Annotated in this window: 88 protein-coding genes, 2 tRNA genes, 3 rRNA genes and 1 pseudogene (2 of these 94 running past the window's edge); 45 read left to right on the top strand and 49 right to left on the bottom strand. The window is 59.3% G+C overall.

Features of this window, described 5'->3' with window-relative positions:
- Nucleotides 1-222, bottom strand: partial view of an FAD-binding oxidoreductase gene (locus AC3IUF_RS03710; protein ID WP_489280406.1) — the 5' end (the start) only. The gene continues 1,374 nt to the left of window position 1, outside the view; the window shows 222 of its 1,596 coding nt (coding positions 1-222); its start codon is at nt 220-222; its stop codon lies off the left edge, out of view.
- Between the two features lie 210 nt (nt 223-432).
- Here AC3IUF_RS03710 and gliR point away from each other — a divergent pair, with 210 nt between their 5' ends.
- Together gliR and AC3IUF_RS03700 are read left to right on the top strand one after the other, a co-directional pair.
- On the top strand, nt 433-1,449 hold the full coding sequence (gene gliR, locus AC3IUF_RS03705; protein ID WP_463542363.1) for an AraC family transcriptional regulator GliR: 1,017 nt from the start codon (nt 433-435) through the stop codon (nt 1,447-1,449).
- Between the two features lie 513 nt (nt 1,450-1,962).
- Entirely contained in the window at nt 1,963-2,328 is a 366-nt protein-coding gene (locus AC3IUF_RS03700; protein WP_123375808.1) for a DUF6124 family protein, read from the top strand.
- A gap of 395 nt (nt 2,329-2,723) precedes the next feature.
- Here AC3IUF_RS03700 and AC3IUF_RS03695 read toward each other — a convergent pair whose 3' ends face one another.
- From AC3IUF_RS03695 to AC3IUF_RS03680, 4 genes are all read right to left on the bottom strand, one after another.
- Nucleotides 2,724-3,092: a glyoxalase superfamily protein gene (locus AC3IUF_RS03695; RefSeq protein ID WP_007911550.1), complete on the bottom strand. Its 369-nt coding sequence runs from the start codon at nt 3,090-3,092 to the stop codon at nt 2,724-2,726.
- A gap of 118 nt (nt 3,093-3,210) precedes the next feature.
- The gene (locus AC3IUF_RS03690; RefSeq protein WP_007911552.1) at nt 3,211-4,668 is read right to left on the bottom strand and encodes an N-acyl-D-amino-acid deacylase family protein; all 1,458 of its coding nucleotides are present in this window, start codon (nt 4,666-4,668) and stop codon (nt 3,211-3,213) included.
- Between the two features lies 1 nt (nt 4,669).
- Nucleotides 4,670-5,530, bottom strand: coding sequence for a MurR/RpiR family transcriptional regulator (locus AC3IUF_RS03685; RefSeq protein ID WP_095191405.1), 861 nt, complete (start codon nt 5,528-5,530; stop codon nt 4,670-4,672).
- Nucleotides 5,531-5,546: 16 nt separating this feature from the next.
- Entirely contained in the window at nt 5,547-6,896 is a 1,350-nt protein-coding gene (locus tag AC3IUF_RS03680) for a GntP family permease (protein ID WP_489280403.1), read from the bottom strand.
- A gap of 415 nt (nt 6,897-7,311) precedes the next feature.
- Here AC3IUF_RS03680 and AC3IUF_RS03675 point away from each other — a divergent pair, with 415 nt between their 5' ends.
- The 4 genes from AC3IUF_RS03675 to AC3IUF_RS03660 are packed head-to-tail and all read left to right on the top strand — an operon-like array spanning nt 7,312 to nt 20,717.
- A complete protein-coding gene (locus AC3IUF_RS03675; RefSeq protein ID WP_489280401.1) occupies nt 7,312-9,783 on the top strand; it encodes a Tc toxin subunit A in 2,472 nt (823 codons plus the stop codon).
- A 10-nt stretch (nt 9,784-9,793) separates the two neighbouring features.
- Nucleotides 9,794-13,408: a Tc toxin subunit A-related protein gene (locus AC3IUF_RS03670; protein WP_123375812.1), complete on the top strand. Its 3,615-nt coding sequence runs from the start codon at nt 9,794-9,796 to the stop codon at nt 13,406-13,408.
- Nucleotides 13,405-17,853 carry a SpvB/TcaC N-terminal domain-containing protein gene (locus AC3IUF_RS03665; RefSeq protein WP_489280399.1) on the top strand — a complete coding sequence of 1,483 codons (4,449 nt, stop codon included), beginning with the start codon at nt 13,405-13,407 and terminating at the stop codon, nt 17,851-17,853. The genes AC3IUF_RS03670 and AC3IUF_RS03665 overlap by 4 nt, the downstream gene beginning before the upstream one ends.
- Nucleotides 17,850-20,717, top strand: a complete 2,868-nt coding sequence (locus AC3IUF_RS03660) for an RHS repeat-associated core domain-containing protein (protein ID WP_489280397.1) — start codon at nt 17,850-17,852, stop codon at nt 20,715-20,717. Before AC3IUF_RS03665 ends, AC3IUF_RS03660 begins: the two co-directional genes overlap by 4 nt.
- 118 nt (nt 20,718-20,835) lie before the next feature.
- Here AC3IUF_RS03660 and AC3IUF_RS03655 read toward each other — a convergent pair whose 3' ends face one another.
- The 3 genes from AC3IUF_RS03655 to mdaB form a co-directional block, all read right to left on the bottom strand.
- Nucleotides 20,836-21,729 (bottom strand): NAD-dependent epimerase/dehydratase family protein, encoded by an 894-nt coding sequence (locus tag AC3IUF_RS03655; protein WP_489280395.1) that lies wholly within the window; start codon nt 21,727-21,729, stop codon nt 20,836-20,838.
- Between the two features lie 103 nt (nt 21,730-21,832).
- Nucleotides 21,833-22,744 carry a LysR family transcriptional regulator gene (locus AC3IUF_RS03650; protein ID WP_095114184.1) on the bottom strand — a complete coding sequence of 304 codons (912 nt, stop codon included), beginning with the start codon at nt 22,742-22,744 and terminating at the stop codon, nt 21,833-21,835.
- Between the two features lie 108 nt (nt 22,745-22,852).
- Nucleotides 22,853-23,443 carry an NADPH:quinone oxidoreductase MdaB gene (mdaB, locus tag AC3IUF_RS03645; protein ID WP_489280393.1) on the bottom strand — a complete coding sequence of 197 codons (591 nt, stop codon included), beginning with the start codon at nt 23,441-23,443 and terminating at the stop codon, nt 22,853-22,855.
- A gap of 184 nt (nt 23,444-23,627) precedes the next feature.
- Here mdaB and AC3IUF_RS03640 point away from each other — a divergent pair, with 184 nt between their 5' ends.
- Entirely contained in the window at nt 23,628-23,942 is a 315-nt protein-coding gene (locus AC3IUF_RS03640) for a putative quinol monooxygenase (protein WP_489280391.1), read from the top strand.
- On the opposite strand, the gene AC3IUF_RS03635 is transcribed toward AC3IUF_RS03640, so the two are convergent.
- On the bottom strand, nt 23,932-24,696 hold the full coding sequence (locus tag AC3IUF_RS03635) for a sulfite exporter TauE/SafE family protein (RefSeq protein WP_489280389.1): 765 nt from the start codon (nt 24,694-24,696) through the stop codon (nt 23,932-23,934). The genes AC3IUF_RS03640 and AC3IUF_RS03635 overlap by 11 nt on opposite strands.
- A 233-nt stretch (nt 24,697-24,929) precedes the next feature.
- On the opposite strand from AC3IUF_RS03635, the gene AC3IUF_RS03630 reads away from it, so the two are divergent.
- The 3 genes from AC3IUF_RS03630 to AC3IUF_RS03620 all read left to right on the top strand — a co-directional run bounded on the left by AC3IUF_RS03630 (nt 24,930) and on the right by AC3IUF_RS03620 (nt 27,053).
- Entirely contained in the window at nt 24,930-25,811 is an 882-nt protein-coding gene (locus tag AC3IUF_RS03630) for a LysR substrate-binding domain-containing protein (RefSeq protein ID WP_007911587.1), read from the top strand.
- Nucleotides 25,812-25,866: 55 nt separating this feature from the next.
- Entirely contained in the window at nt 25,867-26,442 is a 576-nt protein-coding gene (locus tag AC3IUF_RS03625; protein ID WP_007911589.1) for an NAD(P)H-dependent oxidoreductase, read from the top strand.
- A 200-nt stretch (nt 26,443-26,642) separates the two neighbouring features.
- Nucleotides 26,643-27,053: a MerR family transcriptional regulator gene (locus tag AC3IUF_RS03620; protein ID WP_034154373.1), complete on the top strand. Its 411-nt coding sequence runs from the start codon at nt 26,643-26,645 to the stop codon at nt 27,051-27,053.
- Between the two features lie 69 nt (nt 27,054-27,122).
- Here the strand turns inward: AC3IUF_RS03620 and AC3IUF_RS03615 are convergent, their stop codons facing one another.
- Genes AC3IUF_RS03615 through AC3IUF_RS03565 form a run of 11 tightly spaced genes read right to left on the bottom strand, consistent with a single transcriptional unit; the run spans nt 27,123 to nt 41,811 of the window.
- Nucleotides 27,123-29,738: an efflux RND transporter permease subunit gene (locus AC3IUF_RS03615; RefSeq protein WP_489280388.1), complete on the bottom strand. Its 2,616-nt coding sequence runs from the start codon at nt 29,736-29,738 to the stop codon at nt 27,123-27,125.
- Between the two features lie 33 nt (nt 29,739-29,771).
- Nucleotides 29,772-30,608 (bottom strand): outer membrane lipoprotein-sorting protein, encoded by an 837-nt coding sequence (locus AC3IUF_RS03610; protein WP_123375816.1) that lies wholly within the window; start codon nt 30,606-30,608, stop codon nt 29,772-29,774.
- A 59-nt stretch (nt 30,609-30,667) separates the two neighbouring features.
- The gene (locus AC3IUF_RS03605) at nt 30,668-31,966 is read right to left on the bottom strand and encodes a DUF1302 family protein (RefSeq protein ID WP_463542352.1); all 1,299 of its coding nucleotides are present in this window, start codon (nt 31,964-31,966) and stop codon (nt 30,668-30,670) included.
- Nucleotides 31,967-31,968: 2 nt separating this feature from the next.
- Nucleotides 31,969-32,733 (bottom strand): SDR family NAD(P)-dependent oxidoreductase, encoded by a 765-nt coding sequence (locus AC3IUF_RS03600; RefSeq protein ID WP_077570926.1) that lies wholly within the window; start codon nt 32,731-32,733, stop codon nt 31,969-31,971.
- Entirely contained in the window at nt 32,730-33,467 is a 738-nt protein-coding gene (locus AC3IUF_RS03595; RefSeq protein ID WP_489280385.1) for a 3-oxoacyl-ACP reductase family protein, read from the bottom strand. Before AC3IUF_RS03595 ends, AC3IUF_RS03600 begins: the two co-directional genes overlap by 4 nt.
- A gap of 9 nt (nt 33,468-33,476) precedes the next feature.
- Nucleotides 33,477-36,347, bottom strand: coding sequence for an aminotransferase class III-fold pyridoxal phosphate-dependent enzyme (locus tag AC3IUF_RS03590; RefSeq protein ID WP_463542351.1), 2,871 nt, complete (start codon nt 36,345-36,347; stop codon nt 33,477-33,479).
- A 54-nt stretch (nt 36,348-36,401) separates the two neighbouring features.
- Nucleotides 36,402-37,610 carry a beta-ketoacyl synthase N-terminal-like domain-containing protein gene (locus tag AC3IUF_RS03585; RefSeq protein ID WP_489280382.1) on the bottom strand — a complete coding sequence of 403 codons (1,209 nt, stop codon included), beginning with the start codon at nt 37,608-37,610 and terminating at the stop codon, nt 36,402-36,404.
- Nucleotides 37,607-38,902 carry a beta-ketoacyl-[acyl-carrier-protein] synthase family protein gene (locus AC3IUF_RS03580; RefSeq protein ID WP_007911603.1) on the bottom strand — a complete coding sequence of 432 codons (1,296 nt, stop codon included), beginning with the start codon at nt 38,900-38,902 and terminating at the stop codon, nt 37,607-37,609. The genes AC3IUF_RS03585 and AC3IUF_RS03580 overlap by 4 nt, the downstream gene beginning before the upstream one ends.
- Nucleotides 38,899-39,957 (bottom strand): beta-ketoacyl synthase, encoded by a 1,059-nt coding sequence (locus AC3IUF_RS03575; protein WP_414915675.1) that lies wholly within the window; start codon nt 39,955-39,957, stop codon nt 38,899-38,901. The genes AC3IUF_RS03580 and AC3IUF_RS03575 overlap by 4 nt, the downstream gene beginning before the upstream one ends.
- Nucleotide 39,958: 1 nt before the next feature.
- On the bottom strand, nt 39,959-41,233 hold the full coding sequence (locus AC3IUF_RS03570; RefSeq protein WP_123375820.1) for a beta-ketoacyl-[acyl-carrier-protein] synthase family protein: 1,275 nt from the start codon (nt 41,231-41,233) through the stop codon (nt 39,959-39,961).
- A gap of 8 nt (nt 41,234-41,241) precedes the next feature.
- Nucleotides 41,242-41,811, bottom strand: coding sequence for an acyl carrier protein (locus AC3IUF_RS03565; RefSeq protein WP_007911613.1), 570 nt, complete (start codon nt 41,809-41,811; stop codon nt 41,242-41,244).
- A 513-nt stretch (nt 41,812-42,324) separates the two neighbouring features.
- Here AC3IUF_RS03565 and AC3IUF_RS03560 point away from each other — a divergent pair.
- Nucleotides 42,325-42,669 (top strand): cupin domain-containing protein, encoded by a 345-nt coding sequence (locus tag AC3IUF_RS03560; RefSeq protein ID WP_007911615.1) that lies wholly within the window; start codon nt 42,325-42,327, stop codon nt 42,667-42,669.
- 161 nt (nt 42,670-42,830) lie between these two features.
- On the opposite strand, the gene mmsB is transcribed toward AC3IUF_RS03560, so the two are convergent.
- Both mmsB and AC3IUF_RS03550 read right to left on the bottom strand, forming a co-directional pair.
- The gene (gene mmsB / locus AC3IUF_RS03555; protein ID WP_489280379.1) at nt 42,831-43,733 is read right to left on the bottom strand and encodes a 3-hydroxyisobutyrate dehydrogenase; all 903 of its coding nucleotides are present in this window, start codon (nt 43,731-43,733) and stop codon (nt 42,831-42,833) included.
- Nucleotides 43,734-43,742: 9 nt separating this feature from the next.
- The gene (locus AC3IUF_RS03550) at nt 43,743-45,269 is read right to left on the bottom strand and encodes a CoA-acylating methylmalonate-semialdehyde dehydrogenase (protein ID WP_095114177.1); all 1,527 of its coding nucleotides are present in this window, start codon (nt 45,267-45,269) and stop codon (nt 43,743-43,745) included.
- A 149-nt stretch (nt 45,270-45,418) separates the two neighbouring features.
- Here AC3IUF_RS03550 and AC3IUF_RS03545 point away from each other — a divergent pair, with 149 nt between their 5' ends.
- On the top strand, nt 45,419-46,366 hold the full coding sequence (locus AC3IUF_RS03545; protein ID WP_095114176.1) for a LysR family transcriptional regulator: 948 nt from the start codon (nt 45,419-45,421) through the stop codon (nt 46,364-46,366).
- On the opposite strand, the gene yfiB is transcribed toward AC3IUF_RS03545, so the two are convergent.
- From yfiB to aptA, 13 genes are all read right to left on the bottom strand, one after another.
- On the bottom strand, nt 46,363-46,857 hold the full coding sequence (gene yfiB / locus AC3IUF_RS03540) for an outer membrane lipoprotein YfiB (protein ID WP_123375822.1): 495 nt from the start codon (nt 46,855-46,857) through the stop codon (nt 46,363-46,365). The genes AC3IUF_RS03545 and yfiB overlap by 4 nt on opposite strands.
- A 5-nt stretch (nt 46,858-46,862) precedes the next feature.
- Complete coding sequence (dgcN, locus tag AC3IUF_RS03535) at nt 46,863-48,131, bottom strand: diguanylate cyclase DgcN/YfiN (RefSeq protein WP_123375823.1); 1,269 nt, start codon at nt 48,129-48,131, stop codon at nt 46,863-46,865.
- Entirely contained in the window at nt 48,128-48,703 is a 576-nt protein-coding gene (yfiR, locus tag AC3IUF_RS03530; protein ID WP_007911622.1) for a regulatory sequestration protein YfiR, read from the bottom strand. Before yfiR ends, dgcN begins: the two co-directional genes overlap by 4 nt.
- 119 nt (nt 48,704-48,822) lie before the next feature.
- A complete protein-coding gene (gene recD / locus AC3IUF_RS03525) occupies nt 48,823-50,931 on the bottom strand; it encodes an exodeoxyribonuclease V subunit alpha (protein ID WP_095114173.1) in 2,109 nt (702 codons plus the stop codon).
- On the bottom strand, nt 50,928-54,617 hold the full coding sequence (gene recB, locus AC3IUF_RS03520) for an exodeoxyribonuclease V subunit beta (RefSeq protein WP_489280376.1): 3,690 nt from the start codon (nt 54,615-54,617) through the stop codon (nt 50,928-50,930). Before recB ends, recD begins: the two co-directional genes overlap by 4 nt.
- Entirely contained in the window at nt 54,614-58,066 is a 3,453-nt protein-coding gene (gene recC / locus AC3IUF_RS03515) for an exodeoxyribonuclease V subunit gamma (RefSeq protein ID WP_489280375.1), read from the bottom strand. The genes recB and recC overlap by 4 nt, the downstream gene beginning before the upstream one ends.
- Before the next feature lie 154 nt (nt 58,067-58,220).
- Nucleotides 58,221-58,336, bottom strand: a 5S ribosomal RNA gene (gene rrf, locus AC3IUF_RS03510).
- Between the two features lie 151 nt (nt 58,337-58,487).
- Nucleotides 58,488-61,381 (bottom strand): 23S ribosomal RNA (locus AC3IUF_RS03505).
- A 247-nt stretch (nt 61,382-61,628) separates the two neighbouring features.
- Nucleotides 61,629-61,704 (bottom strand) — tRNA-Ala (locus AC3IUF_RS03500).
- 30 nt (nt 61,705-61,734) lie between these two features.
- Nucleotides 61,735-61,811: transfer RNA gene (locus tag AC3IUF_RS03495), tRNA-Ile, on the bottom strand.
- 81 nt (nt 61,812-61,892) lie between these two features.
- Nucleotides 61,893-63,429: ribosomal RNA gene (locus AC3IUF_RS03490) — 16S ribosomal RNA — on the bottom strand.
- The 16S, 23S and 5S rRNA genes sit together here with 2 tRNA genes alongside, the layout of an rRNA operon.
- 573 nt (nt 63,430-64,002) lie before the next feature.
- The gene (locus tag AC3IUF_RS03485; protein ID WP_038360740.1) at nt 64,003-65,496 is read right to left on the bottom strand and encodes a CoA-acylating methylmalonate-semialdehyde dehydrogenase; all 1,494 of its coding nucleotides are present in this window, start codon (nt 65,494-65,496) and stop codon (nt 64,003-64,005) included.
- 77 nt (nt 65,497-65,573) lie between these two features.
- Nucleotides 65,574-66,923, bottom strand: coding sequence for an omega-aminotransferase AptA (gene aptA / locus AC3IUF_RS03480; protein ID WP_007914732.1), 1,350 nt, complete (start codon nt 66,921-66,923; stop codon nt 65,574-65,576).
- 138 nt (nt 66,924-67,061) lie between these two features.
- On the opposite strand from aptA, the gene AC3IUF_RS03475 reads away from it, so the two are divergent.
- From AC3IUF_RS03475 to AC3IUF_RS03445, 7 genes are all read left to right on the top strand, one after another.
- Nucleotides 67,062-67,982 (top strand): LysR family transcriptional regulator, encoded by a 921-nt coding sequence (locus AC3IUF_RS03475; protein WP_007914725.1) that lies wholly within the window; start codon nt 67,062-67,064, stop codon nt 67,980-67,982.
- A gap of 121 nt (nt 67,983-68,103) precedes the next feature.
- On the top strand, nt 68,104-69,492 hold the full coding sequence (locus AC3IUF_RS03470) for a uracil-xanthine permease family protein (protein WP_489280374.1): 1,389 nt from the start codon (nt 68,104-68,106) through the stop codon (nt 69,490-69,492).
- Between the two features lie 88 nt (nt 69,493-69,580).
- Entirely contained in the window at nt 69,581-70,231 is a 651-nt protein-coding gene (locus AC3IUF_RS03465) for a TetR/AcrR family transcriptional regulator (RefSeq protein WP_038360732.1), read from the top strand.
- A 7-nt stretch (nt 70,232-70,238) separates the two neighbouring features.
- Nucleotides 70,239-70,820, top strand: a complete 582-nt coding sequence (locus tag AC3IUF_RS03460) for an IMPACT family protein (RefSeq protein WP_489280372.1) — start codon at nt 70,239-70,241, stop codon at nt 70,818-70,820.
- Between the two features lie 618 nt (nt 70,821-71,438).
- Nucleotides 71,439-72,986: an ABC transporter ATP-binding protein gene (locus AC3IUF_RS03455; RefSeq protein ID WP_489280370.1), complete on the top strand. Its 1,548-nt coding sequence runs from the start codon at nt 71,439-71,441 to the stop codon at nt 72,984-72,986.
- Nucleotides 72,987-72,999: 13 nt separating this feature from the next.
- Entirely contained in the window at nt 73,000-74,106 is a 1,107-nt protein-coding gene (locus tag AC3IUF_RS03450) for an ABC transporter permease (protein WP_489280368.1), read from the top strand.
- Nucleotides 74,106-75,032, top strand: coding sequence for an ABC transporter permease (locus AC3IUF_RS03445; protein ID WP_095114409.1), 927 nt, complete (start codon nt 74,106-74,108; stop codon nt 75,030-75,032). The genes AC3IUF_RS03450 and AC3IUF_RS03445 overlap by 1 nt, the downstream gene beginning before the upstream one ends.
- Nucleotides 75,033-75,090: 58 nt before the next feature.
- Here AC3IUF_RS03445 and AC3IUF_RS03440 read toward each other — a convergent pair whose 3' ends face one another.
- A complete protein-coding gene (locus tag AC3IUF_RS03440) occupies nt 75,091-75,525 on the bottom strand; it encodes a hypothetical protein (RefSeq protein WP_489281597.1) in 435 nt (144 codons plus the stop codon).
- Nucleotides 75,526-75,608: 83 nt separating this feature from the next.
- Here AC3IUF_RS03440 and AC3IUF_RS03435 point away from each other — a divergent pair, with 83 nt between their 5' ends.
- From AC3IUF_RS03435 to AC3IUF_RS03425, 3 genes are all read left to right on the top strand, one after another.
- Complete coding sequence (locus AC3IUF_RS03435) at nt 75,609-75,959, top strand: MerR family transcriptional regulator (RefSeq protein ID WP_095114408.1); 351 nt, start codon at nt 75,609-75,611, stop codon at nt 75,957-75,959.
- Nucleotides 75,960-75,981: 22 nt separating this feature from the next.
- A complete protein-coding gene (locus AC3IUF_RS03430) occupies nt 75,982-76,668 on the top strand; it encodes an SDR family oxidoreductase (RefSeq protein WP_086935984.1) in 687 nt (228 codons plus the stop codon).
- Between the two features lie 249 nt (nt 76,669-76,917).
- On the top strand, nt 76,918-78,276 hold the full coding sequence (locus tag AC3IUF_RS03425) for an 8-oxoguanine deaminase (protein WP_102901594.1): 1,359 nt from the start codon (nt 76,918-76,920) through the stop codon (nt 78,274-78,276).
- 128 nt (nt 78,277-78,404) lie between these two features.
- On the opposite strand, the gene AC3IUF_RS03420 is transcribed toward AC3IUF_RS03425, so the two are convergent.
- Nucleotides 78,405-79,496 (bottom strand): calcium:cation antiporter, encoded by a 1,092-nt coding sequence (locus AC3IUF_RS03420; RefSeq protein WP_007914697.1) that lies wholly within the window; start codon nt 79,494-79,496, stop codon nt 78,405-78,407.
- A 274-nt stretch (nt 79,497-79,770) separates the two neighbouring features.
- On the opposite strand from AC3IUF_RS03420, the gene AC3IUF_RS03415 reads away from it, so the two are divergent.
- The 3 genes from AC3IUF_RS03415 to AC3IUF_RS03405 all read left to right on the top strand — a co-directional run bounded on the left by AC3IUF_RS03415 (nt 79,771) and on the right by AC3IUF_RS03405 (nt 82,992).
- On the top strand, nt 79,771-80,844 hold the full coding sequence (locus tag AC3IUF_RS03415; protein WP_007914696.1) for a BMP family ABC transporter substrate-binding protein: 1,074 nt from the start codon (nt 79,771-79,773) through the stop codon (nt 80,842-80,844).
- A gap of 148 nt (nt 80,845-80,992) precedes the next feature.
- Entirely contained in the window at nt 80,993-81,958 is a 966-nt protein-coding gene (locus tag AC3IUF_RS03410) for a 2-oxoglutarate and iron-dependent oxygenase domain-containing protein (protein ID WP_489280366.1), read from the top strand.
- A gap of 80 nt (nt 81,959-82,038) precedes the next feature.
- Nucleotides 82,039-82,992 (top strand): adenosine deaminase, encoded by a 954-nt coding sequence (locus AC3IUF_RS03405; protein ID WP_007914694.1) that lies wholly within the window; start codon nt 82,039-82,041, stop codon nt 82,990-82,992.
- Nucleotides 82,993-83,110: 118 nt separating this feature from the next.
- Here AC3IUF_RS03405 and AC3IUF_RS03400 read toward each other — a convergent pair whose 3' ends face one another.
- From AC3IUF_RS03400 to AC3IUF_RS03390, 3 genes are all read right to left on the bottom strand, one after another.
- Nucleotides 83,111-84,493, bottom strand: coding sequence for an MFS transporter (locus AC3IUF_RS03400; RefSeq protein ID WP_007914693.1), 1,383 nt, complete (start codon nt 84,491-84,493; stop codon nt 83,111-83,113).
- 127 nt (nt 84,494-84,620) lie between these two features.
- The gene (locus AC3IUF_RS03395; RefSeq protein WP_007914692.1) at nt 84,621-85,355 is read right to left on the bottom strand and encodes an ArsR/SmtB family transcription factor; all 735 of its coding nucleotides are present in this window, start codon (nt 85,353-85,355) and stop codon (nt 84,621-84,623) included.
- A 317-nt stretch (nt 85,356-85,672) separates the two neighbouring features.
- On the bottom strand, nt 85,673-86,602 hold the full coding sequence (locus AC3IUF_RS03390; protein WP_007914691.1) for a LysR family transcriptional regulator: 930 nt from the start codon (nt 86,600-86,602) through the stop codon (nt 85,673-85,675).
- 119 nt (nt 86,603-86,721) lie between these two features.
- Between AC3IUF_RS03390 and AC3IUF_RS03385 the strand changes: the two genes are divergently transcribed.
- The 3 genes from AC3IUF_RS03385 to AC3IUF_RS03375 all read left to right on the top strand — a co-directional run bounded on the left by AC3IUF_RS03385 (nt 86,722) and on the right by AC3IUF_RS03375 (nt 88,393).
- Nucleotides 86,722-87,015 carry a putative quinol monooxygenase gene (locus tag AC3IUF_RS03385; RefSeq protein WP_007914690.1) on the top strand — a complete coding sequence of 98 codons (294 nt, stop codon included), beginning with the start codon at nt 86,722-86,724 and terminating at the stop codon, nt 87,013-87,015.
- A 30-nt stretch (nt 87,016-87,045) separates the two neighbouring features.
- Nucleotides 87,046-88,059, top strand: a complete 1,014-nt coding sequence (locus AC3IUF_RS03380; RefSeq protein WP_007914689.1) for a zinc-binding alcohol dehydrogenase family protein — start codon at nt 87,046-87,048, stop codon at nt 88,057-88,059.
- 160 nt (nt 88,060-88,219) lie between these two features.
- A complete protein-coding gene (locus AC3IUF_RS03375; protein ID WP_007914687.1) occupies nt 88,220-88,393 on the top strand; it encodes a hypothetical protein in 174 nt (57 codons plus the stop codon).
- Nucleotides 88,394-88,400: 7 nt separating this feature from the next.
- Here AC3IUF_RS03375 and AC3IUF_RS03370 read toward each other — a convergent pair whose 3' ends face one another.
- Nucleotides 88,401-89,603, bottom strand: a complete 1,203-nt coding sequence (locus AC3IUF_RS03370; protein ID WP_007914685.1) for a multidrug effflux MFS transporter — start codon at nt 89,601-89,603, stop codon at nt 88,401-88,403.
- An 87-nt stretch (nt 89,604-89,690) separates the two neighbouring features.
- A complete protein-coding gene (locus tag AC3IUF_RS03365) occupies nt 89,691-89,888 on the bottom strand; it encodes a cation transporter (protein ID WP_007914683.1) in 198 nt (65 codons plus the stop codon).
- Between the two features lie 147 nt (nt 89,889-90,035).
- Here AC3IUF_RS03365 and AC3IUF_RS03360 point away from each other — a divergent pair, with 147 nt between their 5' ends.
- From AC3IUF_RS03360 to cueR, 3 genes are all read left to right on the top strand, one after another.
- A complete protein-coding gene (locus AC3IUF_RS03360; RefSeq protein WP_007914681.1) occupies nt 90,036-90,419 on the top strand; it encodes a hypothetical protein in 384 nt (127 codons plus the stop codon).
- A gap of 163 nt (nt 90,420-90,582) precedes the next feature.
- The gene (locus tag AC3IUF_RS03355; protein ID WP_489280364.1) at nt 90,583-92,976 is read left to right on the top strand and encodes a heavy metal translocating P-type ATPase; all 2,394 of its coding nucleotides are present in this window, start codon (nt 90,583-90,585) and stop codon (nt 92,974-92,976) included.
- Entirely contained in the window at nt 92,973-93,386 is a 414-nt protein-coding gene (gene cueR, locus AC3IUF_RS03350) for a Cu(I)-responsive transcriptional regulator (protein ID WP_489280363.1), read from the top strand. Before AC3IUF_RS03355 ends, cueR begins: the two co-directional genes overlap by 4 nt.
- Here the strand turns inward: cueR and AC3IUF_RS03345 are convergent.
- Both AC3IUF_RS03345 and AC3IUF_RS03340 read right to left on the bottom strand, forming a co-directional pair.
- A complete protein-coding gene (locus tag AC3IUF_RS03345) occupies nt 93,340-94,548 on the bottom strand; it encodes an MFS transporter (RefSeq protein ID WP_489280361.1) in 1,209 nt (402 codons plus the stop codon). The genes cueR and AC3IUF_RS03345 overlap by 47 nt on opposite strands.
- Before the next feature lie 328 nt (nt 94,549-94,876).
- A complete protein-coding gene (locus AC3IUF_RS03340) occupies nt 94,877-95,773 on the bottom strand; it encodes a PA4780 family RIO1-like protein kinase (protein ID WP_007914672.1) in 897 nt (298 codons plus the stop codon).
- A 448-nt stretch (nt 95,774-96,221) separates the two neighbouring features.
- Between AC3IUF_RS03340 and AC3IUF_RS03335 the strand changes: the two are divergent.
- Nucleotides 96,222-97,310, top strand: a pseudogene (locus tag AC3IUF_RS03335) (cache domain-containing protein); the annotation flags it as partial.
- A 90-nt stretch (nt 97,311-97,400) separates the two neighbouring features.
- Entirely contained in the window at nt 97,401-98,168 is a 768-nt protein-coding gene (locus AC3IUF_RS03330; RefSeq protein ID WP_371748302.1) for a methyl-accepting chemotaxis protein, read from the top strand.
- Between the two features lie 210 nt (nt 98,169-98,378).
- Here the strand turns inward: AC3IUF_RS03330 and AC3IUF_RS03325 are convergent, their stop codons facing one another.
- Entirely contained in the window at nt 98,379-99,656 is a 1,278-nt protein-coding gene (locus AC3IUF_RS03325) for an acetyl-CoA C-acetyltransferase (protein WP_489280359.1), read from the bottom strand.
- Between the two features lie 257 nt (nt 99,657-99,913).
- On the opposite strand from AC3IUF_RS03325, the gene AC3IUF_RS03320 reads away from it, so the two are divergent.
- The 4 genes from AC3IUF_RS03320 to AC3IUF_RS03305 all read left to right on the top strand — a co-directional run bounded on the left by AC3IUF_RS03320 (nt 99,914) and on the right by AC3IUF_RS03305 (nt 105,832).
- Nucleotides 99,914-101,266 (top strand): 3-oxoacyl-ACP reductase, encoded by a 1,353-nt coding sequence (locus AC3IUF_RS03320; RefSeq protein WP_463544061.1) that lies wholly within the window; start codon nt 99,914-99,916, stop codon nt 101,264-101,266.
- Nucleotides 101,267-101,268: 2 nt separating this feature from the next.
- Nucleotides 101,269-102,123, top strand: coding sequence for a MaoC family dehydratase (locus tag AC3IUF_RS03315; protein ID WP_489280356.1), 855 nt, complete (start codon nt 101,269-101,271; stop codon nt 102,121-102,123).
- Between the two features lie 299 nt (nt 102,124-102,422).
- Nucleotides 102,423-104,027 (top strand): collagen-like triple helix repeat-containing protein, encoded by a 1,605-nt coding sequence (locus AC3IUF_RS03310; RefSeq protein ID WP_489280355.1) that lies wholly within the window; start codon nt 102,423-102,425, stop codon nt 104,025-104,027.
- A gap of 134 nt (nt 104,028-104,161) precedes the next feature.
- Entirely contained in the window at nt 104,162-105,832 is a 1,671-nt protein-coding gene (locus tag AC3IUF_RS03305) for a ShlB/FhaC/HecB family hemolysin secretion/activation protein (RefSeq protein ID WP_489280353.1), read from the top strand.
- A 554-nt stretch (nt 105,833-106,386) separates the two neighbouring features.
- Here the strand turns inward: AC3IUF_RS03305 and AC3IUF_RS03300 are convergent.
- The 3 genes from AC3IUF_RS03300 to AC3IUF_RS03290 all read right to left on the bottom strand — a co-directional run bounded on the left by AC3IUF_RS03300 (nt 106,387) and on the right by AC3IUF_RS03290 (nt 107,300).
- Nucleotides 106,387-106,797: a response regulator gene (locus tag AC3IUF_RS03300; RefSeq protein WP_007914653.1), complete on the bottom strand. Its 411-nt coding sequence runs from the start codon at nt 106,795-106,797 to the stop codon at nt 106,387-106,389.
- A gap of 71 nt (nt 106,798-106,868) precedes the next feature.
- Nucleotides 106,869-107,081, bottom strand: a complete 213-nt coding sequence (locus AC3IUF_RS03295) for a Flp family type IVb pilin (RefSeq protein ID WP_007914651.1) — start codon at nt 107,079-107,081, stop codon at nt 106,869-106,871.
- 18 nt (nt 107,082-107,099) lie between these two features.
- Nucleotides 107,100-107,300, bottom strand: coding sequence for a Flp family type IVb pilin (locus tag AC3IUF_RS03290; RefSeq protein ID WP_042705039.1), 201 nt, complete (start codon nt 107,298-107,300; stop codon nt 107,100-107,102).
- A 340-nt stretch (nt 107,301-107,640) separates the two neighbouring features.
- Here AC3IUF_RS03290 and cpaB point away from each other — a divergent pair, with 340 nt between their 5' ends.
- Genes cpaB through AC3IUF_RS03250 form a run of 8 tightly spaced genes read left to right on the top strand, consistent with a single transcriptional unit; the run spans nt 107,641 to nt 115,089 of the window.
- Nucleotides 107,641-108,582, top strand: coding sequence for a Flp pilus assembly protein CpaB (gene cpaB / locus AC3IUF_RS03285; RefSeq protein WP_007914647.1), 942 nt, complete (start codon nt 107,641-107,643; stop codon nt 108,580-108,582).
- Between the two features lie 20 nt (nt 108,583-108,602).
- Nucleotides 108,603-109,820: a type II and III secretion system protein family protein gene (locus tag AC3IUF_RS03280; protein WP_414893248.1), complete on the top strand. Its 1,218-nt coding sequence runs from the start codon at nt 108,603-108,605 to the stop codon at nt 109,818-109,820.
- Complete coding sequence (locus AC3IUF_RS03275; protein WP_007914643.1) at nt 109,817-111,007, top strand: CpaE/TadZ family protein; 1,191 nt, start codon at nt 109,817-109,819, stop codon at nt 111,005-111,007. The genes AC3IUF_RS03280 and AC3IUF_RS03275 overlap by 4 nt, the downstream gene beginning before the upstream one ends.
- The gene (locus AC3IUF_RS03270) at nt 111,004-112,272 is read left to right on the top strand and encodes a TadA family conjugal transfer-associated ATPase (RefSeq protein ID WP_095114393.1); all 1,269 of its coding nucleotides are present in this window, start codon (nt 111,004-111,006) and stop codon (nt 112,270-112,272) included. Before AC3IUF_RS03275 ends, AC3IUF_RS03270 begins: the two co-directional genes overlap by 4 nt.
- An 18-nt stretch (nt 112,273-112,290) precedes the next feature.
- Nucleotides 112,291-113,175: a type II secretion system F family protein gene (locus AC3IUF_RS03265; RefSeq protein WP_095114392.1), complete on the top strand. Its 885-nt coding sequence runs from the start codon at nt 112,291-112,293 to the stop codon at nt 113,173-113,175.
- A 1-nt stretch (nt 113,176) separates the two neighbouring features.
- Nucleotides 113,177-114,061 (top strand): type II secretion system F family protein, encoded by an 885-nt coding sequence (locus AC3IUF_RS03260; RefSeq protein WP_007914637.1) that lies wholly within the window; start codon nt 113,177-113,179, stop codon nt 114,059-114,061.
- A gap of 22 nt (nt 114,062-114,083) precedes the next feature.
- On the top strand, nt 114,084-114,806 hold the full coding sequence (locus AC3IUF_RS03255; protein WP_095114391.1) for a tetratricopeptide repeat protein: 723 nt from the start codon (nt 114,084-114,086) through the stop codon (nt 114,804-114,806).
- 10 nt (nt 114,807-114,816) lie between these two features.
- Nucleotides 114,817-115,089, top strand: coding sequence for a DUF3613 domain-containing protein (locus tag AC3IUF_RS03250; RefSeq protein ID WP_034154790.1), 273 nt, complete (start codon nt 114,817-114,819; stop codon nt 115,087-115,089).
- Nucleotides 115,090-115,207: 118 nt separating this feature from the next.
- On the opposite strand, the gene AC3IUF_RS03245 is transcribed toward AC3IUF_RS03250, so the two are convergent.
- A protein-coding gene (locus tag AC3IUF_RS03245) for a DUF6124 family protein (protein WP_489280350.1) crosses the window boundary here: on the bottom strand, nt 115,208-115,343 show its 3' end. 227 nt of this gene lie beyond the right edge of the window; the window shows 136 of its 363 coding nt (coding positions 228-363); its start codon lies off the right edge, out of view; its stop codon occupies nt 115,208-115,210.

Genomic DNA, 115,343 nt, shown 5'->3' with positions numbered 1-115,343 from the left:
CGGCAGGCTCTGGCCCCGCGCATGCAGCAAACGGTCATTGGCATCGACGCTGTACAAGGTATGTGCTTGCAATCGCGATGTAGGCACGCGCGCCAATGCGGCCTCAAGCGAAGCATCGGGCAGCGCGCGCCCTTCGCCCAGTCGCTCATGAAGAAACTCCGCGCCCTGGGCCGGCAGTTCGACCACCGTGGTTGCATCTCCCCAGCCGTTCCAGCGTCGCATGCGTGTGTCCTTCTAACCGTCGGATCAGTGATATTTCAGGCCCCCATACTAGCCAGCGGCCGCAAAGTGTCACGGTCGCATCCGGCCAGTTCGTGTAGCCAATTGAGTCAAACGTCGCGCAAGCGTCAGCCATTTACTTTAGTCGGGGTTTCAAATTACCTTTCAGGCTATTCGTCCGCCTCCGCCGCCATTGATCAAAGGAATGGGATCATGCAATCGCTTGGCTTCACCTCGGTTCCGCCGCTGCTCAAATACCTGCGCCACGCCGAACAGCTGGGCATGGCCATCGAGCCGGCGTTGGCGGCAGCGGGTTTGCAGGCGCAGCAGTTGAGCGACAACACCCTGCGTTTGCCCGGTGAGGCGCATGAACGGTTGCTGGATTATTTCTGCGAACACTCGGGCGATCCGCTGTTCGGCCTCAACGCGGCGAATTTCGTCCTGCCCAATTCGTGGAGCGTGCTCGGTTACATCACCATGAACTGCGCGACGCTGGGCGATGCGATGAGCCGGATCATGCCGTTCGAAAAACTGGTCGGCGACATGGGCGTCAGCCGCGCCGAGGTGCTGGATGGCCACGTGCATCTGATCTGGACCTGCCGGTATCAGCGTCCACGGATTCGTCGGCATCTGGTGGAAAACGTGTTGGGGTCATGGCTGCACTATGCGCGCTGGATCGCTGATACGCAGATGTCGCCGGCCGCAGTCTGGCTCGAACATCCATGCCCGGCCGAGGCCACGCCAGCGCAGTACGAAGGTTTTTTCGATTGCCCGGTGTTGTTCGATCAGCCGTATTCGGCGCTGGTCGTGCCGCTGGCGTATTTGCAGTTGCCGTTGCGCCAAGCGGATGCGCAGTTGCTGCGGACGCTGGAAGAACATGCGTTGGGGTTGATGGCGACGCTTGAGGATGCGTCGCTCGAACAGCAAGTGAAAAACATACTGCGGCAGTTGCTCAAGGAGGGTTTGCCGCGCAAGGAACAGGTCGCCGAACAGCTCGCTGTTTCCGTGCGGACGTTGCAGCGGCAATTGCATCAGGCGGGGACGTCGTATCAGCAGATTCTCGATGATTTGCGTCAGGAGCTGGCTGAGCATTATTTGCTCAACAGCACGCTGCCGATTCAGGACATTGCGCAGTATCTGGGGTTTACCGAACCGAGGTCGTTTCACCGCACGTTCAAGAGTCGGCGGGGGATGCCACCGGGGGAGTTTCGGCAGATGCATCGGGGATGAATATTCCGGCCCCATCGCTGGCAAGCCAGCTCCCACAGTGTCCGAGTCGTCCACAAAATCTATTACTTGCACATAAACCTGTGGGAGCTGGCTTGCCAGCGATGGCGTCAGTGGCAGCCAACAATTCCTACAGGCAAATCTTCGATACTTGAGCGCAATAAACATCCCGCACCACAGGTGTTTAAAGACACTCAGCGTTACGCGAAACAACCCACAAATCCTTGCGCCGTAACCTACGCCTAAGCCAGAATCCGCCGGCTTGTGCGCCCTGAGCATGCTGCGTAACTTGATTGCGTCACTGATTCCCAGTGATCGAGCTTAGCGGCTCGGCTACATTCGCTCCCCGCTGCACCAGTATCATCCCGTCAGGTATTTGCCTGCGCTTGATGGTGGCTGTGCGCATGGCACCTTCGGGTGCGCCGGGGTGGGATGCGACCGGTCCGCTAACTTGCGCACAGCTGCCTCCCTTTTGCTTAGCGGCGAAATGGATGCGGCTTTAAAAGGTACGCTCCCATGTTCAAAGTAACGCCAAACCCGCCGGTCACCGACCCGGCCTCCCCCTACGAATCCGCCGATTCGAAGAAATTCCACGAAGCCGCCGAGCGCGCGCTCGACCATTATCTCGCCCCACCCACCGCGCAGATCATGGCCACGCCTTACCAACCCAACCGCCTCTACATGGCCAACCCGGCATCCGCGACTGAACCCTTGCTGGTCGACGCCTGCGAAACACTGGGTTCTGCCTCGGTGATGCTCAACGACTTCGCCGCCGTGCTCGAAGGTTCGCACCGCAAGACCCTGCAAGGCATCGCGCAAGTGGTGATGGTGGCGGAAATGGCCGTCAATCAGGTGCTCGATAACTTCGTGCCGACCGAGTAACGAAAAAGCCCGCGACCCAAACTGTGATGGTTAGGTGGCGGGCTTCTTTTTTCGGTGGGCCATTTTCCCCTCACCCCAGCCCTCTCCCAAAGGGAGATGGGGCCGACCGAGGTGTCTGGCGCTATACATCGACCTGAATGACCGAGTCGATTATGGATTCGACCGAGCAGGTTCAGGTCGGTGTATCTCTCAAGCATCCCCGGATCGGTCCCCTCTCCCTCCGGGAGAGGGCTAGGGTGAGGGCCGACCGAGAGATGTTCGCTAAATACACCGACCTGAAAGTGCTGCCGTAAATCCATAATCGCTGCAGATCTTTCAGGTCGATGTACAGCGCCAGACACCTCGGTCAGTCCCCTTTCCCTCTGGGAGAGGGCTAGGGTGAGGGGCTGTTCAGTTCAGAGACAGATCGCGTTGGTAAACACCAGCCGATTACCAAACGGATCAACGATCGTCATGTCCTGACTCCCCCACGGCATCGCCTGAATGCCCGGGTGCGAAAACTTGTAATCCTTGGCCACCAACTGCTGCTGAAACGCCTCCAGCTCATCCGTCTCGATCCGCAGCGCCGAACCCGGGCACGCATCGCCATGATGCTCGGACAAATGCAACACACACTCCCCACGCGACACCTGCAGATACAACGGAAAATTCGCCTCGAAACGATGCTGCCAGTCGATCTTGAAACCCAGAAAATCGACGTAAAACTCGACAGCTTTGGCTTCATCGAAGATCCGCAGGATCGGGGTGGTTTTGCCGAAGCTCATGGGGTGCTCCCTGACTGATTGGCCCCACAGTGTAGACGGGGTGGATATCAGCAATTCGGCCTGTTGATGGCTTTCTTTAGTCGCAATGTGCCACCACTGTGACGCAGTCCGCGAAACCTCAGTGAAAGTTGTCGCGCAGATCACCGTGGCGAGCGAGAAACCGCCCTTCCCTGCGACCATTCGCCTGTCCGTTGCGATAACTCAAAACACCGTTGATCCAAACGCCGTCGATGCCCTGCGCGGCCCGTTGCGGCTCATTGAAATCCGCGACATCACGCACCGTCGCCGGATCGAACAACACCAGATCCGCCCAATACCCTTCACGAATCTCACCGCGTTCCTTCAAACCAAATCGCGCCGCCGACAGACCGGTCATCTTGTGTACGGCGGTGTGCAGCGGAAACAGCCCGATATCACGACTGAAATGTCCGAGAACCCGTGGGAAAGCACCCCACAGGCGCGGATGCGGGAACGGGTCTTCCGGCAGTCCGTCAGACCCGACCATCGACAACGGATGAGCGAGGATTCTTCGTACATCCGCCTCGTCCATCCCGTAATACACCGCACCCGCCGGTTGCAGGCGTTTCGCGGCATCAAGCAACGGCAGATTCCATTCGGCAGCGATGTCGATCAGGTCTCGGCCGCTGACTTCCGGGTGCGGCGTCGACCAGGTGATTGTGATGCGATGCGCATCGGTGACCTGCTTCAAATCCAGTGTCGATGAACTCGCCGCGTACGGATAACAATCGCAGCCGACCGGATGAGTTTTGGCGGCCTCTTCCAATGACGCGAGCAGTTGCGGACTGCGCCCCCAGTTACCAACGCCGGCACATTTGAGGTGGGAAATGATCACTGGCGATTTCGCATGTCGACCGATCCGAAACGCCTCGTCCATCGCCTCTAGAACCGGGGCAAATTCGCTGCGTAAATGCGTGGTGTACACCGCGCCGAATGCCGTCAGCTCTTCGGTCAGTTGCATCACTTCATCGGTGGAAGCGTTGTAGGCGCTGGCGTACGCCAGACCTGTGGATAAACCCAACGCACCGTGCTCAAGGCTTTCGCGTAACTGCTCACGCATCGCAGCGATTTCTTCTGGCGTCGCGGTGCGGAACAAGTCATCGAGATGATTGCTGCGCAGCGCCGTATGGCCGATCAGTGCCGCCACGTTCAGAGTGGTATTGGCCGCTTCGACCGCCGCGCGGTAGTCGCTGAAGCGTGGATAAACGAATGCCGCCGCCGTGCCGAGCAGGTTCATCGGGTCCGGCGGATTGCCCTTCAATGTCACGGGCGAAGCGCTGATCCCGCAGTTGCCGACAATCACCGTGGTCACGCCCTGGCTGAGCTTGGGCAGCATCTCGGGTTGGCGAATGACCACAGTGTCGTCGTGGGTGTGTACATCGATGAAACCCGGCGCCAGCACGCGCCCGGCCGCGTCGATTTCCTCGGTCGCAGTGGCATCGTGCAAGTCGCCGATACGCTCGATGCGGCCATCGCGAATCGCCACGTCCGCGTGGTAGCCGGGCACGTTGCTGCCATCGATGATCAGGGCGTTGCGAATCAAGGTGTCGTACAGCATGTCAGTCTCCCAGCGGCAGGTGATCGTCGCCGCCACGGTATTCGTCGAGGGCGAGTTTGATCCGCCGCAGACGCTCTTGATTGTCTTCAGGATTGGCCAGTGCCAGCTCGGTCGCCAGCACATCGATGGCGAGCAGCATGCCGTAGCGGGCCGCCGTCGGTTTGTAGATGAACGAGGTTTCTGCACCTTGCAGCGGCAGGACGATGTCGGCCAGTTCTGCCAGTGGCGAGTCGGCGCGGGTGATCGCCAGAATGCGCGCGCCGTAGTTGCGCGCCAGCTCGACAGTCTCGAGCAATTCCGGGGTGATGCCGGTCAGCGAACAGACGATAAGCACTTGTTCGGCGTTGAGGCTGGCGGCGGTGACGCGCATCATCACCGCGTCATGACACACCGCAATCGGGTAGCCGAGGCGCACCAGCCGAACCTGCAATTCGTCGCTGCAAAGCGTCGAGCAACCGCCCATGCCGAAGGCGTGAATCATCCGTGCCTGACCGAGCAATTTCACCGCATCGGCGAAGCGTGACTCGTCGAACCCGGCCAGGTGCTGGCGCAGCGTGGTTTCGATATCGCCGACGATCTGCCCGTAAAACGCCGACTGCTCAGGCGTGCCCGCCGGGTCGAGAAATCGGCTGCCGACGCCGCTCGCCTGGGCCAGTTGCAGGCGCAGATCACGCAGGTCGCGGCAGCCCACGGTGCGGGCGAAACGCGACAGCGTGGCGGTGCTGACTTCGGCGCGTTGCGCGAGGTCTTCGAGGCTGGCGCTGGCGGCGAAACCAACGTCATCGAGCATCAAACGGGCGATGCGGCCTTCACCGGCGCTGAAGGAATCCTGGCGGGCGCGGATCTGGTAGAGGATGTCCATGGGCGGCGGGCTCCGGTTACAGCAGATAAGAAAGGCCGACGGTCAGGCCGAATGCGACCAGCGAGATCAACGTCTCGAGCACGGTCCAGGTCTTGAACGTCTGCGCGACCGTCATGTTGAAGTATTCCTTGATCAACCAGAAGCCGCCGTCGTTGACGTGGGAAAAGATAACCGACCCGGCACCTGTCGCCAGCACCAACAGCTCAGGGTGTGGATAACCCAGACCAATGGCCACTGGTGCGACCACGCCGGACGCGGTGGTCATGGCCACGGTCGCGGAACCGGTGGCGACGCGCATTAACGCCGCGAACAGCCAGCCCATGATCAGCGGCGACAGGTGGAATTCATGGGCGAGGCCGACAATCTGATCGGTCACACCGGCATCCACCAGAATGCGGTTCAAGCCGCCGCCAGCACCGACCAGCAACGTGATGCTGGCAGTCGGCGCCAGACATTCGTTGGTGAATTTGAGAATAGATTCGCGGTTGAAGCCCTGGGCGATGCCGAGCGTCCAAAAGCTCAGCAAGGTCGCCAGCAGCAGCGCAATCACCGAGTTGCCGATGAACAACAGGAACTGGTTGAAGCCGCTGCCCGGCGTGGAAATCAGGTTGGCCCAGCCGCCGATCAGCATCAACACCACGGGCAACAGAATGGTCGCCATGGTGATGCCAAAACCCGGCAGTTTGTCGCGCGGTTCGCGGTCGAGGAATTGCTTTTCCAGCGGGTTATCCGCCGGCAATTGAATGCGCGGCACGATGAATTTGGCGTACAACGGGCCAGCAATGATCGCGGTGGGAATGCCGATGGCGATCGCATACAGCAAAGTCTGCCCGACCGACGCCTGATAAGCCTGCACAGCAAGCATCGCCGCCGGGTGCGGCGGCACCAGCGCATGCACCACCGACAGGCCGGCGACCATCGGCAAACCGACCATCAGAATCGACACGCCGACGCGTCGCGCTACGGTGAACGCAATCGGCACCAGCAACACAAAACCGACTTCGAAAAACAGCGGCAGCCCGACCAGAAAGGCGATGCAGACCATCGCCCAATGCGCGTTCTTCTCGCCGAACTTGTCAATCAGCGTACGCGCCATCTGCTCGGCGCCGCCGGACTCGGCCATCATCTTGCCGAGCATCGTCCCCAGCGCGACCACTAGCGCAATATGCCCCTCCGTCTTGCCCACCCCGGCCTCATACGCCCCCACCACACCCGACGGCGGCATCCCCGCGACCAGCGCAAGACCAACGGAAATCAGGGTGATGACGATGAAGGGGTTGAGCCGGTAACGGGCAATCAACACGATCAGCGCAATGATGGCGACGGCAGCATAGACCAGCAGCCAATAGCCGAAGGTAGGTGTCATGCGGTACTCCTCGAAAGGGTCACGTTCGAATGGGTTTTGAAACTCATAAATCATTTCGAGATCGAGATTTCAAATTCCATGAAAGTAATTTTCGTGGAGAGGTAAGTCGTGTCGCTAATGAGTATGTTTTGTCGTGATTAATGAAAATCACACCCTGAGATTTTCGTCAGCGAAACCTTTTATAAAAAATCAAGCAGACGATTCCAATGCATGTCTGGAAACAAACAACCAGCAAAAACCAGGCAAAGAACAATAAAGCCGAAGCAGAATAATCCTTTCAGAAGTTTACCTACCAACTACTTAGTTCAAATTTTTTCGCCTTACCTGCAATAGAGAAAATTCCTACAATTAGAACTCCCCGCAGTAAGTTATGTTCATTGCCCGAAAGAAACAATATTAACCGGAAAGCCAAACAATGAGCGACATAAAACTTAACAAACTCAAAATACTTACTGCCACTGCAGGCACTGCAAAAACTGCAACCCCTCAGACTTTTGAAATACATGACATAGCTATGGAATCCACTCTCAGCGTGGCTCAACTGTCCAGAGACCAATACAAGCAAATACAAGAAACCCCCGGTAAAAAGCTAAATGCCGAAATAGCTCACGACTACGCCAGCAGTCTTGCCCGGCAAATAACACGGGAGCAAATGGAGCGCCAGCTTCACAAGACAGATAAAAAACGCGATAAGCGCGCTCTAAATGGCGTTGCGCCAATTTATGAAAAACTATTTGAAGAAAATTGGAATAGTTTTTGCGCCCAAAACGATTTAAATGCTATCGACTCGCCAGCAGCTTATCTGCGCGCCCTGTACATTTTTTCTGGCCAGCTTGATTCGGAAGAAAAATACGCGCGCAGAATAAGCGCGATTCGTCCAGATATTGCCACTCAACAGATAGATGCTTCCAGTGTTTTTGAACCACTCCCGGCATTGCAACTCGTCAACAGGGTGCTGGGCGATAAAATAAAAAATCACCCAGAGCACGACAACGACAAGACGTCTCAGGAGATAATGTCCATACAGTCTAAACCTCTTTTCTTCCCCTACCATCACCCTCATCGACAATGTGTAGTAGCGCTCGCTGCGAAGAACCTTGGATTGGGCATTCTTGACTATAAATTGCAATTGCAATTGCCAAATATGTTTTTTCAGGACTCTGACAAGGTAAACGTGGAACTGCTTTGTAAAGCTCAGATAAAGATGTCGAATCTGAGCGAAAGGCAAATCGAAATCCTGACGGCCAAGCTCGCGGAATATAGCAGTCCAACAGACACGGAGACAGGTGCTATACACAGCGTTGTAGATAGATCGATGATAAACGAAGGTCGCTACGACCTTAACCTGTTTGCCTCCCAAACCCATTGCTCGCCGTCGGAAATCAAACAATTCATTGATCTTCAAATTTCCAGATCATACCCATCAAGCGATAAGCACCTTGTAGTGGACAAAGCACCCGACAGCGAAGAAAAAATCATTTCGCTGACTTACGAAAATCCAGACGCACATATGTTTACTGCCCTTGATCGTGTCCAGCGCATGATACGTTTGCACAGGTGGAGCAACATTTCACCGGGGGAACTCGACACTCTGGTCTACAGTGCAATTTACAGCGATGGCAGTGACACATTTATTCCCAGGTCCACGCTGCGCGCCGTGGGTGTTTATCAATATCTCAATCAACATTATGGGATTGAGGCAGAGGAATTCGCAGCCCTTCTGTACCGCTTACCCACCCAGTCGGTCAACGGCCGGGCTTCTTTGTTTGATCGTGTTTTCCACCGCGATCTCCCGGCAGGCAATTTATTTAAACAAGAAGGAGGACTCCCTGAAATATCTGCCATCCGCCTTGCCGACGGTATGGATCTTCAAATTACGCAAGAGTCGCGCGACTTGTGCATAAAATTGGCCACAACCCACTTGAAAAGCCTGCATCAAAACTTACAGACCGCTTCATCTCTTTATCGTCAGGCACGCATAGCGCGGCTGTTTGGTTTATCCCCCCTTGAATGCACGGAGCTAGTCAATTTACTGGGGGGCAAAGCATTCGAGCGATTGCTGGTATCAGGAGAATTGAGCAGCAAATGCGAACCCGACATCCTCCATCTGTTGATGGCATTGGACGGGGTGATGACTTGGTTACGATCAGCCGGCCTTACAGTCGCACAACTGTTGCGCATGCTCAAACGCCACTTGCCTTCTGCTCGTGAAACACTTCCCGTGCATGTCGCTGCGATAAGTGCCATGCGAGATACCACCGCTGAAAAAGAACAGGCCCTTGCTGTGCACCAGTTGCTGCAGGACGTCGCAGGGCTTTCGGTGCAATACGTTCCGTGCGTCATGAAAATGGCCAATACCACCGAGCAAAAAATATGTGCGGAAATCAAGAAAGGAAAATCCCTGCTATTACGCGAGTCACTGGCCGCCGCTGAAATCTGCCAGGCATTAAACATAAGCAGCGAAATATTGCTCAACTTGCTGAGCGATCACAAACTAATCAAATCGGACTGGGGAAGCGCATTTAAACTGCAAGACCTCTATTGTCTCGAACGCTTCGCCAATTACAGCCGGCACGATCCAGGCGCGAGTCACGAGCTTCTCGGCTTACTAAAACTTTCCCGTACCAATGATTCAAAAACAGCCAACGACGCGTTGGTAAATTTTCTTGTTACCGAGCAATCCCTGACCACTCTGACCAAGGAGTTACCCACGGAGAAAGTTGAAAACATGCAGCAACTGGACTGGATCATCCGCCACCTTGAATTATCCAAAAACACGGGGCTTTCGTTGAAAAAACTGCGTGACATCTTGAAGTTGAACAGCGAAAGCTCAATGAATGAATGGCGTACCGTCGCTGCCGAACTTCTCCACAATGCAAATGTTTAAGGGAATAAACGTGAACAACATAGAAATTCAAAAGCAGTTGGAAGAGGGGCTGCGCGATGCCCAGGTAGCTTATTATCTCCACCTCGAAGTGTCTGCAAACCCCAAAACGGAAGTCAAGACTGCCGAAGCGCTTTACGATCACTGTTTGCTCGATGCACTCATCAGCAACGATGTTTCGGCGACGCCGGTCAGCTTTGCCATCTCCAGCCTTCAACATCACATCGAACTGATTTTTACTCGCGGTTCGTCCGGTTATTCAAAGAGCGAGGAGCAGCGCTCTTACTGGCACAATGTTTTGAGTCATTACCCGACTTGGGCAGCCCACCAGCAACTGATGTATTTCCCTTCGCTTTATCTTGATCCAGCATTGCGGGTCGATAAAAGCGAAAACTTTTGCCAACTGGAAAACGATTTGACACAGGGACGGATCGACTCAGCGACCGCGCAAAAAGCAATACTGGGTTATCTGACCCGGTTTGAAGAAGTGGCGAACCTGAGTATCCTCAATGGTTATATCGATGGTGATGACGTCGACAACGGTGTTCATTATGTGCTGGCCAAATCGCGCTCAGCTGATCGCTATTATTGGCGCTCGCTCGATATGTCGCAGCGGCCAGTGAGGCTCACCACTGAGGGAGCCGAGAAACTCAAGCGCCCTGATCCTCTAGCCTGGAGTCAATGGGAAAAAGCAGATGTTCCGATTTCACAAAATGCCATTCAACACACCATTCGGCCCGTTTGGTTCAACAATCGACTATATGTATTCTGGGCAGAGAGTCACCATCAGCATCCTGACCAGCTTACGGATAAAAACACAAGAGGACAAAGCAACCCACAACTTAAACTTATTTATGCGTGGCGTAAAATCGACGGCACCTGGAGCCTGCCAAAAACATGTCTCGAGGGCTTTTTCCAAGGTTACCCGAACACAAAAACCGAGGATTTTAATAAACGTGTCTCGATCTACGCTTATGAACAAGATAATCAGATCGCAATAGGCCTGTCACTGGGTGACGTTAGCCTGACTGGCCATATCGATAAGAATTTTTTTGTTAAAGCAGCGGATAGAAGTACCTTTACCAAAGCACAAACAGAGAAATTGAAGGCCCTTTTAGAGGCCGTTAACCCTCGACGCGTAATGACGAAAAACAATGAAAACACTTACTGGGATATCGTTGATGAAGACTCATCGCAACTATTAAAACGTACCGTTCAACCGGATGAAACGACTCTATCCCATGAGAACATGATCAGTCTCGACACCGGTTTTGCCGCCGAAATGATTCGCCGCGCGGAAAACAGTCTGGACGAACTGTTCAACCTCGACTCACCGACATCCGAACTGTCCGCGCCAGGTTCAGCCCACACGAGGGATAAGGCGCTGGATTTTCATGGCGCTTACGGACAGTACTTCACAGAACTGTTTTTGTACGTCCCATGGCTGCTCGCGAGTCGCTTGAATGCCGAGCACCGTTACGAAGAAGCGATAAAATGGGTCAGTTACCTCTTCGACCCTTGGGGCCAGGATAACAATGGCCAGCAACAACTCTGGAAATCAGAACCCCTGAATCCTGTCGAAGAGCCTTCCTATGCGCATAAAAACCCCTACGACCCGCATCAGATTGCGCTCAGCCATCGCGTGCATTTTCGCAAGGCGGTGTTTTTTCTCTATATCGACATTCTGCTCAATCGCGCTGACGAGGCTTATCGCCGCCTGACAACCGAGAGTCTTAACCAGGCGAAGTCGCTCTATCTGCAAGCGCGTCATCTGCTTGGCAATCGCCCGGTGATCAACGGGCGGAAAGACCTCTGGGAGCCGATCACACTTGAGACACTGGCAAACGATGACCTGACGGAGATGAAACAGCTTGAACAGGAGCTCATCAAGAAGGATGGCAACGTCCCGCTGCATCTGAACAGGCAAAAAAACCCGGTACAACTGCAGCTCCCGGCGATCAAACATCTGCGTATTCCATTCCATCCGGATTTACTCAAGCGTTGGGATCAGGTGGACAGTCGCCTGTATAACTTGAGGCATGGTCTGGACATCGCCGGTAAACGCCAGTCCGTTCGCTTGTTCGAATCGCCTCAAGACCCACGCACGCTGTTGCTGACAGCCAACTCCGGTGGCCAGAGCGGCACGCCTTCGGCCCTTGCCTCGACGCAAATCCCGCATTACCGCTTCAATGTGATGCATGGACAGGCGTTGAGCGCCGTTGACAGTCTGATTCAGTTCGGCTTTACGCTCCTCTCACTGATCGAGCGTCAGGAACAATCGCAATTTCAGGAAGTGCAGCAACAGCAGGCCTGGGCGCAGGCATCGCTGGCGGTTGACTTACAGACACAGGCATTGCGCGGCGAACAGCAGAATCTCAAAGCGTTGCAGGTGGGCAAAGCGATCGTGCAGCAGCGGTTTGAGCATTTTGAAACGTTGCTCAAACAGGACCTCAGTGCCGAGGAGACCAATGCCAGTCAGTTGTACTTGCGCAGCGGTGTAGCCGAACAACTGGCTTTAGCCTCCCAGGCCGGTGCCGGTGCCCTGATGCTGGCGCCGAACACTTTCGGCCTGGCCAATGGCGGCATGCGTTGGGAGGGCGCATTGCATGCCTTGAGCGCCATCGCCCAAGGGGGAGCGGCCGCTGACCGAACGGCCGCCAGCCACCTGGATCGTACGGCACAATTCACCCGGCGCCGTGAAGAATGGACACTTGCGCGTGATCAAGCCGCACTGGAGCTGACCCAGATCGACGCCCAGTTGAAATCGCTGGAGGAACAGCAGAAAGCCACAGAGCTATTGATGCGTCAGGCGCAAACAGCTTTGTCCCAGGCCAAGAGCAACTACGACTTCCTCAGCACGCGCTTCTCCCAGGCACAGTTGTATCAGTGGCTTGGCACTCAACTCGCCCCTATCTACAGTCAGGCTTACGACATGACCCTGGTACTGTGCAAGGCCGCCGAGGCAGCCTGGCAGTACGAGATCGCCGATTTCAGCACAGTCTTCCTGCCGCATGGCACGTGGCAAAATTCCCGGCGTGGGCTTGGAGCCGGGGAGCCGCTAAAGCTGGCCTTGATGAAAATGCATGCAGACTACTTGCAGCGCAATTGCAGGGAACTGGAGATTCGCAAAACGGTATCGTTGCGTCAGCTCAAAGCCGCCAGCAATGAGGACTGGAGCAAAGTCCTGAGTGATTTCAAATCCACAGGCAAGTGCAATTTCGCCTTTACAAAAAAACTGTTCGAGCAGGATTACAAAAAGCACTATCTGCGCCGGATCAAAACCATCAGCGTTTCCTTCCCGGCAGTTCTCGCGCCGTATGAAAACGTTCGGGCGACCCTGATGCAGCTCTCCAGCGAAGTCCAGCTGACATCCGCACCGGACTCGCCAGCCCTGAAAAACCAACGGGTCAACGAAATGATCGCGCTGTCGACCGGCGTTGACGATAACGGCCTGTTCACTCTTAATTTCAACGACGAGCGCTACCTGCCATTCGAATTCACCGGCGCCATTTCCAGTTGGAGTCTGTGCCTTTCCAATCAACAAGAGCGAACGACTTTCATCGACTCGCTGACTGACGTGCTTGTTCACATCAGCTACACGGCCAGGTCGACGGGAGGCCAGCAATGAGTCGCCCTGAGTCCGTTTCCATCAATATTCCGGCGCTGCCCAAGGGTGGTGGTGCCATTCAAAGCGTGGGTAAAGGCTGGGGGCCTGTAGGACCGACCGGCGCTTCCAGTTTCCAGTTGGCGTTGCCGATCTCGACGGGGCGCGGGTTTGACCCGGCCATGACCCTGGGTTATTCGAGCTCGGCAGGCAACGGCGTGTTCGGCATCGGATGGAATCTGCCGACACCGGCAGTGACCCGCGTGACCGGCAAAGGGGCGCCCACTTACACCAGCGAAGACGAAGTTGCCGGCCCGGACGGCGTCGAGTGGTATCCGGCGCAGTCGAGCCGACACGACAAGTACAATAATCTTGATCTGAAAAAAAGCTACACGGTAACGCGCTATCTGGCTCGAGTGGAAAGCGCTTTCGACCGGATTGAACACTGGTCTACCGACGATGACCCCGCCGGTTTCTGGCTGGTTCATGCCGCCGATGGCACCCTTCACCTGTTCGGCCGCCAGGCCATTGCACGACGGGCCGACCCTGCGGATCTACAGCGCGTCGGCGAATGGCTGCTGCAAGAAAGCGTCAACGCTTCAGGCGAGCACATCTACTATGAATATCAGGCCGACGTTGCTGCTGGTAAAGCGACGGCACAGCGTTATCTGAGCCGTGTCTGCTACGGCAACGAAAAATCTCAGCAACACCTGTATCTGTGGCATCCGAAGCGCCTGGAGTCCGTGCGCTGGCATTTTGAACTGGTATTGGACTACGGCGGACGCGATACCGGGTACTCGCAAAAACCCGGATATGTCGCTGGCAATGCAGTCCATCGCGAAGATGAAGTTCTCAATTACGCTTACGGGTTTGAGTTGCGCACGAAGCGCTTGTGCCGGCAGATTCTGATGTTCCATTGGTTCCCCACCGAACTGGGAGACGACCCGCAGCTAGTCAGGCGCCTGCTGCTCGACTATCAGCAAACCGAGGCGGGTTACCATTTGCTGTCAGCCGCTCATCAGCAGGCATTCGACGCGGCGCCCGAGCCCGAAAGCCATCCGCCTGTTGAATTCAGCTACAGCGAATTCAATTTGCAACCATCGGCCTCTGCCTGGACATCCTTCAGCCAGATGCCCACGGTCGAGAGCCACCGCATGGAGTGGGTCGACCTGTATGGCGAAGGCTTGCCAGGGTTGCTCTACCGACACCAAGACCACTGGCGTTACCGTGAGCCGTTACGCGGCAAGCCGAACACCGACCACGTCGTGTACGGCGAAGGGCAGCTTCTGCCCGCCCTGCCAACGCTGAACAATGCATCCCGGCAATCGCTGTCCGACCTGACCGGCGACGGGCGTCTGGACTGGGTCATTGCGCAACCGGCCATGAGCGGTTTTTTCTCCATGTCGCCGAATCGGTCGTGGACCGACTTCAACGCTTTCAATGCGTTTCCTCTGGACTTCTTCAACAACAAGGCCCTTCAGGCCGATCTGATGGGCGAAGGCTTGGCCGATCTGGCAATGATCGGGCCACGCAGCGTCCGGCTGTACGCCAACCAGAGGAGTGACGGGTTCAGCGCTGCACATGAAGTCGCCCGCTCCGATGACGAAGATAACCTTCCGATTTTCAGCGACTCGAAGCAGGAGCTGGTCGCGTTCAGCGATCTGCTTGGCAGCGGCCAGCAGCATCTGGTGCGCATCCGTCACGATGAAATCAAGGTGTGGCCGAACCTTGGTCGCGGGCGTTTTGGCACGGGCCGGGTTTTAACCTGGCCCGGTCTAGCGCGCGAAACTTTCGACGCTTCGCGCATTCGTCTTGCGGATCTGGACGGTTCGGGCGCCGCAGACCTGATTTACCTGACAGCTGAACACGCGATGATTTTCGTCAATCGCGCCGGCCACGGCTTCGATTCAGCAGTGACGTTGACCTGGCCCGAGACTTGGCGCTTCGACGATCTGTGCCGTGTCGATCTGGTCGACACCCGTGGTCTGGGCTGCTCCAGCCTGGTGCTCCATGCGCCCCGAAACTCCCCACATCACTGGCGCTATGACTTCGTCCCGCACAAGCCCTACCTGCTGACCACCTCAAACAACAACATGGGGCAGTCCACGAGCATTGTTTACCGCAGTTCCGCGCAGGAATGGCTGGACGAAAAAACCGAGCGCATGAAGGGGAAAAAGGTCGACCTGACCTGCCACTTGCCCTTTGCCTTGCATCTGGTCAGGAGCCAGACGCAACGGGATGAAATCACTGAAAATCAGCTGACTCAACGCTTCAACTATCGCCAGGGCTACTACGACAGCAAGGAGCGGCAACTGCGCGGATTTGGGCTGCTGATCGAAAGCAGCAGCGAACGCTTGTCCAGTGCCGACCTCATGCCGCCGAGCAGAACCCGCCAGTGGTTTCATACCGGCCAGCCAAGCGAGCCATCTCGCCGCGGCTACGACATATCCGACAAACACGCGCGCCCCTTGGGCAATGTCTATGTGAGTCGGTATCAGGACGCAAAAGACCTCGCCGTCGAAGCGACCGATGAAGCCACCCGCCGGGCGATTGCCAGGGCCCTGTGCGGGCGCCTGTTGCGGCGCGAGGTCTTTGATCTCGGCGCAGGGTCGAAATTGCGCAAGCTGCTGCAGGTTGAAGAACACCGTTATCACGTGCGCCTGCTGACACCACAACAGGTTGCGCGAGACCACGTCCGTGTACTGCCTCTGGAACTCGAATCGATTAATTACAACTACGACGGCTTCGTTGCAGATCCGCAATGCCTGCACACGATCAATGCCCGCCGGGACCGGTTCGGTGCCGTAGAGCAGAGTTTCCAGATCCATTACGCGCGACGCCTGACCGCCAGTGACACCGCCCCCTTCGATCAAGTCCATGAAAGCGACTGGTGGAAAGACGCCCATGACCCGGCGCAACAGCGCTTCTACATCAGTGAGCACTGTGCCGAATACATTCATCTCAGCGATGATCAGGACTGGCGTCTCGGCCTGCCATGGCGCCAGCGCAGCCAGGCATACGAAGCAGGTAAGTCAACGGCAGTCGATGGGTTGAACCCAAGTGACATCAATTACGAAAAGTTCGCGAAATGGCTTGTCGACTCTGGCGTTGCGAAGACGGGAGTGTTGACCGGATTGTCCGTACAACGCTATCAAAACGCCCGGAGCGGCCTGGTATTGCCCGACGGCGTGGCTGAATTCGCCGGCATTGGCGCCTACGTCGAAACAGCTGAATTTGATCAATCAGCCCTGCGTGCCTTCGATACCCTGGCGCCCGATCTTCGGCCAGACGACGCGTTGCTGAGCCGTTTTGGCTATGAGCGCATGAGCGACTGGCTCGCGCCCGCCGGGGCGCAAAACACGTTCTGGTCGGTCAAGAGCGGCTTCGTGACCGTGGCCTCAGGAAAAGGCTTCCATAAACCTGAGTCCCTGCAAGCCACCGCACTCCAGGGTCGGGTGACCGTAGAGCATGATGCGTATCACTGCTGTGTGCTCGCCATTCGTCAGGAGGATGGCTGCACCACCCAGGCCAGATACGATTACCGTGTCATGGCACCAACGCAAATCACCGACGCCAATGGCAACATCAATGAAGTGCTGATGAACCCTTTCGGTCAGGTACTGGCCAGCAGTGTGCATGGAACCGAGCAGGGCCGACCGGTCGGATTCGCCAGGCTGAGCAGCTACCGACGACCGGACTCGCTCACACCGTCGAGCGCAATTGCCGATCCGCAGGGCGCACTGCAGAAAGCTGCAAGTGTCGCCGCCTACGATGTGTTCAGCTGGATGGGCCGCATTAAAGAAAACGCACGGCGCGATATCGAATGGCTGAAGCGCTGCGTAGCACAAGGTCTTCTGTTACCCGACGGCCACATCTGCACACGCGCCCGCGAACTTGCCGCCAGTGGCGCTCGGCTGAGCGGTGATGCGCAACAACTTGCAGCACTGATTCAGCAGGCACATCGCGAGCCCGTGCACACAGCCTTGTTGAGTGCGGACCGTTATCCCGACGATCAGCAGCAGATCCATATTTCCCTGAGCTGCCTTGATGGCTTCGGGCGGGAGTTGCAAAGCAAACAAAAGGTCGATCCGGGACTGGCATACCTCGTCGGCGACGACAACAGACTCGTCCTCGTTAACGACGTCGCGCACGAAAGCGCCACCACCACACGCTGGTGCGTCACCGGCAGGCAGGAATACAACAACAAGGGCCTGCCAATCCGCATCTATCGACCGTACTTCGCCGATCGTCACTGCTACGTCAAGGACACGTCGATGCGCACACTGGACCATTACGACCTCCAGCATTACGACGCACTGGGCAGACCGACCGAAACATTTCTGGCAAAACAGGGCGCGATTTCATACCTGCGTCGCCACCGTTATCACCCTTGGTATTCAGTCATGGAAGACGAGAACGACACCCTTGAAGAAGTCATGTCCGCCACCTCGAAAGGAGTGCAAGCATGAGCGCCCGCCTGCACAACAAGACACCTGACGTCAGCGTCATCGACAGCCGTGGACTGATGGTGCGCCACATCGCTTATTACCGCAGCAGTGAATCGGAGGTACCCGCAACCCCCAGGGTCACGCGGCATACCTACGACACTGCCGGACACCTGATCGAGCAGTGGGATGCCAGACAGGACGCACGAAAACTCGTGCCTAATCGCACGATGTCCTACTCGCTGGCCGGCACGCCATTGGGCGTGGTTTGTGTCGATTCCGGATGGAGCCTGTCACTGGCTCAGGCCACCGGCCAGCCTGGCAGGCGTTGGGATCAACGCGGCAACCTCTGGAACATGGAATATGATCGCCAGTTACGCCCGGTGAGGGTCGATGAACAATCGCCCGGTCAAGCCATGCGCGTTGCCGAACGCTTTACCTATGGCGACAGCTCTGTCGACTCGGCACAGCGCAATTGCTGCGCCCGACTGGTGCGTCACGATGACAGTGCGGGCACGTTGTCGAGCAATGCCTATGCGCTGTGCGGAGAACCGTCCGACCAAACACGGCAACTGTTAATCGCTGCACAATTGCCCGACTGGCCAGACACCGTCGAAAAACGTGACGCCCTGCTTGAGGATCGACGCCATACCACACATTGGCAGTACGACAGCAGCGGTACGATGCTCGAACAAACCGATGCGAAAGGCCACACCCAACGCTACAGCTTCAATGTCGCCGGGCAGCTCAAAACGCTGCACCTGAAGATCGCCGACCAGCCCGCCGAACGCGTGATCATCAGCGACATCGAGTACAACGCGTTTGGGCAGATCCAGTCCCAACGGGCCGCAAACGGCGTGATCAACCGCGCGAAGTACGATATGGCCAGCGGTCGTCTCTGTGAGCTGAGTGCCTCGAAGGCTGGCCGGGTCCTGCAGGATTTGCAGTATGTCTTCGACGCAGTGGGCAACGTCTTGTCCATTGCCGACAAGGCCCAGCCCGCCAGCTTCGCGAACAATCAACAGGTACAGGCCGTCAGCCGCTTCACGTATGACAGCCTTTACCAATTGACCAGCGCCACCGGCCGCGAGGCACAGGCAGCAATCACCCAGCCGAAACTGGTGCCCGCTGCCAGCATGACCATTGCGGTCGGAGAGTTGTTCAACTACACCCAGCAATTTTCTTACGACACGGGCGGCAATCTGACGACCTTGCGCCATGTTCGCGATGGCAATCAATATACGAGAAACCTGCACATTGCCGAAGACAGCAATCGTCTTGTTGCCTGGAACCAGAGCGATCCGGCCACCGACACGGCCATGGGCTGGGATGTCCATGGAAATCTGCTGACCTTGCAGCCCGGTCAGCCGCTGCAATGGAATGCCTTGAACCAATTGGCTGGCGTGACACTGGTCAGCCGTGCCAACGGCGCCAATGACGAGGAACGCTACACCTATGATGGCAGCGGTCAGCGGGTGCGCAAATCCCGCACGTTTCACGGCGGGACGCTCACCCATCGCGATGAGGTGGTTTATCTGCCGGGACTGGAATTGCGTTCGCAGAACAAGCAGCGTCTGGAAGTCATTACTCTGCAGGCCGGTCGATGCAACATCCGTTATCTGCACTGGACTGAGGGCAAACCTGCAGCCATGGGCTCCCGCCAGCAACTGCGCTATAGCCTGGACGAACCCTGTGGATCTTGCATGCTGGAACTTGATGACGACGCAAATCTGATCAGCCAGGAAGCGTACTACCCTTTTGGAGGCACGGCCTGGAGCGCCGCGCGGTCAGCAATCGAGGCGCAATACACAACGGTGCGCCACTCGGGCAAGGAACGCGACAGCAGCGGCCTGTATTACTACGGACACCGCTACTATGCCCCTTGGTTGCAACGCTGGATCAGCGCGGACCCAGCCGGAACCGTCGATGGCTTGAACCTGTTTTGCATGGTGGGCAACAACCCGATCAGATATAGCGATCAGGGCGGACTACAGAAATTTGAAGCGGTAAACTATGTCGATATTGCCGATAGCGCAATCGAGCGTGCCCCGAATGCGCACTTCAAAAATCGAGCTTATTCAATTTTCTCGGCAAAAACCGGCGATTACCTGAAGGGAATTCAACATTCGCGATCCACAGGTGATTTGAACGGAACGCTAGCTCAAGATAATACAACTCAGGCGCCCGCCACCTCCAGGGATATACCCAGGGGGGTGAAAAACCGTACGGCACACGCAGCCTATACCCGGTCAGACGACCCGGCGTCACCGCTGATTGGTTCATTTTTCAATTTGCCTGGCAGTCCCAGTGGCAAGAATCCGTTTCCTGGTATCGAGGTGAACGGGACGGACTACACCACCAAAGGCATTCCGACTTTCAATGCCGTCAAGACACGCGTACAGAAGGGACAGGCGATCTGCGAGCCTTTTAAAGAAATCGAGCTACTCGCGCCCAGCGATCTTGGCACGTACTCGGTAACGGATATAAACGCATTTTTGAAGGGTGTGGAAGACCAATATCGAATATTTAGTGCAACGCCATTGCAGACCAGAACCAAGAAATTGATCGAAGACCATATCCACGCCAACCCGGTAATCCCGATACGAGCAGGGGTGGCTGGGCTCCACGCAGATGTGCAAGCCATCAATCATGTGGCTAGCACTCTGCCGAAAATAGATAGAGAGGGCAACGTCGACGAAGTTGCGTTCCAAAAAGCGATGTTCAATACAACCCTGTACGTGCAAAAGCTGACCGTCCCTGGCAGTCTGAACTTCCCCGCCTGTGGCAATTGCTCGGGAATCATTCCAAAAAATGTTGCCGTGGCCACTGGCTTATCGCCCTTCGCTCGCCATGCGCCGGAAATACGCAGGAGACACTCTTCCGGCTGAATAACAGGCTGGGCGATGGTATAGAGCGACTGTCGTGCCACAGATTGATCGCATTCCCCTTGAAAAGGATGCGATCAATCTGCACTCGTCGATAGCCGCACTTCGGTTGAGCGCGAACTCACACCATCTCTTCACGAATCCACTCAACCACCGACGTACGCTTCGGCACCCAGCCCAGCAGTTCGCGGGCGTGTTTGCCGCGTACGCGGCTGTTGGAGCCGAGGCCATAGTTGGCCATTTCGTAGCCCCATTCGGCTTCAGCGTCTTTCAACGGCCAGTCTTTTGGTTGACCTAGGTTCAGGGCTTCGGCCATGGCGGTGGTCATGTCGATGAACGATGCTTCACCGCTTTCAACGAAGTAGAAAGTACCCGGAACGTTCTTGGTCAGCGCCAGCAGATACAGGGCGACGACGTCTTCGATGTGCACGTTGGACCAGATGTTCTGGCCTGTGCCGACATGGCGCACCACGTCACTTTTGCGTGCTTGCTTGAGTAGTCGCGGCAACTGCACGCTGTCGCGGTTGACGCCCAGGCTATGGCCGTAGATCAGCGTGTTGCAGATGACGGCGGAGTTCACGCCGTCCTTCGCTGCTGCAAGGATCAGGTTGTCGATGGCCACACGTGCGGCCTTGTCGACGGTCGGTTCTGGCAGGTTGTCCTCAAAGTAGATGACATCGCTGGACTTGCCGCCCGAGGCATCGCCGACGATGCTCGAACCGCTGGTGTGCAGGAATACTTTATTGGAACCGCGCAAGGCATCGAGCAGCGCTTCGACCGCACCGCGATGGTCGCTGCTGGCGGCGTTGATCACCGCATCCGCAGCGCGGGCCTGTTCGACGAGCAGTGCTTTGTCATCAAGAGTGCCGATGACCGGGGTGATGCCAAGCGCTTTCAACTCAGCAGCCTGCTCGGCGCTGCGCACCAGTCCGGTGACTTGATGCCCGGCCTGAACCAGACCGGTAGCGATCGAACCGCCGATAAATCCGGCAGCGCCGGTGACGAATACGTTCATGAATTAACTCCCTGCGTGAGTAAGTGATGGGACGAGTATCTGCCCGTGAGCCGGAGGGAAAAACCCGCCCCTGCCCAATTCACTCTTGCGCAGAGGTCACGAATCAGCCCTTGAAATCAGCGCTGGCGTAGGCGGCGAGTTTGCTCTGGATAAAATCGAGGAAGCACTGAATGCGCAGCGCCAGTTGCGAGTTACGGTAGTACACGGCGTTGATCGGTTGGCGATAACCGCTGTTGAATTCACCGAGCAGGACTTTCAGGCGCCCGGCCCGAATGTCATCGATGGTCATGAAGTGCGACAGACAGGCGATGCCCTGACCTTCCAGCGCCAGGTGGCGCACGGTCTCGCCGCTGGAGGCGCTGATCGCTGGGGTGATTGGCCAGCGGTCACCGTGCACGTAGCGCAGCGGCCATTGGTTGAGGCCTTCGTTCTGGGTGAAGCCGAGCAAGGTGTGTTCGCTCAGGTCGGCGACTTGCTGCGGCGCGCCGTGTTTTTCCAGATAGGCGGGGCTGGCGACGATCAGCAGCGGACTGCAACCGAGCGAGCGCGCGTGCAGCGTCGAATCGGCGAGAGTGCCGATGCGGATGGCGACGTCGGTGCTTTGTTCCAGCAGGTCAATGATCAGGTCGTTGCTGTTGAGTTCGAGCTGGATGTCCGGATAGAGGCGGCGGAATTCGTCGATATACGGGACCACCGCGTGGAGCATGAACGGCGATGCGGCATTGATCCGCAAGCGCCCGGACGGGGTTTGCTGGCGCGAGGACAGGCGTTCTTCGAGTTGATCCATTTGATCGAGAATCAGCTTGGCCTGCTCGAAGAAATACTTGCCCTCCTCGGTCAGGTCCATGCGCCGCGTGGTGCGGTTGATCAGCGTGGTATCGAGCTTGGCTTCCAGCTTCGACAACGTGCGACTGACCGCCGACGGCGTCTGCCCGACCTGTTCGGCGGCGGCGGAAATCGAACCGCATTCGATCACGCAGACGAAAATCTGCAACTCATCGGATCTGGCTTTCACGGGTGTCCTCTTTGAAATCGCCAAGATCGCAGATGACTGCAACGCGCTGTAGGAGCTGCCGCAGGCTGCGATCTTTTGCTGTTACCACCGATAGTAGCCCGAAACCATTCAGGCCTTGAGAGCAAACACCTCGGTCAGATGCTGCTCATAGCGCGCCACATCAGCCTCGATATTCGGCCGCTTCATCACGTCGACACAGAGGAACGTCGGCAAACCGGTCATGCCCAAAAACTCATTGGCTTTGTGAAACGGGAAGTACACCGCGTCGACGCCTTTGGCTTCGAAGAAATCAGTCGGGTCATCGAACGCTTGCTGCGGTGCATTCCAGGTCAGCGACAGCATGTATTGCTTGCCCTGAATCAGACCGCCACTGCCGTACTTCTGCGAGGCATCGGAACGGGTGCGGCCGTCGCTGGCGTAGAGGCTGCCGTGGCCTTCGGTGAAGACTTCGTCGAGGTACTTTTTCACCGTCCAAGGCGCGCCCATCCACCAGCCTGGCATCTGATAAATGATCACGTCGGCCCAAAGGAATTTGGCGACTTCTTCAGCAACGTCGTAGCCCTCGTCGATGAAGGTGGTCTTGACGTCGACACCGCCGCGATCGAGCACGCTCAGCGCAGCTTCGTGCAGGGTGGCGTTGTAGCGACCGTCGGAGTGAGCGAACTTTTTACCGCCATTGAGCAACAGCACTTTTTTCATGAGAAAGCCTCGGCGCAGCCATTGGGCTGGGTGGAGAAGAGAAATGGGAATGGCGGCAGATTAACGATCCGCCTCGCGCGGAATAAGCCGGTTTTGCGCAAAATACATTTGATCAAAAAGCACGAATCGAATGCCGATTGTTGCCATAGCATTTGCGGCCATCAGAATTTGAGGAGTTGCTGCGATGAGTGAACGCCAGGGTTTTATCCTGCACGCCAAGACCCGCCCGGAAAAAGCCGAAGCCTTCGAGACGCTGTTTCGCGCTTACGTTGAGCCGAGTCGCGCGGAGCCGGGCTGCATCGAGTACCACATGCTGCGCGACAAGGAAGACCCGACGCTGTTCATCTTCTACGAGATCTGGGCGTCGCAAGCGCACCTGGATGTGCACTCGAACCTGCCGCATATGAAAGCATTCTTTGAGCAGCGCATGGATTATCTGGAGCGCGATTTTGATATCCGCCAGATCGAAATGCTCAGCGAAGCCTCGGCTAACCGCTGATCAACAAATGGGCGCCGAGCGCGCCCAGACCGATAAAGAACACCCGCTTGAACAGCACGGCGCTGATGCGTTCGCGCAGCCATTGACCAAGCAACATGCCGAGAATGGCCGGGATCAGCGCCAGCAGCGAAGCGCTTAGTTCGTCGCCACCGAGCGCGCCACGCCAGAGCAATCCAGCGGCCAATGCCAACGTCGAAACGGTGAATGACAGGCCCAGCGCCTGCACCAGTTGATCGCGATTCAAGCCAAGCGCTTGCAGGTATGGCACCGCCGGAATCACGAAGACGCCGGTGGCCGAGGTGATGACGCCGGTGATCAAACCGCACGCCGGGCCGAGCCAGGTTTCATGACGCGGCTGGATGCGCAGTGTTGGCAGAAACAAGCCACTCAACGCATAGAGCAACAGCGCCGCGCCCAACCCGCGCACCAGCCAATGCCCGCCCGCCATACCGATCGATAACGTGCCGATTGCGGTGCCGAAGAAGATCATCAGCAGCATCGGCCACAGGCGTTTGACCAGTCCTTTGAGGTGACCACCAAAAGCCAGTTGCCAGACGTTGGTCAGGGTTGCCGGGATGATCAGCAAAGCGGCTGCCTGCGACGGCGCCATAGCCAGACCGAGCAGCCCCATGGCAACGGTCGGCAGGCCGAGGCCGATCACGCCTTTGATCAGGCCGGCGAGGATGAAGGTCATGATGACCAGCATGGACAGGGCCAGGCCGAGGTGCTGGTAGAAATCTGTGAGTGTGTGCATCGCGCTACTCTGCGCCAGTCGGGGTTGGCTGAAAATCTGCCATATACTGAGGCTGCCTCTCTCCTGACAAGAGGCTGATATTTTTTTGAAGCTGTTGGCCTCATCGCTGGCAAGCCAGCTCCCACAGTTTTTTTGTTGTTCACACATTTTGAGATCAACACTGAAACCTGTGGGAGCTGGCTTGCCAGCGATGGGGCCAGCCCAGACACCACAAAAACCAGAGGCTGCCAATCATGCACTTCGACCTCACCGACCTGCGCCTCTACCTGCACATCCTCGACACCGGCAACATCACCGCCGGCGCCGCCCGCAGCCATTTATCCCTGGCCGCCGCCAGCGCCAGGATCCGTGCCATGGAAGCCTCACTCGGCACCGATTTTCTCGAGCGCGGCCGCCGTGGCGTCACGCCGACACCGGCCGGCAAAGCCCTCGCCCAGCATGCGCGCATCCTTCTGCAACAAGCCGAACGCCTGCAACAGGATCTGGCCGACTATGCCCAAGGCGTCAAAGGTCAGGTGCGCTTGCTGTGCAACACGACCGCGATCACCGAATACCTGCCGGAAGTACTCGCGGACTTCCTGCGCGATCATCCCAATCTCGACATCGACTTGCAGGAACTGCCCAGCGCGCGCATCACCCACGCCTTGCGCCAAGGCGCGGCGGACCTCGGGATCGTCTCCGATGCGGTCGACACCCATGGCCTGCAAACCCGGCCCTTTCGCGACGATCCATTGGTACTGATCCTGCCCCCTGACCATGCTCTGGCGAGTCGGCCGTCACTGACGTTTGGTGAAACCCTGGCGCACGACTATGTCGCGCTTGGCAGCCACAGCGCGCTGGCGATTCACCTGGAGGAACAAGCGCTGCACATCGGCCAGCGCATGTCGATCCGGATCCGCGCCGATGGCTTCGAGGGGGTCATGCGCATGGTGGCGCGAGGTGCGGGGCTGGCCATCGTGCCCAAGGTGGCCATCGAGCGCTGGGCGGCAGTGCACTCGGTAACGTGCCGGCCGCTGGACGAAGTCTGGGCGCATCGCACCTTGCAACTGTGCGCACGCGACTTCGACCACCTGCCCGGTTACGCCCGGGCCTTGTTTGATGCGCTGGTGCCTTGACTCTACCGCTAGGGGCAGACTCTATCCTGTGCGCTTCATTTCAGGAGTACACACAATGAGCAAACGAATGCTCGTGATACTGGGTCACCCCTCCACCGACAGCTTTTGCGGGGCATTGAGTGAAACCTATGTTCAGGCCGCCAAAGACGCCGGGCATGACGTGCGGTTGCTGCGTCTGGATGCGCTGGAGTTCGACCCGGTCCTGCACGAAGGCTACAACAAGGTGCAGCCACTGGAGCCGGACCTGCTGCAAGCGCAGGCCGATATCACCTGGGCCGAGCACCTGACATTTGTCTATCCGATCTGGTGGGGCGGGATTCCGGCACTCTTGAAAGGCTTCGTCGACCGGATTTTCCTGCCGGGTTTCGCCTTCAAATACCGCGAAGGCAAAGCCTTCCCCGACAAGCTGCTCAAGGGCCGCACCGCGCATTTGCTGGTGACCATGGACACGCCGTACTGGTACTACAAATGGATTTATGGCATGCCCGGGCTGCATCAGATGCGCAAGACCACGCTGGAATTCTGCGGCATCAAGCCACTGAAGACGCTGACCTTCGGGCCGATCCTCGGCTCCAAGCCAAACCAGCGCGATGCCTGGCTGGAACAGGCGCGCGTGACCGCCGCCGTCTAAGGCTTTCCAGCCGCCTCAGCTGACGGCGCACAAGCCGCCGTCAGTGCCTCTTCGGGCTCCCCTTCACGCGCCCGTCCGTCGCCTGTGCACGTCATTTACGCGCAGTTGCAATTTTCAGATGGTATTGGACATATAATCGCCGCCGATCCGGCATGACGCCTGATCGCGCTAGCTATGTTTGACCATCGAGACGGACCTTTATGTATATCGGCAAAGCCGCCCAGCTGTCGGGCACCACAGTCAAAAGCATTCGCCATTACGAAGAAATCGGCCTGTTGCCCGAGCCCAAGCGTGAAGGCAAATACCGCATCTACAGCCAGCAAAGTGTCGAAGTGTTGACGTTCATCAAGTGCGCCCAGCAACTGGGCTTCAAGCTCAAAGAGCTGCAGGTGATCCTCAACAACTACCGCGGCGACGAATTCCCGTGGGACATGGCACAAAGAGCCATCGCCGAAAAAAAAGCCGAACTGGTAACCCAGATCGGCGATTTGCAGCAATTGCATGATGGCCTCGAGGCGTTTGAACACAACCTCAACGACGCCCGCCAGGAATGTCAGTTCGAACGCATCGCCCGTTATGGCGAAAAAAACCCGGTCAATACACTGAACTGAAAACCCTTCTGCGCCGCATGACCAGACTCGCCTGCCGTCTCAGGGCAGGCGCGACCGTGCGTTGGCAAATCAGCCCGGCACCGGCTCCCCCTCTGTGCGCAGTGCTGGGGCCGGCGCATGCACCGGCGCAATCGCCGCAAAGAACCACGGCGATACCAGTGTCACCAGGACAATGGTCATGACCCCGCTGGAAAACAGCGCCATCGCCACCAGTGCGCCGAGATCGACAATCGGCTTGAAGTCGGAAAACAGCAGCGCCATGAAACCCACGGAGAAGATCACCACGTTGATCACCGTCGAACGACCGACGCTGTGCATCGCCTGCAAAATGGCCGCGTCGATTTCAATGCCTTGCTGCACCAGCAACTTGATCCGCGACAGCAGGTGCACCGCGTAATCCACCACCCCGACCACCAGGAACGTCACCAGCGTCGTGCCGATGTTCAGCTCGATACCGAACAGGAACATGAAGCCGTAGACCGTCACCGACGTGGTCAGCAAGGTCAGCATGCCGAGCACCCCGAGGCGCACCGATTTGAGCCAGTACATCATCATCAGCGTGACGACCAGCAAAGCCAGGGAAAAACTCAGCACCTGGCCCTGAGTGATTTCCTGCAGAACGCCCGTCCAGATCAACGGCGTGCCCGCGTGGGTCACCTCCAGGTTCGCCGGTTTGTTCACCAGCAACCAGGCATCGAGGCGATCGAGCATGCCCTGATAGTCGCTGGCGACCGACGAGGTCATGGTGTACAGGGTCAAGGCCTTGGAGAAATCGGCGTTGAGCACGTTGTTCAGGTCCGAACCGCCACCGTTTTCGAACAACATCACATGCTGCTCGATCAGCGAATTGCCCGGCACCTCAAAACGCTCGACCTGCCCGTCTTCATTGACTGATGTCACTTTCTCCACGGCATTCGGCACCCGCAGATACTCCGGGTTCATGTCGTTGAGCACCAGGTTCATGCGCTTGACGTAGGTGGCCAGCGAGTAGCCGTAACTGACGTTCGGTTGCTGCTTGATGAAGTGGTCGAGCTTGTCGATGAACTGCACCACTTCGGTGGTCAGCACGCCGCGTGGTTCTTTGCTGTCGATCGCGATCCAGCCCGGCGCCGTGCCCGCCACTTTGGCGTGGTTGATGAACTGATCGGACACACGAATGTGGCTCTCAGGCTTGAAGTAAGCAATGCCGGAGTCTTCGATATCGACGCGGAAGGTGAACACGGTGGCCAGCGCCAGCAGCGGCAGCATGACCATCAGGATCGGTTTGCGAAAGCGGATCATCCAGGCACAGAACGCGACCAGATACCGCGAGATGATCGATTCCTTGTGCACCTCAGCCTTGGCCTGCTGCGGCTGATCCTTGCCCCAGATCGAGATCCACGCCGGAATCAGCAACAGCGAAATGATCAGCGCCGCGGTCAGGCCGATCGACATGAACACGCCGAAATTGCGGATGCTGACAATGTTGTTGGTGGTGGAAATCATGAACGTGGCGATGGTCGTCACGGTCGTCAACACCACCGGCACCACCATCAAGCGCTGGGTTTCGCGGTTGGCCTCGCGATTGCTCTTGCCGGCGTTTTTCTGCTCGTAATATTCAGCCATCACGTGGATCGCATCGGAGCAGCAAATAGTGAACAGGAACACCGGCAGCACACTGGTCAGCAGGTCGAACGGCACCCGCAACAGCGCCATCAGGCCCAAGGTCCAGATGGTGCAGAACAGAATGTTGAACAGCGGCAGCAGCACGCCCAGCGGTTTGCGGAAGAAGAAAATCAGCAGCAAGGTAATCAGCAGAAACACGATCGGGAACAACACGGCCAAGTCGTGATCGATGATTTCCTGCTGCGCGGCGATGAAGATCGGCATGCCGGCAATGAAGATTTCGTCCTTGTACTCCGGGTGCTCGGCCTGATACTGCGCGACGATGCCGCGCACGATCTGATAAGCCCGCAGTTGCGCCTGAGCGTCGTCCTGCTTGGTGCCGAGTTCGGCCACCAGCATCGCAACTTTCTTGTCTTTGGACACCACCCCGTCGACCATCAACTCGTTACCCATGATCTGCGACTCGACCAGCGCCGGGTCCATGTCATAGGCATTCAGGGTTTTGTGGATCAACAGTTCGCCGTCGTCGGTCAGGACGATGTTTTCCAGATCGCCCATCGAGGCCATTTCGCGAATCGGATTGATCCGTTCGGCGAGAAAGGTCAGGAACAGCTGATCGTGGGAATCCCAGTTCTGGCTCTGAGCATGATCACGCAATGCCTTGGCGTTGGCGTAATCGTTCTGCGAAAAACCACCCTCGAGAATGTCCCGGGTCAACAACTGCGCACGGCTGTCGTCTGGATGCCGGGCGACGATCTGCGCCAACTGCTCCTTGTCGGCATCGTTGGCCAGGATCATCTTGCGCACCGACTGCGACATCGAAAACAACGCGTTGAGTGTTGATTTGTTGAACACCGTTTGCGGGTTGTTCAGCGCCACCATCACCGAGTCGAACGTGCCGGTGAACTCACCCTGTAAATCGATGATGGTCTTGCGCGCCGGGTGGCTTTCCTTGAGCAGGTAGGGGTTGGTGTCGGACACCAGCGCGCCCAGCGTATAAGTGAAATACGCCGTAATTGCCACCAGCAGGAAAACAATCGCCCGCGCATAGCGCTCGACGAAATTCAGATATCTTTCCATGATCATGCGGTTCCAGGTCGTCGGGGTCGGCGCTTAGCGGGCAGACACGGCAAAGTCCGGCAGATCACCGGTTTTCAGCCCGCGTTTGATGGCGGTCTGGGTGAAGAGGCGGTCTTCCAGAGAAACGTTGTATTGCAACTGGTTGAAGCGCATTTCCGAACGCGTGCCGTCGATGAAGTGCTCGGTTTCACTGAGCACAATGCTGTCGATCGAATCGATGGTCGCGACTTTCTGCGTGCGCATCTGCTTGATCAGCACACCTTTGACGTCGAAGAAGTCCTGACGCATGACCAGGAAATTCTGCTTGTCGATCCACACCTTCAGCTTGTTGTAACCGGTCTTGGCCAGCACTTCGGGGGAGGCGGGTTCGCGCTCGATCACGTAGCAGTCGCGGCCCTTGATCTGTTCTTCGCCGACGAGTTTCTGCGAGTAGTCCTTGACGCGAATCTTGTCCAGATCGGCGTACGAATACTCACTGCCCATGAACGAGCCACGCTTGTCGGTGGTGGAGATGCGGCGGGTCTGGCGGCTGACCGGCAGGTACATCCACTGGCTGTCTTCCAGGCCGAGGGTTTCGTGCGGGTTTTCGATGTGGAAGGCAACGTCACGCACGTCAGTCGGTGCGGAAAAGTACATGCTGAACTTGTCGCTGTCCGGGTAATCCTTTTGCAGGTAGGTGAACTCGCGAACGCGGGTATTGCCTTTTTTGTCATGCAGGATCAGCGAAACCTGGGACATGAAGCTGTTCCCGTCATTGCGATCGCGTACCTGACGGATGATCTCATCGGCATTGCCGGCCTCGGCGGCATTGGCGCAGGCGCTACCGAGGATCAATGCGGCGGCGGTCAGACTTTTCAAAAACGGCAACATGACAACTTCCTTTTCGTTGGATGAATGCACCTGCGCGCAAGAGCGGCAGGCGTGATGGGTCAGAACAGATAACCGGCCGACAGCCGCACTTGGTCGCGCTTGCTGTACTCGCCGAAAGTCTTCTCGGGCTTGCCGAAGAACACGTCCACTTCCAGGCCGAGCTTGATGTAGTCGACCGGCTTGTAGGTGAAGATGCCTTGCAACAAGGCGTCGTCCTGAAACGGCGGTGAGCCAGCGACCACCAGACGACTCTTGAGGCGGTCCTGCCAATGAGTGCCTTCGGCTGACAGGGTGAACAGCGGTTCGTGTTTGTCCTGCAACATGCCGTCCTGCCAGTCGAGCAACACCTGCTCCTGCCACTGCGCGGAGATCAGCCAGTCGCGCAACAGGTAGTCGACACCCAGCAGCGACTTGACCATCGGCGTGCTGTCGGCACCGTAGGCGCGGGTCGGATTGGTCACTCGCCAGTTGTCGAAATACGCCACCTCGCTGCGCACCACGATGCTGTGCCCGGCGTCGATCGCCAGCCCGGCACCGCCCATGGTGTATCGGGGAAACTGCCGTTCCAGCCGCGTGCGGCCGTCGTCGGCGAGGCCTTCGACCGCGTACACCGGGTCCTGCTGACGCGCGCTCAAGGCAACAAAACTGGTGTCCACCGCGCCGATCCGGCCATTGGCGCTCAAGCCATAGGAATAGCCCTTGTCGCCGTCATAGCCGGGTTTGGAATCGAGCAGGAAATACTGCGGGTCCGGCGTAGCAAACAGTGGCGCGGCAAATTCACTGCCCTCTACCGGCGCCCGGTTTTTCACGAAGTCAGTGATCCACAGCGCCTCCAGTTCCCACTCGCCCACCGGTTGCGCAAAACGCACCATGGGCACGGCGATGCGGCTGTCTTCGAGCAGCGGCGTCAGGCCATCGCGATAGTCCAGCGGGTTGATCTGATCGAGCACGCGCAATTCATCCGCGCGGCCCCAGACCACTTGCTGCCAGCCCACCGTCACCTCTCCGTCACCCAGCGAATGGCCGACGTAGAGGTGCCGCCAATCGGCGTCGAAACGGTACTTGTCCCGCGCCCGCTCGCTGTACGGATTGTTGCCGTCATAGCGCGCGTCATAACGCACGCGGCCCTTGGCCTTGTAGTAACCACCCTCCCAGTTGTCTTCCAGATTGGCCTTGAAATACACGGCTTTCTGCGTGACCTGATCGTCACCGTGCAGACGCACGGCCGTGGCCACGCCGACTTCACCGTCGGCGTAATCGGGCTTGAGATCAGCGACGGTCAATTCGGCCATCGCGCCGGGTGCAGCCATGCACGCCCACACCGCACCCACGATGTGACTGTTGTGAAATCGAGGCATCGCTACATTCCCAACCCGACACCGCCATCGATCACCAGACTCTGCGCGGTGACCCCGCCAGCCTCGGGGCTGGCCAGGTAACGCACCATCGCCGCCACTTCTTCGCTCTGGATGAAACGGCGCATCGGCAGTTTCTTCTTCGCGTTGCGCACGATCTGCTCCTGGGTCAACCCGGCAATCGCCGCTTGCGTCGCCAACTCACCCTGCAACATCGGCGTATCGATCCACGCCGGCAGAATCGCGTTGACGGTGATCTGCCGCGAAGCGAGATCCAGCGCCAGCGCCTTGGTCATGCCGACGATGCCGTGCTTGGAGGCGCAATACGCGGTGTTGCGCACCTTGCCGGCACGGCCGAGGATCGACGACATGTTGATGATTCGCCCACGGTCCGGCATCAGCGCCAGACACAGCGAGGTCACGTAGAACGTGCCGTTGAGGTTGACCGAAATCACCTTGTGCCAGTTGTGCAGGTCTTCCGGCTCGTTCTCGTTGCAGATGCCGGCGCTGTTGACCAGCACATCGACGTATTCGACTTGCGATCCGAGGGTTTTAAAGAACGCTTGCATGGCCGGCAGGTCGGCAATGTTCGCCGCATGGGTTTCGACCCGCGCCTTGATCTGCTCCTGTCGCTCGTCGACCCAGCGCTGCAGTTCGGCCAGATCGAGATCCAGCAGGATCAAGCGATTGTCGGCGTCGGCGGCAAAGTTCTCGGCAACCGCGCGGCCGATGCCTTTGGCCGCACCGGTGATCAGAATGGTCCGGCTCATGGCATTTTCAACCCGCCGTTGACCGACAGGACCTCCCCGGTCAGGTACAAACCGCGATCGGCGAGGTACAGCACCGCTTCGGCAATTTCCTCCGGTTCGGCGTAGCGTTTGATCAGTAGACGCGACTGGATTTCTTCTTCCTGACTGCCGATCAGCGCCGTACTCATCTCGGTCTTGACGATGCCCGGGGCGACCGCGTTGACGCGAATGTTGCGCGGCGCCAGCTCCACCGCCAAGGCACGGGTCAAGGATTCGACCCCGCCCTTGGCAGCGGCATAGTTGCTTTGGCCTTTGCCGGGCTTCTGTGCCGCCACCGAACTGATGTTGACGATGCAACCGCTACGCTGGCGCAACATGCCCGGCACCACCTGCTGACAGCACAGCATCGTGCCGATCAGGTTGGTCTGGATCACCTCGACCAGGTCGCGCGCTGACATCGTCGCCAGCAAACCATCGCGGGTGATGCCGGCGTTATTGACCAACAGATCGATACGCTGAAAATGATGATCGACCCGCTCGAAAAACGCCTTGATGCTGTCGCCGCTGCTGACATCGCACTGCAACGCCAGGCAATCGATCCCCGACGCCTGTACCTCATCGCGCAAGGCCATCGCCGCGACTTCATCGCGTACGTAACTGAACGCGATCTGATAACCCGCCCCGGCCAGGGTCTGGACAATCGCCCGACCGATGCCACGACTGCCACCGGTCACCACTGCTACTTTATTCGGCATGACCGTTCCTTAAAGCGAGTTATCGGTTTTGAATTGCGCGAGGCTGAAGCCGTGGGTCGCGGCCAGTGCTCGAATCTGCTGCACTTGCTCGCGGCTGATGTCGCCGTAGGAGTAGTGCTGTTTCATACCGGACAGGCCCATCAGCACCGACTCGGCCATGCACGCGTACAACTGACCTTGCTTGAGATAGGCCCGAACGTTTTTCACCAGGCCATCGCCCAGCGGCGTCTGCACGATGCCGCCGTGCATGTAGAGCACGTCGGAGCGTTGGCTGGCGAGGTTCTGGTCAACGTTCAGCGGTACGGCGATGTCGCAGATCACGCTGTTTTCGGCGAAGTGCTCGGCGAAAAGAAACGGCTGCGGTGCGTTAGCCGCGCAGAGCACGATGCGCGCCTGTTTCAGCACATCAAGATCGTTGCTGACGGTGATAAAGGCGTTCGCGCCCAGGCGTTCCTCGACCAGTTTTGCCACGCGCTGCCCCAGATCGGCACTGCTGCCGTGGGACTGCAAGATCCCATCGATTCCATCAATTTGCTGCAGGCGACGGGCGAGGCGATCGTGTTCGGCGACACCCTTGAGGATCGCGCGGGCGGCTTCGGCGTAAATCTGGTGAGCGGTTTTTTCCAGACGACGCAGGGAACCGTCGCGGCCGCTGCCGATGAGGATCAGGTGCTCGACGCTGGTCGACAGCAGTGAGGCGTAGGTCGAGGCAATATTGCCCGCCGCACCGACCACCGCAGCGGTCTGCTCGCTCAGTTCCAGGCCTTGCTGCTTGCAGCCCTGCTCGATGGCTTCCAGGCCCATGCCGATGGTCAGTGCGTTACCGGAGGTCAGCGCCATGTCAGGAATCTGCAGCGCCTGGCAGTTGTTGGTGACGATCGAGGTGTACATGCCCAGGCCGGCGACGGTGTAGCCATCGGCGCGGGCATCCTTGATGCGATTGCCGACTTCTTCGCGGATGGTCTGCAGATCGCCGCTGGCGATGTACGCCGCCATGGCATCGGAATCCATGCACAGCGGGTACAGGGTGAACTCCACGGCAGTGCCGAGTTTCGAGCGAATCTGCACCGGGCCGATCGGCGCGGCTCGGCGCTCGGGCGCCATGCGCTTGATGAACTCGCGTTTCTGTTCAGCGCTCAGGGTCGACAGTGAAGGATCGACGTCGCTGAGCATGTCCGAATCAATCAAATGGTTGATGAACGCCACGCGAGCCACCACACGCACGTTCTCGTCAGACTTTGGGCGGGTTTCGCTCTCCTTGAAGCTGACCTCGCGCGCGGGCACGTCAGCGATGCTGTCGGCGCACACACCGGCGGCCAGCGGGAAGGCGTCGCGGCGGCGCAGCATGTCACAGACTTTCTGCAAGGAAGCGATCAGTCCATCGATCTCTTCGAAGGTGATGCACACCGGCGGTTCCAGTCGGATCACATTGGCGTTGCTGCCCGACGGCGCCACGCGCAGGGATTCGAATTGCAGCAAGTAGCCGGCGATGATGTAGCCCAGCGCATCGTTGTACTGCGCCGAGGCCTGAACCAACGAACTGGTGCCGGTCAGGTCGTGCAGTTCGAAACCGAGCAGCAAGCCACGGCCACGCACGTCGGCGATGACGTCCGGATAGGCCGCCTTGAGTTCCAGCAGCGAAGCCTTGAGGTATTCGCCTTTCTTGTTCACGTCCCTGAGCATCGCGCTGTCGTTCTCGAACAGACGGCGCAGGGCCGACAGGGCGATATGGCAGGACGCATCATCTTCGGCAAAGGTCGAACTGTGGATGTAGCTGAAATCGTTTTCGTAGTGGCTGGCGCGAATCACCGTCGCGGCAATCTTCATCAGGCCACCGCCCAGCGCTTTCGACAGGCAGTAGTAGTCACCCTGCAAGTTGAAATGGCTGGCACCCAGCAAAGTGCCGGTGCGGCCGAAACCCGATTGCACTTCGTCGATGATCAGCGGGCATTGCTGCTCGTTGCACAGGCGCCGCAGGCCCAGATAGAACTCATTGGCGAACTCGTTGATGCCGCCCTCGCCCTGAATCGGCTCCAGCAATACCGCGGTGATCGCGCTGAATGCTTCGCGGCGCACTTGCAGGGTTTCGCCGTTCCATTCCAGGCTCAGCCAGTGACGTACGTGACGGGCCGGCAGTTCTTGCAATTGCTGGGGCTGCTGCGGGTCGATGAACTCGACGTTGAGGCCGAAACGGGCGAACGGCTTGCGGTACTGCTTGCCGTACGTCAGTTGAACGGTGTTGACCAGTTTGCCGTGGAAGCTGCCGCGCACAGCGAGGAACACCGGCTCAACATGCAGTTGCGCCAGGTTGTGCTGACGCACCGCTTCGGCCACTTGGCGCACGGTGACGCAGGACAGATTCTGCGGCAACAGACCGGCGGGCAAATCGAGATCGTCAATGTCCAGTTCGACGTAAGCCTTGTCGCTGGCGACCAGATTGGCGAGAGCGAAATCGCGCTCGTCGAATTGCTTCTGCAGGTTTTTCTGACGGCGGTATTCGGCGTGCTTGACGGCGATTTCCACCGACTCGGCGCCACTGTTGGAGAAGGTCGAAATGTAGCGTTCGCTGTTGTTCAGCTCACGGTTGAACGCTTCACTGAGTTCACGCCCCAACTGCCCCGCCGCACCGCGCACCGACATCTGCGCGTTGAACGGTACATCGGCACGCAACAGGTCGACGAGTTGATCGACAAATTGCGGATCGTTGTGACCATACAGCGCGGCGCCGTAACCGCCGAGGAAGTCAGTGACCGTCACCTCTTCGCCCTGCCGGTCGCGGTAAAACAGTTTGCTGCCCAGCGCTCTGTGGAACTGGCATTCGAGGCCCAGGGCCTGCATCAATTCAACGAATTTCGGCCGTACGTAATCGCGGTAATCCATGACAGTTCTATCCCTTGAGTAAAAAATCAGCTGCGTTTCGTTGCGTGCCGACGGTCAGTCGGCTGCGTGAAATTCGAGGTGGTAACCGGCACTGAAGCCGTTGTCGTCACGGTTGATCACCAGGCAATCGTGCAGCACGGCATCGCGCGGCTCAGCCATGACAAATGGCAGATGCGCATCCAGCGGTTGCTCCAGGCCACTGACCGGCGGGATGCTTTGCGCCTGCAAGGCCTGCCGGGCGAAGATCAGATCAACCAGACTCGGTGCACCACTCAGAATGCCGGTCAGCGATGTGCTGCTGGTGATGTGCGCGGCACCGGTTCGTGCCAGCGTGCGGGCCAGATCGGCATCTTTTTGCGGCTCGCCAGTGGCGCTGCTGATCAGCAGATCCACCTGTTTGTCCGGCAGGTTCAGCGAATCCAGACGCGAGTGTGCGAACAGTGCGGTCAGGCAGGTTTGCGGGCCTGCCGGCAGGTCATCGGCGCGACGCAACACCAGCGCCGCCGCACCTTCGCCGGCAATGCCGCCACTGCCCTGGCGATCAAAGGCACGCAGGCTTGGCGATCCTTCGGTGCTGATGACCCCCGCCTCGGCCAGTGCGGCGAGCGCCAGCGGATCCAGTTCACTGCCCGCGCCCACCACAATGGCCGCGTCGATCCGACCGCTCTGCAACGCCGCGCAGGCTTCGCGCAGCGCCGCCAGATTGCCGGCCACGCCCTGCATGTAGGCGTTGCATTCGCACTCAAGCTTCAAGGCCAGACTGACGACGCCGAGCAGACCGTTGCTCAGGCTCTTGAGCACCAGGAATGGATCGAGTGCGCGCTCCTGCAACACGCGTTTGGCCAGACGCTGCATGTCGGCACCGGTCTCGGTCTGACATTCGTGCAGCAGTTCGCCGTAAGACGCGAGCGAGGGATGGGTGTAACCGCCCTGGCAGCAATACAGACCAAAACGCACGTTGTCGCGACCCGGTTCAAGCCCGGCTTCTGCCAACGCCTGGCGCACCGCACTGACGCCCCAGATCACCGCCGGCGGGCAGTAACGCTGGAGGTTTTGTGCAACGTCCTGACGGCTACGTTGATGATCCCGATCAGCGACGTGTCCGAACGCAATGACACGCTCGCTGTGGAACAGCGAAGAGCTCAGAGGCGAGATCGCGCTACGTCCTTCGCGGGCCGCCGACCAGAAACCCTCCACGCCCCAACCGGTGGGCAATACACAACCGCTGCCGGCGATCGCGACACGTCCAGTGGCGTCAGTCATTGTCCATGCTCCCGATATTTGCCAAGGGCCAGCGAGGTATTGAGGCCACCGAAACCAAAGGAATTGCTCAGCGCGTAATCCACTCGGCGGCTGACCGCCTGACCGGCGCAGTAATCCAGATCGCACTGTTCGTCGGCGTCATGCAGGTTCACCGTAGGCGTCACCAGATCGTTGAGGCAGGCCAACGCGGTGACGATGCATTCCGGTGCGCCAGCGGCCGCGATCAGGTGACCGAACTGTGATTTGTTGGCGCTGACGGCCAGGGTTCGATAATGCTTGTGCTCGGCGAACACACTTTTGATCGCGAGGGTTTCGGCAACGTCGTTGAGCGGCGTCGAGGTGCCGTGGGCATTGATCAGATCGATCTGCTGCGGGCGCAGCCCGGCGTCGTCGAGCGCGGCCTGCATCGCCAGTGCCGCGCCACGTCCTTCGGGTTGCGGTGCGGTGACCTTGTAGGCGTCCAGACTGCTGCCGAAACCCAACACCTCGGCATACGGCGTGGCGCCACGAGCCAAGGCATGTTCGAGGCTTTCCAGCACAACGAAACCACCGCCCTCGCCGGCAATCAGACCGCTGCGGTCACGATCGAACGGACGGCACAGATCAGCGCCCCAGCGTTGCTCGCCCGACGCGGCACCCAACAGATACAACGCGGCCATGGTGTCGAGGTTGAGCACCGAGTCGGCGCCACCCGCCAGCGCAACGCTGACTTCTCCGCGACGAATCATCTGAAAGGCGTTGCCAATGGCTTGTGAAGCGCCGGCACAGGCACTGCTGATGTTGATCACCGGCCCTTCACAGCCCAGGTCGTCGGCGATTACCCGCGCCAGACGGTCGTTGCTCTGACGCAGCGAGCCATCGGCATTCACTTGCCCAGCCCGTGACATCAGGTATGACCAGCTCGGGGTGCCGCCATTCGGGGCTTCGGTCAGCAGCATGTCAGCGAGCATGTGCTGCGGTGCTCCCGAGGCACACAGCACCGCCGCGCCCCGCAACTGTTCTGGCTGCAAGCCGCTGTCACCGACTGCCTGCGTGGCAGCCACCCAGCCAAACCGACTGCGCTTTTCCAGCGGCATCGTCCAGGCCGGATGGCTTTGCAGTTTTTCCGGCAACAGGCGCATGTCGACCGGTGCCGCGTAGCGCACCGCGAACGACGCCTCTTGCACGTCGTCCGGCTGCCATGGCCGCACGCAATGTTCGGCGCCGAGCATTTTTTCCCAGAGGGTCTGCCATTCGAAACCGAAACCGGTGACGGCGCCCATGCCGGTGATCACAATCCGTGTCGCACTCATGCGTGCTTCTCCATGGTTTCACTGGCCAATAGCAATGCGCCCCAGTGACCGGCGCGAGTGTGGCTGACAAGCAACGTGTAGCCCGGCGTCGCCGCTACTTCACAGCTCAGGTGCAGTGTCAGTGCGACTTCTGTCAGCAAACCGCTGGCGCCCAGTTCACCGGTCATGGTGCGGGTGCTGCGAATCTCGCGCGGGAAAGCTTCGAGCAACTTCATCACTTGCCCGTCAGCGCAATTGCCGACGATATGCTCGACGTCGCCGACTCGCAGTTTCTCGACACTCAGGACCTGGTCGATCACGCGCCGCCCCACCACCACAGAGCGTTGCGGATCGGTGCTGTAACCACGGGCAAACCCGGCAATGCGCACGGCGTGTGCCGCACCCGGCGCAGGTGTCGACGCCAGCAACAGCGCCGCGGCGCCCTCACCGAAAATCGGTTCGCTCGCCTGATCGGGCTCGCGCAGGTACAGGGCCGGCGTCAGGTTCGGACTGCTGCTGACCACCAACGCGGCGTCGGCATGCCGCTCGCCAATCTGCTGGCAGGCTTCGATCAGCGCATCCAGTCCGGCGTTGTCCTGAGAACAAAATCCGCCCATTGGCCCGTGGCAACTCAATGCTTCGGCGACATAAGCCATGACGCTGCTGTTGAGCAGGGTCAACGCATGCAGGGGCGGTGTGTTGGCCAACAATTGGCTGAGTTGTTTGTGTGGCTGTTCGATGATCGCCTGCACCGCATCCCAGCAAGGGCTCGGCGCATCGACTTCAGGAATGGCCGCTGTCAGGGCAATGCGTGAGGCAGGCAATTGCAGCGCCGCCAGTGCTGGCGCCAGCCGTGCGGCGCAATGCAACAGGCGCAAGCCCTGCGGTTCGACACTGCGCTGGATCTTGCGATCAAACAGGTCACTGGCCAGTCGCGGCGTCGGCAAGGCAAACGCCTGACGCTGTGCATCAAATGCCAGCGGTTGCGCCGCGCAGGGCGTGCCGAGCAAGTCAGCACATTCACCGCCCGCCACGTTCAGCACCGCAGCGGCATTGAGATAGATGGCTCGGTTCATGTCATGCCCTCCCCAGAATCAGCGAGCTATTGATGCCGCCGAAGCCGAACGAGTTGGACATCACCACGCTGATCGGCTGTCGTACCGGCTCGCTCAAGAACTTCAGCGAAGGGTATTCGGCACGCTCGGGGGCGTAATTCAGAGTGGGCAACAGCACGCCGTCACGCAGGCTCATCAGCGACAGCACTGCTTCGATCGCACCACTGCCTGCCAGTGAATGGCCGATGGCGGACTTGTTGGCGGTGAAAGTCATGAAGTCCTGGCATCCGCCGAACAGACGCTGTAGCGCCAACGCTTCACAACTGTCATTGGCCTGCGTGGAGGTGCCGTGGGTGTTGACGTGTTGCACGGCGCTGCGCAGCAGCCCGGCGTCCTCGATTGCTGCTTCCATGCATTCCTCGTATTTACTGCCATCGCGGCTGCTGGAGGTCATTTTCTGCGCCTCGCAGACATTCGCGTAACCCAACACCCGGCCCAGTGGCGCGGCCTTGCGCCGCTGCGCGTGTTCAGCGGATTCGAGAATGAGCATCGCCGAGCCTTCGCTGAGGACAAAACCGCTACGGTCAGGCATGAACGGGCGGCTCTGTTCGCTCGCCGGCAAGTCGGCCTGACAGAGCGCGCCGAGGCTGTTGAACATGTAATAAGGCAATTCATTGGCCATCAGTTCGACGGCGCCGCAGATAGCCAGATCGATCTCGCCGCGCTCAATGGCCCGGTAAGCACTGCCGATGGCCATGGTGCCGGCGGCACAGGCATCGGAATGGGTCGAGATGTGATCGCGGATGCCGAGCCGATCGGCCAGGTGTTGCGTCTGTTGATCGACGCGCCGGATGAAGGGCACGCTGGACGCTGCCGGACTGTCCAGCAGACGGTCGAGGTCGACGCGGCCGGCCTCGTCCATGCAACGGCTGAGCCGCTGCAGGTCGTGGCTGTCGGCACAGTATTTGTTGGCGCCCAGGAACAGACCGCTGCGACTGTGGGCAAAGTCTGCCGGCGTCAGACCGGCATGCTCCAGCGCCTGCCGGGCAACGTATTCGGCCAGCACACTTTGCCGTGGGTGCAGCGCCGCGTTGCCGCCGAAACCGGCGCCGATCCGCTGCCACTGCGTATCGTCGATAAATCCGGCTGCGCTGTTGTTGAATCCCAGCGCCTTGAACCGGGGATGTTCGCGGACACAGGATTGCTTCCGGCAAATCCGCTCGAACAACGTGGCAGCGTCCAGCGCCATGGGCGCCACCAGACCGAACCCGCTCACATAGACTTCTCGTGCCCGCATGAGAACTCCTACACCGCTTCTTTGGTGTGAGTGGTAACAAACTGCTCAACCAATTGACGCGACACTTCATCGCCATCCGCCGGCACCAGACGCGCACTGCACGCGCCGCAGACCACTTGTTGGCGCTCGTTCAGAATCGCTTGGTGGGCGTTGCAATCCGGGCAGGTCGCCGGCAGGTAGTTGAAAAGATTGCGGCACTGGTTAGCCCAGTTACGCACGGTGGTCGCGGCGAACACCTGAGCCGGCTGCATGCCCGCCTTCAGTTGATCCGGGGTGTAGGCGCTGAGGCTTTGCTCAAGCAGGTGCTTGCCGCTTTCGGTAATGCGACCGTTGGCGAGAAACTCGCTGGCATCACCGCAAACCGCCACTGCATGGTCGAGCACGCTGGTTTTCGGCAGTGTGCAGCCATATTGGCGGCCCAGTTGGAAGCTCAGGTCGACGATGTCCAGCGAGTCGGCACCGAGGTCTTCGACAATGCTGCTGTTTTCTTCGATGTCATTCGCATCCATCACCAACAGCTGTGCGAGGATTTCGCGAGTGCTGGCAACGACATGTTCCAAGTCCAATGGATTGTTCATTTCTATCTCCCTATATGTCGTGACTACTTCATGAATTCGACTTATGAAAAGTAACTTTTCCCACAGCAACTTCTCACGCGGCGGGAATCTAAACTCTGCCCTTAAGGGGAGAGTCAACGAACTATTCAAGGTTTTTTTACAACTCGAAAAAAGTCTGCAAAACCCCACAGACACCGCACCTCCTTGGTGCGGCGAACGACTTATTTACTTAACAAAGACGGGGTATGGTGGGGCGCCCGCGCTATCGGGCAGGCTGACTATCGAAAGCAACTAAGGACACAACGGAACCGACGTACTAAAAGCAAAAACCAGACATGTAAAATAGTTATAACTTCATAACCTTTGTTTTAGATCAGTACTGCTGTTAATTGATTTTGCTGGAAGGTTTACGCTTCCATCCGTAAAACGCTGGCAGCGTTTATGGATATCTGAATGTCGAGCACAGACATCTGGGCAGAGGCACGGCGCTATAGGGTGCAGCTTCCGTTTGATCGCCTTGTCTGGAGCCGACACATGACTGCCCCTATCACCGTTCTGCGCGACACCCACCCGCTGCCGATACTCGACGCCTGCAAATGGGAAAAACTCGAAGGCGACCCGCACACCGTCAACCTCAATGCCTACACCAGCGAAGACGGCAGCAAGATCATGGGCACGTGGATCTGCACACCAGGCAAGTGGCGCGTTGATTATGTGAAGTGGGAGTACTGCCATTTCCAAGAAGGCTACTGCGTGATCACCCCGGACGGCATGGCGCCGATTCACCTGCGTGCTGGCGATATCTTTGTGGTTGAACCGGGCATGAAAGGCACGTGGGAAGTGGTCGAGACCGTGCGCAAATATTTCGTGTTTGCCTGATGCAAAAAAGCCGGGAGATCACCCGACGTGATTTCCCGGCAAATGTCCCAGATTCACTCAAATCCCTGTGGGAGCTAGCCTGCTAGCGATTGCGATCAATCTGGCAAAAATGAGTTGCCTGACACTCAGCCATCGCTAGCAGGCTAGCTCCCACAGTTTGTTCAGCGCTGTCCTTCTATTGCAGGCTTGCGATAGCTGTTGATTATCGCCGAGAAATCCTTCCCGCCGTCCCCGCGCTGACTCATCGCCTGATACAACTGCTGCGCCACCGCGCCGAGCACCACCGGTTGGTGCGCCTGACGCGCCGCTTCGGTCGCCAGACCCAAATCCTTGAGCATCAGTTCCGCACCGAATCCACCGGTATAACCGCGCGAGGCCGGCGCCGTTTCGACGATGCCCGGCCACGGGTTGTACATTTCCGAACTCCAGCAACGCCCGGTCGAGCTGTTGATGATCCCGGCCAGCACCGACGTATCGATGCCCAATGCATCGCCCAGCGCCATGGCTTCACTGACGCCGACCATCGAAATCGCCAGCAGCAGGTTGTTGCAGATTTTGGCGATCTGCCCGGTGCCGACTTCACCGCAATGCACAATGTTGCGGCCCATTTGCGCCAGCACCGGTTGCAGGGTGGCGAACAGTTCCGGAGTGGCGCCGACCATGAAGGTCAGCGTCCCCGCCGTTGCACCGCCAGTGCCACCGGACACCGGCGCATCGGCCATGGCCACGCCTTGTTTCGCCGCAGCCGCTGCCACATCGCGGGCCGTCTGCGGATCAATGGTGCTGCAATCCACTGCCGGCACACCTTGGCGAATACCAGCCAACACACCGTCCTCACCGAGCCAGACGCTGCGCACATGCACAGCGGCCGGCAGCATGGTGATCACCAGTTCGGCATCCTCGGCAGCCTCACGCGCCGAAGCACGAATGCTGCCGCCCAGTTGCTCCAGCTCCGCCAGCACGGTTTTGTTCAGGTCGACCAGACTCAGCGAATGGCCGGCCTTGATCAGGTTGCGCGCCATCGGCGCGCCCATGTTACCCAGACCGATAAATGCGATTTTCATGGCAGTTCCTCAGCGCAGGTTGATAGTGGTGTTCACGCCGTCGTTGACGCTGTCGTCATCGAACCAGCGCGCCGTGACCGTTTTGGTCTGCGTGTAGAACTGCACCACTTGCTTGCCGTACGGGCCGAGGTCGCCGAGTTTCGAACCGCGCGAACCGGTGAAGCTGAAGAACGGCACCGGCACTGGAATCGGGATGTTGATACCGACCTGACCGACGTCGATTTCGGTCTGGAATTTACGCGCCGCCGCACCGCTCTGGGTGAACAGACCCGTGCCATTGCCGAACGGGTTGGCGTTGACCAGCGCAATCGCCTGATCGAGGGTGTCGACTTCCAGCACCACCAGCACCGGGCCGAAGATTTCCTGGGTGTAGATCTGCATGTCGGTGGTCACGCCCGAGAACAGGGTCGGGCCGACAAAGTTGCCTTGCTCGTAGCCCGGCACTTTGATGTCGCGACCGTCCAGTTCGAGCTTGGCGCCTTCTTTGATGCCGCTTTCGATCAGGTCGAGAATCCGCGCCTTGGCTTTTTTCGAGATCACCGGACCGACATCGGTGCCCGGCTCGCTGCCGGCGTTGACGGTGAGTTTCTGCGCCAGCGCTTTCAGATCCGGCAACCATTGTTTCGCCGCGCCGACCAGCACCACCACCGAGGTGGCCATGCAACGTTGCCCGGCCGCACCGAAACCGGCGCCAACCAGCGCATTCAGCGCTTGCTCGCGATTGGCGTCGGCCAGCACCACGGCGTGGTTCTTCGCGCCCATCATCGATTGCACGCGTTTGCCGTGCTTGCCGGCCAAGTCGTAAACGTGGGTACCGACAGCGGTCGAACCGACGAAGGACACGGCTTTGATGTCCTTGTGCGTGCACAGGCCATCGACCACATCTTTACCGCCATGAACCACGTTCAACACGCCCGCCGGAACGCCGGCCTCAATCGCCAGCTCGACCAACAACATGGTCGACAGCGGATCCTGTTCCGATGGCTTCAAGACGAAGGTGTTGCCGCAAGCGATGGCCATCGGGAACATCCACAGCGGAATCATCGCCGGGAAGTTGAACGGCGTGATGCCGGCGCACACGCCGATTGGCTGGCGCAGGGTGTAGGTATCGACACCGCCGGCGACGTTCTCGGCGAACTCGCCCATTTGCAGGCTGCCGATCGAGCAAGCGTGCTCGACCACTTCCAGGCCACGGAAAATATCGCCCTCGGCGTCGGCAATGGTTTTGCCCTGCTCGGCGCTCAGGACCACGGCAATGCGTTTGGAGTGTTCGCGAATCAGCGCTTGCAGCTTGAGCATGATGCGCATCCGCGCGCCGATCGGGGTCAGTTTCCAGGTCTGGAAGGCGCGCTGTGCAGCGCTGACGGCGGCATCCACTTCTGCGGCAGTGGCAAACGGCACTTTGGCCAGCACTTGCTGGGTCGCCGGGTTGACGATGTCGTGCCACTCGGTGGTCTGCGACTCGACCCATTCGCCATTGATCAGCAGCTTGACCTTCTGGACCGTGGTTTCGTTGGGCGTAAGCGATGCGTTCATGCTGGTCTCCGAAACTTGTTTTTATCGTAGGAGCCAAGGCGAAAGGTTCGCCTTGAGATGAGGCGTGTGTCACGAATTGGTTGTCGGACTGTTTTTGGAGTATAGATGTGCAAACTTCTAATAAGAACGCACATATAAGCCCGTCCATCATGCAAAAAAACATCACCTCGCTAGGCTCGCTGAACTGGGACGACCTCAAGTTTTTCCTCGAAGTCGCCCGCACCCGCAAGGCCAGTACCGCCGCCAAACGGCTGGCTGTCGACTACACCACCGTGTCGCGGCGGATCAGTTCGCTGGAAGCGGCATTGGGCACTTTGCTGTTCGAGAAGTCGCGAACCAGCGGCTTCGTCCTGACCACCGAAGGCCAGCGTTTGCTCGGTTATGCCGAGTCGATCGAAAGCACATTGCACATGGCCTGCGAGCAGGTGTCAGGCTCCGGTGTAGCGTTGTCTGGGCATGTGCGCATGGGTTGCACCGAAGGCTTCGGCAGTTTTTTCATCACCCCGCAGCTGAGCCATTTCGTCGACGCCTACCCGGCGATCTCGGTGGACATCCTGCCGCTGCCGCACTTCATCAGCCTGTCCAAGCGCGAGGCCGATATCGTCATTGCTCTGGAACGCCCGGAGCATGGACCGTACGTCTGCTGCAAATTATGCGACTACCGTTTGCAGCTCTACGCAACCCAGGACTATCTGGACCAACACCCACCGATCCGCCGCCCGGCAGACTTGGGCAAGCATCAATTCATCAGTTATGTGGATGACCTGGCGTTCAGCTCGGAGCTGCTCTACCTGGCGAATGTGCTGCCCGGTGCCAGCGCCAACTTGCGCAGCACCAGCGTGATCGCACAGTTTGTCGCCGCGCAGCAAGGGCGTTCTCTAGCGATTCTGCCGTGCTTCCTCGCCGCTCAGGATCCGCGCCTGCTGCCGGTACTGCCGGAGGAAATCGACATCACCCGGCAGTTCTGGATGTACTGCCGGGAGGATCTGCGCAAGCTGAAACGGATCACCCTGTTGTGGGACTACATCCGTGAGGTGACTGAGCGAAATCAGGATCTGTTGATGGGCAAGACGCGCGAAATGCAGTTCGCCGACTAGTCGGCGCTGACCACAATCGAGACCCGGCGGTTTTCCGTGCGACCGGCCGCCGTATCGTTGGACGCCACTGGCTCTTTGCTGCCCAAGCCCTGCAACTGGATGTTCTCTTGTTTCATGCCGACCGTGCCCAGCACGTTGGCGACACTCTTGGCACGGCGCAGCGACAGTTGCTGGTTGTAGGTTTCCTTGCCTGATGCGTCGGTATGACCATCGACGCGCACGCGCTCGATGCCGACACTCAGCAATGCCTTGCCGATGCGTTCGACGATCTCGGTGCTTTGCGTATTCAGGCTTTCGACGTCGCTGCCAAACAGCACTTTGCCGGACAGGCCAAACTCCCAGCCCTCGTCAGTCAGTTCAAAGCCCTGTTGTTTGAGGACCGCGACTTGCGCCGGGCTCAGGCCTTTTTGTGGCGCAGTCTGGCAACCGGTCAGGGCCAGAACGGCCATCAACAGCACAGCGTAAAAAGATCGAATGGACAGTGTGAACACGAGAGTCAGCTCCTGGTTTGAACGGAATCGACCGGGTGCTCCGCCCCGGCCGTGAATTGGGCGCCGCGCGACAGGCGCTTGGCTTGATACATCGCCGCATCGGCAGCATCGAGCAAGGCCCCGGGCGTAGCGCCATGATCGGGAAAAACCGCAATGCCGATACTGAGCGAGGTCACCACACTGGTGTCGCCCGGCAGCGCGATGGGCATGTCCATGCTGGCGAGGATCTTGTCGGCAATACGCTCGGCATCTTCGACCTTGTGCAGCGGCGTGAGCAGCACGGCGAACTCGTCGCCACCCAGCCGCGCCACCAGATCTTCTTCGCGCAACTGCGCACGAACGCGATTGGCCACCGCCACCAGCACCGCATCACCGGCGGCGTGGCCGAAGTTGTCATTGATGCCTTTGAAGCGGTCGCTGTCGAGAAACAACACGGCAACGCGCTCATCGTGTTTGCTGGCATTGCGCAACGCGCGGATCAAGCGTCCTTCGAAAAACGCTCGGTTTGGCAGACCGGTCAGGCTGTCGTGACTGGCCTGGTGAGCGAGGGTTTCGTTTTCGTTTTGCAGATGGGTTTGCCACGACTCCAGTTCGTCGAGCAAGGCGTTGAAGTCATTGCCGAGGTTGTCCAGCTCAGCGATCTGCGCCGGTGGTACACGGCGGTCCAGCGCTCGTTCGCTGCGTGCGGCGTGGGCCACGGCGGCCAAGCTGCGCAGGGGGCCGGTGATTCCGCGTAACTGGCGCCGCGCCAGGTAGAGCGCGACCCAGGCGCTGATCGCGGTACAGAGGATGATTCCTGCCAGGCCGCTGAGCAGAAAACGCATCAGGCTGCCGCCATGACCGGTGAGCAGTACACGACCGATTTCACGGTCCTGATGCTCGATCGGCAGGCTGATGGGTTTTTCCAGGACGGCGCGGGTGATCTGCATTTCCAGCTCAGAGAACAAACCGTTTTCCGGGCGTTGCCAATGCGCGAGCAGTTGTCCCTGGCTGTCCAGTACCTGGGCATCAGCGACCTCTTCGGCAGAAGCAATCAGCGCCAGCGATTCGTTGGCGGCCGTCTTGTCGTTGAACACTACTGCGGCTTCCACGGTGTAGCTGATCGAACGGGCGATCAAATGCAGGTTGTGATCGGCATAAACCCGTAACGCCAGTACGCCGAGCAACGTCAGCGAAACACTGGCCATCGCCACGCCCACCAGTGCGACCGTCAAATGCCCTCGGCCAATGACCGAACCCAGCGTTGGGCGGCTATTCGATCTGAACAGGTTCATGGTGCCGCCGGTTTGCGACGCGACAGCTGCAGCACGCTGGGGTGAATGCGCACGCCGCTGCGGGCAACGGAGTCGAGATTGACCTCGAAGGACACTTGCTCATCGCCAACGCGCAGACAGAACAGGCTACCGACCGTGCATTGATCGCCACCTTCGCTGATACTCAGTACTGGATGACCAATCAGCGAAGCGAACAAGCGAGTGCGTTCATCCGCCGTAAGTTTGCCGATGTACACCGCATCGCATTCGCTGACGATGGCCGGGTTGTCGGCCAGCAGGCGACGTACGGTGACCGGCCGGCCAGTGGCTTGCGTGGTGCCTTTGACCAAGTCGTCGGTGTATTCGGTCGGGCCAACGATGCACAGGCGCAATTGCGCCGGCTCCACCGGCCAGCGCGCGTAGCTGAGAATGCCAAGAACGACCTGAGTGACAGATTTGGCCCGTTGTTCGGCCATGCCCGTCGGCGCTTGCGACTGTGCGACAGCCGCCCCCGTCAACAACCAGAGCAGACCGACAAGCAACGCGTGCTTGCAGACAACTACGCGCCCTGTCGCCCAGACAGACACCTTCATGCAGGGATTCTCTTGGATCGTAGCGAAATGATGCCGCAACGATAGCACAGCAGTGAAACACCAGCGAGACAGTGACCACTGACCGGTTGGTCAGTAATCGCCACCCATCGTCGGGATTCTCACCTCGCGGGCACGCCCCCTTCCTCCAGTTCCAGCATCAGCCCGCTCAGGCGTTTGACCTTTCGCTGCACCGCTTCCTCAAATACCCCCGGCCGGGATTCAATCAGGGTGAACCAATGCTTGGCCCGGGTGATGCCGGTGTAGATCAATTCTTTGGTCAATACCGGGTTCAAGGCGTCGGGCAGGATCAGCGCGGTGTGGGCAAACTCCGAGCCCTGGGACTTGTGCACCGTCATGGCGTAGACGGTTTCGACGTCATTGAGCCGGCTGGGCAATACGAAACGCACGCCGCCCTGGCCATCGTTGCGCGGGAACGCCACGCGTAACACCGGTTTGCCCGCGTCGGGTCCTTCGCGCTCGGGCAGCTTGAGGGCGATCCCGATGTCGCCGTTCATCAAGCCCAGACCGTAATCGTTGCGAGTCATCAGGACTGGCCGACCTTCGTACCATTGCTGATCGCTTTCGATCAGACGGGCCCTCAGCAGCGCGGCGGTGATCCGTTGATTCAGACCTTCAACGCCCCATGGCCCTTTGCGCACTGCACACAACAGCTGAAATGTATCGAACGCCTGCAAGACTTCGCGGGCCCAAATAATCCAGTCCGGATGTTCGAGGGGTCTGCCCGACGGTGGACGCTGATCACGCAGAACACTCAGATAATGGCGGTAACCCTGCGGGCCGTCGCCGTGCCCCTCCAGCAACAGGCGCTCCAGTTTATGATCCTGTTCGCCCTTGAGCGGCAACGAATACACATCGTCATAGTGCCCGGCCGCGAGCAACTGACGCGCTTCATCCGGCAGCTGCTGATTGACCCGACGCGCGAGCTGACCGATCCCGCTGCCCTCGCCGAAACGCCGGGAGTGACGCAGCATGACCACTTGCTGGGCCAGCGGGTGAGCACCCTCGACGTCTTCATGCAAGCCACTGTCCTGCAGCGACTCACCGCTGACCGATTCCAGCCACTGTCGGGTCTGCGGGTTGTACCAGCCACCCTCGGCATCCCGGCACAAATCGCCTAGCACTGCGCCGGCCTCAACAGAAGCCAATTGATCCTTGTCACCGAGCAACACCAGTCGTGCATGGGCTGGCAAGGCATCGAGCAGATTGGCCATCATTTCCAGGTCGATCATCGAAGCTTCGTCGACCACCAGCACATCCAATGGCAGGCGATTGCCTGCATGATGCCGAAAGTGCCGGGTGCCGGGACGACTGCCCAGCAGACGGTGCACGGTGGTGACGTCGCAAGGGATCTTCGCCCGCACCTCTTCGCTGACTTTCAGCGACTGCACTTGTTGGCTGATGGACTCGGTCAGCCGCGCCGCAGCCTTTCCCGTCGGTGCCGCCAGACGAATCCGCAGCGGATGACCGGTGGCGACTGCCGGCGCTTGCAGCAGAGCCAGCAACCGCACCACTGTGGTGGTCTTGCCAGTGCCCGGGCCGCCGGTGACGATGCTGAAGGCGCCACGGGTCGCGATGGCACAGGCGAGTTTCTGCCAGTCGATCACCTCACCGGTTCTCGCTGATCCGAACAACTCATTCAACCGCTGCGGCAGATCGTCCGGAGTCGGCTCGACTTGTTGCAGACGCTCGCGCAACGCCGTGTCGATGCGCCGTTCGTAGGTCCAGTAGCGTCGCAGATACAGGCGTTTGCCCGACAGCACCAGCGGGCGTTGCTCTGCGCTATCACGGGTGTCCGCCGCCAGTGCGACCAGGGAGCTGCTCGCCAGAACCTTGCACCAGTGAGCGCCATCGAGCGCCTCGAGCAATTGCGAAGGCAGCAGCAACACACCACCTTGCACGTCTCCTTCGGGGGGCAGCGACAGCGCGAAGTCAGGAGCTTTCAGGGTTTCATACAGATCGAGACAGACATGACCGTGGCCAAGTTGATGACTGGTCAGGGCGGCAGCGAGCAGCACCAGCGGATCCGTATCGCGCTCGAGTTCGTGAAGGAACGCGACGAATGCTTTGTCCAGCGCACGCAGCCAGCCACGCTCGACCCAACGAGTGAGCAAGATCAACAGATCATCGGCGCTGGTCAGCGGCGAAAGCCTCGACAGGCTGTCGGCTGCCAGCGGCGTGGGGAGCAGATCGGCAAAGGTGCGGCTCATAGCAGGACTCCCTGTTCCCAGGCGGGCTCGGTCTTGGGTTCAGGTTTTCCTTGAAACATTCGGTCGAGACGTTCGATCAGCTCACGTGGCGGCCGGGCGAAATACACCCCGCGACTGTCAGCACGTGTGCCACGCAGGAACAGATACAACGCGCCGCCGACATGCCGGTCGTAATCGTAATCAGGCAGTCGTGCCTTGAGCTGGCGATGCAACGCCAACAGGTACAGCACGTATTGCAGGTCATAACGGTTGTCGAGGATCGACTGCTCCATGGCCTGCTCGGTGTAGGCCAGGTCGTCCACGCCAAGCCAGTTGGATTTGTAGTCGGCCACGTAGTAACGGCCATTGTGTTCGAAGGTCAGGTCGATAAAACCTTTGAACATGCCGTTGAGTTGCACCGGTTCTGCCGCCACACGGGCCACGCCCCTGTGAGTGTGCTGCCGCACCAGTTCGTCGAGTTTGACTACATCGACCTTATGGCTGGCGAACCAGAATTCCATCTCGACCCGATACTGCTTCAGTTGCTCCAGAACAACTGGCGGCTGCCCACCTGCAATCGGCAATGACGACTGCAGTAAATGTTGCAGCCAGTCACTCAGAGTATTGATCCAGCCCTCCCAGCCGCGCAAATTGCAGCGCCGGGCAATCGCATCTTCCAGCGCTTCGCGGGAAACGGCGAAGCCGTCGTCACCGGCCCATTCCAGCAAACCGTGAAGAAACGTTCCCGGATTGGGACCGCGCGGGAAGCGGTGGATATCGGCACCGCCGGCAATGATGTCGCGCGGCGCGTCGGGATCAAGGCGTTCGTCATCAAACAGCTTTTGCGCTTGCGGGCTGTCCGGTGCTTCATCGCTGCCGATACTCAACACATCGCTGATGCGCAGAGCGCTGTAGGAGGCGATCCACCAGTTTTCGCTGGCTTTGCGCTTGGGCAGCAGTGTCGCACTCAGCACGGCATCGTTGCGCGGGGGCTGGTAATGCTCGTCGGTGGGTTGGGGCATTTCATCGATATGGATAGCCGGGCAATCCTGTTGCAGGTCTTGCAGCCAGCGTTTCAGTTCGCTGGACTCGCCAAGCGATGCGCCACCACCAAGCAGATAACCCAGCGCCGATAGGTGCAGCACCGAGCTGTTGTTATTGCCCCGTTTGAGATCCGTCACGCCTAACCAGCAGGCATGTTGTGCGCGAGTCAACGCAACGTAGAGCAAGCGCAAGTCTTCGGCCAGACGCTCATCGTCCGCTTGCGCTACCAACTCGGCAGTTGGTTTCAGGCTCACCTGAGCCCTGCCCTCGGCGTCGTGATAATGCAGTGGCAAGCGACTGCCATCCACGGGTTTTGCCGAGCAAATGAACGGCAAGAACACCAATGGATACTCCAGGCCTTTGGACTTGTGGATGGTCACGACCTTGACCAGTTGCTCATCACTTTCCAGACGCAGAATCTGCTCTTCGCCGGCCTGGCCGGACACTGCCAACAATTCGGCCAGATGGCGAATCAGCGCTTGTTCACCGTCCAGTTCCGCAGCCGCTTGCTGCATCAACTCCGACAAGTGCAAAAGGTTGGTCAGTACACGCTCGCCATCGGTGCGTTTCATCAAGGTTTGCGGCAGGTGGAAGTCGTGCAGCAGGCGGCGCAACATCGGCAGCACACCTTGCTTGCGCCATAGCTCGCGATAGCCACGGAACTGCATGACCCGGGTTTCCCAGACCAGTTCGTCCTGGTTCAGACGTTCCAGCTCGGCCAATGGCAGGTTCAGGGTGATACAGGCCAATGCGGCTTTCAGGGAGCGCTCGACATCCGGCTCGGCACAGGCCTTGAGCCAGGACAGCAGATCGTGAGCTTCTTGAGCCGCGAATACCGAATCCTTGTCCGACAGATAAACGCTGCGCACACCTCGGGCGGCGAGTTCAGCGCGTACGGCCTGGGCTTCTTTGCCGTCGCGCACGAGAATCGCAATGTCGGACGGCCTCAGACCTCTGAAGTCTTTGCCGTCCTGAACAAACCCCGCGTCAGCGCTTTGTCCGCCATTGAGCAGCGCGGTGATTTCGCTGGCGCACGCCGCTGCCAATTGCTGGCGATAGACCACGCCGGACAGTGGCTGGTCGCTGGACAAGTGCCAGACATTCAACGCTGCGACTTCCTGCCCGGCAACCTGCAGGCGTTCCTTGCGGCCCTGAGATTCCACGGGCAGGAACGGCACCGGGTTGTCGCCGTTTTTCTCGCGGAACAAAAACGCGCCGCGTCCCTGCTCTCGGGACTCGGCGCGCTCGAATACATGATTGACCGCGTTGACCATGCCATGGCTGGAGCGGAAGTTGGTGCCCAGTGTATGCAATCGGCCAGTGGTGGCCTGACGCGCGCGCAGGTAGGTGTAGATGTCTGCACCGCGGAAAGCGTAGATCGCCTGCTTCGGGTCACCGATCAGGAACAGGCCGGTCTCGGGACTGTTCTCTTCGATGCGATAGATGCTTTCGAAGATTCGATACTGCACCGGATCGGTATCCTGGAATTCGTCGATCAGTGCGACCGGGAACTGCTCGCGAATCAACGTCGCAAGACGTTCGCCTCCGTCGGATTGCAGAGCGGCATCAAGGCGCAACAACATGTCGTCAAAGCCCATCTCGGCGCGACGCCGCTTCTCTTCTTCAAAGCGTGCGCCGACCCATTTGGCAGCATGTTGCAACACAGCGGCATCGGGGGTCGGCAATGCATCGAGGCTCGACTTGAGCTTTGACATGGCATCCAGACCCGGGTGACCTGGAGCCTGGCCTTTCCACGCTTCCGCCATCCCGTCGGGGGTCAGTCGAGTGAAACCAGTACCGATATCCAGTTGCTCCAAGGTCTCGTCTTCGGCCCATGCCTTGAGCTTTTCGAACCACGGCTCAAAGTAACGCGCCTGCATCTTGCGCCCGTCGACGGTTTTGCTCGCGACGCCTTGCTGGCAAATGGCGAGCAATTCGTCTGCCCACTGGCGCCAGGGCATTTTCAGTTCGATCAACGCCACGCGGCGTTCTTGCAGACACTCATCTATAAGCTCCGCAGGCGCCTTGCCCTCGTCGCTGTCACGCTCACTGGCGAACAGCCCGCGCACGCGAGGCAATAACGCCGCCGGCCCCCCCCAATTGCTGCGAACCCAATTCAAGGCATCGCCCTGCATCGGGTAACAGAACAGTCGCCAGTAATCGCGCAGCACTTCGCCGAGCAAGTCGCTGTGATCGGTTTCCAGGGATTGGGTGAACAAGCTGCCGCTGTCGAACGCATGCTCACGCAACATTCGCTGACACCAACTGTGGATGGTTGAGACGGCGGCCTCGTCCATCCACTGCGCGGCGACATCGAGGCGGTTGGCACAACCGGGCCATTGTTGGGTGTCGAATTGGTCACGCAATTCGGCGATCAATGCATCGGGCGCAGCCGTTTCGTCACGAAAGAATCGAGCTGCCTCGGCCAAACGCGTACGTATGCGCTCACGCAGCTCCTTGGTCGCGGCATCGGTGAAGGTCACCACGAGAATCTGTGGTGGCAGCAATTCGCGGCCGAATCCACTCGCCTCGTCACCATGTCCGAGGATAAGCCGCAGATACAAAGCCGAGATGGTAAAGGTTTTACCGGTACCGGCACTGGCTTCGATCAACTGGCTGCCCTGTAGGGGAAAGGCCAGTGCGAGGGGAGTCTTTGTACTCATGCGCGAGTCCCTTCGGTGGACAGCGAACGCCAAGGCGCTTCAAACAGTGGGCGATACAACGCGTCGCACCAACCGGAGAATGTTTCGTCCTCCAGCAATGCATCGAAGTCGGCGTATTGCCGGGACAACGCCGGGCTCTCGCGGCGCTCACCTTCGCTGGTCTGCCCGTCACCTTCATACGCTTTACGTGCCACGGCTTCGGCCTTCAGAGGGTCGGTCTGGGAAAGCCACGCAAAAGCGGTTTTTACCGCGATTGGCAGTGGCTGTCGCATGCCTGCCTGCCAGGCGAGGAGCAAGTCGCCAAGAAAACGTATCGCCCGTGCTGGCTCCATGGGTTCAAGCAGCAAGGTATCGTCGCTGGCGACCAATGCTGTCGTCAGCGAAAGTCCACTGGCGCAGGCCACCAGATGATTGATCCAAGGCTTGGTCAGGCGATGCCATTTGCGGCTTTTGATCGAGCCAATGCTGTTGGGAATGGTCGTGACCGACAACAGGCCACCGTCGGTGCGCTGGTGCAAACCGGCAAGCCAGCCTTCAAGACGCAAACCCTGCAACTCTAGATTGATCGGCATCGCACTGTTCAGAGGGGTCGGCCAGAGTGTCAGCAATTGTTGATAACGCTGCAGCAAATCCGGCAAAGGTTCGATCAGCTCTTGTTGCAGGCACTCGCCGAACCCGGCCATTGGCAGCAGACCGCTGTTCTGCAGACGGCGGGCCTGGGCAGTCAAAGCCTGATCGACATTGTCCGGCTGCCTGAGAGCGGCTTCGAGCAGGCTGTCGCTGAGCGTATAGCGCTGCAATGCGTCCAATACGAAGGGCTCTTCGTCAGCCAGCGGTGCTTCGGCAGCCTCGAAATACACCTTGAGGCGCTGGGTGAAAAAATGCCGAACCGGATTGCGTAAAAAATCCTGCAACAAAGCCAGGCTCAACGGCTCCTCCTGCACATAAGGGGTAAGTAGCTGAGTTTCGTTTTGAGGCTCATGCTGTTGATGCAGAACCTGCCATTCGCTGGCATAGCTGAAGAGTTGATCGCCGTCATGAAAATAGCGCGCACTGAACGGTTGCAGCGGATGCTCTTGCGTCATGGCACTTAACAGATCACCGCTTTCGTCGAGCAATCGCCAACCGCTGGCGAGGTGATCGCGCAACTGGCCGATCAATACGGAAGCCGGTCGTTCACTGTTGTCGCGAATGCTGCGGCCGACCCAACTGATGTACAGCTGATTGCGCGCTGACAAAAGTGCTTCGAGCAAAAGATAGCGGTCATCTTCACGCCGCGAACGATCTCCCGGACGGTAGTCGCTGCCCATGAGGTCGAAGTCCAGCGGCGGCTGCGCCCGTGGATAGTCGCCGTCGTTCATTCCCAGCAGGCAGACCAGTTTGAACGGAATGGCACGCATGGGCATCAGCGTACAGAAGTTCACGGCGCCAGCCAGAAACCGCTGAGACAATCGCCCTTGGTCCAGCCCCGCGAGCCAGGCTTCACGAACCACGGTCAGTGGTAGCTCATCCGTCAGACCGACGGCCTCACACGTTTCCAGCCAGGTTTCGCGCAGTTCCTCGAGTTGGGTCAACAAATAATCGTCATGCTCGTTACTAGCCTTGAAGAACAGTTGCATCAGCGCCTGCAAACGGTATCCCCACTCCTTGGGTTGAGCGGGTTGGGTGAGCTGTTGGTGGGCAAGTTCCAGGGCATCGAGCAGAGCCACCAACGGCCCGATGAGTGCGGCGTCGAGTCCGCCGATCTCATCGTAGGGTTCAATTCCTTCACACGCATTGGCACTGCCGACGGCGTAACCGAGAAGCATGCGGCGCAGACCAAAATGCCAGCTGTTTTGCTCTAGTTCGTCGGGTAACCCCAGGCCCGCGCGTTGCTCGGCGTTCATGCCCCAGCGCACGCCCGCACCTTCGATCCAGCGGTGCAGTGTTGGCAGGTCGCGCTCTTCCACACCAAAACGCGCGCGAAGTGCGGGAACGTCGAGCAGGTCGAGGATTTCACTGACCGGGAAACGACTGTCGGGAAGCTTGAGCAGGTGTTCGACTGCGATCAGCAGTGGATCGCGGCCGCGCTGCCCCTGATCGGCCAATGTGAAGGGTATGAATCGCGGATCATGGCGATCAAGCTGACCAAATACTGCGCGGATATGCGGTGCGTAGCTATCGACGTCAGGCACCATCACGATCACATCGCGCGGACGCAGATGCGGGTTGGCACTAAAGCGCGCGAGAAGCTGGTCGTGCAGTATTTCAACTTCACGTTGAGCGCTGTGGGCAATGTGAAAACGGATCGACTCGTCCTTTGCCAGATCGACAGCAGGCCAATGTTCACGTGTTTCGTTGAGTGGGCGCAACTCCAGGATATCGTCCTGTAGTTGATTGAGCAGATTGTGTGGTTGAGTTTCGCTGAACAGGTCTATGCGGCCATCGCGAAAAGCCGCCCGATAGCTATTGGGATCGTCATAGCTGTCGAGCAGGTTTATGTAGTCCCGGCCTTGTTTGCCCCACGCAGCCAATAGTGGATGGGCGTGTTGATGCAGCGTTTCAGGGGCCAGCACTGCGGGCATTCCAGGCTTGCGCGATTGCCGTTTGTATTGATGCCGCAGCAGATCTTTGTCGGCGACAATATCGGCCCAGTGGTGCCGGCACGGGTTGTGTACACACAGCAGGACCTGACTGAAACGCGCAAGCCCGGCCAGCGCCTCAAGCACTTGGGCTGGCAGTGAAGAAATCCCGAAAACGATCACTCGCGATGGCAATCCCGCAGGCGCTTCGGTGAGGTTGTTGATGCGTTCGATAAACCGTTGATGAACGCCGGCACGACTCTGCGCCATACCTTGCTCGCCCACGTCATCCAGCAGCGCACGCCACAGTTCTGCCTGCCAACAACTGGTCGGGGGCAGTGGCTTTACTTCTCCCCTGACGTTGCGCAGTTGATGCCGACCTTCGGCCCAGTCTTCAAGCCAGTCGGCCCGGTACACCTGATATTGGTCGAACAGATCCGCCAGGCGTTCGGACAATTGATAGCGTTTGCGCAGGTCGGCGTCGTGGGTAAGGAAGCGTTGCAATGGCTCGAAATGCGGGCGATCAATGACCTGTGGGAGGAGGCGCATGAGACGCCAGGTCAGCGGGGCCTTATCGAGCAGGGATTTGGGAGGAATTTCATCTCGGCCTAATACCATGCGATAAAGCTGCCACATGAAACTGCCCGGCAGTTGCACATCAATCGCCGCCGCAATGCCGCAACCTCCGAGGTCGTCGTCCTCTGGATCTTCAGCCAAAGCCAATTTGAGCCACTGGGCAATACCGTTGCTCTGCACCAGAGCGATTTCGTTTTCCAGCGGGGCCAGTGGATAGCGCCGCATTATGCTGATCACAAGGCTGCGCAGCTCGTCCAGGCTATTGCTCTGGACCACCATGAATGCAGCGTTGAGGGACTGGGCGTCCGGCATAAGGGTTTCCTTGGAGAAGTACAAAAGCCAGGGCAGAACCTTAGCATTGTCGGCAGGGTATGACAGCCGGACGGCGTCCGTGAATGCTGTAAGAACTTTCCTGCGGGCAAAACAAAACCCCAACTGCTTTCGCAATTGGGGTTTCGGAATTTAATCTTGACGATGACCTACTCTCACATGGGGAAACCCCACACTACCATCGGCGATGCATCGTTTCACTGCTGAGTTCGGGATGGGATCAGGTGGTTCCAACGCTCTATGGTCGTCAAGAAATTCGGGTACTGAGTCGTGGCCTTGTGGCCTCGCTTCAGCAAATTGGGTATGTGACAGCTGGTGTTTTGTGAGTCTTTCGAACTTTCGGTTCGTTTCGTCTTCACACACCGCAATCTGGTCTCTTCGACGCAAATTGCTTGGGTGTTATATGGTCAAGCCTCACGGGCAATTAGTATTGGTTAGCTCAACGCCTCACAGCGCTTACACACCCAACCTATCAACGTCGTAGTCTTCGACGGCCCTTCAGGGAACTCAAGGTTCCAGTGAGATCTCATCTTGAGGCAAGTTTCCCGCTTAGATGCTTTCAGCGGTTATCTTTCCCGAACATAGCTACCCGGCAATGCCACTGGCGTGACAACCGGAACACCAGAGGTTCGTCCACTCCGGTCCTCTCGTACTAGGAGCAGCCCCTCTCAAATCTCAAACGTCCACGGCAGATAGGGACCGAACTGTCTCACGACGTTCTAAACCCAGCTCGCGTACCACTTTAAATGGCGAACAGCCATACCCTTGGGACCGGCTTCAGCCCCAGGATGTGATGAGCCGACATCGAGGTGCCAAACACCGCCGTCGATATGAACTCTTGGGCGGTATCAGCCTGTTATCCCCGGAGTACCTTTTATCCGTTGAGCGATGGCCCTTCCATACAGAACCACCGGATCACTAAGACCTACTTTCGTACCTGCTCGACGTGTCTGTCTCGCAGTCAAGCGCGCTTTTGCCTTTATACTCTACGACCGATTTCCGACCGGTCTGAGCGCACCTTCGTACTCCTCCGTTACTCTTTAGGAGGAGACCGCCCCAGTCAAACTACCCACCATACACTGTCCTCGATCCGGATAACGGACCTGAGTTAGAACCTCAAAGTTGCCAGGGTGGTATTTCAAGGATGGCTCCACGCGAACTGGCGTCCACGCTTCAAAGCCTCCCACCTATCCTACACAAGCAAATTCAAAGTCCAGTGCAAAGCTATAGTAAAGGTTCACGGGGTCTTTCCGTCTAGCCGCGGATACACTGCATCTTCACAGCGATTTCAATTTCACTGAGTCTCGGGTGGAGACAGCGCCGCCATCGTTACGCCATTCGTGCAGGTCGGAACTTACCCGACAAGGAATTTCGCTACCTTAGGACCGTTATAGTTACGGCCGCCGTTTACCGGGGCTTCGATCAAGAGCTTCGCGTTAGCTAACCCCATCAATTAACCTTCCGGCACCGGGCAGGCGTCACACCCTATACGTCCACTTTCGTGTTTGCAGAGTGCTGTGTTTTTAATAAACAGTCGCAGCGGCCTGGTATCTTCGACCGGCATGAGCTTACGGAGCAAGTCCTTCACCCTCACCGGCGCACCTTCTCCCGAAGTTACGGTGCCATTTTGCCTAGTTCCTTCACCCGAGTTCTCTCAAGCGCCTTGGTATTCTCTACCCAACCACCTGTGTCGGTTTGGGGTACGGTTCCTGGTTACCTGAAGCTTAGAAGCTTTTCTTGGAAGCATGGCATCAACCACTTCGTGTTCTAAAAGAACACTCGTCATCAGCTCTCGGCCTTAAGATCCCGGATTTACCTAAGATCTCAGCCTACCACCTTAAACTTGGACAACCAACGCCAAGCTGGCCTAGCCTTCTCCGTCCCTCCATCGCAATAACCAGAAGTACAGGAATATTAACCTGTTTTCCATCGACTACGCTTTTCAGCCTCGCCTTAGGGACCGACTAACCCTGCGTCGATTAACGTTGCGCAGGAAACCTTGGTCTTTCGGCGTGGGTGTTTTTCACACCCATTGTCGTTACTCATGTCAGCATTCGCACTTCTGATACCTCCAGCAAGCTTCTCAACTCACCTTCACAGGCTTACAGAACGCTCCTCTACCGCATCATCCGAAGATGATACCCGTAGCTTCGGTGTATGGTTTGAGCCCCGTTACATCTTCCGCGCAGGCCGACTCGACTAGTGAGCTATTACGCTTTCTTTAAAGGGTGGCTGCTTCTAAGCCAACCTCCTAGCTGTCTAAGCCTTCCCACATCGTTTCCCACTTAACCATAACTTTGGGACCTTAGCTGACGGTCTGGGTTGTTTCCCTTTTCACGACGGACGTTAGCACCCGCCGTGTGTCTCCCATGCTCGGCACTTGTAGGTATTCGGAGTTTGCATCGGTTTGGTAAGTCGGGATGACCCCCTAGCCGAAACAGTGCTCTACCCCCTACAGTGATACATGAGGCGCTACCTAAATAGCTTTCGAGGAGAACCAGCTATCTCCGAGCTTGATTAGCCTTTCACTCCGATCCACAGGTCATCCGCTAACTTTTCAACGGTAGTCGGTTCGGTCCTCCAGTTAGTGTTACCCAACCTTCAACCTGCCCATGGATAGATCGCCCGGTTTCGGGTCTATTCCCAGCGACTAGACGCCCTATTAAGACTCGCTTTCGCTACGCCTCCCCTATTCGGTTAAGCTCGCCACTGAAAATAAGTCGCTGACCCATTATACAAAAGGTACGCAGTCACCCAACAAAGTGGGCTCCCACTGCTTGTACGCATACGGTTTCAGGATCTATTTCACTCCCCTCTCCGGGGTTCTTTTCGCCTTTCCCTCACGGTACTAGTTCACTATCGGTCAGTCAGTAGTATTTAGCCTTGGAGGATGGTCCCCCCATATTCAGACAAAGTTTCTCGTGCTCCGTCCTACTCGATTTCATGACTAAGAGATTTTCGCGTACAGGGCTATCACCCACTATGGCCGCACTTTCCAGAGCGTTCCGCTAATCTCAAAGCCACTTAAGGGCTAGTCCCCGTTCGCTCGCCACTACTAAGGGAATCTCGGTTGATTTCTTTTCCTCAGGGTACTTAGATGTTTCAGTTCCCCTGGTTCGCCTCTTGCACCTATGTATTCAGTACAAGATAACCATCTTATGATGGCTGGGTTCCCCCATTCAGACATCTCCGGATCAAAGTCTGTTTGCCGACTCCCCGAAGCTTTTCGCAGGCTACCACGTCTTTCATCGCCTCTGACTGCCAAGGCATCCACCGTATGCGCTTCTTCACTTGACCATATAACCCCAAGCAATCTGGTTATACTGTGAAGACGACATTCGCCGAAAATTCGAATTTCTCAATTAAGAGAACTCACAAATTTTACCTTAGCCTGATCCGTTACCAGTGAAAGTAACGTTCAGTCTATCTTTCTATCACATACCCAAATTTTTAAAGAACGAACTAGTCAAAGACTAGAAATCAACATTCATCATCACAGCGATGGAATGCTCATTTCTAAGCTTTCAAACTTCAGAAGCAGTAGTGGTGGAGCCAAACGGGATCGAACCGTTGACCTCCTGCGTGCAAGGCAGGCGCTCTCCCAGCTGAGCTATGGCCCCGTATTTCTACAGGCGTTTCCCACACAAAATTGGTGGGTCTGGGCAGATTCGAACTGCCGACCTCACCCTTATCAGGGGTGCGCTCTAACCAACTGAGCTACAGACCCAATTTCGGGCTGCTTCTTTCGTCTTCTTCAATGAATCAAGCAATTCGTGTGGGAACTTATGAAGCAGCTGATGTCGTCGATTAAGGAGGTGATCCAGCCGCAGGTTCCCCTACGGCTACCTTGTTACGACTTCACCCCAGTCATGAATCACACCGTGGTAACCGTCCTCCCGAAGGTTAGACTAGCTACTTCTGGTGCAACCCACTCCCATGGTGTGACGGGCGGTGTGTACAAGGCCCGGGAACGTATTCACCGTGACATTCTGATTCACGATTACTAGCGATTCCGACTTCACGCAGTCGAGTTGCAGACTGCGATCCGGACTACGATCGGTTTTATGGGATTAGCTCCACCTCGCGGCTTGGCAACCCTTTGTACCGACCATTGTAGCACGTGTGTAGCCCAGGCCGTAAGGGCCATGATGACTTGACGTCATCCCCACCTTCCTCCGGTTTGTCACCGGCAGTCTCCTTAGAGTGCCCACCATGACGTGCTGGTAACTAAGGACAAGGGTTGCGCTCGTTACGGGACTTAACCCAACATCTCACGACACGAGCTGACGACAGCCATGCAGCACCTGTCTCAATGTTCCCGAAGGCACCAATCCATCTCTGGAAAGTTCATTGGATGTCAAGGCCTGGTAAGGTTCTTCGCGTTGCTTCGAATTAAACCACATGCTCCACCGCTTGTGCGGGCCCCCGTCAATTCATTTGAGTTTTAACCTTGCGGCCGTACTCCCCAGGCGGTCAACTTAATGCGTTAGCTGCGCCACTAAGAGCTCAAGGCTCCCAACGGCTAGTTGACATCGTTTACGGCGTGGACTACCAGGGTATCTAATCCTGTTTGCTCCCCACGCTTTCGCACCTCAGTGTCAGTATCAGTCCAGGTGGTCGCCTTCGCCACTGGTGTTCCTTCCTATATCTACGCATTTCACCGCTACACAGGAAATTCCACCACCCTCTACCATACTCTAGCTCGACAGTTTTGAATGCAGTTCCCAGGTTGAGCCCGGGGATTTCACATCCAACTTAACGAACCACCTACGCGCGCTTTACGCCCAGTAATTCCGATTAACGCTTGCACCCTCTGTATTACCGCGGCTGCTGGCACAGAGTTAGCCGGTGCTTATTCTGTCGGTAACGTCAAAATTGCAGAGTATTAATCTACAACCCTTCCTCCCAACTTAAAGTGCTTTACAATCCGAAGACCTTCTTCACACACGCGGCATGGCTGGATCAGGCTTTCGCCCATTGTCCAATATTCCCCACTGCTGCCTCCCGTAGGAGTCTGGACCGTGTCTCAGTTCCAGTGTGACTGATCATCCTCTCAGACCAGTTACGGATCGTCGCCTTGGTGAGCCATTACCTCACCAACTAGCTAATCCGACCTAGGCTCATCTGATAGCGCAAGGCCCGAAGGTCCCCTGCTTTCTCCCGTAGGACGTATGCGGTATTAGCGTTCCTTTCGAAACGTTGTCCCCCACTACCAGGTAGATTCCTAGGCATTACTCACCCGTCCGCCGCTGAATCCAGGAGCAAGCTCCTCTCATCCGCTCGACTTGCATGTGTTAGGCCTGCCGCCAGCGTTCAATCTGAGCCATGATCAAACTCTTCAGTTCAAACATCTTTGGGTTTTTAAGAAACCCTAAACTTGGCTCAGCAATCGTTGGTTACATCTTTGATTTCTCGCGGAGTAACTTGTGATGCTGATAATCTTGTTGACTATCAGTCTGACTCCACAAGCACCCACACGAATTGCTTGATTCAATTGTTAAAGAGCGGTTGGTTAAGATCTTTCGTCTCAACCGAGGCGCGCATTCTACAGCAGCCTCATTTGCTGTCAAGTGATTATTTTCAGAAGTTTTCGAAGAATTCTTCAACAACTTCAACCACTTGCGCTTCCGATCTCTCGTCAGCGGGAGGCGAATTCTACAGCGTTACACGCTGCTGTCAACACCTCTTTTTCAACTTCCTTTCGGCTTCGATGAACTGAAGCAACTCACTGCCGAAACCTGCATAACTCATTGAATCTCAAGGAGTTTTCCGTTTCGACTGCGCCGGAAGTGGGGCGAATTATAGACATCTGAAATCTGCCGTCAACACCTATTTTCATAATTCTGTCACATCAGTCAAAAATCCCCGAAAACGCGAAGGCCGACCCCAAGGGGTCGGCCTTCGCTGCACTGCCCTACTTACAAGCTAGGAAAGGCGAACTGCGAAGCCTCATGGCTCGCCCGTTGCGGCCAGCGCTGGGTGATCGCCTTGCGACGGGTGTAGAAGCGCACACCGTCCGGACCATAGGCATGCAGGTCGCCAAACAGCGAACGCTTCCAGCCGCCAAAGCTGTGATAAGCCACCGGCACCGGCAGCGGTACGTTAACGCCAACCATGCCGACCTCGATCTCGTCGCAGAACAGGCGCGCCGCTTCACCGTCACGGGTGAAGATGCAGGTGCCGTTGCCGTATTCGTGATCGTTGATCAGTTGCATTGCCTCTTCCAGACTGTTCACACGAACGATGCACAGTACCGGGCCGAAGATCTCTTCCTTATAGATGCGCATCTCTGGGGTGACGTTGTCGAACAGGCAGCCACCGAGGAAGAAGCCTTCTTCATGACCGGCCACGCTGAAACCACGACCATCGACCACTAGGGTCGCGCCCGCTGCCACGCCGTCGTCTACGTAACCGCTGACTTTGTCGCGCGCCTGACCGGTCACCAGTGGGCCCATGTCCAGACCGCAAGAAGTGCCGGCACCGATTTTCAGCGCTTGGATCTGTGGAACCAGTTTCGCCACCAGAGCATCCGCCACCTGGTCACCCACACACACAGCGACCGAAATCGCCATGCAGCGCTCGCCGCAGGAACCGTAGGCCGCGCCCATCAGTGCGCTGACCGCGTTGTCCAGATCGGCATCCGGCATCAACACTGCGTGGTTCTTCGCGCCGCCCAGTGCCTGAACGCGTTTACCGCGCTTGGTGCCTTCGGCATAGATGTACTCAGCGATCGGCGTCGAACCGACAAAGCTCAGCGCTTTGACTTCCGGCGCTTCGATCAGCGCGTCTACTGCAGTCTTGTCACCGTGAACCACGCTCATCACGCCTTTCGGCAAACCGGCTTCCAGCAGCAACTGTGCGATCAGCAGTGTCGAGCTTGGATCGCGCTCGGACGGCTTGAGGATGAAGCAGTTGCCGCAGACGATCGCCAACGGGTACATCCACAGCGGCACCATGGCCGGGAAGTTGAACGGGGTGATCCCGGCAACGATGCCCAGCGGCTGGAAGTCCGACCATGCGTCGATGTTCGGGCCGACGTTGCGGCTGTACTCGCCCTTGAGGATTTCTGGAGCTGCGCAAGCGAACTCGACGTTCTCGATACCACGCTTCAGTTCACCGGCGGCGTCTTCCAGGGTTTTGCCGTGTTCTTCGCTGATCAATTGCGAGATGCGCGCTTCGTTCTGCTCCAGCAGTTGCTTGAAGCGGAACATTACCTGCGCACGTTTGGCCGGTGGCGTGTTGCGCCAGGCCGGGAACGCTGCCTTGGCGGCATCGATGGCTTTCTGGATGGTTGCCTGGCTGGCCAGTGGCAGCTTGTGGATAGCCTGACCGGTAGACGGGTTGAACACATCAACTGCGCGACCGTTCTCGGTCACCAGTTCGCCATTGATCAAATGCGGGATAACGCTCATCGAAAAACTCCTGAATTCTTGTCCGCAGACGCCCACGAGGGGCGCCGGCTGTTTGTACTTATATATAGAGGGAAAAATCAGTCGAGCTTGTTCAGCACTTCGCCGACCGCATCGAACAGACGATCGAGGTCTTGCGGCTTGCTATTGAAGGTTGGGCCGAACTGCAGGGTGTCGCCGCCGAAGCGCACGTAGAACCCGGCTTTCCACAGGGCCATGCCCGCTTCGAACGGACGCACGATGGCGTCGCCGTCACGACCGGCAATCTGGATCGCGCCGGCCAGACCGAAGTTACGGATATCGATAACGTTCTTCGAACCTTTCAGGCCATGCAGCGCGTTTTCGAAATGCGGTGCTACTTCAGCGACGCTCTGCACCAGATTTTCCTTTTGCAGCAGATCGAGCGCTGCCAGGCCAGCGGCGCAAGCCACCGGGTGCGCCGAGTAGGTGTAGCCGTGCGGGAATTCCACCGCGTACTCAGGGGTCGGCTGATTCATGAAGGTCTGGTAGATCTCGGAGCTGGCAATCACCGCGCCCATCGGGATCGCGCCGTTGGTGACTTGCTTGGCGATGCACATCAGGTCCGGGGTCACGCCAAAGGTGTCAGCACCGAACATGTTGCCGGTACGGCCGAAACCGGTGATCACTTCGTCGAACACCAACAGAATGCTGTGCTGGTCGCAGATCTCGCGCAGACGTTTCAGGTAACCCTGCGGTGGCACCAGCACGCCGGCGGAACCGGCCATAGGCTCAACGAACACAGCGGCGATGTTAGAAGCGTCGTGCAGTTCGATCAGCTTCAGCAGTTCATCAGCCAAAGCGATACCGCCCTGCTCCGGCATGCCACGGGAGAAGGCGTTGCTGGCCAGCAGCGTGTGCGGCAGATGATCGACGTCCATCATCGCCTGACCGAACAGCTTGCGGTTACCGTTGACGCCGCCGAGGCTGGTGCCGGCGATGTTCACGCCGTGGTAGCCACGGGCACGGCCAATCATTTTGGTTTTGGTCGACTGCCCCTTCAGGCGCCAGTAGGCACGGACCATTTTCACCGCGGTGTCAGCGCACTCGGAACCGGAGTCGGTGAAGAACACGTGGTTCAGATTGCCCGGGGTCAGCTCGGTGATTTTCTCAGCCAGCTGGAACGACAATGGGTGGCCGTACTGGAAGCCCGGCGAGTAATCGAGGGTGCCCAACTGCTTGGAGACCGCTTCCTGAATTTCCTTGCGGGTGTGGCCGGCGCCGCAGGTCCACAGACCGGACAGCGAGTCGTATACCCGGCGGCCCTTGTCGTCGATCAACCAGCTGCCTTCGGCGCCAACGATCAAACGCGGATCGCGCTGGAAATTGCGGTTGGCGGTGTACGGCATCCAGTGCGCGTCCAGCTTCAGTTGGCTGGCCAGTGGCGACGGCGCGTTTTCAGGCATGTTCATCGGGCAAAACCTCGCAGGGCATAAGCGTCAGGGAGATAAAAAGCGTTGTTGCAGCTAAATTGCCACGCGGATAAAGTCGGTGAAATCCAACTCTTCTAACCTTCAGTTAGAACTTTGCTAAACAATGAGAACAATAAGATGAGCAGCCGCCGCCCCGATCCGCTGGCCCAAGTCAGTGACTTTGATATCCGCTTGCTGCGGATTTTTCGCAGCGTGGTGGAATGCGGCGGATTCTCGGCAGCGGAGACGGTGCTCGGCATCGGTCGCTCGGCGATCAGTCAGCAGATGAGCGATCTGGAGCAGCGCCTCGGCTTACGTCTGTGCCAGCGTGGGCGCGCCGGGTTTTCGCTGACCGAAGAAGGTCGCGAGGTGTATCAGTCGGCGCTGCAACTGTTAAGTGCGCTGGAAAGCTTCCGCACTGAGGTCAACGGCCTGCACCAGCATTTGCGTGGCGAGTTGATCATCGGCCTGACCGACAACCTGGTCACCCTGCCCCACATGCGCATCACCCACGCCCTCGCGCAATTGAAGGAGCGCGGGCCGGATGTGCAGATCCAGATCCGCATGATTGCGCCGAATGAGGTCGAACAAGGCGTGCTTGATGGGCGCCTGCATGTCGGCGTGGTGCCGCAGGCCAGTGCGTTGTCGGGCCTGGAATATCAGCCGCTGTACAGCGAACGTTCGCTGCTTTATTGCGCGGTGGGTCATCCGTTGTTTTATGTCGATGACAAACAGCTCGATGACGAACGCCTTAACAGTCAGGACGCGATCGCGCCGACCTTTCGTTTGCCGGCGGAGATTCAGGCGCATTACCAGGCGCTTAATTGCACGGCCAGCGCTTCCGACCGCGAAGGCATGGCATTCCTGATTTTGACCGGACGCTACATCGGTTACCTGCCGGATCACTACGCCAGCCTCTGGGTGCAGCAAGGTCGTTTGCGTGCGCTGAAATCGCAAACACGTTTCTACGACCTGAGCCTCGCATCGGTCACGCGCAAGGGGCGGCGCCCTCATTTGGTGCTGGAAAGCTTTTTGGAGAGTCTGGCGGCAACGCGTTGAAAATCCTCCGAGGCCCACCAGCGTTGGGCCTTAGCAACAAATTCGACAAATAACCTGAGCAAGTGGACAGCTTTTTGCAAAGCAGGATCAACCTCGATCCTTCAACAAGAAGCCTTAAGCCATGCAGCCAGATTCCGCACCGTCCAGCGACCTGATCTACGGCCTCGACGACCGCCCCAAACCGCTTGCCGCGATACTCGCGGCGCTGCAACACGTGCTCGCCAGTTTCGTCGGCATCATCACCCCGCCATTGGTGATCGGCTCGGCCCTCGGGCTGACCGCGCATTTGCCGTACCTGATCAGCATGGCCTTGATGGTTTCGGGCGTCGGCACCTTTATTCAGGCGCGGCGGCCATTCGGGATTGGCGCGGGAATGATCTGTCTGCAAGGCACCAGTTTTGCTTTTCTTGGTGCGGTGCTGTCGGCGGGGTTTCTGGTTAAGCAACGTGGCGGCAGCCCGGAAGACATTCTGGCGATGATCTTCGGTGTGTGCTTTTTCGGCGCAATCGTGCAGATCGTCCTCAGCCGCTTCATCGGCCAGTTGCGCAGAGTCGTCACACCGCTGGTGACCGGGATCGTCATCACCCTCATCGGCATCAGCCTTATAAAGGTCGGCATCACCGACCTGGGCGGTGGCTTCAATGCGCCGGACTTCGGTGCGCCGGGCAATCTGGCGTTGGGCGTGTTTGTGTTGCTGACGATCATTTTGCTCAACCGCTCGAACACGCCATGGGTGCGCTTGTCGGCAATCATTATCGGTTTGCTGCTCGGCAGCCTGGCCGCGTGGTTCAGTGGGAAACTGGTCCCGCAGCCGCTGCCTGACTTGCCGCTGGTGAGTTTTCCTACACCGTTCAAGTTTGGTTTCAGCTTCGACTGGACGGCTTTCCTGCCGGTCGCGCTGATTTATCTGATCAGCACCATCGAAACCGTCGGCGACCTCACCGCCAACTGCATGCTCGCCCGTCAGCCAATCAGCGGCCCTTCTTATATAAGCCGCCTGCGCGGTGGCGTACTCGGTGACGGCGTGAGCTGCATGATCGCCGCGACCTTCAGCGCCTTTCCCAATACCACGTTTGCGCAGAACAACGGCGTGATTCAGTTGACCGGCGTCGCCAGCCGCTACGTCGGCCTGTACATCGGCGCGATCCTGTTTTGTCTCGGCCTGTTCCCGATGATCGGCGCGGTGCTGCAGCAGATCCCGAAACCGGTGCTCGGCGGCGCTACCTTGGTGATGTTCGGCGCGGTGGCTGCGGCCGGCGTGCGCATCCTCGCGCAGTCGCCGCTGGATCGACGCAGCATGTTGATCATCGCCACGTCGTTCGGCGTCGGCCTGGGCATTGCCGCGCAACCGAACCTGCTGCACCTGCTGCCGAAACTGGTGCAAAACCTGTTTGATTCGGCGATCACCAGCGGCGGCCTGACCGCGATAATCCTTTGCCTGCTGCTGCCGGAGTCGAAAATCGAGGCTGCTGAAGCGCACCCGCCGCTGAACAAGATCGAACAGGCGTAACGGTTTTATCGCTCAAACACTTGTCGGATGCCTGTGGGTGCGCTATCAACGCAACTGGTTGCACCCACAGACAAACCCGGAAGTGCCTATGACCTTTGAAGTCCCAGCCCATGGCGGCAAACCCGCCAGCCGCATTCGTCAGAAAAACGAAGAGACCATCCTCAAAGCCGCCGAAGACGAGTTCGCCCGTCACGGTTACAAAGGCACCAGCATGAACACCATCGCCCAGAATGCCGGGTTGCCCAAGGCCAACCTGCATTACTACTTCACCAACAAACTCGGTTTGTACGTGGCGGTGCTGAGCAACATCATCGAGCTGTGGGACAGCACCTTCAACACCCTCACCGCCGAGGACGATCCGGCCGAAGCGTTGACTCGCTATATCCGCGCCAAGATGGAATTCTCCCGTCGTCAGCCACAGGCCTCGCGGATCTTTGCGATGGAAGTGATCAGCGGCGGCGAATGCCTGAGCGAATATTTCAATCAGGACTACCGCGCCTGGTTCACCGGCCGCGCGGCGGTATTTCAAGCGTGGATCGATGCCGGCAAAATGGACCCGGTCGATCCGGTGCATTTGATCTTCCTGTTGTGGGGCAGCACCCAGCATTACGCTGACTTCGCCACGCAGATCTGCCGCGTCAGCGGTCGCAGCAAGTTGACCAAGCAGGACATGGAAGACGCCGGCAACAACCTGATCCGCATCATTCTCAAAGGCTGCGGCCTCACTCCTCCTCTATAAGACGTTTATGCCTTTCACCCTCAGCGGTTTTTGCGAGTACCGCGAAGAGATTCGCAAAAGCCGCTTTATCACCTTTGCCACGCCGATCGGCAGCCCTGCCGATGCTCAGGCGTTTTTTGAACAGCACAGCGATTTCAACGCCTCGCACAATTGCTGGGCGTGGAAACTCGGCGATCAATACCGCAGCAATGACGACGGCGAACCGGGCGGCACGGCCGGGCGACCGATTCTGGCGGCGATCGAAGCGCAGGATTGCGATCAGGTCGCGGTACTGGTGATCCGTTGGTACGGCGGTATTCAACTCGGCACTGGCGGTTTGGCCCGGGCCTATGGCGGTGGCGCGAACAAGTGCCTGCAAACCGCGGCGAAGATCGAGTTAATCAGCCGCGTGCCGCTGAGTTGCGCCTGCGGGTTTGCCGAGTTGGCGTTGGTGAAGTTGCGGGTTGCGGACTTGGGTGGACTGGTTGTCGAAGAAAACTTCACGGCGAACGGCGTTGAGTTGAAGTTGGCTGTGGGGGAAGCGCAGATCGAGGTCTTGCAAACGCAGCTAGCCGATTTGAGTCGTGGGCGGATTTTGCTTCAACGATAAAAGATCAAAAGATCGTCCGATCGCGGCCCGAGCGTTCCGCAGCTCCTACATTTGAAATGCGCTCTCCTGTAGGAGCTGCCGAAGGCTGCGATCTTTTAGGGCATCACCCTTTTCCGTTATTACTCGGACTTGCCCACATCTGCTGTGCACCCGACTGTGGATAACCTGAGTACATTCCGCTGTAACCCTTCTGTCACGTGGCTTTGCGCGGTTTGTTCACTTTTCGTTCAATTCTCTCGACGAAAGGAAAATTTCAAACAGAAACAGTCAGTTAGCGTGGTTTATCACCATTAGAAGAAAGCACCGCAGTGCTTATGCCCAGGTTTGCAGCTTGCGCACAATAACTGTGGAGCAACCTGTGGATAACCCGTTCATGGCTGGCGCAGTCGCAGGTCCTGCCTAGTCCACAGGGGTTTGCTCGTTTTTTGATCAGTTGCCGACGGGCAAAACTGGAGCCCGATCAACGGCTTTGCTCTGAATTGGTGCCGTGAGCCCAGCCAATTTTGCAGGCAATGCTCTGCTTCAGGCACTCGCACACGCGGCCCGCTTGCGTTCCTGACTCAATGGCCAGGAAATTGCTTTATCCACAGGCACAACTCCAAGCAAGTCGAGCCTGCCATGCCAATCGCCCCTCTTACTTCGCGCCTGCAATTGCGCCATATCAGCAAACGCTACCCCGGTTGTCTGGCCAATGACGCCATCGACCTGAGCATCGCGCCGGGGGAAATCCATGCCCTGCTCGGTGAAAACGGCGCGGGCAAAAGTACCTTGATGAAAATTATCTACGGCGTCACCCAAGCCGATGCCGGCGAGATGTTCTGGCTAGGTCAGCCGGTGAATATCCGTAACCCGGCACAGGCGCGGCAGTTGGGCATCGGCATGGTGTTCCAGCATTTTTCGCTGTTCGAAACCCTCAGCGTGGCGCAGAACATTGCCTTGGCAATGGGCGCTGCGGCCGGCACACCGAAACAACTGGAACCGAAAATTCGTGAAGTGTCGCGCCGTTATGGCATGGCGCTGGAACCGGAAAGACTTGTCCACAGCCTGTCGATCGGCGAGCGGCAACGAGTGGAGATTATTCGCTGCCTGATGCAGGACATTCGTCTGCTGATCCTCGATGAGCCGACTTCGGTACTGACACCGCAGGAGGCCGACGAGTTGTTCATCACCCTGCGCCGCCTCGCTGCCGAAGGCTGCAGCATTCTGTTTATCAGCCACAAGCTTGGTGAAGTGCGCGCGTTGTGTCATAGCGCAACGGTTCTGCGCGGCGGGCGTGTCGCCGGACATTGCGTACCTGCCGAATGTTCGGATCAGCAGTTGGCGCAGATGATGGTGGGCGAAGCGGCGGCGTTGATTGGCGATTATCCGAAGGTCAGCGGCGGCGCGGCGTTTTTGCGGGTGAGCGGATTGAGTTGGCACAACCCGGATCCGTTTGGCTGCTCGCTGAAAGACATCGCCCTGGAAGTGCGCAGCGGTGAAATCGTCGGCATCGCCGGGGTCGCAGGTAATGGTCAGGATGAGTTGCTCGCCCTGCTCAGTGGCGAGCAAACCCTGCCCCGCGCCGAAACTGCGACCATTCGATTTGCCGAGCAAAACGTCGCCGATTTACGCCCGGATTCACGGCGCAAACTGGGTTTGGCATTCGTGCCTGCCGAGCGTCTCGGCCACGGCGCAGTACCGGAATTGAGTCTGGCCGATAACGCTCTGCTTACCGCGTTCCAACAAGGCTTGGTCAGCCACGGTTTGATCGAACGCGGCAAAGTCGAAGCCCTCGCCCGACAGATCATTCAGCGTTTCGGCGTAAAAACCCCGGACACGCAAACCGCTGCGCGCAGCCTGTCCGGCGGCAACCTGCAGAAATTCATCCTCGGCCGGGAAATCCTCCAGCAACCGAAACTGCTGATCGCTGCGCACCCGACCTGGGGCGTCGACGTCGGCGCCGCCGCGACCATCCACCGCGCATTGATCGCTTTGCGCGATGCCGGCGCGGCGATTCTGGTGATTTCCGAAGACCTCGACGAACTGTTCCAGATCAGCGACCGCCTCGGCGCGTTGTGCGGTGGACGTTTGTCGGCGTTGCACAACACCACCGATACCCAACTCAGCGACGTCGGCGGCTGGATGGCCGGTCAGTTCGACCACGCCCCTTCAGCCGCCACGGTTTAACGGAGTTTCAAACATGCTGCTTTCCCTCGAACCCCGTGGCCAGCAATCGCGCCTGATGCTGTGGTGCTCGCCATTACTGGCGGCGACGCTGACGCTCGGCTGCGGCTCGCTGCTGTTTATCGCCCTCGGCCACGACCCGCTGCAAACCTTGCACACGCTGCTGATCGCACCGGTCAGCGATTTGTATGGCGTCTCCGAATTGCTGGTCAAAGCGCTGCCGATTCTGCTTTGCGCACTGGGGTTGGCCGTGGCGTACCAGGCGCGAATCTGGAACATCGGCGCCGAAGGCCAATTGCTCCTCGGCGCGCTCGCCGGCAGTGCCTTGGCGGTGAACATCATCGGCATGCAAAGTCGTTGGGCGCTGGTATTTATTCTGCTCACCGGCACCGTCGCTGGTGCGGCGTGGGCCGGGCTGACCGCGTGGTTGCGCACGCGCTTCAATGCCAACGAAATCCTCACCAGCATCATGCTCAATTACATCGCGCTGAACTTGCTGCTGTTCTGCGTGCACGGGCCGCTGAAGGATCCGGCCGGCTTCAACTTTCCCGAGTCGGCGATGTTCGGCGACGCCAGCCGTTTGCCGTTGTTGATGGAGGATGGCCGCGTGCATGCCGGGGTGTATTTCGCCTTGCTCGCACTGGTCGCGGTGTGGGTGTTGTTACAGAAAAGCTTTGTCGGTTTCCAGATCAAAGTGCTTGGGTTGGACAAGCGTGCCGCAGGGTTTGTCGGCTTTCGCGAGAAGCGGTTGATCTGGTTGGCGCTGTTGATCAGCGGTGGGCTGGCCGGCCTGGCCGGCGTCTGCGAAGTCACCGGGCCGATTGGCCAGTTGGTGCCGCAGGTGTCACCGGGGTATGGCTATGCGGCGATTACCGTGGCGTTTCTTGGGCGTCTGAATCCGATCGGGATTCTGTTTTCCAGCCTGTTGATGGCACTGCTGTACATCGGTGGCGAGAGTGCGCAAATGAGCCTGAATCTGCCGCAAGCGATCACCCAGTTATTCCAGGGAATGATGCTGTTTTTCCTGCTCGCCTGTGACGTGCTGATTCTCTATCGGCCACGTCTGAAACTGCGCTGGGTGAAGCGTACTTCGACCACCGCCGTAACTGCCGGAGCGCTGTGATGGATATCGATCTGTTGAGCAATATTTTCTACGCCATGGTGCGTTGCGGCACACCGCTGTTGCTGGTGGCGCTGGGGGAACTGATCTGCGAGAAGAGCGGCGTGCTCAATCTTGGGCAGGAAGGGATGATGCTGTTTGGTGCGGTGATCGGTTTTATCGTCGCGCTGAACAGCGGCAACCTGTGGCTCGGTGTGTTGCTGGCGATGTTGGCCGGGATGCTGTTGTCGTCGCTGTTTGCCTTGGTGGCGCTGGTGTTCAACGCCAATCAGGTGGCGACCGGGTTGGCCCTGACGATTTTTGGTGTCGGGTTGTCGACCTTTGTCGGCGCGGCTTGGGTGGGTAAACCGTTGGCCGGTTTTGAGCCGCTGGCGATTCCTTATCTGAGTGAGATTCCGCTGATCGGGCGGATGCTGTTTGCTCAGGACTTGCTGGTGTATCTGTCGTTCGCGCTGTTTGCGCTGGTGGCGTGGGTGATCGTCAAAAGTCGTGTCGGGTTGATCATTCAAGCGGTCGGCGAAAATCCGGATGCGGCCAGTGCGATGGGGCTGCCGGTGTTGACCGTGCGCACGTTGGCGGTGCTGTTTGGCGGAGCGATGGCTGGGTTGGCCGGGGCTTATTTGTCGCTGGCGTATACGCCGATGTGGGCGGAGAACATGACCGCCGGGCGTGGCTGGATCGCGTTGGCGCTGGTGGTGTTTGCCAGTTGGCGGGTGTGGCGGTTGTTGCTCGGGGCGTATCTGTTTGGCCTCGCCAGCATCCTGCATTTGGTGGCGCAGGGATTGGGGCTGGCGATTCCGTCGAGTTTGCTGGCGATGCTGCCGTATGTGGCGACGATTGTGGTGTTGGTGCTGTTGTCACGCGATGCACTGCGTACGCGGTTGTATGCGCCGGTTTCGCTTGGGCAGCCTTGGCAGTCAGGGCATTGATGTAGTGATTTCAATGGCCCCATCGCTGGCAAGCCAGCTCCCACAGGTTTAGTGCTGATCACAAATTTTGCGCACTACTCGAACACTGTGGGAGCTGGCTTGCCAGCGATGAGGCCCTGACAGGCAACACTTGAGCGATGCCCCACGCCAGTTCGAAGACCAGGAAAACCAGCAAAATCGAACTGGCGCCATGGGCCAAGGCATACGCCTGCCAAGCCGCAAACAGAAACCGCGCCACCGCGTCATAGCGTCCATAAAGCGCCTGCGGATCACGAATCCGCAGCACCGCCCACACGCACACCACCGAGCCCAGCAGATTCGCCATCAACAGGTGCACAGGCTCAAACGCCGGCAGTTCACCGGGCAAATTCAGCGCGGTCAAAAACCCATGCAAAGCGGCAAAACTCCACGGCGTGGCAAACGCCGTCGTGACGACCAGGTCATACCAGGCACTGCCGCGCACCACGTTGCGATATTGCGTTGAAGTCCACATCATCCATGCTCCAGAAATTTGAGGAGCAACCACGGTAAAGCCTGGAGTATGCTCCAGGGTCAATAGCCCTTTTGAGAGCCCGCATGCGCATCGGTGAATTAGCCCAGGCCAGCGCCGTCAGCCGTGACACCCTGCGTTTTTACGAGCAGCGCGGGTTAATCGCGGCGCAACGCAGTGCCAACGGTTATCGCGACTATCCGCCGGAGATGGTGCAACTGGTGCTCTATATCAAAACGGCGCAACGCCTGGGATTTACCCTCGGCGAGATCGGCAACAGCGTCGCCGCGTTGTGGAATGCCCCCAATCCTGACAACGCCGTGGCGCAGTTGCTGCGCGACAAACTGCAACTGATCGAAACCCGCATGCGCGAACTCGACGCGCTGCGTCAGGAGTTGCAACTTCGCCTCGGTCAGGCCTGTCCATTGAATCCATGATCCTCATTCATCAAGGAAGCCCATCATGTCTGCAAAAAACGCACTGATCATCGGCGCCTCCCGGGGCCTTGGCCTCGGTCTGGTGAAAACCCTGCTGGCCGACGGCTGGCAAGTCACCGCCACCGTGCGCAATCCGCAAAACGCCGAGGCGCTGCAAGCGCTGGGCAAAGTGCGGATCGAGAAGCTCGACATGGACGATCAGCAAGCGGTGATCGCTCTGAGTCAGCAGCTCAAAGGCGAAACCTTCGACCTGCTGTTCGTCAACGCCGGGGTCAAAGGCCCGGCCGATCAGACCCCGGGCGGCGCGACTCTGGCTGAAGTCGGTCAGCTGTTTTTCACCAACGCGGTGGCGCCGATCAATCTGGCGCAACGGTTTGTCGGGCAGATTCGTGACGGCAGCGGTGTGCTGGCGTTCATGAGTTCCGGGCTGGGCAGTGTGACGGTGCCGGACGCGCCGGAACTGGCGTTGTACAAGGCCAGCAAGGCTGCGCTGAACTCGATGACCAACAGTTTTGTCACGCAATTGGGCGAGCAGAAAATGACCGTGTTGTCGCTGCATCCGGGTTGGGTGAAGACCGATATGGGCGGCGAAGGGGCTGACCTTGATGTGGAAACCAGCACCCGTGGATTGATTGATCAGGTGAATGCGTACACCGGCAAGGGCGGACATCACTTCATCAATTACAAGGGCGAAACGATTCCCTGGTAATTGATGATCCCCTGTAGGAGCTGCCGAAGGCTGCGATCTTTTGATTTTTTTAAGATCAAAAGATCGCAGCCTTCGGCAGCTCCTACAGGGGTTGTGTATTTTGGTGATGTTGTCCTGTCGGGTTGGGCTTGCCCGGCGTGGCAATTTGTTTGAAACTGCGCACCTCGTCCCCCGCGGCGACCCTGGATCAGCAGACAGGGCATCACTGAGCTGGCAACCCTGAACCCCATTTTCAGAGGAGCCGGCAACATGCCCGCGACCCGTACCTGGTTAAAAAATCCCCTCGCCATTTTCACCTCCAACGAGCTCGATGCCCGTGGCGGTCTTGTCGTGCAAGACGGTGTCATCGTCGAAGTCCTCGCCGCTGGCCAACAGCCGTCGGCGCCGTGCAATGCAGTGTTCGATGCCCGCGAGCATGTGATCCTGCCGGGCCTGATCAACACCCACCATCACTTCTATCAAACCCTCACCCGCGCCTGGGCGCCGGTGGTCAATCAGCCGTTGTTCCCGTGGCTGAAAACCCTGTACCCGGTGTGGGCGCGCCTGACGCCTGAGAAACTCGCCCTCGCCAGCAAAGTCGCTTTGGCCGAGCTGCTGCTGTCGGGCTGCACCACCGCTGCCGACCACCACTACCTGTTTCCGGACGGTCTGGAAAACGCCATCGATGTGCAAGTCGAAAGCGTCCGCGAACTGGGCATGCGCGCCATGCTCACTCGCGGTTCGATGAGCCTCGGCGAGAAGGACGGCGGTCTGCCGCCGCAGCAAACCGTGCAGGAAGGCCAGGTGATTCTCGACGACAGTCAGCGCCTGATTCACGAGTACCACGAACGTGGCGACGGCGCGCAGATCCAGATCGCCCTGGCACCGTGCTCGCCGTTCTCGGTGACCCCGGAAATCATGTCGGCCAGTGCCGAACTGGCGAACAAGCTCGACGTGCGTCTGCACACACACTTGGCTGAAACCCTCGATGAAGAAGATTTCTGCCTGCAGCGTTTCGGCCTGCGCACCGTCGATTATCTCGACAGCGTCGGCTGGCTCGGCCCGCGCACCTGGCTGGCCCACGGCATCCACTTCAACCCGGATGAAATCGCTCGCCTCGGTCAGGCGGGCACCGGTATCTGCCATTGCCCGAGCTCGAACATGCGTCTGGCTTCCGGCATCTGCCCGAGTATCGATCTGACTGACGCGGGTGCGTTGTTTGGTCTGGGCGTGGATGGTTCGGCGTCCAACGATGCGTCGAACATGATTCTCGAAGCGCGTCAGGCGCTGTACATCCAGCGTCTGCGTTACGGCGCCGAGAAGATCACCCCGGAACGCGTGCTGGGCTGGGCGACCAAGGGTTCGGCGAGTTTGTTGGGCCGTACCGATATTGGTGAGATTGCTGTGGGCAAGCAGGCGGATCTGGCGCTGTTCAAGCTTGATGAGCTGCGCTTCTCGGGTAGTCATGATCCGATTTCGGCGCTGCTGCTGTGCGGCGCGGATCGTGCGGATCGGGTGATGATTGGTGGCAAGTGGCGTGTGGTCGATGGGCAGGTTGAAGGGCTTGATCTGAAAGGCCTGATTGCCGATCACAGCCAGGCGGCTCGGCAGCTGATCGCAGGTACCTGATCCCCCCTCCCCATCTGATCGTTCCCACGCTCTGCGAGGGAATGCATCTCGGGACGCTCCGCGTCCCAGCGGCGGACGCAGAGCGTCCATGGCGGCATTCCCACGCGGAGCGTGGGAACGATCAATCATCAGAGACCGAGCAGGGACAGCATGATGAAGGTCGCGAACAGCACGAAGTGCGTCATGCCTTCGATGGCATTTGTTTCGCCGTCATTCAAGTTGATCGCACTAACGATCAGCGTGATGAAGATCATCACCGTCTGCACCGGCGTCATCGCCATCTGAAACGGCTGGCCGGTGTACAGGGCCATCGCCTCCATCACCGGCACCGTCAGAATCACCGTCGACAGTGACGCGCCCATCGCAATGTTCACCACCGACTGCATGCGGTTGGCCAACGCTGCACGCAACGCGGTCAAAATCTCCGGCGCCGCGGAAATCGCCGCCACCAGAATCGCCGTGATCACCGGCGGTGCACCCGTGCCTTCCAGGCCCAGATCGAGGGTCTTCGACATCACCTCGGCCAGGGCGCCGATCACCACAATGCCAAACACCAGAATGCCGATCGACAGACCGATGCTCGGTGCCTTTGCCTGAGCGTCCTGCGGTTCTTTCTTGCGGCGTTTGTCGGGGTAGCTGTAGCTGAAAAAGTAACTGTGCGGGCCGACCTGCATGCGCAGAAACAACGCGTAAAGCACGACCATCGCGCCGATGGTGAACGCTGAATAAATCTTCCAGTTGGCCTCGGGAATAAACTCCGGCACCACCATCGACACGCCCATGGCGGTGAGGATCATCACGCTGTAGCTGCGCGCTGAATCGTCGTTGTAAGACTGCTCGCCGTGCTTGATCCCGCCCATCAGCGCAGCGAGGCCGAGGATGCCGTTGATATCGAGCATCACTGCCGAATAGATCGTGTCGCGCACCAACGTGGGCGACGCTTCGTTGCTCATCATGATTGCCAGAATAACCACTTCGACCAGCACGGCCGCAAGCGTGAGGATCATCGTGCCGTAAGGGTCGCCGACCTTTTCGGCGAGCAATTCGGCGTGATGGGCGACGCGCATCGAGGCGGCGACGATGAAGGCGATCAGCACCAGACCGGCAGTCAGCGCGACGATCTGGCCGCTGTGCAGCATCCAGTGTTCCAACGGATAGGCAACGCACGCGGCGATAACTGCCAGCAGGAGAAAGCTTTCTTGCTTGAGGAGGGTGAGCATGGCGAGCCTTTTGCCGAAGAGAGCGAATGAGCTACTGACTGCGGAGCGGCGCTAACGTTTCGTTACACCTTAGCGCACCAAGCGATGGCGTGAACTCGCGGACTTGCACTGCGTTGGTCCTGGCGCTGAAAAGATCGCAGCCTTCGGCAGCTCCTACAGCTTGCGCATTCCCATGTAGGAGCTGCCGAAGGCTGCGATCTTTTTTGTTTGTTGTCCTGTTGGTCAGCAATTTGCATTGGCCCTGACCACACACAACAAAACGGAGCTCCAATTCATGCAAATACGTCCGCTGCACAAACTGCTGTGCGCCGCCCTCGGTCTGGGGATCAGCCTGAGCGCCAGCGCTGCCGATCCGCTGAAGGTCGGTTTCGTCTACATCGGCCCGATCGGTGACCACGGCTGGACGTATCAGCATGAACAGGGGCGCAAGGCACTCGCGGAGAAATTCGGCAATCAGATCACCACCAACTACGTCGAGAACGTCGCCGAAGGTGCCGACGCCGAACGGGTGATCCGCAACATGGCCAAGGACAAGTACGACCTGATCTTCACCACCTCTTTCGGCTACATGAACCCCACTGTCAAAGTCGCCAAGCAGTTTCCCAAGGTGACCTTCGAACACGCCACCGGCTACAAACAGGACAAGAACCTCGGCACCTATCTGGCGCGCACTTACGAAGGTCGCTACGTCGGCGGCTTCCTCGCAGCGAAGATGACCAAGACCAAAAAGATCGGTTACGTCGCCTCGTTCCCGATCCCCGAGGTGATCCGCGACATCAACGCGATTCAACTGGCCCTGAACAAGTACAACCCGGGCACCGAGATCAAAGTGGTGTGGGTCAACTCGTGGTTCGACCCGGGCAAGGAGGCCGACGCGGCCAACGCGCTGATCGATCAGGGCGTCGACGTGGTGTTCCAGCACACCGACAGCCCGGCGCCGATTCAGGCGGCTGAGCGTCGTGGCGTGTACGCGGTGGGTTATGCCTCGGACATGGCGCACTTCGGGCCAAAAGCGGTGCTGACCTCGATCGTCAACGACTGGGCGCCGCACTATATTCAGGCGACGCAAAGCGTGATCGACCACACCTGGAAATCCCAGGACTACTGGGGCGGGCTGAAGGAAGGCACGGTTGAACTGCCGATCAGTGACTTGGTGCCAGCGCCGGTGAAAGCCGAGGCCGAGCAACTCATTGCCGACATCAAGAGCGGTGCGTTGCAGCCGTTTACCGGGCCGATCAAGGATCAGGCCGGCGTGGAGAAAATCCCCGCAGGCGTGAGCGCGACGAATGCGGAGCTGGCGTCGATGAACTATTACGTTGAAGGCATGAAGGCTGAGATGCCGAAGTAATCCCCCTGACCCCGATCGTTCCCACGCTCTGCGTGGGAATGCCGCCCGGGACGCTCCGCGGCCCTGCCAAAAGCGGACGCAGAGCGTCCATTGAGGCATTCCCACGCGGAGCATGGGAACGATCTCCCGTACTTTTCAAGGATTGTGTATGGATCAGCTTCCGATCATCGATATCAGCCCGCTCTACAGCGACGATGAAAACGCCTGGCCCGCCGTGGCCGGGCAAATCGACCACGCCTGCCGCGAGTGGGGCTTTTTCTACATCAAGGGTCACCCGATTTCGGCGCAACGCATCGACGCGGTGCTCGATCAGACTCAGCGTTTTTTTGCTCTGCCCGCAGCGGAAAAACTCAAGATCGACATCACCCAGACCCGCCACCATCGCGGCTACGGTGCGATCGCCACCGAGCAACTCGACCCGAGCAAACCCAGCGACCTCAAAGAAACCTTCGACATGGGCCTGCACCTGCCGGCCAACCATCCCGACGTACTCGCCGGAAAACCGTTGCGCGGGCCGAACCGTCATCCGGCGCAAACCGGCTGGGCCGAGTTGATGGAACAGCATTACCTCGACATGCAGGCTCTCGCCCAAACCCTGCTGCGGGCAATGACTCTCGCGCTGGGCATCGAGCGCGACTTCTTCGACAGCCGTTTCAACGACCCCGTCAGCGTCCTGCGCATGATCCATTACCCGCCGCGCCACACCGCCAGCTCCGCCGAGCAGCAAGGCGCCGGCGCGCACACCGATTACGGCTGCATCACCCTGCTCTATCAGGACAGCGCCGGTGGCTTGCAAGTGAAGAATGTCAAAGGCAAATGGATCGACGCGCCACCGATTGAGGGCACTTTCGTGGTCAACCTCGGCGACATGATGGCGCGCTGGAGCAACGACCGTTATCGCTCGACGCCGCACCGCGTCATCAGTCCGCTCGGGGTCGATCGCTATTCGATGCCGTTCTTCGCCGAGCCGCACCCGGACACGCGCATCGAATGCCTGCCCGGTTGTCAGGACGCACAACACCCAGCGAAGTATCCGACCACCACCTGCGCCGAATTCCTGCTGTCGCGCTTCGCCGATACCTACGCTTATCGCCGTGAGCAGGAAGCCGTTTGATGGATCGCTTGGTCAGGTTTTGCCAATTGTTTCGGCGAGCATCTGTAGAATGCCGCCATTGCACCTGATGAGAAAAGAATATGTACGACTGGCTCAACGCCTTGCCCAAGGCTGAACTGCACCTGCACCTGGAAGGCTCGCTGGAGCCCGAGCTGCTGTTCGCCCTGGCCGAACGCAACAAGATCGCCCTGCCGTGGAACGACGTGGAAACCCTGCGCAAGGCTTACGCCTTCAACAACCTGCAGGAATTCCTCGACCTGTATTACCAAGGTGCCGACGTATTGCGCACCTCGCAGGACTTCTACGACCTGACTTGGGCCTACCTGCTGCGCTGCAAAGCACAGAACGTCATTCACACTGAACCGTTCTTCGACCCGCAGACCCACACCGACCGGGGCATCCCGTTCGAAGTGGTTCTCAACGGCATCGCCGCGGCACTCAAGGATGGCGAGCAACAACTGGGCATCACCAGCGGTTTGATCCTCAGTTTCCTGCGCCACCTCAGCGAAGAACAAGCCGAGAAAACTCTCGATCAAGCGCTGCCGTTCCGTGATGCGTTTGTCGCGGTCGGCCTCGACAGCTCCGAGATGGGCCACCCGCCGAGCAAGTTCCAGCGCGTGTTCGACCGTGCCCGCCACGAAGGCTTCCTGACCGTCGCCCACGCTGGCGAAGAAGGCCCGCCGGAGTACATCTGGGAAGCCATCGACCTTTTGAAGATCCAGCGGATCGACCATGGCGTGCGCGCCATCGAAGACGAGCGCCTGATGCAGCGGATCATCGATGAGCAGATCCCGCTGACCGTGTGCCCGCTGTCGAATACCAAGCTTTGCGTGTTCGATCACATGTCGCAGCACAACATCCTCGACATGCTCGAGCGTGGCGTGAAGGTTACGGTGAACTCCGATGACCCGGCGTACTTCGGTGGTTACGTGACCGAGAACTTCTACGCACTGCATGAGCATTTGGGCATGACCCAGGATCAGGCCAAGCGCCTGGCGCAGAACAGCCTGGATGCGCGACTGGTAAAGCCATAAGCAACACCGCAAAACCCTTGTAGGCCTTCGCCTGCTCGCGATAGCAGGGTGTCAGCTAAAAAATCTATATCTGACACTCCGCTATCGCGAGCAGGCGAAGGCCTACATTGGATCGGTGTTAGCCGATAGATTGGGTTTCAGTCAGCTCTTCCAGGGTTTTCCCGCGCGTCTCCATCCCGAACAGCCACACCACCCCCGCCGCTATCGCAAAGCACGCCGCGCCCAGCGCAAACACCCCGCCCTGCCCGGTAATCGGGAACACCAGCCCGGTCACCAACGGCCCGAGCAGCGACCCCACGCGGCCAATTGCCGAGGCGAAGCCCGAACCGGTTGCCCGTGCCGACGTCGGATACAACTCCGGCGTGTAGGTGTAGAGCACCGCCCACATACCGAACAGGAAAAACTGCATCAACAGCCCGGTGCTGATCAGCAGCGCAACGTTGCCGCCAAACACCGCGCTCTGCCCATACAGAAACGCCATCACCCCGCCGCCGAGCAACGTGACGATGCACACCGGTTTGCGCCCCCAGCGCTCGACCAGCCACGCCGCCATCAGAAACCCGGGAATCCCGCCCAGGGAAATCAGCACCGTGTAATACACCGACTGCGTCACCGCGAAACCCGACTGTTGCAGCAGCGCACTGAGCCACGACGTCAGCCCGTAAAAGCCAAGCAGCGCAAAGAACCAAAGACTCCAGATCATTGTGGTGCGCTGGCGATACTGCGGCGACCAGATCTGTTTGAGCGCCGAAAAGAAGTTGCCCGGCGGCGTCACAGTGCGCGGCAAACGAATCGGTTCCGGCAGCGCCGCACCGCCCAGCGAGTTGCGCACCCGCGCCTCGATGCCGTTCAACACCTTGTCCGCAGCGTCATCGCGCCCCGCCTGTTCCAGCCAGCGCGGTGACTCGGGAATGAAAAAGCGGATCGCCAGCACAAACACTGCCGGCACGGCCAACACCAGAAAGATGTCGCGCCAGCCAATCAGTGGCAGCAGAAAGTAGGACAGCACGCCAGCAGCGACGAAGCCGAGCGGCCAGAAGCCGTCCATCAACGCGATGTAACGACCGCGACGTTGCGCCGGAATCAGCTCGGACAACATCGACTGGGCGATGGGAAACTCCATGCCCATGCCGATCCCCAACAGGATGCGGAACAGTGTCAGCGTCTCGACCGTTTGCGCCGTCGAGCACAGATAACTGGCCACGCCCCACAGCACGATGCTCCACTGAAACACCGGTTTGCGCCCGAAGCGGTCGGCGAGCATGCCCGACAGCGACGCTCCCAGCACCATGCCGAAGAAGCTCGAACTGGCGAGCAGCCCCGCTTGCGCACTGCTCAGGCCGAACTCGGCTTTGATCGAGCCGAGCAGGAACGTCATCATCGCCAGGTCCATGGAGTCGAAGAAAAACGCCAGAGCAATAATGATGAAAATGATCCGGTGATAACCGCTTATTGGCAGTCGCTCCAAGCGTTCCGCCGCGCTGTAGCCGTGTGTGTCCATGCCGCCTCCCCCCATCCGAAATATCCCCGGATCGAGTGTGCGCGATAGCGCTCAGGCGTTGCTGCTGGATGCGACCTGTTCGCAGTCGTGGACGACGCCAGAAGTGCTGACGTCGAATGCGAGTGCTCTACAACGCCATTTCCAGTTCGGTTTCCTTGGCGAAGCGGTGCAGTTCCCGTTGGCCAGTGGCCGTCAATTGCAAGGCTCTGGAATCGTTGGGCAGGGTCAGCCAACCGGACTGCATGAACAACTGCAGCAACGCGGCACCCAGTGAGCCTCCCATGTGCGGACGACGCTCGCTCCAGTCCGGACAGGCACACGCCACTTGTACGTTGCGATGGGCCAACGCTTGAATGAACACACCGCGCCCAGCCAACAATTTCGCCCCCTTATGGGTCACCACGACGCGTTGCTCAAGCTGTTCGATCCAACCGGCATCAAGCAGCCGCTGATACAGATCCGCCGCCAGCGTACCGCCCAGATGGTCATCGCAAAAACGCGCACGCAACAGTGAGGACGGCGCGGTCTGCGGTTTGGCCATGGGGGTGGTGCGTTTGAATACCTCGGGAATGTCCCTTGGAGCACTGGCAATGGTAGCGCTGGCCAACGCTTCTATTGCAGCGCCGACCTCCGGTGCCGAGAGACGGAAAAACCGTTTGCGACCGCGGACTTCGACCTTCAACAGACCACCCGTGGAAAGCCGCGCCAAGTGCGCGCTGGCCGACGACGGCGACAGCCCTGCCAGTAGCGCAAGCTCCTCGGTTTGCCGGGCCGAGCCATCCATCAACGCCCACATCATCGCGCTGCGCTTGGGGTCGGCCAGCAACGTGGCGATCTGGCTGATGCAAGGTGCATGTTCCATGTGTTCACTCCCTGTTGAATCGTATCGTCTACTGCTCGGAGACATCTTGGCCGGTAATGAGTCATCGGCCAAGACGCGAAAATCGCCATGAACCGGGACAAGGCAGGCCAGTGACGCAGCCTGCTCCAGCACAGAACCCGCAGCAGTTGCGCGACCATCACTCGAATACTGGCGACGCGGTGCGAGGGTCTCCGGGCCGGGGTGTCGGTGCTGGCATGAGGCGGGCGCTAGTATAAGCGGGTTAGCTCCCGCGTCCCGCGCCGGGGCCTGCGCAGGTGGTGATTGTTCCTGACAGAAATTTCTCTATTTACCTGCGACTAATGATCAACTTCCGAAAAAGCGGGAAATTGACTACTCAAATCAGCGCATCGGCTGGCGAGCATTTCCCGCAGAAGGTTCACCGGCTTACTCAATTGAGCGCGATGGGCGCACAACAAATTCAGCGGTGCGCGCTCACACAGCAACTCCGGCAGCAGCACTTTGAGACGCCCGGCGAGCACATCGGCGCCCACGTCCAGCCACGACTTGTAGGCAATTCCGGCGCCGGCCACCGCCCACAGGCGCACCACGTCGGCGTCATCGCTGAAACGGTCACCACTGACGGTCAGGCCGACTTCACGTTTGCCGTCATGAAAACTCCAATGGTCATGCACCCGACTGCCGAGCATGTACAGCAGGCAGTTGTGCTGGGCCAGTTGTTCGAGCTGGCGCGGTTCGCCGTGCCGGGCCAGATACGCCGGCGAGGCACACAGCACACGACGGTTATGCGGGGCGATGGGCAAGGCGACCAGGCTTGAGTCTTCCGGTTCGCCATAACGCAAGGCGATGTCTACCGGTTGGCGGAACAGGTCAGCAATGCGGTCGCCGAGCAGCAAACGCACGGTCAGCTTCGGGTGTTCGCGCTGGAACGCGTCGAGCCATGGCAGCAACAGATTGCGGCCGAAGTCCGAAGGTGCCGACAACTGCAAGACCCCACTGACCTGATCCTGGCCGCTGGCCAGCAAGCGCCGGCCTTCATCGAGATTGCTCAACGCCGCGCGGGCGTATTCGAGAAAGCCTTCACCTTCGGCCGTCAGACGCAAACTGCGGGTCGAACGCGCGAGCAACCGCGCGCCGAGTTGCTGTTCGATCCGTTTCAACGCCGCACTGGCCACGGCCGCAGACATGTCCATTACCCGCGCTGCCGCCGACAGACTGCCCAGATCCGCCGCCCGGACAAACAACTGCAAGTCATCGAAACGCAGCATGCTCAGCCTCGATTATCAAAAAAATATTGAAAGAGACTGCTCTTTTAGCCGGTTTTATCTCGCAGAGAAATAGCCAATCATCACTCCATCGCATTCATCCCGCTTCTCTGGAGCCGAGCATGTCCCAGCCTTTCACCGCTATCGCCACCCTGATTGCCAAACCCGGTCAACAGGATCTTCTCGAACAGGGCTTGCGCGCCCTGGTTGAACCGAGCCGCGCCGAACACGGTTGCAGCCAGTACGACCTGCACCGCGACCTCACCGACCCGCAGGTGTTTTATGTGATCGAACACTGGGCCAGCGAAGCGATTCTTGAGGCGCACAACAACAGCGCGCACTTTCAGAACTTCCAGGCCACTGCCGGCCACACCATCGAACACTTCCAGCTCAAGCGCCTTGGCGTGATTGCCTGATCTTCTTCTATTAACTGTACGGAGCCCTTCATGAAAGCCATTGCCTATTACGCTTCCCTGCCGATCAGCGACGCCAAATCCCTGCAAGACATCGAACTGCCAGAACCGGTCGCCGGCCCGCGCGACCTGCTGGTGGAAGTCAAAGCCATTTCGGTCAACCCGGTCGACACCAAAGTGCGGCAGAACGTGGCACCGGAAAACGCTGCAGCGAAAGTGCTGGGCTGGGACGTCGCCGGTGTGGTCAAGGCTGTCGGCAGCGAAGTGACGCTGTTCAAGGCTGGCGACAAGGTTTTCTACGCCGGCTCCATCGCCCGTGCCGGCGGCAACAGTGAACTGCACGTGGTCGATGAGCGCATCGTCGGCCATATGCCGAAATCTCTCGGGTTTGCCGAAGCTGCCGCACTGCCGCTGACCGCGATCACCGCATGGGAATTGCTGTTCGAACGCTTGCAAATCCGCGAAGGCAAAACCAACGAAGATCAGAGTTTGCTGATCGTTGGCGCGGCCGGCGGGGTTGGCTCAATCCTCACGCAATTGGCCAGGCAACTGACCGGCCTGAAAGTCATCGGCACCGCATCACGTGAGCAAACCCGTGACTGGGTCAAACAACTGGGCGCCGACCTCGTCATTGATCACAGCCAGCCGCTGAGCGAAGAGCTCAAGCGCGCCGGGATCGACAGCGTGACCCACGTCGCCAGCCTGACCCAGACCGAACAGCACCTCGATCAACTGGTCGAAGCGCTGGCGCCGCAAGGCAAACTCGCACTGATCGACGATCCGAAGTCGCTGGACGTGAGCAAACTCAAGCGCAAGAGCCTGTCGCTGCACTGGGAGTTCATGTACACCCGCTCGCTGTTCGAGACGCCGGACATGATCGAACAGCACAAACTGCTTAACCGCGTGGCGCAGCTGATTGATGCCGGGACGTTGAAGACCACGGTGGGCGAGCACTTCGGCACGATCAACGCGGCGAACCTGCGTCGTGCTCATGAGCTGCTGGAAAGTGGCAAAGCCAAGGGGAAAATTGTTTTAGAAGGTTTCTAAAAAACCGCACAGCGCAGCCTTCGCCGAACCTAGAGCGGTCGGCGGGGCTGCGCTGTTTTTTGCCGTCAGTCCGATGCTTGACCGTTGTCACAATTGCGATCGTATTCAGGTCTACAATCGAAGCCTCTGCGATACATCTTTTACGCAAGGGAGGTCAGCAATGAAGATCCTGATAAAAGAAGTGGCAAAGTCTCAATGGCAGGTTCGCCTGGACCAACACGCCGTGACATTCCGCAGTGAAGCCGAAGCACTGGCCTTCACCCGCACCCTCGAAGCGCGACTGTGCGCGCCCCATCAGATTCCCGACCGCAGCCAGCAGCGCGCTGCCGGCTGAGGCTGTTTTATGCCTCGGCCTGAGCTTGCGCCAGTGCCCGGGCATTCTGCAGACGGCGGGTGAGCAGCGCCACGCACACCACCAGCAAACCGCACAGGCTGATAACAATCGCCATCGGCACGGCTGTGCCGTCGTGCAACACCCCCACCAGTGCCGAAGCGCCGGCGGCGACGCTGAATTGCATGCAGCCGAGCAGCGCCGAGGCACTGCCGGCGCGCGCGCCCTGGCCGTTCATCGCGCAGGCAGCGGCGTTGGGGCTGATGCAGCCCAGGCTCGACACGCAGATGAACAGTGGAATCAGCAGCGGCCACAAGGATTCGGTGTGCATTGCGCTGACCGCGAGCAGCGCCAGCCCGGCAGCGAAATACACCCACACTGCCCTCGACAGCAGGAACGCCGGGCCGCGTTTGGCCAACATCCGCGCATTGACCTGCGCCACCAGAATGAAGCCCGCCGCATTGGTACCGAACAGCCAGCCGAAATGTTCGGCCGGGACGCCATACAACTTGATGAAGATAAACGGCGAGCCGGCGATGTAGGCAAACATCCCGGCGATGGCGATGCCACCGGTCAGGGCATGACCGAGGTAAACCCGATCCTTGAGCAAGCGCCCGTACTGGCGCAGGGCGCCGGACAACGGCTGGCGCGGCATGTGCGCCGGCATACTTTCCGGCAGCCCCAGCGCCACGGCCAAACCGGCCAGCGCGCTGAACCCGGTCAACACCAGGAAGATCGACTGCCAGCCTGTGGTGTTGACCAGCAGACCGCCGAGCATTGGCGCCAGAATTGGCGCCAGGCCCATCACCAGCATCAATTGCGAGAAGACTTTCGCCGAACCCACCGCGTCGCACTTGTCGCTGACCACCGCCCGGGAAATCACCATCCCCGCACAACCGCCCAACGCCTGGACGAAACGTGCGCCGATCAGCCATTCCAGGTTCGGCGCATAAGCGCAGGCGAGCGATGCCAGGGTGAACAGCGTAAGCCCGACGAGTAACGGGATGCGTCGGCCAAAGCGATCCGCCACCGGCCCATAAGCCAGTTGGCCGATCGACAACCCGGCGAAATATGCCGCCAGCGTCATCTGCACGTGTTTCTCGTCGGTGCCGAACGCCAGCGCCATCGAGGGGAATGCGGGTAAATAGAAGTCGATGGCCAAGGGCCCGAAGGCGGTCAAGGCACCGAGAATCAGAATGGTACGGAAGTTCATCAGGCATCCAGGTTGCAAGTCGGCAGCCCGACAGTCTAGCCGCGCCCGGACGCCTTGAACATTCCGATAGCTCGCTAACGATCAATTTCAGACGAGCTTCACCTCATATCCCTCTTCGCGAATCGCTTCGATGACCTGATCAGCACTCATGGCGCTTTCGACGCCGACCTCTTTCGCCGCCAGATCGACCCGCACGCTGGCGGCCGGATCCTTGGCCTGCACGGCGTTGGTGATGGCTTTGACGCAGTGACCGCAGGACATGCCTTGAACGTTGAACACTTGCATGGAATGACTCCTTTGAGTGAGGTTGCCGCCACTTTCGAGCTTGCCACGATGGCAAGGTCAAGTTCTTCAATAAACTGCCGGGCTGGCAATCGGCGCCGCGCTCGGCCAAGCTGCGTACATCAATGACTCGATTCAGGAGATTCAGCCATGCGCTGGTCAGCTTTCAGCCTGTTTGGCTTTCTCGGCCTTTTTGCCGCCGTCCCTCAGGTGCAAGCCGCCGGCGAGGACTATGCGGTGCTGATCATTTCCCGCGAGCGTCTGGAAGTATCGACCTCGTGTGAGATCGGCGTGTACATCCAGGATCAGCTCTCGGCGCGGTTGCTGCAGGAGCAAAGCATTTCCTTCAACCTGCCGCCTGGCACTGTTTCGCTGCGCTTGAAGTTGCTGCCGGGACAAGTCGCCGGTTGCAATCCGGGGATGCTCGCGCCGGGGTCGCAGGAGATCAAATTGCATGCCGGTGATGTGCTGAAGTATCGGTTGGCGATGAATTCCGAAGGCGTCTACTTGAAACCTGCGGCTCTCGAATACTGAGTCGCTAGCCAAAAGATCGCAGCCTTCGGCAGCTCCTACAGGGATTGCATTCCAATGTAGGAGCTGCCGAAGGCTGCGATCTTTTGCATTTGAGATTGGCGCTTGACCTTGCCCGCATGGCAAGGTTGATCCTTGTAGGCATCTACTACAGGGAGTACGACCGATGTCCGATTCCATCACTTTCGATCTGCCGATTGCCGGCATGACCTGCGCCAGTTGCGCCGGGCGTGTCGAGCGGGCATTGAGTAAAGTCAGCGGCGCCAGTGCCGTCAGCGTCAACCTCGCCACCGAGCAGGCCCGCGTGCAGGCACCCGGCGACAGCCTGCCGGCCTTGATGGAGGCGGTTGAACGCGCCGGTTACAGCGTCCCGCAGCAAACCCTGGAACTGAACATCGAAGGCATGACCTGCGCCTCCTGCGTCGGTCGCGTCGAGCGTGCGCTGAACAAAGTCCCTGGGGTGAAAGGCGTCAGCGTCAACCTGGCCAACGAACGTGCGCACCTCGAACTACTTGGCCAGGTCGATCCGCAAAGTCTGCTCGACGCGGTGAGCAAGGCCGGCTACTCAGCCAGCGTCTGGCAAGCCGAACACCCGCAAACCGATATCCAACAGCAGCGGCTGAAACATGAACGCTGGGCGCTGATCTGCGCGATCGCCCTCGCCCTGCCGCTGGTGGCGCCGATGTTGCTGCAACCGTTCGGCATTCACTGGATGCTCCCGGCTTGGGCGCAATTCGCCCTCGCCACGCCGGTGCAGTTCATTTTTGGTGCGCGCTTTTACGTCGCCGCGTGGAAAGCCGTTCGCGCTGGTGCTGGCAACATGGACTTGCTGGTCGCCCTCGGCACCAGCGCCGGCTACGGACTGAGTCTTTATGAATGGGCCACCGCTGCCGGGCGCATGCCGCACCTGTATTTCGAAGCATCGGCGGTGGTCATTGCCTTGGTGCTGCTCGGTAAATATCTCGAGAGCCGCGCCAAACGCCAGACTGCCAGCGCCATCCGCGCCCTCGAAGCGTTGCGGCCGGAGCGGGCGATTCAAGTGATCGAAGGCCGCGAGCAGGACGTCGCTATCAGCGCCCTGCGCCTGGGCGATCTGGTGCTGGTCAAACCCGGCGAGCGTTTCCCGGTCGACGGCAAAGTCATCGAAGGCCAGAGCCACGCTGATGAAGCACTGATCAGTGGCGAAAGCCTGCCGGTACCGAAACAACCGGGCGACAAAGTCACCGGTGGCGCGATCAACGGTGAAGGTCGCTTGCTGGTGCGCACTCAGGCACTCGGCGCGGAAACCGTACTGGCGCGGATTATTCGTCTGGTGGAAGACGCCCAAGCGGCCAAGGCACCGATTCAGAAACTGGTGGATAAAGTCAGCCAGATCTTCGTGCCGACGGTGTTGCTGATTGCCCTCGCTACGCTGATCGGCTGGTGGCTCTACGGTGCGCCAATGGAAACGGCACTGATCAATGCTGTCGCGGTGCTGGTCATCGCTTGCCCATGTGCACTGGGCCTTGCCACGCCGACGGCGATCATGGCCGGCACCGGTGTAGCAGCGCGTCACGGCATTCTGATCAAGGATGCCGAAGCGCTGGAGCGCGCCCATGAAGTCAGCAGCGTGGTCTTCGACAAGACCGGTACGCTGACCTCCGGCACACCGCGTATCGCCCACTTCAGCGCCATCGACGGTGACGAAAACAACCTGCTGACAGTGGCCGGCGCTCTGCAACGCGGCAGCGAACACCCACTGGCCAAAGCAGTGCTGCATGCAGCCGCCGAGCGCGGCCTGACGGTGCCCGAGGTCAGCGACAGCCAGTCGCTGACCGGTCGCGGCATCGCCGGCAATCTCAACGGCCGACGCCTGGCGCTGGGCAATCGGCGGATGCTCGAAGAAAGTGATTTGAGCGCGGGCAACCTGAGCGAATCTGCCCAAGTATGGGAGGCCGAGGGCCGCACCCTGTCGTGGTTAATCGAACAAAGTCCTGAACCGCAAGTACTCGGCTTGTTCGCCTTCGGTGACACTTTGAAACCCGGTGCACTGGAAGCCGTACAACAACTGGCCGCGCGAAATATCCACTGCCACCTGCTGACCGGCGACAACCGTGGCAGTGCACGCGTCGTCGCCGAGGCCCTGGGCATCAGCAATGTCCACGCTGAAGTGCTGCCAGCGGACAAAGCCGCTACCGTCACCGAGCTGAAAAAAACCGGCGTGGTCGCCATGGTCGGTGACGGCATCAACGACGCGCCGGCCCTCGCCGCTGCCGACATTGGTATCGCCATGGGCGGCGGCACCGACGTGGCCATGCACGCGGCGGGCATCACCTTGATGCGCGGCGACCCACGGCTAGTGCCGGCGGCGCTGGAGATCAGCCGCAAGACCTACGCGAAAATCCGCCAGAACCTGTTCTGGGCCTTCGTCTACAACCTGATCGGTATTCCGCTGGCCGCCTTCGGCTTCCTCAACCCGGTGCTGGCCGGTGCGGCCATGGCGCTGTCGAGCGTCAGCGTGGTGAGCAATGCGCTACTGTTGAAAACCTGGAAACCCAAGGATCTGGAGGAGCACCGATGAACATCGGTCAAGCAGCCAAACAAAGCGGCCTGAGCGCGAAAATGATCCGCTATTACGAGTCAATCGGCCTGCTCAAGGCAGCGCATCGCACCGACAGCGGTTACCGGGTCTACGGTGACGATGACCTGCACACGCTGGCGTTCATCAAGCGCTCGCGGGACTTGGGTTTTTCCCTGGAGGAAGTCGGCAAGCTGCTGACCCTGTGGCAGGACCGCCAGCGCGCGAGCGCCGATGTGAAGGCGTTGGCGCGCCAGCACATCGACGAGTTGAATCAGAAGATCCGCGAACTCGGAGAACTGCGCGATACCCTGCAAGACCTGGTTGAGCACTGCAATGGCGACCATCGCCCCGACTGCCCGATTCTCAAGGAACTGGCGTCGGGCTGCTGCGCGCAACCCGCCCGCGCTTGAGCGCCAACAGTTTTACCGTGAGCAAGGTGCACAGGGGAATGCCGTGGAACAGCATGACCACGGCCCCCGGCGCCCACCACGCGTAGAACGGTGCGGCGATCAACATGCCGATGCCGAATCCGGTCATTTGCAGCAAGGTCAGCACGCTGAAAATCGGCAGGCGCAAGCGCTCGGGTTCGCGCTGCAGACGCGACATCAGCCCGACTTCGGAAAAGCCGTCACCCAGTCCCGCCGGCAATGAAAACAGCAGCAGGCCGTAGAGGCTGTGTTGCTGGAACATCAGGATAAAGCCGCAGGACATCAGCGCCACGCCGAAGAAAAACAGTCGTTCGAGGTGGATGTTGTCCGAGCCTTTGAGACGGCTGGCGATTCGTGCGCCCAGCAGTTTGCCGCTGGCCCACACCGCCAGCATCAGCCCCAGCGTGGTACTCGCCGACTCTGGCGTGAGCAGTTTGGAAATGATCGGAAAGCCAACGTTGTGCGCGGCGCTGCCCAGGGTGTCGGCCATGGTCACCGCAAGCATCGCAGCAACCACCGGCGCAGCACGCAAGCCCTGTTTGAGGGCTGACCATTCGCTGCGTTCGGTTTCCTCGCTGGCTGTTGCAGGTTCGAAACGCAGCGGCACGATCAACAATGCTGCCATCAGGTACGTCAGCGCATTCAGGGCGAACACCGTTTCAAAACCAAAACCCGCTACCAGCAAACCCGATACCAGACTGCCACCGACCATCGCGGCAGATGAGGCCGAGGTGATCCAGGCGTTGGCCTTGAGCAGTTGATCGGCGGGGATCAGACGCGGCAACTGGCTGTTGAGGCCGATGGCGAACATCGAGTTGCCCAGTCCCAGACCGAAGGCAATCACCGGCAACAGCATGGCTTGCTGGCTGACAGGCACAATCAATAACAGACCCAGCACACTGGCGCGCAGCAGATCGAACGCGATCAGTGGCGCGCGTCCGCTGCATCGCCGGTAAAACGCGGTGCCGATCAAACTGGCAAAGATCCCCCCACCCACGCGGCTGGCGAGGAAAATCCCGACGCTCATGGCGCTGTTGCTCAGCAGGTAGACGTAGGTGGCCAGCGCGACCATGTTGAGGAAGGCGCCGAAATCGGAGATCAGTCGGGCGGTGACGATCAGGTGGGTGTTGCGCAGGGTGGTCACATTCAGTCCTTGAGTGTGGCTGGAGCGGTGGACAGTAGACGCGAAATTGCGTTGATCCGAAAGGGCCCTAACCCTCTCCCAGGGGGAGAGGGGACTGATTGGGGGATGCTGTGGAGATACGCCGACCTGAAATTTCTTTACCGAATCCAAACAGGTCCAAATGCTGACCTCGTCCAATCCGTAATCGACCCGGTGTTTCAGGTCGATGTATGACGCAAGACACCTCGGTCGGCCCCCTCTCCCTCTGGGAGAGGGTTGGGGTGAGGGGCTTCTAGGGATTCTGATTCAAACAAAAAACCCGGCCGAAGCCGGGTTTCTCATCAAGCAATCACTGCATCCACGGTGGCGGCGGTGGTTCGTCGGACTTGCCTTTCGGCTCGTCGTCCGCTGCGCGGATGGCCTGCTTGCGTTCCTCGTCGAGGCGCGCCGCTTCGATCTCGCGCAATACCCCGCCCACATCGGCCAGGTCTTCCGGATCATCGAACTCACCGGTCAGCACACTGTTCGGGTGCAAGGTGCCGGCTTCGTACAACGCCCACATTTCCTTGGCGTACTTGGTCAGTTTCAATTCCGGCGCAAAGCGACCGAAGTACGAAGCCATGTTGCCGACATCGCGCTCCAGCATGCTGAACGCATGGTTGTTGCCGGCAGCGTCGACGGCTTGCGGCAGGTCGATGATGACCGGACCGGTCGGCGTCAGCAGCACGTTGAACTCCGAGAGGTCACCGTGCACCAGACCGGTACACAACATCAGCACGATCTGCGAGATCAGGAACGCGTGATACTCGCGCGCCTGATCCGGCTCCAGCACCACGTCGTTCAGACGCGGCGCGGCATCGCCGAATTCGTCGGCCACCAACTCCATCAACAGCACGCCGTCGAGGAAGTCATACGGCTTGGGCACCCGCACGCCGGCACCGGCCAGACGAAACAGCGCCGCCACTTCGGCGTTCTGCCAGGCATCTTCGGTTTCTTTGCGACCGAACTTGGAGCCCTTGGCCATCGCCCGAGCCTGTCGGCTATTACGAACCTTGCGGCCTTCCTGATACTCGGCCGCCTGGCGGAAACTGCGTTTGTTCGCCTCCTTGTAGACCTTTGCGCAACGTAACTGATTGCCGCAGCGCACCACATAAACAGCTGCTTCTTTACCACTCATCAGTGGGCGCAGCACTTCGTCGACCAGACCGTCCTCGATCAGGGGTTCAATGCGTTTTGGAGTCTTCATCAGCTTTTATTGTGGGTCCTTTATTACCAAACACGCGAATGTCACTCGTTATACGGCAATCCTCGCATCACGGGGAGGGGTTGCCGACCTGTGAACGTTGAGAATGCACACACTGTGCCGGATTAAACAGGGCCAACTCTGCGTTCGCGCATCGACCGTCGAGAATCATAGCCGAGCCTGTTGTACTTGTTGGTACATGTCTTCAAGGGCATTTGCGACAGAATCTGACATTTGGCTGATGCCCCCTTCGGAAGATTTTTGCAAAGTCGCCTCAATTTCCCTGTTTCGCAGCCGAAGTCCTCAATGACAGAGGGATTTGTCCGACAATCGTTCCACAATAATCAGCGATGCCGCACTCAGGGCAACGGGTGATCCATAACGTTTTCGGCTGCCAATAAACCACAAGTCATCTGCACTGCGTGGGCCTACAAGAAAATCTGGAGCGCGGATGAACATCAAACAGAAATTGACGTGGGCGTTTGCAATCATCGCCTGCTTGCCGGTGGTGCTGGTCGCAACGCTGGTGGTGATGAACCTGCGCAGCGATGCCCGGGACAGCTTTGTCGACAGCAGCGGTCGCGAGATCCGTCAGGTCAGCAATGCCATGCAGCTGTTTTTTGATGGCATCAGCCAGAACGTCGATTACCTGGCGTCGCAACCGCTGATCAAAAACACCGACGACAGCCTCAAGACCTACATGGGCGCCAACGCCGAATCCATCCCGCAGGGCGAGATGGACAAAAAGGTCTTCGCGTTCCTCCAGGACCTGGGCAACGCTCACCCGGCTTACGCCTACGCCATCGTCGGCACCGCTGCCGGTGGTTACGTGTCGTGGCCGGACGATCCCAAGCTCAACAACTACGACCCGCGTCAGCGGCCGTGGTACAAGGCTGCCCAGGCCAAACCGGGCAAGCCGTTGCGTACCGCCGCTTATTACTGGGCGCAGGACGATGCGACCTACGTCAGCACCGTGCGCACCATCGACAACAAACTCGGCAGCAACGGCGGCGTGGTCAGCATCGACGTGACGCTCAAGCAGCTCACCGAGATCGTCAAACAGATCAAGCTGGGCGAAACCGGCTACCTGATGCTCCTGGAAAACAGCGGCACGGTGCTGGTCGACCCGAAACAGCCGGAACACAATTTCAAGCCGCTGGACAGCCTCGGCGAAGGCTATGCGCAACTGGCCAAGGCCGGCAAAGGCCTGGTGGAAGTCGAGCTTAATGGCGAGCGCTACATGGCCAACGTCTGGCCGTCGGAGCAATTGGGCTGGACCTTCGTTGGCCTGATCAAGCAGAGCGACGTGATGAGCTCGGCCACGCAACTGACCTGGCTGATCGCGATCATCGCTGCCGTGCTGGCCGTGCTGTTCGCCGTGGTCGGCGCCAGTTTCGCCAGCCTGATCGTGCGTCCGATCCGCAGCGTCGCCAGCGGTCTGGAAGGCATCGCGCAGGGCGAAGGCGACCTGACCAAAAACCTCGACATTCGGGGCAACGACGAAACCGCGCAACTGGCCAACTGGTTCAATCAGTTCCTCACCGCGATCCGCAGCCTGATTCAGCACATCGGCGGCGCCGCCGGGAAAATCCTCGCGACCTCGCAGAGCTCGACCCGCGTGTCGAGCGACATGGCCGAAGCGGCCGGGCGGCAGCGTGAAGCCGTCGACATGGTCTCGACCGCCTTCCACGAAATGGTCGCCACCGCCAACGAAGTCGCGCGCTCGTGCAGTCAGGCGGCGGACTCGGCGGACAGCGGCCAGCGTCAGGCTCGTCAAGGCCAGCAGCAGATTGATGCGGCGGTGCACAGCGTCGACCAACTGAGCCAGGAGCTGGAGCAATCGGCGCAGTCGATGCAGCAACTGGAGCGCGACAGCAACGATATCCAGTCGATCCTCGGCACCATCCGTTCCATCGCCGAACAGACCAACCTGCTGGCGCTCAACGCCGCCATCGAAGCGGCGCGTGCCGGTGAACAGGGCCGCGGTTTTGCCGTGGTCGCCGATGAAGTGCGCGCACTGGCCAAACGCACCGCGGATTCGACGGCAGAGATTGATGGCCTGCTCGGCAATCTGGCCAAGCGCACCAGCCAGGTCACGCAACAGATGCACGCCAGCCTGCAAGTGTCGCAGCAGTCGGTGACACGCATCGGCGAGGCGCGCGAGAGTTTCGGGCAGATCCGCGAGTCGGTGGACGTGATTCGTGACATGAACACGCAAATCGCTACCGCCGCTGAAGAACAGCATCAGGTGGCTGAGGACATTAACCGGCACATCAGCCAGATTCACGGGGATGCGCAGTTGGTGGCAGAACTGGCCAACTCGGCGCGTCTGGATTCGCAGAGTCTGGCGGGGTTGTCGAATGAGCTGGATGGGTTGGTCAGACGGTTTCGTACCTGAACCTCAACAGCGACCCCAGCCCTCTCCCAGAGGGAGAGGGGGATGACCGAGGTGTCTGGCGGCATGCATCGACCTGAAATACCCCGTCGATTATGGATTCGGTAAAGCAAGATCAGGTCGGTGTAACTCTAAAGCATCCCCCAATCAGTCCCCTCTCCCTCTGGGCGGTCCGACGTTTCGGGAGGGCTAGGGTGAGGGGCTCTTCAAGCGTTAGCGTTCGATGATGGCGGTGACGCCTTGCCCGCCCGCCGCGCAAATCGAGATCAGGCCCCGGCCCTTCCCCGCCGCGTCCAGCAACTTCGCCAGGTTCGCGACGATGCGCCCACCGGTCGCGGCAAACGGATGCCCGGCCGCCAGCGAACTGCCCTTCACATTGAGTCGGCTGCGATCGATCGAGCCCAGCGGCGCATCAAGACCCAGCCGGGTTTTGCAATATTCCGGATCTTCCCAGGCCTTCAGCGTGCACAGCACCTGAGCCGCAAACGCTTCATGAATTTCGTAGTAGTCGAAGTCCTGCAGGGTCAGACCATTGCGCGCCAGCAACCGCGGCACCGCATACACCGGCGCCATCAGCAGCCCTTCGGCGCCGTTGACGAAATCCACTGCCGCTGCTTCGCCATCGCGCAGATAAGCGAGGATCGGCAGGCCACGCGCCTTCGCCCATTCCTCACTGCCGAGCAGCACCACGGACGCGCCATCTGTGAGCGGCGTGGAGTTACCCGCCGTCAACGTGCCTTTAGCGCTTTTCTCGAACGCCGGTTTCAGCGTCGAGAGTTTTTCCAGGGTCAGGTCCGGGCGCAAATTGTTATCGCGAGTCAGACCAAGGAACGGCGTCATCAGGTCGTTGTGCCAGCCTTCGCTGTAGGACGCGGCGAGTTTGTGGTGGCTTTCGAGGGTCAGTTGATCCTGCTCTTCACGCGGGATCTGCCAGGTCTGCGCCATCAATTCACAGTGCTCGCCCATCGACAGACCAGTGCGTGGCTCGCCGTTGCGTGGGAAATCCGGAATCAGATGTTTCGGTCGCAATTGCAGAAAGGTTTTCAGTTTTTCGCCGGTAGTTTTGGCGCGATTGGCTTGCAGGAGAATTTTGCGCAGGCCTTCGCTGACACCGATCGGCGCGTCCGAGGTGGTGTCGACGCCGCCAGCAATACCGCTCTCGATCTGGCCGAGGGCGATCTTGTTTGCCACCAGGATCGCCGCTTCCAGACCGGTGCCGCAGGCTTGCTGAATGTCGTAGGCCGGCGTGGCCGGGGACAGGCGCGAGCCAAGCACGCATTCGCGGGTCAGGCTCATATCTCGTGACAATTTCAGCACCGCGCCCGCCACCACTTCGCCGATGCGCTGACCGTGCAGGTTGTAGCGTTCGATCAGGCCTTCGAGGGCGGCCGTGAGCATCGCCTGATTACTCGCGGTGGCGTACGGCCCGTTGGAGCGGGCAAAAGGGATACGGTTACCGCCGATGATCGCGACGCGGCGCAGCTGACTCATGAATAACTCCTTTTCAAATTGATCGAATTTGATGCAGTCCCCTGTGGGAGCGAGCCTGCTCGCGAAAACGCCGGCACATTCAGCATCTTCAGTGGCTGACATATCGCTTTCGCGAGCAGGCTCGCTCCCACAAGTACCGCGTTCCTCTGCAAGACCTGCTAAACCTCAGTGTCTAGCGTAGGCCTTATTGCGTGGATCGAACGATTGATTGCCATCGACAGTCCACACTTTGAACCCCAACTTCTGGAGAGCGTTCCATGTCTGACCGCTATATCGACTTCGCCAACTCGTCCATCGGCCATCGACTGGTCGGGGCGCTGGGTCTGCCGTCGCCGGTGCGACTGGAACGCTGGCAGGCCGGGCGCCTGCGGCCGGTGGAAGGTGCGCTGCTGATCGGCGGCGGGCCGCTGGCCGAACGCGTCAGCGCTTTCGCCAACCGTTTGACCGAGAGTATCTACCGCTACGGCGAGCAACCGACGACCGCGACTGAATGGATTCCCGGCCACGGCCCGAAACTCAAAGCCGTGGTGTTCGACGCCAGCGAACTGCTGCACACCGACCAGCTCAAACAGCTGCGCGAATTCTTTCAGCCGTTGATGAAGAACCTTGAGCACAGCGCGCACCTGGTGATTCTCGGTCGTGCGCCGGAAAGCCTGACTGACCCGTTTGCCGCGAGTGCGCAACGAGCACTGGAAGGGTTTTCCCGTTCGCTGGCCAAGGAGCTGCGCAGCGGCGGCACGCTGCAATTGATCTACGTCGGCGAAGGCGCTGAAGATCAACTGGAAGGTCCGCTGCGGTTTTTCCTCTCGCCGAAAAGCGCGTTCGTGTCCGGGCAGGTGATTCGCCTGACGGCGTGTGCGACGCAGGTGACTGACTGGACGCGGCCACTGGCCGGGCGCAAGGCGCTGGTCACCGGTGCTGCACGCGGCATCGGTGCGTCCATTGCCGAAACCCTGGCCCGCGATGGTGCCGAGGTGATCCTGCTCGATGTTCCCCCGGCCAAGACGGATCTGGAAGCCCTCGCCGCGCGCCTCGGCGGTCGTGCGATTACCCTCGATATCTGCGCCGAAGACGCCGCCGCGCAATTGATCGAACAACTGCCTGACGGCCTCGACATTCTGGTGCACAACGCCGGCATCACCCGCGACAAAACCCTGGCCAATATGACCCCGGAATTCTGGGACGCGGTGCTCGCAGTCAACCTCAATGCCCCGCAAATATTGACCAAGGCGCTACTCGACAATGGCACGCTGCACGATAATGCGCGGGTGATTCTGCTGGCCTCAATCAGTGGCATCGCCGGCAACCGTGGGCAAACCAACTACGCCGCGAGCAAGGCCGGGCTGATCGGTCTGGCGCAGGCATGGGCGCCGACGCTGCTGGAACGCGGTATCAGCATCAACGCCGTCGCCCCCGGTTTTATCGAAACGCAGATGACTGCACACATTCCGTTCGGCCTGCGCGAGGCTGGCCGGCGTATGAGTTCACTGGGCCAGGGCGGTTTGCCGCAGGATGTCGCCGAAGCGGTCGCGTGGCTGGCGCAACCAGGCACCGGCGCATTCACCGGGCAGGCGCTGCGGGTTTGTGGACAAAGTGTTCTGGGGGCTTAGGCATGAGCATCGAATGGCATACGCTGGATCGCGAACCGAATCTGCCGGGGCTGTACGCACGGGCGGCGACACGACGGAAAATCACCGGCACGCAATTGCCTGACGGCGGCTTGCGCTGTTGGGTCGATGTCGATGGCAAACGTCTGGCGGCCTATCGCAAGGTGTGTGGATTCGTCGATGACGGTCTGCTGCCGCCGACGTATCCGCACATCCTCGCCTTCGCCCTGCAGATGCAATTGCTCACTGCCAAAGAGTTTCCGTTTCCCCTGTTGGGGCTGATTCATTTGAGCAACCGCATTCGCGTGTTGCGCCCGATGGGCGGGATCGGTCGGGCGCAAGTCAGCGTTCGCGTGCACAACCTGCAACCGCACCCCAAAGGTGCGACGTTCGATCTGCTGACCACGCTGGATGATCAGCTCGGGCCATTGTGGGAAGCGGAAAGCCAGATGCTCTGTCGCGGCGTCAAGCTTGAGGGCGAGCCGGTCGAACAGACCTGGGAGCCGTCGCAATCGCTGGTGGAGGTGGCGCGCTGGAAAGCCCCGGCCGATATCGGTCGGCAATACGCCAAAGTGTCCGGAGACTACAACCCGATTCACCTGAGTTCGGCAAGTGCCAAGCTGTTTGGCTTCCCAACAGCCATCGCCCATGGTTTGTGGAACAAGGCTCGAACCCTGGCGGCGCTGGGCGATCATTTGCCCAAGGCCAACCTCGAAATCGCCGTGCATTTTCGCAAACCGGTGCGCCTGCCCAGTGAGGTGACCTTGCTGGCGAGCGCGGCGGGTTCCAGTGGAGAGTTGCGGCTGATCGGTGCACAAGACCTGGAGCACATGGTCGGGCAGTGGCAACCGATTGCCTGAGCACTCGGGAGACCGTTAATTGTGTGTATATCACTTAAGTTTTTCCCAGCCTTTCCCCCTTCGCCGAAAAAACCCGGGCCTTGATTATCAAGGCCTTTTTTTGCGCGGCTATATCGTGGGTATTAGTCCTTAGGCGCTGAACTTCACCCTCTATATAAAGGCGTTAATACCAACTTGAGAATGGCCTGAAACCCGCCCCTGGACTGAGATTGAGCACAACGGTCGAAGGCATCACCGACGACAGATCGGCGAGCCATCGAAGTCAACGAACGTTGTGACAGGTGCAAGGAATTACGATCATGAAAACTCAAGGCGTATGGTGCAAATCGGCAATCGCTCTGGCATTGATTCTCTCCCTTGGCCTCACCGGGTGCAGCAGCGGTGGTGGCGGTCATAAAAGCAGTTCCGGCAGCTCTGCGGCGGACGGTACCGCTGGCACTGGCGGTACGGGAGGCACCGGTGATACTGCGGGCACTGGCGGAACCGGTGGCACCGGTGATACTGCCGGGACTGGCGGAACCGGTGGCACGGGTGGTACTGGCGGAACCGGTGGTACAGGTGGCACAGGTGGCACCGATCCGACCAATCCAACCAACCCGACAGATCCGACCGATCCCACCAACCCGACCAATCCAACCACCACCCCGTTGGTCACCACCACACTGGTGCAGGATGTCGGCACCACCGTGGCCGGTGTCGGCGATGGCGTCGGCCAGATCGGCGATTCCCTGAGCACCGTTCCTGTGGTCGGTGGCGTGGTCCAGAGTGCGGCCAACACCGCTGGCAATGTCGTCACTACGTTAGGTAATGGTGTGAGCAACGGCATCGGTAAACTGGCCACCGACCCTAACGGCCTGACCACCACCGTCGCTTCGGTCGGCGGCGTGGTCACCGATGTAGGCAACGGCGTCTCTGATCTCAGCGGCAAACTGACAACGGCAACCGGCAGCGTGCCGGTGGTCGGCGGTGTGGTGACCAAAGTCGCACCGTTGCTTGATGGTGTCGGCGAGAAAGTCACCATGCTCGGCAATACCCTCGACACCACACTGACCAGCGGCCCGACCAGCCAACTGACCAACAAACTCGGCGGTAGTCTGGTGCCGGTGATTGCGATGGTCGAAAGCACCACGGACAAACTCGGCGCGACCACAGGTCTTGGCGATCCACTCAAAGGCGTGGTTGCGCAAGTCGGCGGCGCGGTGAACACCCTGGGCGGCAAGGTCACCGACGCGGGTAACGGCAATGCCTTGACCAACACACTCGGCGGCGCATTGAGCAATACCGGCACCGCGGTGGGCAAGGCCGGCGGTCTGGTGTCCAACGGCACCGGCGCGGGTACTGGCGGTGGAGTGGGTGGTGGCTTGGGCGGTGGCCTCGGCGGCACCGGTTTGCTGCAAACCGTTGGCGGTGCGGTGGTCAACGTTGGCGCAGGCTTGAATGCCGGGAATACCAATGGCGTCGTCAGCGCAGGTGGTGTTACCGCTGTCGGCCTGGGCAATACCGTGGCTTCGCTCAACACCGTGCTGGGCGGATCGGGCACCCCGATCACCGCGACAACTTCACCTCTGGCCACGGTCGGCGCCACCTTGGGCAATGGCCTGAACCCGGTCACCAGCGCTGTTACCAACGTGACTCAACAAGTCGGCGCGGCGACCGGTATCGGCTCACCTGTTGCAGGTCTCACCGGTCAGGTTGGCGGTGCGGTCAGCAGTATCGGCAATACCATTGCAGCGACCAATAACCCGGTCACCACCGCGGTCGGTGGTCTGGTCACCAACGTCGGCGGCACCGTCGCTGCCGTCGGCGGTCTGGTCAACGGCGGTACCAGCGGGGGTACCACCGGTGGCGGTCTAGGCGGTGTACTCGGCGGTCTAACCGGCGCCTTGGGAGGCAACAAACGCTAAATTGCACCTGGCCGATTCGACGGCCTCACCTACAGCGCCTACGCTTGGTTGAGGGCGGAAGATTCCCACGAGTCTTCCGCTTTTTTCTTAGGAAAAAAACAGCTCTGCGCTGTGATCTGACCATGGAGTGTCCTATGCGCGTAATGGCATCCCTGCTGTTCCTCAGTCTCAGTTCCGCCGCCCTCGCCGACACCCTGCCCAGTTTTCTCAACAGCAACGAAACCATCCGCAACCTGCCTGTGCCGAACCTGCCGGCCGATGCTTATCGCCCGAGCGCCACGCCCGTGCAAGTGCCGGACGCCGGTGCCGCCGCTGCGCAACCGCTGCTGATGGATACCAAGATCAATCTGCAAACCGTGCAGATCGAAGGCGGAACCCTCTACCCGCTCAACGAGCTCGCCGAAATCTATAAGCCCCTGATCGGCCACCAAGCCACGCTCGCCGACCTGATCGAAGCCACGCGCAACATCACTCGACGCTATCAGCAGGACGGTTACCTGCTGTCCTATGCGTTCTTGCCGCAGCAAAACTTCAACGATGGCGTCGCGCGCGTGGTGCTGGTGGAAGGCTACGTGCGGGATGTCCAGATCCAGGGCGATGTCGGCCGAGTCAAAGCGCTGCTCGACAAACTGGCGGCGAAGATCCAGGCCGAACGGCCGCTGACCCGCAAGACCTTCGAGCGTTACACCACGCTGATGACGCGCATCCCCGGCGTGACGATTCAGGCCCAGGTGCCACCACCGGGCACCACCGACGGCGCGACAACCCTGGTCGCCCAGGCCAGCCGCAAACCCTTCACCAGTACGCTGAGCACCACCGAAGACAACCGCAACGGCACCCAGGCTTTGCTCGGTGTCAGCAGCAACTCGCAAACCTCGATGGGCGAGCAACTGAGCCTCAGCGGTTTGTTCCCGCCGGGTGACGATCACGAACATTACTACCGCCTCGACTACAACCAGTTCCTCAATGACGAAGGCGCGCAACTGGCGCTGTCCGCATCACGCTACCGCGCCGATCCCAGTACCGAAGTCCTCATCGACGGCGGTGGTCGACTCAGCACCCATCGAGAAAACGACCGCTACTCCATCGGTTTCACTCTGCCGCTGATTGCCGCCTCCAACGAATTGCTGACCGCCGGCTCGCGCCTGTACGCAGTCGACGACAAGACTCGCTACAACGGCATCAACTTCCCGTTCAGCACCGAGTTCCGCACCGACGTACGCGCTCTGGCCTTCGAAGGCGACTGGCGCAAGGCCGATGCCCGGCAACTGCGCATTCTCAGTGGCGGCGTGTATCAGGGTTTCGACAGCCTGGGCGCGCATACCAACTACGACGACATCGACCTCGATTTCTTCCGCGTACGCCTGTCCGGGGTGCAGAGCAACAAGTTCCTCGACAACTGGCAAGGCGTGCTGTCGGCCGCGCTGTACTGGAGCGACGACACCCTGCCCGACAGCGAACGCGCGGTGTTCGGCGGGCAGAATTTCGGTCGCGGTTATCCCGACGATCAAGCGTCCGGCGACAAGGGCTGGGGCGTAGCGTACGAGGTCAACTACAGCTTCAACCGCGACGGCAACTGGGTGCGCATCCTGCAACCGTACGTGGTGCTCGACCGCTCGCGCAGCTGGTTCAACGAACTGCCGGTAAAGGCCAATAATCTGTCATCGGCAGCAATCGGACTACGCTTTGGCGACGCCAAGTACTACAACATTGCGCTGGAAGCGGCGAAGGCGATGTCGGATGAAGCGCTGGACACGTTCAATCGCAAGCCCAGGTACAGCATAAGTTTCAGCTACCAGTTGTAAGCTGAAATACCAAGGAGGCTTCGGCAGCGGCGGGTGGAATGTACAACCGGCAGAAATGGGTCGGATTGCAGGCCGCCTTCGCGAGCAAGCTCGCTCCTACAGTTGGATTAAGTGCATTCAGTTAGAAATTGGTCGGCTGTCAGGCCGCCTTCGTCGGAACGCCGCCCGGAGCAAGCTCGCTCCCACAGAAAAGCAAAAGCGACCCACGCCGCTCCTAGGCTTTTCACCACTCAACAGGATGAGCGTTAGCTCGGCTGCAGCTCTTGATCTTGATCCACGGGCGACGTCGGAAGGCTGAGTGGAGGGATTGATCCGAGGGTGGGAGCGTAGCGACCGTTTGGCGAAGCCAAACACAGCGAGAGGAGGTGCAGCGAAGCAAACCGTAGGCGCTGCCCCCGGATCGATCCCGGAGCGAAGGAACCCCGAGCCCCAGCGAGCGGGCCGCACGTAGGAGCAAGCCATTTTGGTTACTTTTTCGGCGTCTGGAAAAAGTGACCCGCCGTAAGGGCGGAACCCTAATCAGCCACACCCGCAGCAACGGATAGGCCCCCCAATCACCCAGCCACATTCCTCGAAGGCTTGGGAAACAAATTATCCAGAGTTTCCAACAACCTGACGTAATAAATCGGCTTGCGAAACAGATCCACAACCTGCAACCGCAACAGATCACTGACGTCTTCCATATCCGCATGCCCCGACATCACAATCACCGGCAAATGCTGCCGAGAAGTATGCTCACGCAACCGCTTGATCAACGACATCCCGGACTCCTCCGGCATACGCAAATCAGTAATCACCAGCGCGATATCGGGATGGCGAGTCAGATGATGCAACGCCAGCTTCACCGACGTCGCCGTATGGCAAGTAAACCCTTCACCCTCCAGCAACTCTGCCAGCTCCAGCAATGCGTCCTCTTCATCGTCAACCAGAAGCAACTGTTGGCGCGGCAGCGAAGGAGCATTCATGGGCAATCCCTGAAAACTGAAAGTGAACCCGAGTGTAGCGCGGCATCAACCAGGCATCAGCTTCGTTCAGCTCAGGACGGCGGTGCGGGGGCCGTCACGGCAGTGCCGCCCAGTGCCACCAGCAAATTGTTGAACATCACCAGTACCCGGGCGCCAACGGGGGTGACGAACACGATGACCACCACCGCCACCATCGCCACGACAATCGCATACTCGATTGCCGACGCTGCTTCAGTACTGGCAAAGAAGCCGCGGACACGCACTTTCAAATAATCAAAGAGCATCGCAATTCTCCTCGCCAATCAGGGCCTGGTTACCGCTGTGCCACCCAGCCCGGTCAGAATGTTATTGAAGTAAGCCAACACCCGGTTACCCAGCGGAGTGACAAAAGCCACAACGACTACCGCAACCATCGCCACCACGATCGCATATTCGATCGCCGACGCGGCTTCTTCGTTTTTGACCAGCAAACGGACTCTGGCCATCAAATAATCGAGGATCATCCGACACATACGACTACTCCTTTGCGCCTTTGGCGCCAATGTCACGCTGCAGCGGCCAAGACCCACCGTGCCATTTGAGCATTGTCAACAAACCCCCGCCCAACAACTGTAAGAACGGATTAATCACAAAGGATTAATCACATCGCGAAGTTGCCGATTGCTGCTGTTAATTGGCCAAGACTCATACTTTCGTGAGTTATTTTCCTGTCAGTAATGGCGTTTTGGCTTGGATCAGCTAGCGTGGAAATAGCGAAATAGTTGCATGTTCATAGCTGCCGGATTGGGAACTTCTCTCGTTAGCAAGTGCGGTGGGTAGTGCAGCAGGAAAGGGAGAGCCGTCATGAACAGTCGCGTCACCATGGGCCTTGCAGCCATCCTGTTATTGGGAGCCATTTTTGTCGGTTACTGGGGACTGGTACTCAGTCGTCAACCAGCGCCCGTCGCCGCCGCCCCCGTCGCCCCAACTGTCACCGTTGAAAAAACTGTCGCGATCGCCGAAGACCAGACCCGCCAACCGGTAGTGGTGTTGCTGCACGATGTGCCGCCGTTCACCGCACTGACGGCCGCCGATGTCACGGTGGAAAAACTGCGCAGTGCCCCGGCCGGCAGCTTGAGCAATGTCGATCAGGCCATCGGCCGTACACCTTGGCGGCACCTCAGCGCCGGCACCTGGCTGAATGATGAAAGCTTCAGCGCCGGCGGCTCACTGGCACGCATGATTCACCGCGATGAGCGCGCATTGACCGTGGCGGTCGACGAAGTGATCGGCGCGGCTGGACAACTGATCCCCGGCGATTACGTCGATGTCTTGCTCTACCTGCGCCAGGATTCCAGCAACCTCGAACAATCGGCGCAGATCGTTCTACCGGCCATGCGCGTGCTTGGGGTGGGTGATCAGTACGGCCTGACCAACGACGGCCAACCGGCATCGCCGGCCCTGAGCGCCGATGAAAAACTCAAACAGGATCAACGCCGCATCGCCGCGCGCACCGTAGTGCTGGCAGTGCCGGAACAACTGCTCAGTCGCCTGATGCTCGCCACACAAGCCGGCACCTTGCGCCTGGCCGTACGCAGCAGTGAAGAACAACGCCTGGCCAAGTACTGGGCCGGCGAAAATCAGTCCGCGGCCCATGTCGACACGGCTAACCGACAACTCTTCCAGTTCACCCAACTGGCCATGGGCGCGGCACCGAAAGCGCCCTCCAGCGGCGGCTCCGCTGGCGCTGCACGGCCGGCGGTGGAAATCATTCGCGGCAATCAGATCACCCAACAAAACCCATGACTGCGCAAGGATCCAAGGGCATGCAGAGTCGTTTCAGGCCGACATTCAAAACCATGCTGCGCGCCCTGCTACTGATGGGTCTGTCGATGGACGCTGCGTTCGCGGCGGTCGGCAACTGTTCGGCACTGGGGCGCATGCCGCCGGTGATCGAAATCGGCGAAGGGTTTCAACAGGACGTGCAGTCCCCGGTAGCGATCACCCGTCTGGCGATTGGCGATCCGAAAATCGCCGACGTACACGCCAACGGCAGCTCGTCCTTTCTGCTCACCGGTGTGGCGCCCGGCGCCACCAGCCTGATGGTCTGGACGTCGTGCTCAAGCGAGCCGCGCCAGAGCATGGTGTTCGTGCAGGGCGCCGCCACCGCTGCGTTGAGCAGCAGCCTGCCGTCGGATGATCCGAGCCTGCCGTCGCAAGTGCAGACCGACATCCGTTTCGTCGAAGTCAGCCGCACCAAACTCAAGGAAGCCACCGCCTCGCTGATCGGCACGCGCGGCAACTTTCTGTTCGGCTCGCCCGGCACCCTGCCCCCCATTGATGGCGTGCCGCAGCCACGTTTGCCGGTGGACAACTCACTGTTCAACTTTTCGTGGATCGGCGGCAAGACCATGGCGATCATCAACGCGCTGGAAACCAGCGGCTTCGCCTACACCCTCGCACGGCCGAGTCTGGTCGCGCTGAACGGTCAGAGCGCAAGCTTTCTGGCCGGCGGTGAAATACCGATTCCGGTGCCCAGTTCCGGCAGCGACAGCGTGTCGATCGAATACAAGGAATTCGGCATCCGCCTGACTCTGACGCCGACCATCATCGGCCGTGATCGCATCGCGTTGAAGGTCGCTCCGGAAGTCAGCGAACTCGACTTCAGCAATGCCGTACAAATCGCCGGCACCACTGTGCCCGCCCTGACCATCCGCCGCACCGACACCAGCGTCTCACTGGGCGATGGCGAAAGCTTCGTCATCAGCGGCTTGATCAGCACCACCAACAGCTCGCAGGTGAACAAGTTTCCCGGCCTCGGCGACATCCCGGTGCTCGGTGCATTTTTCAAAGGCTCACAGATCAAGCGCGAAGAGCGCGAACTGCTGATGATCGTCACCCCGCACCTGGTGCAGCCATTGGCCGCCGACGCCCAGCTGCCATCATTACCCGGGGAAAAACTGCGCAATTACGACCCGAATTTCTATCGCATGTTTTTTCTTGAAAACGGCAACTTCGACAAGCGCAGCGGGTTATCCCAATGAGCCAGAATCTGAGCCAGACCTTTCTCGCCATCACCCGCAACAGCACCGATCTGGAGTGGCTGCAAGGCGCGCTCGCGCCGCTCGGTCAGGTGGTCAGCGCCGGTGGCGGCAGTCTCGACGAATTGCTGGCACTGGTGGACGTGACCTTTGCCAGCCTGGTGTTCGTCGGCCTGGATCGCGAACACGTGGTCGCCCAGAGCGCATTGATCGAAGGCGCGCTGGAAGCCAAACCGATGCTGGCAATCGTGGCCCTTGGCGACGGCATGGACAATCAGTTGGTGCTCAATGCCATGCGCGCCGGCGCCCGGGATTTTGTCGCCTACGGTTCGCGCTCCAGTGAAGTCGCCGGGCTGGTGCGGCGCTTGAGCAAACGCCTGCCGCCCGTAGCACCGAACACGCAGTTGGGTGGCCTCACGGTCATGTATGGCGTGCAGAGCAGTTCCGACGGCGCACTGCTGGCCAACCACATGGCCTTGGTGGTGCAAAAGAGCGGTCAGCAAACCTTGTTGCTCGACCTCGGGTTGCCGCGCGGTGACAGCCTCGCCCTACTCGGGCTGGAGAGCTCGTTTCACTTCGGCGATGCCTTGCGCCACTTGCGCAGGCTCGACGCCACGCTGATCGACAGTGCCTTCACCAGCGCCGAGGCCGGCCTGCGCATTCTCGCCTACGCCAGCAACGATGAACCGCTGGAAAACACCAGCGCCGCCGAGCTGTACATGTTGCTCAGCGCCTTGCGCCAGCACTTCCAGCACATCGTCGTGAACCTCACCGGACAGACCGACAGCGAAGCCTTGCGCACCTTTGTCAGCCACTGCGACAAGTTGCTCTGGTACACCGATCAGAACGTGCTCAACTGCCGGCGCAACCTCGCCGTGCTCAATCTGTGGCGGGAAAAAGGCATGAAGCTCGACCACGGACGCCTGCTGATCGACCGCTACCTGAGCAACGTTGCGCCTAATTCGGAAACCCTCGGCAAAACCTTCAACCTGGAAGTGATCGCCACGCTGGCCCTCACCCCGGAAGTGCGCCTGAACGCCAAAAACCAGGGCGTCAGTCTGTTCGAACTGGCCCCACGGGAAAAACTCACCCAGAGCCTGCGCGCCCTCGGTGAAAGGTTAGCGAAACGTTCCGAGGGCCTGGCCAAGCCTAAAGTGACCTGGTTCGACCGCTTGCGAGGCACCTCATGAGCGCAGAAAAACTCTTCGGCGCGGCGCCCCGCAGTGGCGTCGGCAACAGCGATCACGAAGGCCTGAAACTGGTTCTGCATCGCTACATCATCGACGCCCTCGAAGAGTCCGGCAAAAATCTGCTGGAAGGTTCTCGTCAGCAACTCGCACAGTTCGTCACCGACAAAGTCGCCGAGTACATCGCGCGTTTGCACCTGGCGATTTCCCGCTACGAAATGGAGCGCCTGGCCGAAGAGATCGTCGACGAGTTAACCGGTTTCGGCCCGCTGGAAGTGTTGCTGCGCGATCAGTCGGTGACCGAGATTCTGGTCAACGGCCCGCACCGGGTGTTCATCGAACGCGACGGTGTGCTGCACCAGAGTGACCTGCGGTTTATCGATGCGCATCACGTCGAACGCGTGATGCAGCGCATCCTCGCGCCACTCGGTCGGCGCCTCGACGAATCTTCGCCGATGGTCGATGCGCGCCTGCCGGATGGCAGTCGGGTCAACGCGATCATTCCGCCGATTGCCCTCGATGGCCCATGCCTGTCGATCCGTAAATTTCGCAAGGACATGCTCAAGAGCAGCGACCTGATGGCGATGCAAACCATCGACCTGTCGATCTTCGAGTTTTTCCAGGATGCCGTCGGCAAGCGCTGCAACATCCTGATCAGCGGCGGTACCGGCACCGGCAAAACCACGCTGCTGAATATTCTCAGCCAGTTGATCAACCCGCACGAACGTCTGGTGACCATCGAAGACGTCGCCGAATTGCAGCTCGGTCACCCGCATGTGGTGCGCCTGGAAACCCGGCCGCCGAACGCCGAAGGCCACGGTGAAGTGAAGGCCAGCGACCTGATCCGCAACGCCCTGCGGATGCGCCCCGACCGGATCATCCTCGGCGAGATTCGTGGCGTCGAAGTGGTCGACGTATTGACCGCGATGAACACCGGTCACGACGGCTCGATGAGCACCGTGCACGCCAACAACGCCCAGGATGCCCTGCTGCGCCTGGAAACACTGGTCGGCCTGACGGGCCGTTCCATCGCCGAACGCACCCTGCGCCAGATGATCTGCGCTGCCCTCGACGTGATCATTCAGTTGACGCGCATGCCTGACGGGCGCCGCTGCGTCAGTGAAGTGGTGGAAGTGGTCGGTATTCGCGAAGACGTCTACGTCACCAATACCCTGTTCCGCCTCGACCGCCGCACGGGCTTCGGCTTCCTGCGCGAAGCGGTCAATCCGGCCGGCGACAAGCTACGCCACGAGACGCATCTGGGCTGACGGCAAGGAGCACCGAGCATGCTGGGACCGATCATTCTCATCGTTATCTGCCTGACGCTGCTGGGGCTGTCGATCCGTCTGTTCCTGCAAGGCCTGCGCAAGACCGCCACGGAAAAAGTCCTCAACCGTCTCGCCGCCGGACAGCCGCAACTGGCGCCAGAAAAACCTGTGTGGGTCGGACTGGAGCGGATGTTTCTGCGTGCCGGGCTGGGCCGCCCGACCGAGCGTTTCGGCCTGTGGCTGAGTCTGTGGGCGCTGGCGATGGCACTGGGTTATTTTCTCGCCGACTGGATCGGCCTGCTGCTGATGATCTTCATTCCGCCCCTGGCGTTACGGCTGTACATCGCCGTGCTCTACCAGCGCCGGGTCAAACGCATGATCGAGCAACTGCCACAGTTGCTTGATCACACCGTGCGTAGCCTGAAGTCCGGGCGCACCCTGAGTGACGCGGTCATGGGCGGCATTGAAGCCAGCGAAGATCCGCTGAAAAAAGCCATGGGCCGGGTCCAGCGCAACGTGCAATTGGGCGTGAACTTGCCGGATGCCGTCAGCGACTTTGCCGAACTCTATGAACAGGACGAACTGCGCATGTTTGCCCTCGGACTGAAGGTCAATCATCGCTACGGCGGCAATGCCAGCGAACTGCTGGAGAACCTGATCAAACTGATCCGCGAACGCGATCAGGGCGCGCGGCAACTGCGCGCCCTTACCGGCGAAACACGCATGACCGCGTGGGTGCTCGGCTCGTTGCCGTTACTGCTGGTGAGTTACTTCATGCTGACCAACCCCGGCTACATGCTCGGGATGTGGAACGACGCGAGCGGGCAGCACATGCTGATCAGCGCCGCCGTGTTGCAAGTGTTCGGAAGCCTGGCGCTGTGGCGCATGTTGCGGAGCGTTTGACATGGTCTGGCTCGCGGCTCTGATGTTGCTGCTTGGCGCCTTGATGCTGGTGATCAATCACCTGCTGGTGGAGCGCCGTCGAGTGCGCCAGGTCAACCAGCGCCTGCAGGGACAACTGGTGCGCGAGAACCGCTTCGGCAGCTGGTTGCGCGCATTGGGCAGCAGTAAGTTCGGGCAACGCTCGGTGAGCATCGACAGCGAAACCCAGACCCTGCTCAACCGTATCGGCTGGCGCCGCGCCAACGAGCGAGCGCTGTTCGCGGCCTGCCAGATCGGCACGCCGTTGCTGACACTGGGCCTGGCGATCTTTCTGCAAGAAGTATTTTTCCCCCAGGCCAGCAACCGCTGGATCGTGCCGATGCTCGCCACCGGCGGTGGCTATCTGCTGCCCAAACGTCTGCTGGCTTACGCAGCGACGCGGCGGCAGAAAACCATTGCCGTGGAGGTGTCGACCTTCATTCCGCTGCTGCGCATCCTTTTCGAATCCGGCATGGCAGTCGAACAAGCCCTGCGGGTACTCAGCATTGAAGCGCAAAAACTGCTGCCGGAACTGACCAGCGAACTGCGCCTGATTCTGGCCCGTGTCGACAGCGGCCTGGAACTTGGCCAGGAGTTGAACAAAGCCGCGGTGATGCTCGCCGTAGATGAATTCAGCGACACCTGCGTGATCCTCCAGCAACTGATTCAACAGGGCGGCGGCGCGATGAAGTCGCTGCTGGCGCTCAAGCAACTGCTGGATGACCGCCGCCTGACGCGCCTGCAGGAATACATCTCGAAAATGTCGGCGAAGATGTCTGTAGTGATGATGCTGTTTTTGTTTCCGGCACTGCTGATCGTCCTCGCCGGCCCGGGCTTCACCGCCATTGCCCGCGCGTTTGCAAACTGACCTTGCTCATGGAGAGCGTTTGATGAAAGTACTGATAGTCATGGCAAGTCTGTTGCTGCTCGGCGGTTGCGCCACCGACGGCCAGGCACCGTGGACGGCGCTGCTGTCACCGAGCAGTTGCAGCAAAATGACCCAGGAGCAGGAGCTGGCCCTGAACCTCGCGGACGACCTCGCCAACGACGGCAAACTGCACGCCAGCCTGGCCAACCTGCAAAGCCTGCCGGACAACATCAGCGAAGTGCGCCTGCGCAAAGCCAAGGTCTATCGCTTGCTCGGCCGCAGCGAAGCCGAGCCGCTGTACCGCGGCCTGCTCGGCGGCTGCCTGACCGCCGAAGCCGAACACGGCCTCGGCCAACTCTACGCCGCCCGTGGCGACAACGGCCAGGCCCAGGCCCACCTGCAACGCGCCGCGCGCCTGGCGCCCACCGACGAAAAAATCCGCAACGACCTGGGCGTGGTCTATCTCAACCAACTGCGCCTGAACGACGCCCGTTTCGAATTCCTCACCGCGATCGAACTCAAGCAGAACAACCAACTGGCGACCCTGAACATGGTCACCCTGTTGCTGTACCAGAACGACTGGCCACAAGCTGCCGAAATCATCAGCCGCGCGAAACTGACCCCGGAACAATTCACCGAAGCCCAGCAACGCGCAGAAAAACTCAAAGCCCCGGTCAAGACCAAACCAGCCACCAGCAATCAAGTGGCCGCCGTCGCTGACCCGTTGCCGTCATCGCTCAAGTAAGGAGACAGCCATGCATCCCTTCAAAGGCCTGTGCTACCTGACCCTGCTCAGCCTGCCCCTCAGCGCCGCCGCCATCGACGCCGGCCCCGCCTCGGCGCAACAACAGGAGACCGAAGGCTGGCTGGTCCTGCAAAGCCGCAACAAAGCCGCCTCACCCAAGCCACAAACGGCGACCGCAACCGAACGGGATCTGGCGATGCAGCGGTGGCTGAAGAAGTACAAATATGAGATTCCGGATTTTTATGATCCGGATGCGGGTGGGAAGATCGAGAGCAAGAATTAGTGATGGGGTGACCTTGCGAGCGCTTTCGCGAGCAGGCTCGCTCCCACCTTTTGAAATGCACTCCACCTGTGGGAGCGAGCCTACTCGCGAAGAACGATGACACAGTTTGCCTGCCGAATCAGGCCTGCGGATCCACCCGATCCAGCGCCCGGTTTACCGCCAGCTCGGCCAGCATGACGATCTGCTGAATCGCCAGCGCGGTATTGCGCTCGGGCCGGGCCAACTGATCGGCAAAGTTACCGGCCAGCGTGTTG

This window comes from Pseudomonas sp. KH_040 (assembly GCF_057839305.1).
This window is presented reverse-complemented; position numbering and strand designations above follow the sequence as displayed.

Excerpts from the sequence above, each read along its gene's own strand:
- gliR (WP_463542363.1), top strand. The coding sequence starts at position 433 with ATGCAATCGCTTGGCTTCACCTCGGTTCCGCCGCTGCTCAAATACCTG.
- AC3IUF_RS03700 (WP_123375808.1), top strand. The coding sequence starts at position 1,963 with ATGTTCAAAGTAACGCCAAACCCGCCGGTCACCGACCCGGCCTCCCCC.
- AC3IUF_RS03695 (WP_007911550.1), bottom strand. The coding sequence starts at position 3,092 with ATGAGCTTCGGCAAAACCACCCCGATCCTGCGGATCTTCGATGAAGCC.
- AC3IUF_RS03690 (WP_007911552.1), bottom strand. The coding sequence starts at position 4,668 with ATGCTGTACGACACCTTGATTCGCAACGCCCTGATCATCGATGGCAGC.
- AC3IUF_RS03685 (WP_095191405.1), bottom strand. The coding sequence starts at position 5,530 with ATGGACATCCTCTACCAGATCCGCGCCCGCCAGGATTCCTTCAGCGCC.
- AC3IUF_RS03680 (WP_489280403.1), bottom strand. The coding sequence starts at position 6,896 with ATGACACCTACCTTCGGCTATTGGCTGCTGGTCTATGCTGCCGTCGCC.
- AC3IUF_RS03675 (WP_489280401.1), top strand. The coding sequence starts at position 7,312 with ATGAGCGACATAAAACTTAACAAACTCAAAATACTTACTGCCACTGCA.
- AC3IUF_RS03665 (WP_489280399.1), top strand. The coding sequence starts at position 13,405 with ATGAGTCGCCCTGAGTCCGTTTCCATCAATATTCCGGCGCTGCCCAAG.
- AC3IUF_RS03660 (WP_489280397.1), top strand. The coding sequence starts at position 17,850 with ATGAGCGCCCGCCTGCACAACAAGACACCTGACGTCAGCGTCATCGAC.
- AC3IUF_RS03655 (WP_489280395.1), bottom strand. The coding sequence starts at position 21,729 with ATGAACGTATTCGTCACCGGCGCTGCCGGATTTATCGGCGGTTCGATC.
- mdaB (WP_489280393.1), bottom strand. The coding sequence starts at position 23,443 with ATGAAAAAAGTGCTGTTGCTCAATGGCGGTAAAAAGTTCGCTCACTCC.
- AC3IUF_RS03640 (WP_489280391.1), top strand. The coding sequence starts at position 23,628 with ATGAGTGAACGCCAGGGTTTTATCCTGCACGCCAAGACCCGCCCGGAA.
- AC3IUF_RS03635 (WP_489280389.1), bottom strand. The coding sequence starts at position 24,696 with ATGCACACACTCACAGATTTCTACCAGCACCTCGGCCTGGCCCTGTCC.
- AC3IUF_RS03630 (WP_007911587.1), top strand. The coding sequence starts at position 24,930 with ATGCACTTCGACCTCACCGACCTGCGCCTCTACCTGCACATCCTCGAC.
- AC3IUF_RS03625 (WP_007911589.1), top strand. The coding sequence starts at position 25,867 with ATGAGCAAACGAATGCTCGTGATACTGGGTCACCCCTCCACCGACAGC.
- AC3IUF_RS03620 (WP_034154373.1), top strand. The coding sequence starts at position 26,643 with ATGTATATCGGCAAAGCCGCCCAGCTGTCGGGCACCACAGTCAAAAGC.
- AC3IUF_RS03615 (WP_489280388.1), bottom strand. The coding sequence starts at position 29,738 with ATGGAAAGATATCTGAATTTCGTCGAGCGCTATGCGCGGGCGATTGTT.
- AC3IUF_RS03610 (WP_123375816.1), bottom strand. The coding sequence starts at position 30,608 with ATGTTGCCGTTTTTGAAAAGTCTGACCGCCGCCGCATTGATCCTCGGT.
- AC3IUF_RS03605 (WP_463542352.1), bottom strand. The coding sequence starts at position 31,966 with ATGCCTCGATTTCACAACAGTCACATCGTGGGTGCGGTGTGGGCGTGC.
- AC3IUF_RS03600 (WP_077570926.1), bottom strand. The coding sequence starts at position 32,733 with ATGAGCCGGACCATTCTGATCACCGGTGCGGCCAAAGGCATCGGCCGC.
- AC3IUF_RS03595 (WP_489280385.1), bottom strand. The coding sequence starts at position 33,467 with ATGCCGAATAAAGTAGCAGTGGTGACCGGTGGCAGTCGTGGCATCGGT.
- AC3IUF_RS03590 (WP_463542351.1), bottom strand. The coding sequence starts at position 36,347 with ATGGATTACCGCGATTACGTACGGCCGAAATTCGTTGAATTGATGCAG.
- AC3IUF_RS03585 (WP_489280382.1), bottom strand. The coding sequence starts at position 37,610 with ATGACTGACGCCACTGGACGTGTCGCGATCGCCGGCAGCGGTTGTGTA.
- AC3IUF_RS03580 (WP_007911603.1), bottom strand. The coding sequence starts at position 38,902 with ATGAGTGCGACACGGATTGTGATCACCGGCATGGGCGCCGTCACCGGT.
- AC3IUF_RS03575 (WP_414915675.1), bottom strand. The coding sequence starts at position 39,957 with ATGAACCGAGCCATCTATCTCAATGCCGCTGCGGTGCTGAACGTGGCG.
- AC3IUF_RS03570 (WP_123375820.1), bottom strand. The coding sequence starts at position 41,233 with ATGCGGGCACGAGAAGTCTATGTGAGCGGGTTCGGTCTGGTGGCGCCC.
- AC3IUF_RS03565 (WP_007911613.1), bottom strand. The coding sequence starts at position 41,811 with ATGAACAATCCATTGGACTTGGAACATGTCGTTGCCAGCACTCGCGAA.
- AC3IUF_RS03560 (WP_007911615.1), top strand. The coding sequence starts at position 42,325 with ATGACTGCCCCTATCACCGTTCTGCGCGACACCCACCCGCTGCCGATA.
- mmsB (WP_489280379.1), bottom strand. The coding sequence starts at position 43,733 with ATGAAAATCGCATTTATCGGTCTGGGTAACATGGGCGCGCCGATGGCG.
- AC3IUF_RS03550 (WP_095114177.1), bottom strand. The coding sequence starts at position 45,269 with ATGAACGCATCGCTTACGCCCAACGAAACCACGGTCCAGAAGGTCAAG.
- AC3IUF_RS03545 (WP_095114176.1), top strand. The coding sequence starts at position 45,419 with ATGCAAAAAAACATCACCTCGCTAGGCTCGCTGAACTGGGACGACCTC.
- dgcN (WP_123375823.1), bottom strand. The coding sequence starts at position 48,131 with ATGAACCTGTTCAGATCGAATAGCCGCCCAACGCTGGGTTCGGTCATT.
- yfiR (WP_007911622.1), bottom strand. The coding sequence starts at position 48,703 with ATGAAGGTGTCTGTCTGGGCGACAGGGCGCGTAGTTGTCTGCAAGCAC.
- recD (WP_095114173.1), bottom strand. The coding sequence starts at position 50,931 with ATGAGCCGCACCTTTGCCGATCTGCTCCCCACGCCGCTGGCAGCCGAC.
- recB (WP_489280376.1), bottom strand. The coding sequence starts at position 54,617 with ATGAGTACAAAGACTCCCCTCGCACTGGCCTTTCCCCTACAGGGCAGC.
- recC (WP_489280375.1), bottom strand. The coding sequence starts at position 58,066 with ATGCCGGACGCCCAGTCCCTCAACGCTGCATTCATGGTGGTCCAGAGC.
- AC3IUF_RS03485 (WP_038360740.1), bottom strand. The coding sequence starts at position 65,496 with ATGAGCGTTATCCCGCATTTGATCAATGGCGAACTGGTGACCGAGAAC.
- aptA (WP_007914732.1), bottom strand. The coding sequence starts at position 66,923 with ATGAACATGCCTGAAAACGCGCCGTCGCCACTGGCCAGCCAACTGAAG.
- AC3IUF_RS03475 (WP_007914725.1), top strand. The coding sequence starts at position 67,062 with ATGAGCAGCCGCCGCCCCGATCCGCTGGCCCAAGTCAGTGACTTTGAT.
- AC3IUF_RS03470 (WP_489280374.1), top strand. The coding sequence starts at position 68,104 with ATGCAGCCAGATTCCGCACCGTCCAGCGACCTGATCTACGGCCTCGAC.
- AC3IUF_RS03465 (WP_038360732.1), top strand. The coding sequence starts at position 69,581 with ATGACCTTTGAAGTCCCAGCCCATGGCGGCAAACCCGCCAGCCGCATT.
- AC3IUF_RS03460 (WP_489280372.1), top strand. The coding sequence starts at position 70,239 with ATGCCTTTCACCCTCAGCGGTTTTTGCGAGTACCGCGAAGAGATTCGC.
- AC3IUF_RS03455 (WP_489280370.1), top strand. The coding sequence starts at position 71,439 with ATGCCAATCGCCCCTCTTACTTCGCGCCTGCAATTGCGCCATATCAGC.
- AC3IUF_RS03450 (WP_489280368.1), top strand. The coding sequence starts at position 73,000 with ATGCTGCTTTCCCTCGAACCCCGTGGCCAGCAATCGCGCCTGATGCTG.
- AC3IUF_RS03445 (WP_095114409.1), top strand. The coding sequence starts at position 74,106 with ATGGATATCGATCTGTTGAGCAATATTTTCTACGCCATGGTGCGTTGC.
- AC3IUF_RS03440 (WP_489281597.1), bottom strand. The coding sequence starts at position 75,525 with ATGTGGACTTCAACGCAATATCGCAACGTGGTGCGCGGCAGTGCCTGG.
- AC3IUF_RS03435 (WP_095114408.1), top strand. The coding sequence starts at position 75,609 with ATGCGCATCGGTGAATTAGCCCAGGCCAGCGCCGTCAGCCGTGACACC.
- AC3IUF_RS03425 (WP_102901594.1), top strand. The coding sequence starts at position 76,918 with ATGCCCGCGACCCGTACCTGGTTAAAAAATCCCCTCGCCATTTTCACC.
- AC3IUF_RS03420 (WP_007914697.1), bottom strand. The coding sequence starts at position 79,496 with ATGCTCACCCTCCTCAAGCAAGAAAGCTTTCTCCTGCTGGCAGTTATC.
- AC3IUF_RS03415 (WP_007914696.1), top strand. The coding sequence starts at position 79,771 with ATGCAAATACGTCCGCTGCACAAACTGCTGTGCGCCGCCCTCGGTCTG.
- AC3IUF_RS03410 (WP_489280366.1), top strand. The coding sequence starts at position 80,993 with ATGGATCAGCTTCCGATCATCGATATCAGCCCGCTCTACAGCGACGAT.
- AC3IUF_RS03405 (WP_007914694.1), top strand. The coding sequence starts at position 82,039 with ATGTACGACTGGCTCAACGCCTTGCCCAAGGCTGAACTGCACCTGCAC.
- AC3IUF_RS03400 (WP_007914693.1), bottom strand. The coding sequence starts at position 84,493 with ATGGACACACACGGCTACAGCGCGGCGGAACGCTTGGAGCGACTGCCA.
- AC3IUF_RS03395 (WP_007914692.1), bottom strand. The coding sequence starts at position 85,355 with ATGGAACATGCACCTTGCATCAGCCAGATCGCCACGTTGCTGGCCGAC.
- AC3IUF_RS03390 (WP_007914691.1), bottom strand. The coding sequence starts at position 86,602 with ATGCTGCGTTTCGATGACTTGCAGTTGTTTGTCCGGGCGGCGGATCTG.
- AC3IUF_RS03385 (WP_007914690.1), top strand. The coding sequence starts at position 86,722 with ATGTCCCAGCCTTTCACCGCTATCGCCACCCTGATTGCCAAACCCGGT.
- AC3IUF_RS03380 (WP_007914689.1), top strand. The coding sequence starts at position 87,046 with ATGAAAGCCATTGCCTATTACGCTTCCCTGCCGATCAGCGACGCCAAA.
- AC3IUF_RS03375 (WP_007914687.1), top strand. The coding sequence starts at position 88,220 with ATGAAGATCCTGATAAAAGAAGTGGCAAAGTCTCAATGGCAGGTTCGC.
- AC3IUF_RS03370 (WP_007914685.1), bottom strand. The coding sequence starts at position 89,603 with ATGAACTTCCGTACCATTCTGATTCTCGGTGCCTTGACCGCCTTCGGG.
- AC3IUF_RS03365 (WP_007914683.1), bottom strand. The coding sequence starts at position 89,888 with ATGCAAGTGTTCAACGTTCAAGGCATGTCCTGCGGTCACTGCGTCAAA.
- AC3IUF_RS03360 (WP_007914681.1), top strand. The coding sequence starts at position 90,036 with ATGCGCTGGTCAGCTTTCAGCCTGTTTGGCTTTCTCGGCCTTTTTGCC.
- AC3IUF_RS03355 (WP_489280364.1), top strand. The coding sequence starts at position 90,583 with ATGTCCGATTCCATCACTTTCGATCTGCCGATTGCCGGCATGACCTGC.
- cueR (WP_489280363.1), top strand. The coding sequence starts at position 92,973 with ATGAACATCGGTCAAGCAGCCAAACAAAGCGGCCTGAGCGCGAAAATG.
- AC3IUF_RS03340 (WP_007914672.1), bottom strand. The coding sequence starts at position 95,773 with ATGAAGACTCCAAAACGCATTGAACCCCTGATCGAGGACGGTCTGGTC.
- AC3IUF_RS03330 (WP_371748302.1), top strand. The coding sequence starts at position 97,401 with ATGGCCGAAGCGGCCGGGCGGCAGCGTGAAGCCGTCGACATGGTCTCG.
- AC3IUF_RS03325 (WP_489280359.1), bottom strand. The coding sequence starts at position 99,656 with ATGAGTCAGCTGCGCCGCGTCGCGATCATCGGCGGTAACCGTATCCCT.
- AC3IUF_RS03320 (WP_463544061.1), top strand. The coding sequence starts at position 99,914 with ATGTCTGACCGCTATATCGACTTCGCCAACTCGTCCATCGGCCATCGA.
- AC3IUF_RS03315 (WP_489280356.1), top strand. The coding sequence starts at position 101,269 with ATGAGCATCGAATGGCATACGCTGGATCGCGAACCGAATCTGCCGGGG.
- AC3IUF_RS03310 (WP_489280355.1), top strand. The coding sequence starts at position 102,423 with ATGAAAACTCAAGGCGTATGGTGCAAATCGGCAATCGCTCTGGCATTG.
- AC3IUF_RS03305 (WP_489280353.1), top strand. The coding sequence starts at position 104,162 with ATGCGCGTAATGGCATCCCTGCTGTTCCTCAGTCTCAGTTCCGCCGCC.
- AC3IUF_RS03300 (WP_007914653.1), bottom strand. The coding sequence starts at position 106,797 with ATGAATGCTCCTTCGCTGCCGCGCCAACAGTTGCTTCTGGTTGACGAT.
- AC3IUF_RS03295 (WP_007914651.1), bottom strand. The coding sequence starts at position 107,081 with ATGCTCTTTGATTATTTGAAAGTGCGTGTCCGCGGCTTCTTTGCCAGT.
- AC3IUF_RS03290 (WP_042705039.1), bottom strand. The coding sequence starts at position 107,300 with ATGATCCTCGATTATTTGATGGCCAGAGTCCGTTTGCTGGTCAAAAAC.
- cpaB (WP_007914647.1), top strand. The coding sequence starts at position 107,641 with ATGAACAGTCGCGTCACCATGGGCCTTGCAGCCATCCTGTTATTGGGA.
- AC3IUF_RS03280 (WP_414893248.1), top strand. The coding sequence starts at position 108,603 with ATGCAGAGTCGTTTCAGGCCGACATTCAAAACCATGCTGCGCGCCCTG.
- AC3IUF_RS03275 (WP_007914643.1), top strand. The coding sequence starts at position 109,817 with ATGAGCCAGAATCTGAGCCAGACCTTTCTCGCCATCACCCGCAACAGC.
- AC3IUF_RS03270 (WP_095114393.1), top strand. The coding sequence starts at position 111,004 with ATGAGCGCAGAAAAACTCTTCGGCGCGGCGCCCCGCAGTGGCGTCGGC.
- AC3IUF_RS03265 (WP_095114392.1), top strand. The coding sequence starts at position 112,291 with ATGCTGGGACCGATCATTCTCATCGTTATCTGCCTGACGCTGCTGGGG.
- AC3IUF_RS03260 (WP_007914637.1), top strand. The coding sequence starts at position 113,177 with ATGGTCTGGCTCGCGGCTCTGATGTTGCTGCTTGGCGCCTTGATGCTG.
- AC3IUF_RS03255 (WP_095114391.1), top strand. The coding sequence starts at position 114,084 with ATGAAAGTACTGATAGTCATGGCAAGTCTGTTGCTGCTCGGCGGTTGC.
- AC3IUF_RS03250 (WP_034154790.1), top strand. The coding sequence starts at position 114,817 with ATGCATCCCTTCAAAGGCCTGTGCTACCTGACCCTGCTCAGCCTGCCC.